At 64.3% G+C, this 114227-nt stretch carries 107 protein-coding genes and 2 pseudogenes (2 of these 109 cut by a window edge); 83 read left to right on the plus strand and 26 right to left on the minus strand.

The window, feature by feature from the left end:
- Both AC07O3_RS26220 and AC07O3_RS26225 read right to left on the minus strand, forming a co-directional pair.
- Positions 1-166, minus strand: partial view of a flavodoxin gene (locus AC07O3_RS26220; protein WP_093179126.1) — the 5' end (the start) only. The gene continues 434 nt to the left of window position 1, outside the view; 166 of the gene's 600 nt are visible here — the first part of the coding sequence; its start codon is at positions 164-166; its stop codon lies off the left edge, out of view.
- An 18-nt stretch (positions 167-184) separates the two neighbouring features.
- Positions 185-1174, minus strand: coding sequence for an aldo/keto reductase (locus AC07O3_RS26225; RefSeq protein WP_093179128.1), 990 nt, complete (start codon positions 1172-1174; stop codon positions 185-187).
- 136 nt (positions 1175-1310) lie between these two features.
- On the opposite strand from AC07O3_RS26225, the gene AC07O3_RS26230 reads away from it, so the two are divergent.
- From AC07O3_RS26230 to AC07O3_RS26250, 5 genes are all read left to right on the plus strand, one after another.
- Positions 1311-2213, plus strand: coding sequence for a LysR family transcriptional regulator (locus AC07O3_RS26230; protein ID WP_093179129.1), 903 nt, complete (start codon positions 1311-1313; stop codon positions 2211-2213).
- Between the two features lie 36 nt (positions 2214-2249).
- Entirely contained in the window at positions 2250-3143 is an 894-nt protein-coding gene (locus AC07O3_RS26235; protein WP_093179131.1) for a LysR family transcriptional regulator, read from the plus strand.
- Positions 3144-3406: 263 nt separating this feature from the next.
- Positions 3407-4192, plus strand: coding sequence for a carboxymuconolactone decarboxylase family protein (locus tag AC07O3_RS26240; RefSeq protein ID WP_495340753.1), 786 nt, complete (start codon positions 3407-3409; stop codon positions 4190-4192).
- A 2-nt stretch (positions 4193-4194) separates the two neighbouring features.
- Positions 4195-5277, plus strand: coding sequence for an alpha/beta hydrolase (locus tag AC07O3_RS26245; protein WP_093179173.1), 1083 nt, complete (start codon positions 4195-4197; stop codon positions 5275-5277).
- 165 nt (positions 5278-5442) lie between these two features.
- Complete coding sequence (locus AC07O3_RS26250; RefSeq protein WP_218137537.1) at positions 5443-6468, plus strand: alpha/beta hydrolase; 1026 nt, start codon at positions 5443-5445, stop codon at positions 6466-6468.
- Between the two features lie 62 nt (positions 6469-6530).
- Here the strand turns inward: AC07O3_RS26250 and AC07O3_RS26255 are convergent, their stop codons facing one another.
- From AC07O3_RS26255 to AC07O3_RS26270, 4 genes are all read right to left on the minus strand, one after another.
- On the minus strand, positions 6531-7319 hold the full coding sequence (locus tag AC07O3_RS26255; RefSeq protein ID WP_093179134.1) for an enoyl-CoA hydratase/isomerase family protein: 789 nt from the start codon (positions 7317-7319) through the stop codon (positions 6531-6533).
- Between the two features lie 15 nt (positions 7320-7334).
- Entirely contained in the window at positions 7335-8585 is a 1251-nt protein-coding gene (locus tag AC07O3_RS26260) for an acetyl-CoA hydrolase/transferase family protein (protein WP_093179135.1), read from the minus strand.
- A gap of 27 nt (positions 8586-8612) precedes the next feature.
- The gene (locus tag AC07O3_RS26265; protein WP_495340692.1) at positions 8613-9572 is read right to left on the minus strand and encodes a Bug family tripartite tricarboxylate transporter substrate binding protein; all 960 of its coding nucleotides are present in this window, start codon (positions 9570-9572) and stop codon (positions 8613-8615) included.
- A gap of 194 nt (positions 9573-9766) precedes the next feature.
- Complete coding sequence (locus AC07O3_RS26270) at positions 9767-10675, minus strand: LysR family transcriptional regulator (RefSeq protein ID WP_093179138.1); 909 nt, start codon at positions 10673-10675, stop codon at positions 9767-9769.
- Between AC07O3_RS26270 and AC07O3_RS26275 the strand changes: the two genes are divergently transcribed.
- From AC07O3_RS26275 to AC07O3_RS26310, 8 genes are all read left to right on the plus strand, one after another.
- Entirely contained in the window at positions 10568-10930 is a 363-nt protein-coding gene (locus AC07O3_RS26275) for a hypothetical protein (protein WP_495340757.1), read from the plus strand. The two genes, AC07O3_RS26270 and AC07O3_RS26275, sit on opposite strands and share 108 nt — an antisense overlap.
- Complete coding sequence (locus AC07O3_RS26280; RefSeq protein WP_093179140.1) at positions 10927-12105, plus strand: acyl-CoA dehydrogenase family protein; 1179 nt, start codon at positions 10927-10929, stop codon at positions 12103-12105. Before AC07O3_RS26275 ends, AC07O3_RS26280 begins: the two co-directional genes overlap by 4 nt.
- Positions 12105-13271: an iron-containing alcohol dehydrogenase family protein gene (locus tag AC07O3_RS26285; protein WP_093179141.1), complete on the plus strand. Its 1167-nt coding sequence runs from the start codon at positions 12105-12107 to the stop codon at positions 13269-13271. Before AC07O3_RS26280 ends, AC07O3_RS26285 begins: the two co-directional genes overlap by 1 nt.
- Before the next feature lie 47 nt (positions 13272-13318).
- Entirely contained in the window at positions 13319-14194 is an 876-nt protein-coding gene (locus tag AC07O3_RS26290) for an HpcH/HpaI aldolase/citrate lyase family protein (RefSeq protein ID WP_093179143.1), read from the plus strand.
- A gap of 17 nt (positions 14195-14211) precedes the next feature.
- Positions 14212-15420 carry a CaiB/BaiF CoA transferase family protein gene (locus AC07O3_RS26295; RefSeq protein WP_093179144.1) on the plus strand — a complete coding sequence of 403 codons (1209 nt, stop codon included), beginning with the start codon at positions 14212-14214 and terminating at the stop codon, positions 15418-15420.
- 137 nt (positions 15421-15557) lie between these two features.
- Positions 15558-16529, plus strand: coding sequence for a Bug family tripartite tricarboxylate transporter substrate binding protein (locus AC07O3_RS26300; protein WP_495340693.1), 972 nt, complete (start codon positions 15558-15560; stop codon positions 16527-16529).
- 11 nt (positions 16530-16540) lie between these two features.
- The gene (locus AC07O3_RS26305; protein WP_093179147.1) at positions 16541-17269 is read left to right on the plus strand and encodes an SDR family NAD(P)-dependent oxidoreductase; all 729 of its coding nucleotides are present in this window, start codon (positions 16541-16543) and stop codon (positions 17267-17269) included.
- 16 nt (positions 17270-17285) lie between these two features.
- On the plus strand, positions 17286-17912 hold the full coding sequence (locus AC07O3_RS26310; protein WP_093179149.1) for a glutathione S-transferase N-terminal domain-containing protein: 627 nt from the start codon (positions 17286-17288) through the stop codon (positions 17910-17912).
- 33 nt (positions 17913-17945) lie between these two features.
- On the opposite strand, the gene AC07O3_RS26315 is transcribed toward AC07O3_RS26310, so the two are convergent.
- On the minus strand, positions 17946-18938 hold the full coding sequence (locus AC07O3_RS26315) for a Bug family tripartite tricarboxylate transporter substrate binding protein (RefSeq protein WP_093179150.1): 993 nt from the start codon (positions 18936-18938) through the stop codon (positions 17946-17948).
- A 61-nt stretch (positions 18939-18999) separates the two neighbouring features.
- Positions 19000-20430, minus strand: a complete 1431-nt coding sequence (locus tag AC07O3_RS26320) for an MmgE/PrpD family protein (protein ID WP_093179152.1) — start codon at positions 20428-20430, stop codon at positions 19000-19002.
- Between the two features lie 248 nt (positions 20431-20678).
- Here AC07O3_RS26320 and AC07O3_RS26325 point away from each other — a divergent pair, with 248 nt between their 5' ends.
- The 9 genes from AC07O3_RS26325 to AC07O3_RS26365 all read left to right on the plus strand — a co-directional run bounded on the left by AC07O3_RS26325 (position 20679) and on the right by AC07O3_RS26365 (position 29546).
- Positions 20679-21473, plus strand: a complete 795-nt coding sequence (locus AC07O3_RS26325) for an IclR family transcriptional regulator (RefSeq protein ID WP_218137539.1) — start codon at positions 20679-20681, stop codon at positions 21471-21473.
- Positions 21474-21780: 307 nt separating this feature from the next.
- On the plus strand, positions 21781-22629 hold the full coding sequence (locus AC07O3_RS26330) for a 3-hydroxybutyryl-CoA dehydrogenase (RefSeq protein WP_495340694.1): 849 nt from the start codon (positions 21781-21783) through the stop codon (positions 22627-22629).
- A 217-nt stretch (positions 22630-22846) separates the two neighbouring features.
- Positions 22847-24031: an acetyl-CoA C-acyltransferase family protein gene (locus tag AC07O3_RS26335; RefSeq protein ID WP_093178752.1), complete on the plus strand. Its 1185-nt coding sequence runs from the start codon at positions 22847-22849 to the stop codon at positions 24029-24031.
- A 162-nt stretch (positions 24032-24193) separates the two neighbouring features.
- A complete protein-coding gene (locus AC07O3_RS26340) occupies positions 24194-25180 on the plus strand; it encodes an SMP-30/gluconolactonase/LRE family protein (RefSeq protein WP_256330957.1) in 987 nt (328 codons plus the stop codon).
- Between the two features lie 15 nt (positions 25181-25195).
- Positions 25196-26179 carry a tripartite tricarboxylate transporter substrate binding protein gene (locus tag AC07O3_RS26345; RefSeq protein ID WP_093178754.1) on the plus strand — a complete coding sequence of 328 codons (984 nt, stop codon included), beginning with the start codon at positions 25196-25198 and terminating at the stop codon, positions 26177-26179.
- Positions 26180-26207: 28 nt separating this feature from the next.
- A complete protein-coding gene (locus tag AC07O3_RS26350; protein WP_093178755.1) occupies positions 26208-26594 on the plus strand; it encodes a (R)-mandelonitrile lyase in 387 nt (128 codons plus the stop codon).
- Positions 26594-27595, plus strand: coding sequence for a tripartite tricarboxylate transporter substrate binding protein (locus AC07O3_RS26355; RefSeq protein WP_093178757.1), 1002 nt, complete (start codon positions 26594-26596; stop codon positions 27593-27595). The genes AC07O3_RS26350 and AC07O3_RS26355 overlap by 1 nt, the downstream gene beginning before the upstream one ends.
- Before the next feature lie 42 nt (positions 27596-27637).
- Positions 27638-28540 (plus strand): NAD(P)-dependent oxidoreductase, encoded by a 903-nt coding sequence (locus AC07O3_RS26360; RefSeq protein WP_495340695.1) that lies wholly within the window; start codon positions 27638-27640, stop codon positions 28538-28540.
- Positions 28541-28583: 43 nt separating this feature from the next.
- The gene (locus AC07O3_RS26365; RefSeq protein ID WP_177142434.1) at positions 28584-29546 is read left to right on the plus strand and encodes a Bug family tripartite tricarboxylate transporter substrate binding protein; all 963 of its coding nucleotides are present in this window, start codon (positions 28584-28586) and stop codon (positions 29544-29546) included.
- A gap of 43 nt (positions 29547-29589) precedes the next feature.
- Here AC07O3_RS26365 and AC07O3_RS26370 read toward each other — a convergent pair whose 3' ends face one another.
- Both AC07O3_RS26370 and AC07O3_RS26375 read right to left on the minus strand, forming a co-directional pair.
- Positions 29590-29967 (minus strand): carboxymuconolactone decarboxylase family protein, encoded by a 378-nt coding sequence (locus AC07O3_RS26370; RefSeq protein WP_093178761.1) that lies wholly within the window; start codon positions 29965-29967, stop codon positions 29590-29592.
- A gap of 21 nt (positions 29968-29988) precedes the next feature.
- Positions 29989-30906, minus strand: a complete 918-nt coding sequence (locus AC07O3_RS26375; protein ID WP_495340696.1) for an NAD(P)-dependent oxidoreductase — start codon at positions 30904-30906, stop codon at positions 29989-29991.
- 337 nt (positions 30907-31243) lie between these two features.
- On the opposite strand from AC07O3_RS26375, the gene AC07O3_RS26380 reads away from it, so the two are divergent.
- The 15 genes from AC07O3_RS26380 to AC07O3_RS26450 all read left to right on the plus strand — a co-directional run bounded on the left by AC07O3_RS26380 (position 31244) and on the right by AC07O3_RS26450 (position 46072).
- A complete protein-coding gene (locus AC07O3_RS26380; RefSeq protein WP_495340697.1) occupies positions 31244-32686 on the plus strand; it encodes an aldehyde dehydrogenase family protein in 1443 nt (480 codons plus the stop codon).
- 29 nt (positions 32687-32715) lie between these two features.
- Positions 32716-33840 carry a zinc-binding dehydrogenase gene (locus AC07O3_RS26385; protein WP_495340698.1) on the plus strand — a complete coding sequence of 375 codons (1125 nt, stop codon included), beginning with the start codon at positions 32716-32718 and terminating at the stop codon, positions 33838-33840.
- A gap of 23 nt (positions 33841-33863) precedes the next feature.
- Positions 33864-34829, plus strand: a complete 966-nt coding sequence (locus AC07O3_RS26390) for a Bug family tripartite tricarboxylate transporter substrate binding protein (RefSeq protein ID WP_495340699.1) — start codon at positions 33864-33866, stop codon at positions 34827-34829.
- A gap of 67 nt (positions 34830-34896) precedes the next feature.
- Positions 34897-35871, plus strand: coding sequence for an SMP-30/gluconolactonase/LRE family protein (locus AC07O3_RS26395; RefSeq protein ID WP_093178767.1), 975 nt, complete (start codon positions 34897-34899; stop codon positions 35869-35871).
- Between the two features lie 86 nt (positions 35872-35957).
- Positions 35958-36767, plus strand: coding sequence for an SDR family NAD(P)-dependent oxidoreductase (locus tag AC07O3_RS26400; protein WP_093178769.1), 810 nt, complete (start codon positions 35958-35960; stop codon positions 36765-36767).
- 496 nt (positions 36768-37263) lie between these two features.
- On the plus strand, positions 37264-38472 hold the full coding sequence (locus tag AC07O3_RS26405; RefSeq protein ID WP_093178770.1) for an ABC transporter substrate-binding protein: 1209 nt from the start codon (positions 37264-37266) through the stop codon (positions 38470-38472).
- A 31-nt stretch (positions 38473-38503) separates the two neighbouring features.
- Positions 38504-39265 (plus strand): ABC transporter ATP-binding protein, encoded by a 762-nt coding sequence (locus tag AC07O3_RS26410; protein ID WP_093178955.1) that lies wholly within the window; start codon positions 38504-38506, stop codon positions 39263-39265.
- Positions 39258-39986, plus strand: coding sequence for an ABC transporter ATP-binding protein (locus tag AC07O3_RS26415; protein ID WP_093178772.1), 729 nt, complete (start codon positions 39258-39260; stop codon positions 39984-39986). Before AC07O3_RS26410 ends, AC07O3_RS26415 begins: the two co-directional genes overlap by 8 nt.
- A gap of 3 nt (positions 39987-39989) precedes the next feature.
- Complete coding sequence (locus AC07O3_RS26420) at positions 39990-40874, plus strand: branched-chain amino acid ABC transporter permease (protein ID WP_218137531.1); 885 nt, start codon at positions 39990-39992, stop codon at positions 40872-40874.
- A 1-nt stretch (position 40875) separates the two neighbouring features.
- Positions 40876-41868, plus strand: coding sequence for a branched-chain amino acid ABC transporter permease (locus tag AC07O3_RS26425; RefSeq protein ID WP_093178775.1), 993 nt, complete (start codon positions 40876-40878; stop codon positions 41866-41868).
- Positions 41859-42965, plus strand: coding sequence for an amidohydrolase family protein (locus AC07O3_RS26430; RefSeq protein ID WP_093178776.1), 1107 nt, complete (start codon positions 41859-41861; stop codon positions 42963-42965). The genes AC07O3_RS26425 and AC07O3_RS26430 overlap by 10 nt, the downstream gene beginning before the upstream one ends.
- A 14-nt stretch (positions 42966-42979) precedes the next feature.
- Complete coding sequence (locus AC07O3_RS26435; RefSeq protein ID WP_495340700.1) at positions 42980-43363, plus strand: hypothetical protein; 384 nt, start codon at positions 42980-42982, stop codon at positions 43361-43363.
- Between the two features lie 10 nt (positions 43364-43373).
- Entirely contained in the window at positions 43374-44369 is a 996-nt protein-coding gene (locus AC07O3_RS26440) for a Bug family tripartite tricarboxylate transporter substrate binding protein (protein WP_495340701.1), read from the plus strand.
- Positions 44366-44767 carry a carboxymuconolactone decarboxylase family protein gene (locus AC07O3_RS26445; RefSeq protein WP_093178781.1) on the plus strand — a complete coding sequence of 134 codons (402 nt, stop codon included), beginning with the start codon at positions 44366-44368 and terminating at the stop codon, positions 44765-44767. Before AC07O3_RS26440 ends, AC07O3_RS26445 begins: the two co-directional genes overlap by 4 nt.
- A 165-nt stretch (positions 44768-44932) precedes the next feature.
- The gene (locus tag AC07O3_RS26450; RefSeq protein ID WP_256330960.1) at positions 44933-46072 is read left to right on the plus strand and encodes an alcohol dehydrogenase catalytic domain-containing protein; all 1140 of its coding nucleotides are present in this window, start codon (positions 44933-44935) and stop codon (positions 46070-46072) included.
- 110 nt (positions 46073-46182) lie between these two features.
- Here AC07O3_RS26450 and AC07O3_RS26455 read toward each other — a convergent pair whose 3' ends face one another.
- Positions 46183-47154, minus strand: coding sequence for a LysR family transcriptional regulator (locus tag AC07O3_RS26455; protein ID WP_093178782.1), 972 nt, complete (start codon positions 47152-47154; stop codon positions 46183-46185).
- 107 nt (positions 47155-47261) lie between these two features.
- Here AC07O3_RS26455 and AC07O3_RS26460 point away from each other — a divergent pair, with 107 nt between their 5' ends.
- The 11 genes and pseudogenes from AC07O3_RS26460 (at position 47262) to AC07O3_RS26510 (ending at position 58088) form a co-directional block, all read left to right on the plus strand.
- A complete protein-coding gene (locus AC07O3_RS26460) occupies positions 47262-47693 on the plus strand; it encodes a cyclophilin-like fold protein (protein WP_495340702.1) in 432 nt (143 codons plus the stop codon).
- Positions 47694-48082: 389 nt separating this feature from the next.
- A pseudogene (locus AC07O3_RS26465) lies at positions 48083-48357 on the plus strand (formylglycine-generating enzyme family protein); the annotation flags it as partial.
- Positions 48358-48446: 89 nt separating this feature from the next.
- Positions 48447-48857, plus strand: coding sequence for a hypothetical protein (locus AC07O3_RS26470; protein ID WP_495340758.1), 411 nt, complete (start codon positions 48447-48449; stop codon positions 48855-48857).
- A gap of 156 nt (positions 48858-49013) precedes the next feature.
- A complete protein-coding gene (gene paoA / locus AC07O3_RS26475) occupies positions 49014-49649 on the plus strand; it encodes an aldehyde dehydrogenase iron-sulfur subunit PaoA (RefSeq protein WP_093178787.1) in 636 nt (211 codons plus the stop codon).
- Positions 49646-50596 (plus strand): FAD binding domain-containing protein, encoded by a 951-nt coding sequence (locus tag AC07O3_RS26480; RefSeq protein ID WP_495340703.1) that lies wholly within the window; start codon positions 49646-49648, stop codon positions 50594-50596. Before paoA ends, AC07O3_RS26480 begins: the two co-directional genes overlap by 4 nt.
- A gap of 3 nt (positions 50597-50599) precedes the next feature.
- Positions 50600-52798 carry an aldehyde oxidoreductase molybdenum-binding subunit PaoC gene (gene paoC / locus AC07O3_RS26485; protein ID WP_093178790.1) on the plus strand — a complete coding sequence of 733 codons (2199 nt, stop codon included), beginning with the start codon at positions 50600-50602 and terminating at the stop codon, positions 52796-52798.
- Between the two features lie 59 nt (positions 52799-52857).
- Positions 52858-53919 carry an NAD(P)-dependent alcohol dehydrogenase gene (locus AC07O3_RS26490; protein ID WP_177142442.1) on the plus strand — a complete coding sequence of 354 codons (1062 nt, stop codon included), beginning with the start codon at positions 52858-52860 and terminating at the stop codon, positions 53917-53919.
- Between the two features lie 11 nt (positions 53920-53930).
- Positions 53931-54416, plus strand: a complete 486-nt coding sequence (locus tag AC07O3_RS26495) for a (R)-mandelonitrile lyase (protein ID WP_371127574.1) — start codon at positions 53931-53933, stop codon at positions 54414-54416.
- 487 nt (positions 54417-54903) lie between these two features.
- Positions 54904-55041, plus strand: coding sequence for a hypothetical protein (locus tag AC07O3_RS26500; RefSeq protein WP_177142436.1), 138 nt, complete (start codon positions 54904-54906; stop codon positions 55039-55041).
- A gap of 1010 nt (positions 55042-56051) precedes the next feature.
- Positions 56052-56843: an SDR family oxidoreductase gene (locus tag AC07O3_RS26505; protein ID WP_256330963.1), complete on the plus strand. Its 792-nt coding sequence runs from the start codon at positions 56052-56054 to the stop codon at positions 56841-56843.
- 345 nt (positions 56844-57188) lie between these two features.
- Positions 57189-58088, plus strand: coding sequence for a LysR family transcriptional regulator (locus AC07O3_RS26510; protein ID WP_093178796.1), 900 nt, complete (start codon positions 57189-57191; stop codon positions 58086-58088).
- Between the two features lie 248 nt (positions 58089-58336).
- Here AC07O3_RS26510 and AC07O3_RS26515 read toward each other — a convergent pair whose 3' ends face one another.
- From AC07O3_RS26515 to AC07O3_RS26545, 7 genes are all read right to left on the minus strand, one after another.
- Complete coding sequence (locus tag AC07O3_RS26515; protein WP_143047800.1) at positions 58337-59224, minus strand: hypothetical protein; 888 nt, start codon at positions 59222-59224, stop codon at positions 58337-58339.
- Between the two features lie 86 nt (positions 59225-59310).
- A complete protein-coding gene (locus AC07O3_RS26520) occupies positions 59311-60063 on the minus strand; it encodes a hypothetical protein (RefSeq protein ID WP_495340704.1) in 753 nt (250 codons plus the stop codon).
- Positions 60064-60899: 836 nt separating this feature from the next.
- Positions 60900-61763 (minus strand): hypothetical protein, encoded by an 864-nt coding sequence (locus AC07O3_RS26525; protein ID WP_495340705.1) that lies wholly within the window; start codon positions 61761-61763, stop codon positions 60900-60902.
- A 10-nt stretch (positions 61764-61773) separates the two neighbouring features.
- Positions 61774-62358 (minus strand): peptidylprolyl isomerase, encoded by a 585-nt coding sequence (locus tag AC07O3_RS26530; protein ID WP_093178805.1) that lies wholly within the window; start codon positions 62356-62358, stop codon positions 61774-61776.
- A 36-nt stretch (positions 62359-62394) separates the two neighbouring features.
- Positions 62395-63498, minus strand: coding sequence for a glycerophosphodiester phosphodiesterase family protein (locus AC07O3_RS26535; protein WP_093178806.1), 1104 nt, complete (start codon positions 63496-63498; stop codon positions 62395-62397).
- 114 nt (positions 63499-63612) lie between these two features.
- Entirely contained in the window at positions 63613-64533 is a 921-nt protein-coding gene (locus AC07O3_RS26540; protein ID WP_495340706.1) for a DUF6528 family protein, read from the minus strand.
- A 131-nt stretch (positions 64534-64664) separates the two neighbouring features.
- The gene (locus AC07O3_RS26545) at positions 64665-65837 is read right to left on the minus strand and encodes an ROK family transcriptional regulator (protein WP_495340707.1); all 1173 of its coding nucleotides are present in this window, start codon (positions 65835-65837) and stop codon (positions 64665-64667) included.
- A gap of 177 nt (positions 65838-66014) precedes the next feature.
- Here AC07O3_RS26545 and AC07O3_RS26550 point away from each other — a divergent pair, with 177 nt between their 5' ends.
- From AC07O3_RS26550 to AC07O3_RS26605, 12 genes are all read left to right on the plus strand, one after another.
- A complete protein-coding gene (locus AC07O3_RS26550) occupies positions 66015-68720 on the plus strand; it encodes a TonB-dependent receptor (RefSeq protein WP_093178811.1) in 2706 nt (901 codons plus the stop codon).
- A 55-nt stretch (positions 68721-68775) separates the two neighbouring features.
- The gene (locus AC07O3_RS26555) at positions 68776-69579 is read left to right on the plus strand and encodes a MotA/TolQ/ExbB proton channel family protein (protein WP_177142443.1); all 804 of its coding nucleotides are present in this window, start codon (positions 68776-68778) and stop codon (positions 69577-69579) included.
- 26 nt (positions 69580-69605) lie between these two features.
- Positions 69606-70034, plus strand: coding sequence for an ExbD/TolR family protein (locus AC07O3_RS26560; protein ID WP_093178814.1), 429 nt, complete (start codon positions 69606-69608; stop codon positions 70032-70034).
- A 3-nt stretch (positions 70035-70037) separates the two neighbouring features.
- Positions 70038-70472 (plus strand): ExbD/TolR family protein, encoded by a 435-nt coding sequence (locus AC07O3_RS26565; RefSeq protein WP_093178815.1) that lies wholly within the window; start codon positions 70038-70040, stop codon positions 70470-70472.
- On the plus strand, positions 70469-71161 hold the full coding sequence (locus tag AC07O3_RS26570) for a hypothetical protein (RefSeq protein WP_256330964.1): 693 nt from the start codon (positions 70469-70471) through the stop codon (positions 71159-71161). The genes AC07O3_RS26565 and AC07O3_RS26570 overlap by 4 nt, the downstream gene beginning before the upstream one ends.
- A 22-nt stretch (positions 71162-71183) precedes the next feature.
- On the plus strand, positions 71184-72434 hold the full coding sequence (locus AC07O3_RS26575) for an extracellular solute-binding protein (RefSeq protein ID WP_495340708.1): 1251 nt from the start codon (positions 71184-71186) through the stop codon (positions 72432-72434).
- A 46-nt stretch (positions 72435-72480) separates the two neighbouring features.
- A complete protein-coding gene (locus AC07O3_RS26580) occupies positions 72481-73557 on the plus strand; it encodes an ABC transporter ATP-binding protein (protein WP_093178817.1) in 1077 nt (358 codons plus the stop codon).
- A complete protein-coding gene (locus tag AC07O3_RS26585) occupies positions 73557-74441 on the plus strand; it encodes an ABC transporter permease (RefSeq protein WP_093178961.1) in 885 nt (294 codons plus the stop codon). The genes AC07O3_RS26580 and AC07O3_RS26585 overlap by 1 nt, the downstream gene beginning before the upstream one ends.
- A complete protein-coding gene (locus AC07O3_RS26590) occupies positions 74434-75288 on the plus strand; it encodes an ABC transporter permease (protein WP_093178818.1) in 855 nt (284 codons plus the stop codon). The genes AC07O3_RS26585 and AC07O3_RS26590 overlap by 8 nt, the downstream gene beginning before the upstream one ends.
- A 60-nt stretch (positions 75289-75348) precedes the next feature.
- A complete protein-coding gene (locus AC07O3_RS26595) occupies positions 75349-76239 on the plus strand; it encodes a glycerophosphodiester phosphodiesterase family protein (RefSeq protein ID WP_495340709.1) in 891 nt (296 codons plus the stop codon).
- Positions 76239-77063: an inositol monophosphatase family protein gene (locus AC07O3_RS26600; protein WP_218137528.1), complete on the plus strand. Its 825-nt coding sequence runs from the start codon at positions 76239-76241 to the stop codon at positions 77061-77063. Before AC07O3_RS26595 ends, AC07O3_RS26600 begins: the two co-directional genes overlap by 1 nt.
- Positions 77064-77124: 61 nt before the next feature.
- Entirely contained in the window at positions 77125-78528 is a 1404-nt protein-coding gene (locus tag AC07O3_RS26605; protein WP_093178821.1) for an aminotransferase-like domain-containing protein, read from the plus strand.
- Between the two features lie 228 nt (positions 78529-78756).
- Here AC07O3_RS26605 and AC07O3_RS26610 read toward each other — a convergent pair whose 3' ends face one another.
- On the minus strand, positions 78757-79380 hold the full coding sequence (locus AC07O3_RS26610; protein ID WP_256330965.1) for an IS3 family transposase: 624 nt from the start codon (positions 79378-79380) through the stop codon (positions 78757-78759).
- A 522-nt stretch (positions 79381-79902) separates the two neighbouring features.
- On the minus strand, positions 79903-80313 hold the full coding sequence (locus AC07O3_RS26615; protein WP_093178823.1) for a (R)-mandelonitrile lyase: 411 nt from the start codon (positions 80311-80313) through the stop codon (positions 79903-79905).
- 247 nt (positions 80314-80560) lie between these two features.
- Between AC07O3_RS26615 and AC07O3_RS26620 the strand changes: the two genes are divergently transcribed.
- Positions 80561-81478 (plus strand): LysR family transcriptional regulator, encoded by a 918-nt coding sequence (locus AC07O3_RS26620; RefSeq protein WP_093178824.1) that lies wholly within the window; start codon positions 80561-80563, stop codon positions 81476-81478.
- Positions 81479-81903: 425 nt separating this feature from the next.
- On the opposite strand, the gene AC07O3_RS26625 is transcribed toward AC07O3_RS26620, so the two are convergent.
- Both AC07O3_RS26625 and AC07O3_RS26630 read right to left on the minus strand, forming a co-directional pair.
- On the minus strand, positions 81904-82920 hold the full coding sequence (locus AC07O3_RS26625) for a TRAP transporter substrate-binding protein (RefSeq protein ID WP_093178826.1): 1017 nt from the start codon (positions 82918-82920) through the stop codon (positions 81904-81906).
- Between the two features lie 25 nt (positions 82921-82945).
- A complete protein-coding gene (locus tag AC07O3_RS26630) occupies positions 82946-83728 on the minus strand; it encodes an IclR family transcriptional regulator (protein ID WP_495340710.1) in 783 nt (260 codons plus the stop codon).
- 150 nt (positions 83729-83878) lie between these two features.
- Here AC07O3_RS26630 and AC07O3_RS26635 point away from each other — a divergent pair, with 150 nt between their 5' ends.
- From AC07O3_RS26635 to AC07O3_RS26655, 5 genes are read left to right on the plus strand one after another with little or no spacing between them, the layout of a single operon-like run.
- Positions 83879-84880 (plus strand): TRAP transporter substrate-binding protein, encoded by a 1002-nt coding sequence (locus tag AC07O3_RS26635; protein WP_495340711.1) that lies wholly within the window; start codon positions 83879-83881, stop codon positions 84878-84880.
- A gap of 29 nt (positions 84881-84909) precedes the next feature.
- Positions 84910-85365 (plus strand): type II 3-dehydroquinate dehydratase, encoded by a 456-nt coding sequence (locus AC07O3_RS26640; protein WP_495340712.1) that lies wholly within the window; start codon positions 84910-84912, stop codon positions 85363-85365.
- Positions 85362-85925 carry a TRAP transporter small permease gene (locus AC07O3_RS26645; protein WP_495340713.1) on the plus strand — a complete coding sequence of 188 codons (564 nt, stop codon included), beginning with the start codon at positions 85362-85364 and terminating at the stop codon, positions 85923-85925. Before AC07O3_RS26640 ends, AC07O3_RS26645 begins: the two co-directional genes overlap by 4 nt.
- Positions 85922-87202, plus strand: coding sequence for a TRAP transporter large permease (locus AC07O3_RS26650; RefSeq protein WP_495340714.1), 1281 nt, complete (start codon positions 85922-85924; stop codon positions 87200-87202). The genes AC07O3_RS26645 and AC07O3_RS26650 overlap by 4 nt, the downstream gene beginning before the upstream one ends.
- Positions 87203-87212: 10 nt before the next feature.
- Positions 87213-88643 carry an ELWxxDGT repeat protein gene (locus AC07O3_RS26655; protein ID WP_495340715.1) on the plus strand — a complete coding sequence of 477 codons (1431 nt, stop codon included), beginning with the start codon at positions 87213-87215 and terminating at the stop codon, positions 88641-88643.
- Between the two features lie 239 nt (positions 88644-88882).
- Here the strand turns inward: AC07O3_RS26655 and AC07O3_RS26660 are convergent, their stop codons facing one another.
- From AC07O3_RS26660 to AC07O3_RS26670, 3 genes are all read right to left on the minus strand, one after another.
- Complete coding sequence (locus tag AC07O3_RS26660; protein ID WP_256330968.1) at positions 88883-89668, minus strand: alpha/beta fold hydrolase; 786 nt, start codon at positions 89666-89668, stop codon at positions 88883-88885.
- 69 nt (positions 89669-89737) lie between these two features.
- The gene (locus AC07O3_RS26665; RefSeq protein ID WP_495340716.1) at positions 89738-91960 is read right to left on the minus strand and encodes an outer membrane protein assembly factor BamB family protein; all 2223 of its coding nucleotides are present in this window, start codon (positions 91958-91960) and stop codon (positions 89738-89740) included.
- Positions 91961-92058: 98 nt separating this feature from the next.
- Positions 92059-93012, minus strand: a complete 954-nt coding sequence (locus tag AC07O3_RS26670; RefSeq protein ID WP_495340717.1) for a ThuA domain-containing protein — start codon at positions 93010-93012, stop codon at positions 92059-92061.
- A 1612-nt stretch (positions 93013-94624) separates the two neighbouring features.
- Between AC07O3_RS26670 and AC07O3_RS26675 the strand changes: the two genes are divergently transcribed.
- Positions 94625-97729, plus strand: a complete 3105-nt coding sequence (locus AC07O3_RS26675; protein ID WP_495340754.1) for an autotransporter outer membrane beta-barrel domain-containing protein — start codon at positions 94625-94627, stop codon at positions 97727-97729.
- The gene (locus AC07O3_RS26680) at positions 97729-98358 is read left to right on the plus strand and encodes a DUF4352 domain-containing protein (RefSeq protein WP_177142438.1); all 630 of its coding nucleotides are present in this window, start codon (positions 97729-97731) and stop codon (positions 98356-98358) included. Before AC07O3_RS26675 ends, AC07O3_RS26680 begins: the two co-directional genes overlap by 1 nt.
- A gap of 1366 nt (positions 98359-99724) precedes the next feature.
- Here AC07O3_RS26680 and AC07O3_RS26685 read toward each other — a convergent pair.
- Positions 99725-100771 carry a GlxA family transcriptional regulator gene (locus AC07O3_RS26685; protein ID WP_495340718.1) on the minus strand — a complete coding sequence of 349 codons (1047 nt, stop codon included), beginning with the start codon at positions 100769-100771 and terminating at the stop codon, positions 99725-99727.
- A 123-nt stretch (positions 100772-100894) separates the two neighbouring features.
- Between AC07O3_RS26685 and AC07O3_RS26690 the strand changes: the two genes are divergently transcribed.
- The 15 genes and pseudogenes from AC07O3_RS26690 to AC07O3_RS26760 all read left to right on the plus strand — a co-directional run.
- Positions 100895-101536 carry an HD domain-containing protein gene (locus AC07O3_RS26690; RefSeq protein ID WP_093178844.1) on the plus strand — a complete coding sequence of 214 codons (642 nt, stop codon included), beginning with the start codon at positions 100895-100897 and terminating at the stop codon, positions 101534-101536.
- A gap of 96 nt (positions 101537-101632) precedes the next feature.
- A complete protein-coding gene (locus tag AC07O3_RS26695) occupies positions 101633-102514 on the plus strand; it encodes an NmrA family NAD(P)-binding protein (protein ID WP_093178846.1) in 882 nt (293 codons plus the stop codon).
- 35 nt (positions 102515-102549) lie between these two features.
- A complete protein-coding gene (locus AC07O3_RS26700) occupies positions 102550-103050 on the plus strand; it encodes a MarR family winged helix-turn-helix transcriptional regulator (protein ID WP_093178847.1) in 501 nt (166 codons plus the stop codon).
- Between the two features lie 12 nt (positions 103051-103062).
- Positions 103063-103899, plus strand: coding sequence for an SDR family oxidoreductase (locus AC07O3_RS26705; RefSeq protein ID WP_093178849.1), 837 nt, complete (start codon positions 103063-103065; stop codon positions 103897-103899).
- Between the two features lie 96 nt (positions 103900-103995).
- A complete protein-coding gene (locus tag AC07O3_RS26710; protein WP_495340719.1) occupies positions 103996-104421 on the plus strand; it encodes a MarR family winged helix-turn-helix transcriptional regulator in 426 nt (141 codons plus the stop codon).
- A gap of 5 nt (positions 104422-104426) precedes the next feature.
- On the plus strand, positions 104427-106190 hold the full coding sequence (locus AC07O3_RS26715) for a chloride channel protein (protein ID WP_495340720.1): 1764 nt from the start codon (positions 104427-104429) through the stop codon (positions 106188-106190).
- Between the two features lie 128 nt (positions 106191-106318).
- Positions 106319-107092 carry a GntR family transcriptional regulator gene (locus tag AC07O3_RS26720; protein WP_093178853.1) on the plus strand — a complete coding sequence of 258 codons (774 nt, stop codon included), beginning with the start codon at positions 106319-106321 and terminating at the stop codon, positions 107090-107092.
- Positions 107089-108825 carry a fumarate reductase/succinate dehydrogenase flavoprotein subunit gene (locus tag AC07O3_RS26725; protein ID WP_093178855.1) on the plus strand — a complete coding sequence of 579 codons (1737 nt, stop codon included), beginning with the start codon at positions 107089-107091 and terminating at the stop codon, positions 108823-108825. Before AC07O3_RS26720 ends, AC07O3_RS26725 begins: the two co-directional genes overlap by 4 nt.
- Before the next feature lie 32 nt (positions 108826-108857).
- A complete protein-coding gene (locus tag AC07O3_RS26730; RefSeq protein ID WP_018904228.1) occupies positions 108858-109091 on the plus strand; it encodes a 4Fe-4S dicluster domain-containing protein in 234 nt (77 codons plus the stop codon).
- A 44-nt stretch (positions 109092-109135) separates the two neighbouring features.
- Positions 109136-110551 (plus strand): ABC transporter substrate-binding protein, encoded by a 1416-nt coding sequence (locus AC07O3_RS26735; RefSeq protein WP_495340721.1) that lies wholly within the window; start codon positions 109136-109138, stop codon positions 110549-110551.
- A 32-nt stretch (positions 110552-110583) separates the two neighbouring features.
- A complete protein-coding gene (locus tag AC07O3_RS26740; protein ID WP_093178856.1) occupies positions 110584-111393 on the plus strand; it encodes an ABC transporter permease in 810 nt (269 codons plus the stop codon).
- Positions 111390-112238: an ABC transporter ATP-binding protein gene (locus tag AC07O3_RS26745; RefSeq protein ID WP_093178858.1), complete on the plus strand. Its 849-nt coding sequence runs from the start codon at positions 111390-111392 to the stop codon at positions 112236-112238. The genes AC07O3_RS26740 and AC07O3_RS26745 overlap by 4 nt, the downstream gene beginning before the upstream one ends.
- Before the next feature lie 8 nt (positions 112239-112246).
- Positions 112247-113254, plus strand: a complete 1008-nt coding sequence (locus tag AC07O3_RS26750) for a HEAT repeat domain-containing protein (RefSeq protein WP_093178859.1) — start codon at positions 112247-112249, stop codon at positions 113252-113254.
- Positions 113244-113567 (plus strand): gamma-butyrobetaine hydroxylase-like domain-containing protein, encoded by a 324-nt coding sequence (locus AC07O3_RS26755; protein ID WP_093178861.1) that lies wholly within the window; start codon positions 113244-113246, stop codon positions 113565-113567. The genes AC07O3_RS26750 and AC07O3_RS26755 overlap by 11 nt, the downstream gene beginning before the upstream one ends.
- 519 nt (positions 113568-114086) lie before the next feature.
- Positions 114087-114227, plus strand: a pseudogene (locus tag AC07O3_RS26760) (IS66 family transposase); its annotated part runs 286 nt beyond the window's last position; the annotation flags it as partial.

Consider the following 114227-nt stretch of genomic DNA (forward strand, 5'->3'; position numbering starts at 1 on the left):
CGACGACGCGCGTGTTGCCCGACCGGGAGAAGTAGGCCACTAGGGTCTTCGAGCACGCTTGCCGCGTCTCACCGTGCTGGGCGGCGCTTGTTGCGCTGCTGCTCAGTGGAAGCGAGGCGAACGCCGTCATCATCGTGCGCCGGACCGCGTCGTGCGTCGATGCCATCGTGGGGACTCCATAGGGTTATTGCCCTGCACGTGCCTGCAGCGCGGCCGGATAGCGATCACCTTGGATCCTGGCTTCCGCGAGGACCCTTTCGATATTGTGGAGGTCGGTGTCCGAAAGGCTCACGGAAACAGCGCTCAGGTTCTCCTCCAGCCGGTGCAGTTTCGTCGTGCCGGGGATCGGCACGATCCACGGTTTTTGCGCGAGCAGCCACGCGAGCGCGATCTGCGCCGCTGTCGCACCCTTGTTGCTTGCGATCCGGCCGAGCAGGTCCACCAGGGCCTGATTGGCTTGCAATGCTTCGGGGGAAAAGCGCGGAACGATGCTGCGGAAATCATCACTGCCGAATTTGGCGCCAGTGCCGAAGGCGCCGGTGAGAAAGCCTTTGCCCAGCGGGCTGAATGGGACGAAGCCAATGCCGAGTTCTTCGAGTGTCGGCAGGATGTCATGTTCGGGATCGCGCCACCACAGCGAATATTCGCTTTGCAGAGCGGTCACAGGCTGCACCGCATGCGCGCGGCGGATCGTTTGAGCGCCGGCTTCGGACAGCCCGAAGTGCTTGACCTTGCCCTCGGCAATCAAGTCCTTGACTGTGCCGGCCACGTCCTCGATTGGCACATCGGGGTCGACCCGGTGCTGGTAGAGCAAGTCGATTGCTTCGGTCTTCAAGCGCTTGAGTGAGCCTTCGACGGCCAAGCGAATATGCGTTGGCTGGCTGTTGAGGATCTGCTGCTTGTTGTCGTCGCCGAAGGTGAAGCCGAATTTGGTGGCGATCACCACCCGGTCGCGTACCGAGGCGAGCGCCTTGCCGACGACTTCTTCGTTGAGATACGGGCCATAGACTTCGGCCGTATCGAAGAAGGTCACCCCTCGATCAACTGCGGCCCGGATCAGAGAAATGGCCTGCCGTGTGCCCGTGGCCGGACCATAGCCGTGGCTCAGCCCCATGCAACCGAAGCCGAGGGCCGAGACTTCAAGGCGGCCATTTCCAAGTTTGCGCTTTTGCATGTGTTTCTCCTGCGGCGGAGCAATCCGCTTCGTCATCCGCGCAGACGCACGACTTCTGCTTGCAATCAATATAGTGATCGCGTGCCATCGCGACTAGATGGCAGAATTGGCAAAGACTTGTGAAGTGACTTCATTAATGCCGAGAGAGAACTACAGCGACCTGCTGGCTTTCATTGCAGTGGCGCGCGAGCAGAGCTTCACGCGCGCAGCCGCGCAACTTGGGGTGTCCCAATCCGCGCTCAGTCACACGGTTCGTGCACTCGAGACCAAGATGGGAGTCCGGCTGCTGACCCGCACCACGCGCAGTGTTTCCCCCACGGATGCTGGAGAGCGACTGCTGTTAAATACTGCTCCGCGGTTCCGCGAGATCGAGGCGGAACTGGCTGCGGTGGGCGAGTTGCGTGACCAGCCCGCGGGCACCATTCGCATTACAGCGACAGAAAATGCGGTCGAGACGGCTTTGTGGCCCAGGCTGGCCATGCTGCTTCCAAAATACCCTCAGATCAAGGTCGAGGTCAACACAGAATCTCGCTTCACTGACATCGTCGAGCGGCGATATGACATGGGCGTGCGACTGGGCGACGAAGTGGCCCGCGACATGACCGCGGTGCGCATCAGTGCCGACATGCGTATTGCGATTGTTGCCTCACCCGTCTATCTCCAGGAGCGCCCGGAGCCCGTGAAGCCGCAGGACCTGACCGGTCATGAGTGCATCAATCTGCGCCTGATGAGCCACGGCGACCTCTACGTCTGGGAGCTGAAGAAGGGCGAGCAGAACGTCAACGTGCGGGTCGAGGGCCAGCTCGTCTTCAACGGCACAAGGCAGATCCTCCATGCTGCGCTGGCTGGCTTCGGACTCGGGTATTTGCCAGAGGAAATGGCGCGACCATACATTGCGACGGGGCAGCTCAAGCAGGTCCTTGAAGACTGGTCTCCGACGTTCCCCGGCTATCACCTCTACTACCCGAAGCGCAGGCAGTTGTCCCGCGCGATGGCTGTGCTGATCGACGCGCTGCGCCATCCGGCAGAAGAGTCATGAGCCCTTGCGACTGGGGCGTAACGCGGAGAGCTGCAAGTGGCCATTGAAAGCTTCAGCGACGTCATTGCCTTCGTTCATGTCGTGCGTCAAGGCAACTTCACCCGGGCCGCCGCACTGCTGGGAGTTTCGCCTTCCGCGTTGAGCCATGCCGTTCGCGGACTCGAAACACGCCTGGGTGTGCGGCTGCTGGCACGCACGACACGAAGCATTTCCACCACCGAAGCAGGTGAGAGGCTGTATCTCAGCGTGGCACCGCGTTTCGACGAAATCGATGCGGAGGTTGCAGCCGTGGAGGAGTTGCGCGACAAGCCCGTCGGGACTATCCGCATCACGGCGGCCGAGCACGCCGCAAACAGCATCCTCTGGCCGAAGCTGTCCGGAGTCCTGCACAGTCACTCCGAAATCAATGTCGAGATTACTGTGGACTACACCCTGTCGGACATCGTCGCGGCCCGCTATGACGCGGGCGTGCGCCTGGGCGATCAGGTGGCCAAGGACATGATCGCGGTGCGCATCAGTCCGGACTTGCGGATTGCCGTCGTCGCTTCGCCTGGATATTTCGCGACGCGTCCGCGGCCCGGTTCTCCGCACGAACTTGCTCAGCACAACTGCATCAGTCTGCGGCTGCCGACTCATGGGGGATTTCTCCCGTGGGACTTCGAAAAGGACGGCCAGGAGGTCAAGCTCCGCGTGAGCGGCCAATGGGTGTTCAACAGCAGTTCGCCCATTGTCAAGGCGGCGCTGGCGGACTACGGCCTGGCCTTCATTCCCGAAGACATGGTGATGGAGCACATCGCGGCGGGAAGGTTGATCCGAGTGCTGGACGACTGGTGCAAGCCTTATCCGGGTTACTACCTTTACTACCCGAGCCGACGCCAATCTTCTCGTGCCATGGCCGTCGTCGTCGAGGCATTGCGATATCGGGAGTAGACCGGAGGCGCCTTTGCGGGACGAGCTCAGGATGAGCCTGCACCCGTTGCCGTGCCCGGCCATTCATGAGCTCGGCTCAGCAGTGAATGCGCGATCTCGGGCTTACTCGAAGCCACCGCATTCCGTACGATCCTTCTCTCAGTCGAGGAGGAGCAAAGACAGGCCGTGATTCACGCGTTTATTTGCCTTTTTCGTCTCAACATGACGCGGCCGTGGCCTGTTGGCGTGCAGCCAAGAACATGCGCCAGATGGAGCAAATGACCATGATCCGTAGAACGTCCCCCAGGTATCGCGAGGCTGTCGCGCTGGCCGCCGCCGTGGTCCTGGTACTGGCGATTGCGCCGAGCCGCGCCGCCCAAAACACGGAAGAACCACTAGCCATGAGTACCACGCAATCGGCTTCCGACGCACTTTCCGCCAAGCAGCAAGCCATCCCGTCGATCGCAGCCTTCATGGCCACGAGCGATATGCCCAAGCTCAACGCCGCTTTGAATCGGGGATTGGATGCAGGCCTCAGCATCGGCGAGGCCAAGGAAATCTTGGTGCAGTTGTATGCCTACGTTGGCTTTCCGCGCAGCCTCAATGCGTTGGGGGAATTGATGAAGGTGCTGGAGGACCGCAAGCAGCGCGGCATCCAGGACGCGCCAGGACGCGAACCCAGCCGTGTCCCGCCCACCGGCGAAGCCTTGCTGGCGGCGGGCACGGCCAACCAGACCCGTATTTCAGGTGCTCCCGTCAAGGGCCCGGTGTTCGATTTCGCGCCCGTCATCAATCAGTTTCTGCAGGCCCACTTGTTCGGCGATATCTTCGAGCGCGACAACCTCGACTGGCAAAGCCGCGAACTGGCCACGGTCGGTGCGCTGGCGGCCACGCCGGGCGTGGAAGCGCAGTTGCGCTCGCACATGAGTGCCAGCATGCGGGTGGGGCTGAGCGCGGCGCAGCTGCGCCAGTTGGTCCAGGGGTTGGCCGAAAGCGGCGACGAGCAGGCCGCCAAACGTGCAGGCGCAGCACTGACGCAGGCATTGACTGCCGCCACATTGGAAGGATGAACATGAAAGCCACTAAAACCCTATTGACCATTGCCCTGGCGACGTTGCTCGCGGCCTGTGCGGCCCAGTCCAATGCCCCCGACAGCACTGCGGGCCCTTTGATGATTCAAGCGCAAGGCAGCTTCGCCGCAGGCGGCACGATGGTCACTGCGCAAGGCACTTTCGACCCACGCAAACCCATGGCGCCGGAGGGGCAGAGCTACCACGGTGACCATGCCTACGCGTTCTATCAACTTCCCGTGAATGCACGGAAGTACCCGATCGTCATGTGGCACGGCGCAGGCCAGTTCTCCAAGACATGGGAAACCACGGCAGATGGCCGCGAAGGCTTCCAGAACATCTTCCTGCGTCGCCGGTTCGGCGTGTACCTGATCGATCAGCCGCGGCGCGGCAATGCCGGGCGCAGCATGGTCGAAGCCACCCTCAAGCCGACTCCGGACGAGCAACTCTGGTTCAACCAATTCCGCGTCGGGCTGTGGCCGAACTACTTCAATGGCGTGCAGGTCGACCGCAGCCCCGAAACGCTCAACCAGTTCTTCCGAGCCATGACGCCGAACACCGGCCCGTTCGATATGAACGTCGTGTCCGACGGGGTGTCGGCGGTGTTCGACAAGGTCGGCCCCGGCATCCTCTTCACGCACTCGCAGGGTGGTGGACCGGGCTGGCTGACCGCGATGAAGAACAGCAAGGTCAAGGCCATCGTCTCCTTCGAGCCTGGCAGCAGTTTCATCTTTCCGCAGGGCGAGGTGCCGGCGCCCATCCCGAGTGCGTTCGACACCGTGCGAGGAGAGGCCACCTCTTTGCCACAGTTCATGGCGCTGACGCGGATCCCGATCCTGATCTTCTATGGTGACAACATCCCGGAACAGCGCATGGATCTCCCGGCCCAGGACAGCTGGCGCGCCCGGCTGCAAATGGCCCGCCTGTGGCGCGACGTCGTCAATCGCCATGGGGGCGATGTGACGGTGGTGCATTTGCCGGAGGCCGGCATCAAGGGCAACACCCACTTCCCCATGTCGGACCTCAACAACGTCCAGATTGCCGACCTGGTTTCGAAGTTTCTCGCTGAGAAAAAGCTGGACTGACGAGAAAAGCGCACCGAGCGCGGCGAAGAAGCGAGGCGAGGCATACGAGGAAATCCCGGAAGGCACGAACGACAGTCGTGCCGATCTCTGAGCATCTTTGTGGAGCGCGCGTCTTCCATCTCAAGCAATATGCATATGAAACACACAGTTCTAAAGGCGACCTTCATGGCTGCCATGGTTGGTATGTCGGGAGGCGAAGCCGAGGCGGCCGACCACAAAAAGAATGCGTTCACCTTGGCCTACGACGGCGCGATCTCGAAAAACGAACCGGGTAAAGTCAACGTCCATCCGGTCAGGTACAAGCTCGACGGCCTGGATATTGCCGCGAACGTGTACACCCCTGCGAACTACGATCCGAAGAAGAAATACCCCACCATCGTGGTGGCGCACCCGAACGGCGGGGTGAAGGAACAAGTCGCTGGCCTGTATGCCCAGCGCTTGGCGGAAAAGGGCTACATCACGATCACCGCGGATGCCGCGTACCAGGGCGGGAGCGGTGGTCAGCCGCGCAATGTGGACAAGCCTGCATTCCGCATCGAGGACATCCACGGCATGGCAGACTTCATCTCCAGCTATGCGGGCGCCGATGTCGCACGCCTGGGTCTGCTTGGTATCTGCGGCGGTGGCGGCTACTCGCTGGCTGCGGCACAGACCGACAAGCGCTTCAGGTCGATTGCGACGCTGAGCATGTTCAACTCCGGACGGGTGCGGCGCAATGGCTTCGAGGATTCGCAACTGGACTCCATCCAGGAGCGACTGCAACAGGCTTCGGCTGCGCGCGCCCAGGAAGCGGCCGGCGGGACTGTGCTCTATTCGGGGGACGCCGACATGACGGACGCACAGATCGCCGCATTGCCATTCGAGATGTACCGCCAAGGCTACGAGTATTACTGGAAGACGCACGCGCATCCCAACTCAACCTTCAAGTACACCACCAGCAGCTTGCTTGACTTGATGCGCTTCGACGCGACTCATCAGATCGAACTAATCAACAAGCCGCTGCTGATGATCGCAGGCAGCAAGGCCGACAGCCTGTACATGAGCGAGGATGCGTTCGCCAAGGCTACGGGCACGAAGGACAAGGAGTTCTTCAAGATCGATGGTGCCACGCACATCGAAACCTACTGGGTCCCCAAGTATGTGGACGCCGCCATGGAAAAGTTGACAACGTTCTACGCGAAAACGCTGTGATGCGAGGCAGCAGCTTTGCTGCGGCCCGTCCGGGTGCCGCTGCGCCGAGTCGACAGCGCGGTCTACCGTACGACGCCAGTGAACCTGGGTTGCCGCTTCTCTGCGAACGCGGCAAGTCCTTCCGCATAGTCGATGGAGTTCAGGATTTCGGGCAGCGCAGCGCGCTCGACCTGCAGCGCAGCAGCCAACGGTAGCTCGATCCCCTGATAGACCAGCCGCTTGATGGTGGCTAGCGCAGTGGCCGAGCGGCTGGCCAGCAATCGGGCCACGCTGTCGACATGGGCGTCGAGTGCATCGGCTGCAACGACGTCGTCGACCAGCCCAATGGATTGGGCGTATTCGCTGGTCACGGGCTCGCCCGTCAACATGAGCCTCAGCGCGCGGCTGACGCCGACCAAGCGTGGCAGGCGCTGCGTGCCGCCTGCGCCCGGAAAGGCACCGATGCGGCTTTCCGTCAGGCCCAGGGAAACGCCCGCCGCGGCGATGCGCATGTCGCAGGCCAATGCCAGCTCTGTTCCGCCGCCAAGGGCGAGGCCGTTGATCACTGCGACGGTCACACAGTGCGCAGCACCCAGCGAATCGATCGCCGCACGAATCCCCGCGTTGTGCGCCAGCTTGCCCGCCAAGTCCATGTCACTGCGCTCCTTGAGGTCAGCGCCCGCGCTGAAAGCCCGGCCCGTACCCTGCACGAGTAGCACGCGTGCATGGCGTGCGGACGCATCGGCCACGCACGCGCTCAGTGCCTGCACTGTGCCCACGCCGAGCGCATTCAATCGCTCGGGTCGGCTCAGGCGGATGCGATAGATATCGTCGCCCAAAGACTCCAGGGCGACCTCCGGTCCATCGGTCATCACAGGGTATTCCTTTCATAGCGGGTTCAGGCCGCGCGCCAACGCCTCCCGGTGGGCCGGATGGGCAATGCGGACGAGACGGCGCGCGCGCTCGGGCAACGAGCAGCCGAGCAGATTGGCTGTGCCGTATTCCGTCACGATCAGATGCACATCGCTGCGCGGCGCTGTGACGGGACGATCGCCGAGACTGGCCACGATGCGCGAATGTCGGCCATTCGGCGTGGTCGATGGGAACGCGATGATGGAGCACCCGCCAGGTGAAGCAACGCCGCCGCGGATGAAGTCCAGGTATCCGCCAACGGCGCCAAGGTAGCGGCCGCCAGCCACCTCCGCGTTGACCTGGCCGCTCAGGTCGACCTCGATGCCTGAGTTGATGGAGTGGAATGTCGACAGGCTGGCCATCACCGCGGGCTGGTGCGTGTAGTCGGCACTGCGCATGTCGAAGAGTCCTGAGCGCTCGGCGAAGGTCCTCAGGCGTTGGGTGCCGAACAGACCACCGGTCACGGTCTTGCCGACATCGATGCCCTTGTGCGCGTTCGTCACGACGCCGCGTTCCATCAGATCGATGATGGCATCGGACAGGACACCGCTGTGGACACCCAGCCCTTGATGATCACGCAGGGCCTCGGCGACGGCCACGGGCAAGGTGCCGACGCCCAACTGCACGGTGGCTCTGTCGGGAATCAATTCGGCAACGTGTCGTGCAACGTTGCGCTCGACGCTCGTGGGCACTGGGTCGGGCAGGTCGATGATTCTGTCGTCTCCATCGACCAGCACGTCGATGTCTGCGCTTTCAACGCGGGCCTCCCCGCCCATGCACGGCAAGGCGGGATTGAGCAGGGCGATGACGAGGCGCGATCGCTGCATCATGGCGCGCGTGAAGTCGCAGATCACCCCCAACGTGAATCCACCGTCCGGCAGGGCTCTGACCTGCACCAGGCACACGTCTACCTGCAGTCCACCCGTTCGAAACAGGCCGGGCAGCGCGCTCAGGTGCGCTGGAAATATCTCCGCCATCGCGGTGACGCGGCGGCTGTTGCCGGCCCCGTTGAGCGCGCGGAACTTGAAGTCGCGTCCGAGTTCGGGCTGCAGGGTGTTCGACTGAGTGAGGCCGAACAGCAAGGTGGGGCGTTGCAGCATCGGCCCTTGCGTGACCAGAAGCTCTGTAAGCGCGAGGGGTTCGCCGGGGCCTTGCGGCCAGGCGATCACTTCGTCGGCGCGGATCAGATCCGCGAACCGCAACTGTTGCAATGAAATGGTGTGCATGCTGTCGCGTGTTCGCTGTCGTGCGCGTCAGGCGGGCTGGATGTTGGCTTCGCGGGCCAGGCGAATCCACTTGACAACCTCGGTGTCGATGCTCGTCTTCAATTCGGCGGGCGTTGTTTCCCACGGACTGACGCCGCCTTCCGCTAGTTTCTTGATCGCTTCCGGCTGCCGCTGCGACTGGCGCAACGCCGCGTTGATGCGTTCGACGGTCTCGCGCTGCATGCCGGGTGGGCCGACGAGGGCCGACCAAGTCGAGAAGTCGAAGTCCGGAATGGTCTCCGAGATCGCTGGCCAATCCGGGGCCAAGGGGCTGCGGCGTGGGGTCGTGACGCCCAGTATCCGGATCTTGCCGCCCTTGCTTTGCGTCAAGGCGGTTGCCAGGTCCATGATGACCAGATCCAGGATGTCACCGAGGAAGTCGGTGTAGGTCGTGGACGTCGACTTGTACGGGACCAGCAGCAGCTCGCCGCCGGGCACCTTGCCGTTGAAGGTGGCGAACTGGATCTGCGTCAGCGACGAATAGTGGCCGGCCCGCACCTTGGCGGGGTTTTGCTTGGCGTGCGCGATGAGTTCGGCGAACGTGCGCGCCGGGAAGCTGCTCTTGACGACCCAGGCCTGGCTGCCGATGTAGGTGCCGCCGATGCAGCTCAGATCGCGCCGCGGGTCGTAAGGCAGGTTCTTGACCAGCGCCACGTTGATGGCCAGCGGCGATATGGAGCCCATCAGCAGTGTCGACCCATCGGGGTTGGAGCGAATGAGCTCCTGCATTGCGATTGCTCCGTTGGCACCGGGCTTGTTGTCCACGATGGCCGTTTGTCCCAGGAAAGAGCCCATGCCGGGCGTCAGGATACGGGTGACCGAATCGCTCGGCGTTCCCGGTCCCAGCGGCACGAGGATGCGGATGGACCGCCCCCCCGCTGGCTGCGCGTGAGTTCCGGAAGACGCCAGAGTCAATCCGAAAAGCTTGAGGGCGTCACGTCGTTTCATTGCGATGTCTCCGGTCCTTGGTGCCGTGGAACGCGGCGAGGCCCACGATTCCTTGTTATGCGAACAAGTTTAGAAATCGACCTTGCACCATGTCCATGCTCATTTCCGGGACGCTTGCTGCGGATTTTGTGAAGCGGCCGGCACCTGTCGACGGTTCTGCCGGATGCTCCAGGAAGCGCCAGCCTGTCGCCACACTAGGCCAATGGCTTGGCCTGGCGCAGGTCTGGCCAGATGTCCGATGCCGCGTCCAGGAATGCGCGGATCAGCGGGTCATCGCGTCGGCTTGCCAGGTGGGCGATGTAGCTTGGATATGCGACCTTGACCAGAGGAGAGAGCGCGATGTCGCCGTGTCGCTCGGCTTCGAGGGCGTAGTCTTCGCGAACGAGACACAGGCCCACGCCGGCTTCCAGCATCGCGCGGCCCAGCGTGGCATTGTCGAAGCTCGCAACCGAATTGAGCGTCAGCCCCCGGTCGGTGAACAGCTCTTTCAGGATCACCGTGTAGGCCATGCTGCTGTCGGTCGGTGTCACCCAGGGCAGGCCAGCAAGTCGGGCCCAGGTGGCGTTTTCGATTTCATCCTTCCAGGCGGCGGGGCCGGCAACGCGGAAGATGATGGTCCTGAGCTCATAGTAGTTGAAGCTGCTGTCGGCAGGGCGACCGAGAAGCAGCGCAATGTCCAGTTCGCCCGTCTTGAGACCTTCGTGCGCGCCTGACGAGGGACGCGCACGCAGGTCCGTTGTCACCAGCGGGTGTCGCACACGCAATGACTGAATGATTTCACCGATGCGGCTGTACGAAGGGTCGCTGCTGGACGCCACGACCAGGCGACCTTCGATCTTGCCGCACAGTTCGCGTGCGAACGACGAGAACAGCGTGGCTTCGTTCAGAACCGACCTTGCCCTCTCGAGCAACAACTGACCGGCGCGGGTCAGCTCCAGCCGGCGGCTGGCGCGCACGAACAGCTGTGTGTCCAACGTGGATTCCACCGCGCGTACATGCGCACTGGCGGCGGAGAGGCTGATGTGCAGGCGTTCCGCTGCCCGCGTCAGATGCTGCTCTTCGGCAACTGCAACGAAGGTGCGAAGTTGAACAAGGTCAATCATCACGATGTGTCTCCAACGGTAGTAGACGCCAAGCGTTTGCGTGAGGCAATGCGCGAGGCGACGTGGCCAATTGTGGGGCACTCACCGGATGGTTCGGATTTCGAGCACACATGGTTCAAGGAATCGCCATGGACATCGCGAGGCGTCGATTTCTACACTGCATCGCACTCGAAGCTGCCGAGTCGCACAGCTCAGGCCGGCATCCATTCAGGCCGCTTCAACATCGCGTCCACCACCAGAGGAGACCCCACATGAACAACCAGAGACTGCTTCTCACAGAGGACCAGCGTGCCCTGATCGGTGCCGTGCGAAACCTGTGCAAGGACAAGAATTTCAAAGGCAATTCGATCAAGTACCTGGACGGAACCTACCCCGCGGAGAATCTGAAGGCACTGGCCGCCATTGGTGTGCTGGGCATGTCGATTCCGCAAGAGTACGGTGGCTCCAATCTGCCCGTTTTCGATACAGCCCTTGTGCTTGAAGAGGTCGCCAAGAATTGCTATCCCACTGCGATGGGGGTGATGAGCAGCCTGGGTGTCCAGACCCGCGTGATCTCCACGTATGCGCCCGAGGCCATGAAGCGCGTCATCCTGCCGAAGGTAGCGTCCGGTGAGATCGCACTGGCCGTGTGTATGACCGAGCCGCACGCCGGAACGGACGTACCGAACTACAAGACCAATACCGTGATCAAGGGCGATCGTGCGGTGGTCAACGGCGTCAAGACCCTGATCAGCAAGGCCAACGAGGCGCAGTGGTTCGTGGTGTTCACGCGCATCAACGGGATACCCGGGCGCGAGGGGATCGGCTGCGTGCTGCTCAACCGCGATTCCCCCGGCTTCGAGGTGACGGCGCGCTATCACACGATGGGTGGAGAGTACCTTGCGGAGATCCAGTTCCACGACGTGGAGGTCCCGCTGGAGAACGTGCTGCTGCGCGAAGGAGGGTTCAAGAGACTCCTGACCGCTTTCAACACCCAGCGCTGCCTGAATCCCAGTATCTCGCTGGGCATGGCCGAAGCGGCCTTCGAGGAGGCGATCAGCTACGTGCGCGAGCGCACCATTCGTGGTCAGCACGTGTCCGAGTTCCAGGGCATCCAGTGGAAGCTGGCCGATATGTACAGGGACATAGAGGCGGGCCGCAGCCTGCTGTATCGCGCGGCGCTGACGGCCGATCCTTTCCCCAATCCGCACGAGGCCGCGATTGCCAAGATGTTCGTCAACGAGATGGCGATCCGCGTGGCCAGCGAGGCGCTGCAGGTGCATGGGGGCTATGGCTTCACGAACGACTACCCGATCTCTCGCATCTACCGCGGTGTGCGCTATGGCACGCTGGGCGGTGGTGCCACCGAGGCCCTGAAGGACCTGGTCGGCAAGAAGCTGGTCGAGGACTTCGATCCGGTTGATGGATTCCTGTCGCAGGGAACCTTCTGATGCGGCGCGGCCAGCACTTCGTTCCTGCGCTACGGCTGTTCGACGGGGCGGACAGTCTGGCCGCGCTGCATGGCGAACTGGCGCGAGTGGGCAGCCTGCGTGCCGTGGTTTTCTGCGGCGCCTCGCTGGTGCGCGAGGGTGCCGCGCTCGACACGGTTCGCCGGGCCATGGGCGATCGCTGCGCCGGCGTGTTCGCAGGCGTGAAGGCGCACAGCCCGCTGGATGATGTGGAGGTTGCGGTGCAGGAATTGAAGCGCCTGCGCGCGGATGCCGTGGTAGCGGTGGGGGGGGGCTCTGCCGTGGTCACGGCACGCGCCGCGAGCATTCTGCTGGCGGAGCCGGGCGATGCGAGGGATCTGTGCACGGTGCGCAATGGCGATGGCGCGCTGTTCAGCCCACGGCTGCAGGCCCCCAAGCTGGCGCAACTGGTCGTGCCGACGACGCCTACGACCGCGACCCTGAAAGCGGGCAGCGCCGTCCTCGATCCAGTGGACGGTAAGCGCCTCGCATTGTTCGATCCCAAGACGCGGGCGCAGGCGGTGTTCGTTCACCCCGATCTGCTCAAGACACCGCCGGGCACCTTGGTCATCAGTGCAGCGCTGAACACGCTGGCCATGGCGCTCGAAGGACTCATGTCCCTCGCGGGTGATCCGTTCTCCGACGGACTTCTGATGCACGCCACGCGGCTGATCGCACAGGGGCTCGCGGGCATGGGGACGAGCGATGAGGCGGCGGCGCGTTCCGATCTCATGTTTGCTTCGCTGATGTGCGGCCATGCCACGGACTACACCGGTGCTGGCATCGCGATCCCGCTCGGCCATGCCGTCAGCGCCCGTTTTCATGTTGACAACGGCTTTGCCAATGCCATCTTGCTGCCCCATGTCGTCCGCTTCAACGCGCAGGCGGCCATCTCCGGCCTCGCAAAGCTGGCCGCTGCGCTCGGCCGGCCGGTGCGCGAAGCGGATCCCGCGGATGCGGTGATTCAGGCCCTCGATCAGCTCCTTGAGCAGCTGTGTGCGCCCCGACGTCTGCGCGACATCGGTGTCACGCGCGCATCGCTGCCCGAACTGGCTGAGATATCGATGGACGACTGGTTCGTCCAAGGCAACCCGCGTCCCGTGCGTGACGCCAGCGAGCTGCTTTCCGTGCTGACCAATGCCTGGTAGCCCGCGCGCCGTTGCTGCAGAAAGATATTCACAGGAAGGCCCCCGGTATGCGTTCTCTTCTTTTCGTCCCTGCCCATGACGCACGCAAGTGCGACAAGGGACTTGCCAGCGAGGCCGATGCCTTGATCTTGGATCTGGAGGATGCCGTGCCGGCGCCCGAGAAAGAACGGGCACGGGCGCTCTGCGGCGACTTCGTCGCACGGTACTGCGAGCGCATGCGGCTGTTCGTGCGCATCAACGCGCTGTCGACAGGCCTGGCCGAAGCCGATCTCGACGCGGTAGTTCGCGCCAAACCTTACGGCGTGATGTTGCCGAAGTGCGAGAGCGCCCAGGAGCTCGTGCGGCTGAGCGTGCTCTTGGGCGAGCGCGAAGCACGCGCCGGGGTGGACGTCGGCGCGATCCGGATTCTGCCGATCGTGACCGAGACCGCAGCCAGCCTGTTCCATCTGGGAAGCTACGCACAGCAGCCCGAACCTCGCCTGTGTGGGTTGTTCTGGGGAGGGGAGGACCTGGCGGCCGATATCGGCGCCAATGTGAATCGCGATGCATCGGGACGCTACACCGCGCCTTACCAGATGGCGCGTGCGCTCACGCTGCTCGGTGCCACGGCGGCGCAGGTGCCAGCCTTCGATGCGGTCTACACGGACTTTCGCGATCCCGCAGGCTTGCGAATCGAAGCGGACGAAGCGCAACGAGATGGCTTCTCGGGCAAGGTGGCCGTTCATCCCGATCAGATCGCATCCATTCACGCGGCCTTCATGCCATCGGAAGCCGAGATCGCGCAGGCCAGGCGCGTCGTCGAAGCGTTCGAAGCACGGCCGGCGGCCGGCGCGCTGGTCCTGGACGGCCGGATGCTCGACCGCCCCCACTTGCGTTCCGCCCAGCGACTACTCGCACGAGCGGGTGTCCAACCCTCCCACTGATTCTTCCGGAGCCTTCCATGTCTGACCTCACGACGCGCTACCCCTTGTCGGGCATCACCGTCATCGACCTCTCGCACATCTACAACGGGCCCTACGCCACCTTCCTGATGGCCATGGCCGGTGCCGACGTCATCAAGGTGGAGCCCCTGACGGGCGAGAACCTGCGCAGCCGGGGCGACCTCGGCGGTGTCGCACTGCCATTTGCGATGCTCAACTCGAACAAGCAACCCGTGACCTTGAATCTGAAGTCCGAGAAGGGCAAGCAGCTGCTCAGGGAAATGGTGCAGCGCGCAGACATCCTCGTAGAGAACTTCGCACCGGGCGTGATGGATCGCCTGGGCCTTGGTGCGACAGAGCTGCACAAGATCAACCCTCGGCTCATCTATGGCTCCAGCTCGGGGTACGGCAGGGAAGGACCGTATCGTGACTACCCGGCCATGGACCTTGTGATGCAGGCCATGTGCGGAGTGATCGATTCCACGGGCCACCCGGATCAGCCTGGCGTGAAATCGGGTGCTGCGCTGTGCGACTTCATGGCGGGCATCCACCTGTATGCGGCCATCATGACGGCACTGTACGAGCGGGAGGGCACGGGCGAGGGCCGAGTGGTCGAGGTGTCCATGCAGGACGCGACCTATGCCTCTCTGGCGTCCAACCTCGGCATGCTGCATGCGCGCGGGGCACAGGCGCCCGCCCGCACGGGCAACCGGCACGGCGGGCTGGGGGTATCGCCCTACAACGTCTACGCCACGGTCGATGGTCACGTGGTGTTGAACGCGCCGGCCGACCATCATTTCCGGGCCATCCTCGAAGTGATGGACCGCAGCGACCTGAAGGACGACCCTCGTTTTTCAACGCGCACGGCGCGGGTGCAGAACTGCGAAGCGGTGGACGAACTGATCGAGCAATGGACCCGACAACAGCTGCGCGACGACGTGGCGCGGCGAATGCTGGCAGCCAAGGTGCCCTGCGCGCCCGTTCGCAGCCTGCCCGAGGTGATGGTCGACGAGAACATGCACGCGCGCGGCAACCTGCAGTGGATCGAGCACCCGGAGCTTGGCCGCGTGGTGCTGATGCACTCGCCGCTGGTGTTCGAGGGAACGCAGCGCCGCCCGATCGAGCCGAGCCTGCCGATGGGGGCGTGCAACGAGACTGTCTACGGCACCTGGCTCGGCCGTTCGACACAGGAGCTTGCGGCGCTGCGAAGCGAGGGCGTCATTTCCTGAGCGTCGGCTCTTTCTTGTGAGTGCGCGATGGCACAGCTCGCAATTGGTGCGAGGCTTGACATTTTCTCCGCCTCTCTCATAAAGTAGTTCGTATAAAAGAAAGTAAGTTCATATATATGAACAAATGAGACAAAGCCATGTATCCAATTCTGCGTTCGTTTCTCGCCAGTTTGGCGTTCGCCTCGGCATTGCCTGGCGCCTCGGCACAGGTCTATCCGGACCGGCCGATCAAGCTGATCCTGCCGTTTCCGGCCGGCAGCGCAACGGATGGGACCGCGCGCGTCATCGCGGAAGACCTCCGCAAGGGTTTGGGCCAGCCGGTCATCATCGAGAACCAGGCCGGCGCTGACGGAAACATCGCCGCGATGAATGTGAAGCGCGCGGCCCCCGATGGCTATACGTTGCTCATGAGCACAAATTCCGCGCATGCGGTCAACAAGACGCTCTATTCCCATCTGGCCTTCGATCCCGAGAAGGACTTCGAGCCGGTGGCCGGGCTGATCAGCATCCCACTGACGCTGTTGGTGCGCAAAGATTTTCCGGCCGACGACATGGCGACCTTCGTGCAGGTGGCCAAGCAGCGGTCCGGCAGCAAGCCACTGAGCTTCGGCAGCGGAAATACGTCCGGTCAGGTGGCCGCCTCGTTGATGCAATCCGCCGCCGGAATTGAGATCACGCTGGTGCCATATCGCGGGACGCCACAGGCCCTGATGGATCTCGTTGGCGGTCAGATCGATGCGTTGCTCGGCGATCCCTATTCATCGATGGGCTTCGTCAACAGCGGACAGTTGAAGGTCCTGGCCGTGACAGGCAGCGTGCGCCATCCCCTGCTTCCCAAGGCGCCGACGATGGCGGAGGCCGGTTACAAGGACATGCAGGTCGTGACCTGGGCGGCGCTGTTCGCACCCGCCAAGACCGACCCGGCCATCATCGACAGGCTGAGCAAGGAGGTCGGAAAGAGTCTCTCGAAACAAGAGACAAAGGAGGCCGTGCAGAAGATGGCCATGACGCCAATGGTCATGAACCCAGGCGAGTTGCGCAATTTCGTGCACTCGGAAATCGACCGATGGGGCCGGCTGGTGAAGCAAGCCGGCATCCCGAAGAAATAGGCGCACCCACCATGCAAGAAACGAACAAACGCCTCCACGACCGCCGCATCGTGATCACGGGGGCCGCCTCCGGCATCGGGCAGGCCACGGCACGGCTGTTTGCCGCCGAAGGTGCGGCCCTGACGTTGCTCGACCGGAACGCGCACGGCCTGCAGGGCATCGCACGGGAGACTCATGCCCATGTGTTCGAGGCCGATGTGACCGATGAGGGCGCAGTTGCGCAATCGGTCGAGCGAGGCGCAACTGCGATGGGCGGCATCGATGGCGTGGTCAATGCCGCCGGCGTGATGCTGCGGGGCTCGGTGCTGGGGGTCGACGTTGTGCAGTGGCGGCGCGTGCTGGAGATCAACCTCACGGGCAGCTACATCGTCGTGCGCTGCTGCCTGCCGTGGTTGAAGCAGGCGGCGCATGCCACCATCGTGAACCTTGGCTCCGGCCAGTCGCTGTTGCCGAACTCCCCCGATCGCACGGCCTATTCGGCCTCGAAAGGCGGCGTCCTGAATCTCACGCGCGCATTGGCGGCCGAACTCGCTCCGTCCATTCGCGCCAACACCGTGTGTCCCGGGCTGGTGGATACGCCGATGGCCGAGGGCGTCCAGGGCAACGTGGGCAACTACGCGCTCGGGCGGCTTGCACAGCCCGAGGAAATCGCGCGAGCCATCCTGTTCCTGACCAGCGTCGAGTCGTCCTACATCACGGGTGCTGCGCTGGCCGTGGACGGTGGGCGCTCCTTCCACTGAAAGCGGGTGCGTCCTCATGTCCCTTTCCGCTGAAACCTTTGTTCTTCGCTCTTCATGGACCTCGCCCTTCGTGCGCAAGGTGCGCATGGTGGTCGACGTTCTGGGGCTGGTCGATCGCGTCACGCTGCTTCCGATCGACGCGGCCGACCCGAACGACCCTCTGCCCCAGCAGAACCCTTTGGGCAAGTACCCCTGCCTGTTGCGTGCGGATGGCACAGCCGTCTACGACAGCAGCGTGATCCTCGAGTTCCTGCAACTGGTCGCAGGGACGGACCGGCTGCTGCCGCTCGATGGGCCTCAACGCATCGACATGCTCACGCGCACGCGGCTGGCCGACGGCATCATCGACGCTGGCGCCCTGGTGATCTACGAAGAGCGATACCATGACGCGGCCATGCGATCGAAGACATGGCTGGAACATCAGCGCAGCAAGATCGGACGTGCGCTGGCCATGTTCGAGGCAGCCCCTCCCGATCCGCGGCGCACCGATGCGGTGTCGATCGGTTTGGCATGCGCACTGGGATTCCTGGACCGTCGCCAGCCCGTTGCGTGGCGCGAAGCCTGTCCGGGACTCGTGCATTGGCTGGCTTCTTTCGCCAGGAACGAACCGGCATTCGATCGGACGCGTCCGCCAGACGCCTGAAGGCGGCGTCCGACTTCCCGTCCTCCGCAGGGATCAGTCCACCTGGATGCCGCGCTCCTTGATGAGCTGAGTCCAGCGCGCGAGGTCTGTGCGAATCAGCGCGCCCAACTCTTCGGGCGTGCTCGGGCGGGGGGTGGAGCTTTCGCGTGCGAGGACTTCCCTGACCTCGGCCGTCGCGAGCACGGCATGAAGCTCCTCGTTCAGTCGCTTGACGACGCTGGCCGGCATGTCCGCGGGACCGAGCAATCCGAACCAGACCTCCAGGCGGAAGCCCGGCAGACCGGCTTCCGAAGCCGTCGGGATGTCGGGCGCCAGGGGCGAGCGCTGCGGTCCGGTGACTGCCAGAGCACGTATCTTCCCGCCTTGGATCTGACCGATGGCCGAAGGCACGCTGGGGACCAGCATCTGCAGGTTGCCTCCCATCAGGTCGTTGAAGGCGAGCGAGATCCCCTTGTAAGGCACATGCATGAGCTGGACTTTGGCGGCCGAGGCGAACAGTTCGGTGCCCAGGTGATTGGTCCCGCCCGTGCCGGCCGATCCGTAGCTGATGCCGCCCGGCTTCGCGCGCGCCAGGGCGATGAGTTCGCGCAGCGAGTTGGCCTTGAGGCTGTTGGACACGACGATCACCAGGGGACTCTGAGCGATCAGGCCGATCGGCTGCAGATCCTTCACTGGGTCGTAGGGCAGCTTCTTGCCGGCTGCCGCGTTGGTCGTGATCGAGGTGGACGCCAGCAGCAGCGTGTAGCCATCGGGCGCCGCCTTGGCGACGAATTCCGTACCGATCGTGCCTCCGGCGCCGCCCTTGTTCTCGACGATGACAGGCTGGCCCAGCCGCTCTCCCAGTTTGATGCCCAGCAGCCGAGCGAGGCTGTCGTTGCTGCCGCCCGCTGCAAAGGGCACGATCAACTTGATCGGCCGTTGAGGCCAGGGTGTTTGCGCGCGGCTCCAGGATGGCAGAAGCGCGCAAGCGCCGAGCGCAAGAGCGTGGCGCCGCGTGAGCGCGTAGGCAGCGGGTGAGTCGAGCATTGCAGTGTCTCCGAGGGCCGGTCTGCGCCGGCGTTGCTGGCAGGGGCGTGGCCCCGGTGAGTCAGGACATCAGGCTCACGAGTTCGGCGATGTCCTGGATGGTTTCGAGTCGGTCCACAGCAGCCGCCAGGCGGCTCGACGTGTCGTCGGGCAGGGGGCGGGCTGCAAAGGTCGCGCAGTCCGCGGACTTGGCGGCGAATTCCGCTTTGGTCATCGCGTTGTTCGGGTGGCCTTTCGGGTAGTCCACGCGTGTCTCTGCGGTCTGGCCGTCGCAGAACTTCACGATGACCCGCGCGGGCGTGACGAAGCGGCTCCAGTCGCGCTCGATGTCCTCGTCCACGTAGGGCTGCACGCGCGCGGTCAGTGCCAGGATGTCGCTGCGCTTGAGGCCTTCGTCGGAGAAATGGCGAATACCGATCTGGCCGTCGATCCACGCGGCCGCCACCGCATACGGAATGCTGAACTGTGCCTCGACGATGGTCCGAGGGGCCAATCGCACATGTTCTGGCACGCAGACCATTTGATATCCCGGTGCCGTCACGCCGACGCGAATGCTCTCGATCTCGTCGGCGGGGCGGCCGGTCTCCTTTGCCAGTTGCAATGCCGCATCGATGGCGGCGTGCGTGTCACGGCAGCAGGGATAGGGCTTGTAGCTCAGGTTCAGAAATTCGAAGCGGCTGCCCAGTTCCTTGCGTACGACCTCCCGGTCGACGCGTCCCTGCAGGTAGACGCGGATAAAACCATCTGCCCCATCGAACACGCCTTGCGCGCCGCGGATGCCGCGCTGGGCAAGCTGCACGGCCACCACTGCGGCCTGTGCGGCCAGGCCGGGCTGCAACCGTTTCATCAGCGAGGCATCGCGCGTGACCTGGTGATTGCCCGCCACCGAGCTGTACACAATGCCGAAAGCGTTGAGCATCTGCTCCTCGTTCAGGCCCAGCGCGCGGCCAGCAGCGGCCGTGGCCCCGAAGTAGCCCAGCAGCGAGGTGTAGATGAAGCCGCTTTCGACAATGTCGACGGTTACGCCAACGCCCAGGCGACAGGTGACCTCCAGGCCGGCCGCGACAGCCGCGATCAGATCCTCGCCGGAAAGGCCTCCGCGCAGCTGGCCAGCCGCAATGGCCGCTGGCACGGTACTGACCCCCGCATGCAGGATTGCACCATCGTGCGTGTCGTCGTAGTCGCGCGCGTGTGACATGCCGCCATTGACCCATGCTGCGTGGTGCGCTGGGAACTTGCCGCCGAAGACGAACATGTCTGCTTGCGGTGTGCCTGACCATTCCCGGACCAGGCCGGAAACCTCGCCGATGGCCTTGGCCGAGGACCCGGCCAGAGCGCAGGACAGGGTATCGAGGATGTTGGTCTTGACCGCCTGGACCACGGCATCGTCGAGCCGTGCAGTATCCAGGCTGGAGGCAAAGCGCGCCAGATCGATGGCCAGATCGGGGTGTGCGGGGCGTGTGTTTATCTTGGTGTCGGAGGCTGCCGTCATGGTGAGGTCCTGGTGCCGGTTTCGGAAAGTGGGATCAGTCTAGGAAACCGGGCGGCTGTGGTGCCATGCTTTTTTTCGGGACGCTGTCTGCTTGTTTTTCGAAGACGGTGTTCGATCTGGAAACGGGGCGCGCGATTCACCGGTGGTTCCCTTTCCTGGGCGGTGTGCACTTCTGGGCATGTTGTCTAGCGGAATCGGGAGCTGCACACCTCCCTTAAACTGGCGCGAGTCCAACAGCTGGCGCAACGATGAAGCCAAAGGAAAGCAATCACCAGATGGAGCAGCCCTTGCGGGAGAAGGCGTCGGATCCGCAGAACCACCGCACCGTGGACCGCGTCACGCAGATCCTGGAAGAGGTGGTCTATCACCCGGGCATGACGTTTGCCGAACTGGTGCGAGCGCTGGGGGCTGCCAAGAGCTCCGTGCACGGGTTTATCCGAGGGCTGCTGGCCAAGGGTTGGCTCTACGAGGATCAGCATCGCTTCTACCTGGGGCCTGCCGTCTATGGGCTCACGCTTGCGAGCGGCCATATCCGTGCCGGGTCGGTGACGCACGAAGACTTGGCGGCGTTGCATGCGGAGACAAAGTTAGCTGTGTTTCTGGGCGTACAGGCTGGTGACCACCTGATCTACATCGCCGAGGCGGGAAGCGATCAGGCGGCCGGCTTTGAAGCGCGCTCGAACATTCGCCGAACCTTGCTTTCCACCGCGGGTGGCAAGGCGCTGTTGGCTGCCAGATCGCCATTCGAGCGCGAGTCGTACTTGCGCAGGCGTTCTCGCGAAGAGGCCAATCTGGTGGACGTCTTCCTCGGTGAGATGGGCGGGATCGCAAAAACGCGCATCGCCACCAATGCGAACCCGACCAGCATGCGGATGGGGCTCGCGACTGCGGTGCGTGGCCGAACGGGAGATGTGGTCGCTTCTGTGACGCTGGTTGGTCCTGCTGCCGATGTAAGGCCGCGCCTGGCCAAGCTTTCGAAGCTGCTCCTCAAGCATGTCGACGGGTGGACCAGCGCCTCGACGCTACCCCGCGAAGCCATCTGATACTGCGCAGATCGACTGGGCGCCCAACGTTCGCAAAACGGGGACGCGAGTTCTCGAAAATTGCCATGGACGCCTGCGGCCGGCACTTCCTACACTGAGTCAAGATCAGAGATAGCGGCTTTTGCGCGCGGCGCATTTGTCTCCGGGTACCGACCCTCGGTCGTGGATCTTGGAAGACCGGACCATGAGCAGACTGACGCGCCGGACATCAGCGCATGCCGGTAAGCCCCGGCGGCCGAAATTTCTCCTTTCAAACGCTGTTGCCCTCTGGGTGAGTGCAGCGTGTGTCTGTGACAGGAACTGACATATGACGATAAGAACGGTCGGCATCATCGGTGCCGGAACGATGGGCAACGGCATCGCGCAGGCCTGCGCTGTGGCCGGCGTGAATGTGGTGATGGTCGACATCGCCCAGGCGGCGGTCGACAAGGGCCTGGCCACGGTGTCGGGCAGCCTCGACCGCCTGATCAAGAAGGAAAAGCTCACCGCCGAGCAGAAGACTGCCGCACTGGCGCTCATCAAGGGCTCGACCAACTACGAAGACCTGAAGAGCGCCCAACTGGTGATCGAGGCGGCCACCGAGAACCACGCGCTCAAGCTCAAGATCCTCAAGCAGGTCGACGACATGCTGGCGCCCGAGGTGATCATCGCGTCGAACACCTCGTCGATCTCGATCACGCAGCTGGCAGCCGCCACCTCGCGCCCCGACCGCTTCATCGGCATGCACTTCTTCAACCCGGTGCCGATGATGGCGCTGGTAGAGCTGATCCGCGGCTACCTCACGAGCGACGCCACGCACGACGCAGTGAAGGCGCTGGCCGAGCGGCTGGGCAAGTCGCCGATCACGGTGAAGAACGCGCCGGGCTTCGTGGTCAACCGCATCCTGGTGCCGATGATCAACGAGGCCTTCTTCGTGCTGGCCGAGGGCATCGCCACGGCGGAAGACATCGACGCCGGCATGAAGCTGGGCTGCAACCAGCCCATCGGCCCGCTGGCGCTGGCCGACATGATCGGCCTGGACGTGTGCCTGGCCGTGATGGAGGTGTACCTGGAGCAGTTCGGCGATTCCAAGTACCGCCCCTGCCCGCTGCTGAAGGAAATGGTCGCGGCTGGCCAGTTGGGCCGCAAGACCGGCCGCGGCGTCTACGCCTACTGAGGTGTCAACGCATGTGAGGAACGCCTCACTGAAATCGCTGCTTCGAGAGCGTTCAGTTCACCGCAACCATCACACAGGAATGTGCCTCATTTATCTCTGACCCGTGACGGTGTCTTGGCCGTCAATGCCTTGTCGGAAGTCTTCCTGGGATTCTTCTTATACGAGTGGCGCGGCCGGTCAGGAGTTTGCTCAATTCATTGTCAACTGGAATTTTTTCATGACCCAACGCGACATCTTCGTGGTCGGCACTGCCCGCACCGCCATCGGCACCTTCGGCGGAGCGCTGAAGGACGTGCCCAACACCCACCTGGCCACCACCGCCGTCAAGGCCGCCATCGAGCGCAGCGGCCTCGCGGCCGATGCCATCGGGCACGTCGTCATGGGCAACGTAATTCCCACCGACGTGAAGGACGCGTACCTCAGCCGCGTGGCCGCCATCGACGCGGGCTGCCCCATCGAGACGCCGGCCTTCAACGTCAATCGCCTCTGCGGTTCGGGCCTTCAAGCCATCGTGTCGGCTGCGCAGGCTATCGCGCTGGGCGATTGCGACATCGCCATCGGCGGTGGCTCGGAGTCGATGAGCCGCGGCCCGTATTTCGACACCTCGGCGCGCTACGGCGCGCGCATGGGAGACGCGGTGCTCGTCGACTACATGCTGGGCATCCTGCACGACCCGTGGGAGAAGATCCACATGGGTATCACCGCGGAGAACGTGGCTGCCCGCTACGGCATCACGCGCGAGCAGATGGACGAACTGGCCGTGAGCAGCCAGCAGCGCGCGGCAGCCGCCATCGAGGCGGGCCGCTTCAAGGAGCAGATCGTTCCGGTCGAAGTGAAGACGCGCAAGGGCGTCGTGCTGTTCGACACCGATGAGCATGTGCGCGCCGACACCACCGTCGACGCGCTCTCGAAGATGAAGCCTGCGTTCAAGAAGGACGGCCTCGTCACCGCCGGCAACGCCTCGGGCATCAACGATGGCGCTGCCGCGGTGGTGCTGGCAAGCGGCGAGAGCGTCAAGGCGCGGGGCCTGAAGCCGCTGGCGCGCCTGGTCGGCTACGCGCACGCTGGTGTCGAGCCCGCATACATGGGCATCGGCCCCGTGCCAGCCACGCGCAAGGTGCTGGAGCGCACCGGCCTGAAGGTGAGCGACTTCGACGTGATCGAGTCGAACGAAGCCTTCGCGGCGCAGGCCTGCGCGGTCATCAAGGAGCTGGGCTTCGACCCGGCCAAGGTGAACCCGAACGGCTCTGGCATTTCTCTGGGCCATCCGGTGGGCGCGACCGGCGCGATCATCACGACGAAGGCGATCGCCGAATTGCGTCGTACGGGCGGCCGCTATGCACTCGTCACGATGTGCATCGGCGGCGGCCAGGGCATCGCCGCCGTCTTTGAGCGCGTTTGAGAAGGCTGGCCGGCATGCGTTGCTCGCGACGGTACGTCCCTTCGCAAAACGTGCATGTCGTCTCCCGAAAGTAGCGATGGACGCTGCGCGGGATGGCCGTGAAACTGGGACGCACAGGCTCGATTCGAACGAGCCGAGACAGGCACCGAAAGGAGACAAGCCTTGCTAGACATCCAGCCTTCAGAGCGCAGCACGCTCTCTTACCTCAACAGCACACGCTGTCTGGCACCCATCCCCTTCGTGGAGCGGGATCTCCCGACTGCGACCGCTGAGCCGTACTTCAAGGTCGGCGACAGTTCGGTGGCACTCGAAGGTCCCGCTTTCGATCGCAACGGCAATCTGCTGTTCGTCGACGTCTACGGCGGCCGCGTGCTGTGCTTGTCGCCGAAGCGCGAACTCACTACGCTGTACGTAGAGCAGGACCTGCATCCTGCCGGCATCGCGATCCACAAGGATGGTCGCATCTTCGTGGCATGCGTGGGGCCCATCAACGGCAACGGCCAATTCGACGCGGGCAGCGTGATCGCCTTGGAGCCGGATGGCGGCAATCGACAGGTCATCGTGTCACCGAAGGCGGGTCATGTCGTCGATGACATGGTGTTCGACCGCGAAGGCGGTTTCTACTTCACGGACTTCCGGGGCAGTTCCACCGAGGCTACCGGCGGACTCTTTTACGTCACGCCGGACTACCGCGAAATCGTGCCTGTGCTGCCAGGCATGTGTGCGGCCAACGGTGTAGCGCTCAGCCCCGACGACAAGGTGGTGTGGACGACGGAATACTGCGCGAACCGGCTGCATCGTGTGGAACTGATGTCGCCGGGCGTGCGCGCGCGCGGTGGCGTGTCGGTGCCTTATACCTTTGCGGGCCGCGCGCCCGACTCGATGCGCACCGACGCGAATGGCAATGCCTACGTGGCGCTGAACTGGCAGGCTCGCGTGCTGGTGCTAAGCCCTTTCGGCATCCCGATCGGCCAGATCCTGCTGCCGGGACGCGAGGGCAACAAGTACCTGAAGTCAACCAGCCTGGCCTTGGTGCCGGGCTCGCGCGATCTGGTGATAGTGGCGCGCGACGTCGTGCACGGCGAGGGCGCCATGATCTTCACGGCGCGCGGTCTGGCGCCGGGCTTCGCCATGTTCTCCCACCACTGAAGCGGCGGTCGCGCGATGAACAAGCTGCATACCCGCAGAGAAATTCTGGCGGTGGGGGCAAGTCTCGCCGTGCCGGGTTGGTTGCCCGTTGCTGCACGGGCCCAGGGCGCATGGCCGCAAAAGCCGGTCCGCCTGATCGTCCCGTTCGGGCCTGGAGCCAGCACCGACACGGTGGCGCGCTTCGTCGCGGCCAAGCTGTCCGGTCGGTTGGGTCAGCAGGTCATCGTGGAAAACAAGGTCGGCGCCGGCGGAATCATCGGCACCACCTATGTTGCCGGGCAGCCTGCCGACGGCTACACACTGCTTTTCCAGTCTAGTCCCTACATGACGGCGCCGCTGTTGAAGACCGTCCCGCCCTACGATCCTACGCACGATCTGCAGCCCGTGGGCATGGTCGGGTCCGCTCCCTTCATGATCGTCATCGGGAACGATGTGGCGGCCAAGAATCTGCGCGAGTTCATCGAGCTGGCACGCACCAAGCCCATGAGCTATGGCTCGGCCGGGGTCGGGACCATCAATCACCTCGGCGGCGAGCTGTTCAACGACCTGGCGAAGGTCAAGCTGTTGCACGTGCCGTACACGGGGTTGGGCGCGGCCATCACCGATTTCTTGGGCGGGCGTACGCAAATGCTGGTTGCGAGCTTTCCGGCTGCGTTGCCGCACGTGCGTGGCGGCCGCATGCGCGCACTGGCCGTCACGGGCGGTCAGCGCTCGCCGCTGGTGCCCGAACTGCCGACGATGGAAGAGGCGGGGTTGCCCGGCTATCACGTCGATTCCTGGTGGGGAATGCTCGCACCGCGTGGCTTGCCGGCGCCCATTCTGAAACGGATCAACGACGAGTTGAACGTCATCTTGGCCACGCCCGATGCGCGCGAACTGCTCGCGCGCGATGGCGCCAAGCCCACGCCGGGATCGCCAGGAGATTTTGCGCTGACCATCGGAACGGAGGTCCCGCGCTGGCGCAAGTTGATCCAGGACGCGCACATCGCATCCGACTGATCACTACAACTGAAGAGGAAAACTCATCATGGAAATCAGGCGCATCGGCACACAACCCTCGGCGCAGGCACCCGAAACGCGGTTCACGGGCCGCGTGAGGGTCGACACGCTTTTTAACGCGTCGGCTCCCGCGCGCGTCAAGGCCGCGAGCGTCACCTTCGAACCCGGCGCTCGCACGAACTGGCACAGGCATCCCCTTGGCCAGATGCTGATCGTGACCGCGGGCTGCGGTTGCGTGCAGCGTGACGGGGGGCCTGTCGAGGAAATCCGTCCTGGCGATGTCGTCTGGATCGAGCCGCACGAGAAGCACTGGCACGGTGCCGCGGAGAAGACCTCGATGACTCATATTTCCGTTTCCGAAGTGCTCGAGGGTCAACCGGTGGAGTGGTTGGAAAAGGTCAGCGAGATAGGCTGATGCAATCCATTCGCTCAGCCTGCCGAAGCTTCGCGCGTCTGGGACTGGCCGTCTGCGCAGCGGCGGCGATGTTGACGGCCCCCCGTGACGGCAGGGCGGACAGCTTCCCGTCGCGGCCGCTACGCATCGTGGTGCCGGCCGCGGCCGGCGGCAATCTCGATCTGGTGAGTCGTAACGTGGCGCAGAAGCTGTCAGAGCAACTGGGGCAGCAGGTCATCGTGGAAAACAGGCCGGGCGGCAACTACATGCTTGCCGTGGATGCGGTGGCCAGGGCACCCGCCGACGGCTATACCTACTTGGCCATCGCGGATTCGTTTTTGTATACGCCGGCCGTGGTGCGTACCGCCACCTACGATCCACTGAAGGATTTCGTCGGCGTCAGCCTCGTTGCGCGCATTCCGCTGCTGTTGGTGGTGCATCCTGCGGTTCCCGCGGCAACAGCCGCGCAACTGATCGCGCTGGCCAAACGCCATCCGGGCGAGCTGACCTACGGCACTTCCGGCAACGGCAGCACCGGACACATCGCGGCGGCACTGTTCAGCGCCATGGCGAATATCCGCATGACCCACGTGCCCTACAAAGGCAATGCACCAGGGCTGATCGATGTGATGGGCGGGCGCACGACGCTGATGTTCGACACCATCAGCACCTCGGCTCCGCATGTAAAGGCAGGAAAGCTCAGGGCCATCGGTATCACCAGCGCCGCGCGTTCTCCGCTGGCCCCGGGCCTGGCGACGATCGACGAGTCGGGCTTGCCCGGCTACGAGGCGACGATCTTCAACGGCTTGGTTGCGCGCGCTGGCACCCCACCCGCAATCCTCGAGCGCCTGAACGCCGAGATTCGCAGGGCTGCCCAACAACCGGATTTTCGCGCGCGCCTGCTGGATCAGGGCGTGGAGCTGGAGGCCAGCGATTCGGCCCAGGCGTTCTCGTCGACGCTGCACGATCTCTCCTTCAAGTACGCCCGCATCGTCAGGGACGCCGGCATTCGCGCCGACTGACGCCCCTTACAGACATTGCATCACCTTGAAAGGACACGGACCATGAACATCGGATATGTAGGCTTGGGTAACATGGGTGGGGCGCTCGCCCGACGGCTGCAATTGACATACTCGTTGACGGTTTACGACCGCGACGCCGCCTGCGTGCAGCGCCTGGCTGAGCATGGTGCGAACCGCGCCGAGAGCCTCGGGCAGATCGCTGCGTCATGTGACGTCATCCTGCTTTGCCTGCCGACGTCGGAGCATGTCCGCAGCGTGCTGCTGGGGCCGGACGGGATCGCCGCCATCGCGAAGCCAGGCACCCTGGTCGTCGACCAGACAAGCGGCGACCCGACCGTCACGCGCGACATCGCCGCCAAATTGGCCGAGCGCGGCATCGACATGGTCGATGCGCCGGTCAGCGGCGGTCCGGCCGGCGCAGACGCCGGCACCATTGCCATCATGGTCGGCGCCACGCCGGCGCTGTTCGAGCGCATTGGGCATGTGCTGCGTGCGATCAGCCCAAACGTTTTCCATGCCGGAGATATTGGCTGCGGGCATGTCGTCAAGCTGGCGAACAACCTGTTGTCCGCCGGAACGCGCCTGATGACGCTGGAAGCCATGGCGCTTGCCGTGAAGAACGGCGTGGAAGGCGAGAAGGCCTTGGACATCATGATGACCAGCGGTGGCCGCAACTTCTGGATGGAAAAGTACATGGCCAGCCACATCCTGACCGGCAAGCTGAAGGCGGCCTTCGCACTCGGCTTGCTTCACAAGGACGTACGCCTGGCTTGCCAGCTCGGGCAGGATTCCGGCATGCCCATGCTGTTCGGCAATTTGGCCAAGGATTTCTACCAGATGGCGCTCAACGAATACAGCTTCGAGTCCCCGGTCAACGTGGTTGCCCTGACCATGGATCGCATCACCGGCAGTCACGTGGTGCCGGACGGCCACACCATCGATTAAGGCGCGGGACAACATGTCGCTGGACTTGCTGGCAACGCGCCGCATGCTGCTGTACACCGTGGCGATTGCAGCGGCCGCTGTCTTGCCGCCCGCCACTGTGCGGGCGCAGGCTTGGCCGAGCCGGCCCATCAAGCTGATCGTGCCTTACGCAGCGGGTGGCGGCACCGACATCATTGCGCGCAGCATTGCGACGCGGCTTTCAGTTCGGATCGGCCAGCCGGTCGTCGTCGAGAACAAGGCGGGTGCGGGTGGCGCGATAGGTTTCGATGCGGGCGTCAAGGCGCCAGCCGACGGCTACACCTTGATCTTCATCACGAGCGCGTACGCGACCAATGCTGCGACCGGGCGGAAGATGGCCTACGATCCGGTGCGCGACATCGCGCCGATCGCACTGGTCGGCAAGACTTCGTTGCTCGTTGCCGTTCCCGCCGATTCGCCCGTCAGGACGTTGAAGGATCTGGTCGACATGGCACGGACCCGGCCGGATGCGGTCACCTATGGTTCTAGCGGAATAGGTTCAATGAGCCATCTGGGCATGGAGATGCTGGCTGCGGAGGCGAAGCTGCGCTTTGTGCATGTGCCCTACAAGGGCATGGCACCGGCCTTCGCCGACATGATGGGAGGAAATCTGCAGGCGGGCCTGGCGACCTATGCCACGACGTCCGGCTACATCGCTGGTGGCAAGTTGCGCGGCATTGCCGTGACCAGCGCCCAGCGCGATCCGTTCATGCCCCAGCTGCCGACCGCGGCCGAAGCGGGCTTTCCGAACTTTCGCATCGAGTTCTGGTGGGGATTTGTCGGGCCGAGCCAACTGCCGCGTGCCGTCGTGCAGCGGCTGAACGAGGAGATCAACGCCATCCTGGCACAGCCCGAAGCCGTGGCCGCACTGGCGCGCGAGGCAGCCATGCCGGCGCCTGCGAAGCCCGAGGCGTTCGGCCGGGTGATCGCGGCCGACGTCGCCCGCTGGTCTCGGCTGGTCAAGGACAAAGGTATCCAGGTGGACTGAGGACGCTGGTTTTGCTTGCGCACGGGCAGGTCGAGCGACGCGCTCAATCGATCAGCTTGCGGCCCTTGAGCACATCTTCTGCGACCTTGAAGGCATCGCCTGCGGCGGGAAGGCCGCAGTACACGGCGGTGTGCAGCAGGATCTCGCGCAACTCGTCGACGGTCACGCCGTTGTTCAGCGCGCCCTCGAGGTGGTTGCGCAGCTGGTTCGGCCTGCCCAGCGCTGTCAGCATCGCGATGTTCAGGATGCTGCGCAGCTTGGGTTCGATGACACCGCGCGCCCACACGCGGCCGAAACACACCTCCTCCGAGTAGTCGTTCAGCGCCGCAGTGAACGCATTCTTCTTCTGGTCCTTGCCTTCGACATAGCCCTCGCCCATGAGTTCGTTCATGATCTTGCGGCCGGTCTGCTTTGCGTCCATGGTGATTTTCTTGATGGGTGTTCAGTCGCGTGCGAGGGTCTTCTTCACGTCCTCGGCGGACACCTTGATGTGCACGCCGGCGCGTTCGTTCTGGATCTGCATTGGCGAGCGCGAATCGCGGTTGCCCCAGTCGCGATCGAGCGCGGCCTGAAAGTCCTCCATGGCCCGCTCGGCGTACTTCATGGGCACCTGGAGCTCGCGGCCGAGATCCAGGGCCAGCGTCAGGTCCTTGTGCGCCAGCCGCAAGGCAAAGCTCGGCGGTTCGTACTTGCCTTGCAGGTACTGATCGCCGATACGATCGAAGGTGCGCGAGCGGCCGATGGCACCCTGACGGACCGCGTGCCACAGTTCGAGCGGATCCATGCCACCCTTGACGCCCAGGCTGAAGACCTCGGCGATCATCATGCGCATCGTGATGCTGGCGCAGTTGTGAACGAGCTTGGCCACGTTGCCGGCGCCGATGTCTCCGACGTGCAGCACCTGGTCGCCGATGGCGTCCAGCAGCGCCTTGTGGCGCGCAAACACCTCCCGATTACCGCCCACGTAGATGGCCAGCTTGCCTGCGTTGGCGCCAGCGGGGCCGCCGCTGACCGGGGCGTCGAGCACAGCGATGCCTTTTTCGGCAAGGCTCTTGTGGACGTCGCGCACCACGGTTGGCGAGTTGGTGGTCAGGTCGAACCAGGCGCTGCCCATCGGCATGGACTCGCGCAGCGCGGCGCCGACCTGTCGCATCTCTTTGGGGCCGGGAACGGAGGTGAAAACGGCTTGCGCCCCCGAGGCGGCATCGGCCGCCGATTCGGCCCAGCGCGCCCCGGCGGCGAGGTGGCGCGTGGCGCTTTCCTTCCGCAGGTCGTGCACGGCGAGCTCGTGCCCGGCTTTGATGAGGTTGAGGGCCATGCCTGAGCCCATGGTGCCAAGGCCGATAAATCCCAGTTTCATGTTGTCTCCTGCTGAGTCTTCGGATCGGTTGAAGCGCATGAGTATTCGGCACGCATGAGCGCCGAATGCTTTGGTGCGACGGACGCAGTCTAGGAATCGGGCACTTCCTGCGTCCATGGCGTTTTTCGGCAAGCCATGTCCGTGGAATCGAAACGATGTGCGATGCGTGACTGTCCACATGCGTAGAGTCATCCAGGCGCAACCCATCTTCGGAAAACCCGGAGGCGAGCTACTGGATTTCGACATGGACGCCGCCGCGAAGCGCTTTCACACTTGCTGAAGAAGGAGACAGCGACATGGGCCTTGGCAGTCGCTGCTCCCCATCGCTGGAGACCCGATGAACAATACCGAACACCAGAGCGCGCCACCCGTGCGCATTCGCATGCAGATCGCAGGCCAATGGCGTGAAGCCGAGCAGGTCCACGACGTGCGCGACCCGTACCGCGGCGACGTTGTAGCGATGATGCCCGTGTCCTCGCTGCAGGATGCGGAGGATGCATTGGAGTCTGCGCGCAAATCCAAGGCCGCGATGGCTGCGCTGCCAGGGCACGAGCGTGCCAGGCTGCTGCATCGCGCGGCAGACTTGGTCGCCGCCCGTACACAGGAGCTGGGTCTGACCATGGCGCGCGAAACCGGAAAGGCTTTGCGCGACGCCATTGTCGAGACGCAGCGCGCGGCCGAACTGATGCACCTTTGCGCCGAGGAAGCCGTGCGTATCCAGGGCGAACACATCCCTATGGACGCCAGTGCCGTGGGCGCCGGCAAGATCGCGATGTTGATGCGCTACCCGGTAGGCGTGGTCACCGCCATCACGCCGTTCAACGGGCCCATCAGCCTGACCGCGCACAAGCTCGGCCCGGCGCTGGCGGCTGGCAACAGCATCGTGCTCAAGCCGTCGCCGAAGGCGCCACTTTGCGTGCACCAGTTCGTAGAGGCGGTTCTGGAGGCCGGCTTTCCAGCGGGGGCGATCAACACCGTCTACGGTGATGCCGTGGGTCCCCGGATCGTCAGCGATCCGCGGGTCGATTTCGTCAGCTTCACCGGCTCGATTCGCGTGGGCAAGATGATCCGCGACGCCGTAGGCATGAAGCGCGTCGCGCTGGAGCTCGGCGGCGTCGGCCCGACGTTCGTCCACCACGACGCCGATCTCGCCGCAGCCGCCAAGGCCTGCGCGCGCAATGCTGTCGCACTGGCGGGGCAGAGCTGCGTGTCGGTGCAGAACGTCTACGTGCACAAGCGGATTCACGACCGCTTCGTGGAGGCGGTATGCCAGGAAACGGACGCGATCCGCTTCGGCGATCCGCTCGACATGGCGACCGATGTCGGCACACTGATCGACGAGCAAGCCGCCATCCGTGTGGAGCGGATGGTCCAGGAGGCCATCGAATCCGGGGCACGCCCGCTGCGTGGCTTCAAGCGCAGGGGCGCACAACTCGACGCCACCATCCTGAGCAATGTGAACCCCGCGATGCGCGTGGTTTCGGACGAGATCTTCGGACCTGCGATGAGCATCCAGCCGTACGAGGAAATCGAGCCGTTGTTCGCATCCATCAGCGACAGCCCTTACGGCCTGCAGTGCGGCATCTTCACCAACTCACTGGACATGGCGCTGTCGGCCATTCGCACGATTCGCACCGGCGGCGTGATCGTCAACGGCACTTCGAGATGGCGCTCGGACCAGATGCCGTATGGCGGTGTGAAGGACAGCGGCATCGGCCGCGAAGGACCCAAATTCTCCATCCGCGACATGACCGAAGAGCGGCTCTTCGTCCTGAACTGAACCAGGCGGCAGGACACCAGATCATGCGAATGACCGCAGCAGTCATGTACGAACAAGGTCTGCCGGCGCCTTATGCCCTCAGCCAGCCGCTGAAGATCGAGGAGGTGGAACTGGAGGGACCAGGCGAGGGGGAGGTGCTGGTCGAGGTGCGCTCCGCAGGCCTGTGTCACTCCGATCTGTCTCAAGTGGCCGGTTTGCGCAAGCGAACGCTGCCGGTGGTCATGGGCCACGAAGGAGCGGGCATCGTGCGCGAGGTGGGGCGCGGCGTCACGGGCTTCAAGCCCGGGGATCATGTGGTCATGACGGTGGGCTCCGGTTGCGGCGAATGTGTCTACTGCGTCAACAGCCGGCCCGTTCTGTGCGAGCTGGTCAGTGCATCGCGCACCAAGGGGGTGTTGATGAACGGGGCACGACGGCTGACGCGCGGAGCCATGGGGCTGTACCATCACAGCGGAGTGTCATCGTTCGCGCAGTATGCGGTCACGGTGCCAGGCACGCTGGTCAAAGCGGACCCGGCGATCCCGTTCGACGTAGCGGCCATGTTCGGCTGCGCGGTCGTGACGGGTGCCGGCTGTGTCTTCAACGCCGCCAAGGTGCGGGCAGGGCAGAGCGTGGCCGTGATTGGCTTGGGCGGCGTCGGCTTCAACGCCGTCATGGCCGCCAAGATCACCGGGGCGTCGGTGATCGTCGGCATTGACATCAACCCCGGCAAGTTTGCGCTCGCACGGGATCTGGGCTGCACGCATACCGTTTCTGCGCTCGATGCCGACATCGTGGACGTGGTGAGGGACCTGACGCTCGGTGGCGTCGATTTCGCGCTGGAGATGTCCGGCAGCAAAGCGGCGATGACTACCGCCAATGCCGTCACGCGCAAGGGCGGCGAGATCGTCTGCGTCGGGCTCGGTGCCACGGGCGACCTCTACCACTATCCGCACTCGGCGCTCGTCGCGGAGGAGAAGGTGTTCCGCGGCTCGCTGATGGGCAGCTGCGTGCCGCAGCGCGATCTGCCGCTGTACATGCGCTACTACCAGGAAGGACGGCTGCCCGTGGAGCGGCTGATGAGTGGCATCTTCCGCTTCGACGAACTGAACCTGAACCTCGACCGCCTGGAGCACGGGGAAGTGCTGCGCCAGGTGCTGCGACCGCACGGCTGAGCGGAAAAAAGCAGGAGACACCGATGACGATCACGCGCAGGCAACTGCTGATGGTTGCGTCGACGGCCTTGCCGCTGGCGCCCGCTGCCTCGCAAGGCAGCTTTCCGAGTAAGCCCGTCCGCATCCTGACCATCACCCCACCTGGTGCGGCCTCCGATACCCTGGCTCGGCTCGTCGGCGAGCGTGTGAGCAAGACCCTGGGTCGACCCATCGTGGTGGAAAACAGGCCGGGTGCCAATGGCGTGGTTGCGGCGCGTGCCGTTGCCAAGGCACCGGCCGACGGTCATACGTTGCTGCTGGGCGGCGCATCGACCCATGCCGCGCCCCTGTACCTGCTCAAGGATGTGGGCTATGACCCAGTCAAGGACTTCACCCCCGTCACCCAACTGACCATCAACCCGCTGGTTCTGGTGGTGCCGACCGAACTGCCGGTGCGTTCGGCGCAGGAGTTCGTCCAGTACGCGCGCGAGCGTCCGGGCCGGCTCAGCTACGGCACAGGCAACTCGGGCGGACTGGTCGCGGCCCAACTGCTCAAGAAGCTGGGCGGTCTCGATGTCGTGGGGGTGAATTACGCCGGTACGGCTCAGGCCACAACCGACCTCGTGGCCGGACGGCTGGACTTCATGCTGACAGACCCGGTCGTCGTGAAGTCCTTTGTGCATGCGGGCCGCTTGCGAGCATTGGGTATCACGACGCAGCACCGTCTCGCGATTTTCCCCAACACCGAGCCGTTGACTGCCGCGCTGCCCGGCTTCGACTATGCGTCCTGGATTGGGGTGTTCGGCCCCGCTGGAGTGGCACCTGAGGTCACGCAGAGGCTGCATCACGCCTTCCATGCAGCAGTGGCCGACCCGGATGTGCAGCAGTTGCTCGCCGACATCGGCATGGTCCCGGCCGACACGTCCAACGACCGCTTCCAAGCTTTTGTGCGTGAGCAGATCACCGCATGGGCCCGGCTGTCGAGGGATGCGGGGCTGACCCCGTTGTGAACGTCGTCAGCGCATGCCGACCCTCGCGGGCACCGTGGCGTCGCGCGCTGCCCCGACAGGAGAGCACATGTTGAAGATCGCGCCTGAACCGAGCGCCGACGCCCGACTTTTCCGCACAGAAGCCACGCGTGGGCTTGCCCCCATTCCGGTTTGGGAACAGGGCCTGCCCAGCGCCACGGCCGAGCCGTGGTTCCAGGTCTCCGAAGACGCCATGCCGTTGGAAGGTCCAGCCTTCGACCGCCACGGCAACCTGCTGTTCCTGGACATCTATGGCGGGCGCGTGCTGCGTCTGTCGCCGCAGCGAGCTTTGAGCACGGTCTATACCGATGCCACGCTGCGCCCGACCGGGCTGGCGCTGCACCGGGACGGTCGAATCTTTCTGGCGGGCGTGGGCGATTTCCAGGCGGGCCGCATCGTCGCGATCGACCCCGACGGCCGCGACGCACGGACAATCGTGCCGGCCATGGCAGGCCATGTGCCCGATGACCTGGTGTTCGACCGCCACGGCGGCTTCTACTTCACCGACTTCCGCGGCACGGCAACCTGCCCGACGGGCGGCGTGTACTACGTTCCACCTGACCAGCAGACGATCCAGCCCGTGCTCCCTCACATGTCCGCGGCGAACGGTGTGGCGCTAAGCCCCGATGGCAAGGTGCTGTGGGCAACCGAGTTCGGCGCCGGCCGGCTGCATCGCGCGGATCTGGTCGACGCCGCCAGACTGGCACCGTTCGGCTCCACCGTGCCCTACCACTTCACTGGGTGCGCGCCGGATTCCATGCGTGCCGACGCCGAAGGCAATGTCTATGTGGCGATGTTCTACCAAGGCCGCGTGCTGGCCTTCGACCCCCATGGCATTCTGATCGGGCAGATCCTGTTGCCCGGGCGGGAGCATGGTCACTTCCTGAAATGCACCAGTCTGGCCTTTGTGCCGGGCTCGCCCGATGTGGTGATCGTGTCCCGTGACGTACCAGGCGGGCAGGGCGCCATGATCTTTCGTGCGCGCGCGCTAGCGCCAGGCGCCACGCTGTTCTCGCACCAATGAGTTGCACCTGGGAAGAGGCCTCGACCCCATCAACGAGGAGTTTCAAGATGGAACACGTTTCTGCAATCGCGCCCCCTGGCGGCGCTTTGACATGGCTAGGTCTGGAGGGCCGGGTCTGCGTGGTCACGGGTGCCGGCCGTGGCATTGGCGCGGGCGTTGCGCACGAGCTCGCGCGTCACGGCGCGCACGTGGCCGTGCTGGACCGTGATGCCGCTTCTGCCGACGCGGTGGCGGCCGAGATCGCCAGCGCTGGCGGTCGCTCGATCGGGCTGGCGGCGGACGTGACGCAGCAGGACGCGATCGCCGCGGCCGCGGAGCGCGTGCAGCGAGAACTTGGCGCCTGCCATGTGCTTGTGAACAATGCGGCGCTGGTCGGGTACGCGGGGCCGCTGATGGACGCGGACCTGAACCAATGGAATCGCATGCTGGACGTCAATGTAACGGGCACGCTGATCTGCACGCGCGCGTTCGGACGGCAGATGATCGTGGCCGGCCAGGGGGGCGCCATCGTCAACGTGGCTTCGATTTGCGGCCACCTACCGCTGACGCATGGCGGTGTCTACAGCGTCGGCAAGGCCGGCCTGCTGATGCTCACACGCATGTTGGCGCTGGAGCTTGCCGAGCACGGTGTCCGCTGCAACTCGGTCTCTCCCGGCCTGGTGCGAACGCCGGCCACCGAGGCTGCGTACGGCGACAGCGAAGTGGCCGAGGCGCGCCGTCGCTTGGTGCCCATACGGCGGATCTCCGAGCCCGAGGATCTCGCCACCGTCATCGCCTTCCTGGCGAGCGACCGGGCCGGCTATGTGGACGGGCAGGACGTGCTGGTGGACGGCGCGTTGAGCCAGTCGCTGATGGGCTGGGTGCCGCGGCCGCCAGGGCCCATGCGGCCGTCCTGAGCGGCTGTGTCCGCGTTCGCGAAACGTGCACACCACGTGCCAGAAATGCAGATGGACACGGCATGCGGGGCATTCCTAGACTGTCACCACAAATTGCTCGCACCGGCCGCGAGTAGCAACAAAGATTATCCGGAGACAAAAAAATGCGGATGACAGCAACAGTGATGTGTGACCGGGAATTGCCGGCTACTTTTTTGCGATGCCTGTCGCTCGGGATTGGGGCGCCGGACCTTCCCAACAGTTTCGCGGACTTCCATTGCGGAATCTTGCGGCATCCATCGGCGTGGACTGCTCCATCACGGTGCATAGCGGCGAGGTAACGGCGTGGAACGCGTGGACAAAGGCGCTGATCCGCCGCATGGCCGAGGCGTCTCGCCTCAGACGTCGTCGTCTTCGCACCGATCCTGAACCTTCCCACCCAAACGACCGGTCTCTCCAGACCGTTGGGTGACTGCGCCTGTGCGCTGCTGTACGAGCCAACTAACGGAGATGCACCATGCAACGACGATCCTTGCTCAAGACGCTGTCTGGCGGCGCTGCCGTGTTGGCCATGCCTGGCCTGACGCTTGGTCAAACTCAGCCAATCAAGATCGGCCAGCTCACCGACTACACCGGCGTATACCGCGATATCAACGGCCCGGGGGAGGAGCATGCGATTCAACTGGCCATTCGGGACTTCAACCAAGGCAAAGTGCTGGGTCGGCCGATTGAACTGGTCACGGGCGACCATCTGAACAAGGCGGATGTCGCGAGCGACATCGCCAAGCGCTGGTTGGACGTCGAGAAGATCGGCATGTTGCTGCTCGGAGGGTCCAGCGTCGCCGCCCTTGCCGTGCAGTCGCTGGCACGCGAGAAAGGCGCCATCACCAACATCACCTCGGCGGCTGCGGTGAATTTCACCGAGCAGGACTGCTCGCCCTATGGCTTTCATTGGCAGGTGGACTCGTACGCCTATGCGCGCTCCGCCGTCGTTGCAGCCGGCGCGGATGCCAAGAAGAGGTGGTTCTTCATCTCCATCGACAACGTGTTCGGCCACACCGCCACGCCGGTTTGTGCGGCGGCGGTGCAGGAGTCCGGAGGCCAGGTGGTCGGAGCGGTCAGGCATCCGATCAACACCACGGACTACGCGTCCTTCATCACACAGGCCCAGGCAGCACGCGCCGACGTGGTGGTGTTTCTGAGTGCCGGCACCGACTTGATCCGTTCGCTCAAGCAGGCGCGCGAGTTCGGCGTGTTCGCCGCTGGCAAGACGGTGGTCGCTCCGATCCTGGTGTACACGGACATCCTCGCGGCAGGGCTCGACGTGGCGCAGGGCATGCGCTTTGCCGACGGCTACTACTGGAACGTGAACGACGCGACGCGGGCCTTTGCCAAGCGGTACCAGGAAAAAATGGGGAGTGCGCCAGGTAGCTCGCACGCACAGGCATATGCGGCCGCCACGCACTATCTGCAGGCGGTGCAGGCCGTCAAGGGAACGGACGTGAAGGCCGTGGCAGAGCAGATGCGCAAGCAGCCCATTACCTCGAGCTTCTGGAACAACGCCTCGATCCGCCAGAACGGCCGCGTGGTGTATGACCTGAACCTCATGCGCGTGCTGACGCCGGCGCAATCCAAAGGAAAGTTCGACGTGGCCGAAGTGTTCGGCGCCGTCACGGGTGACAAGGTGTTCAAGCCGCTGAAGCAGACGGAGTGCAAGCTTGTCTAGCTTGGCGTGCGGCACCCCTGTGTCTGCACAGCTGACGGGCGATGTCGTGCTGTCTGCGCACGGGCTGAGCAAGAGCTTTCGTGGCTTCGTCGCGGTCAACGACGTGTCGATCCAGGTGCGCAAGCGGACCATCCATGCGCTGATCGGACCCAATGGCGCGGGTAAGACCACGACCTTCAACCTGCTGACGAAGTTCATCCAGCCCACCAGCGGCAAGATCCAATTCATGGGCCAAGATGTGACCGGGCTGGAACCCGCCGACATCGCGCGCCGGGGCTTGGTGCGCTCGTTCCAGATATCGGCGGTGTTCCCGCATATGACGGCACTGGAGAACGTACGCGTAGCGGTGCAGAAGCGCCGAGGGGACTGGTTCAACTTCCTGTATTCCAAGCGCCGCAACAGCCAGTACGACGAGGAGGCCCTTGGCATTCTGGCCAGCGTGGGCCTGGAGTGCTATGGCGGACACCTGGCCGCCGACCTGTCCTATGGCCGCAAGCGCACACTGGAGCTGGCTACCACGCTCGCGCTGGAACCCCAGGTGCTGTTGCTCGACGAGCCCATGGCCGGCATGGCCCACGAGGATATCGATCGCGTGGCCGCCATCATTCGTGAGATCGGCCGCACACGCACCATCCTGATGGTCGAGCACAACCTCAGCGTGGTGTCCTCGCTGTGCACGACCATTACCGTGCTGGCGCGCGGCAGCGTGCTGGCAGAGGGTGACTACAAGACCGTTGCCGCCGACGAACGGGTCATCGAGGCCTACATCGGAACGAGTCCTGCCAATGTCTGAACAAGTGTCCCATCCGCCGCGTGCGGCCCTGCTTGACATCCAGGAACTGGTCGCCGGCTATGGCGAGGACGAGGTACTGCACGGCATCTCCTTCGCCGTGGCTGCCGGCGAGGTCGTCACGCTGGTGGGCCGCAACGGCGCTGGCAAGTCCACCATCATGCGCTCCATCATCGGTATCCTGCCGCGGCGCCGAGGGTCTGTCACGTTCCACGGGCAGCAGACCGTCGGCCTGCCGCCCGAACGCATCGCTCGCCTGGGGATGGGCTATGTGCCGGAGGAGCGTGGCATTTTCTCGCGACTGTCGGTTGCCGAAAACTTGCAGCTTCCTGCGGTGGTGGCGCCGGGCGGCATGTCGGTCGACGAGATATTCACGTTGTTTCCCAACCTCAAGGGGCGCATGGACAGCCCGGGCACCAAGTTGTCCGGCGGCGAACAGCAGATGTTGGCGATTGCGCGCGTGCTGCGCACCGGCGCACGCTTCCTGCTGCTGGATGAGCCGACCGAGGGTCTGGCGCCGGTGATTGTTCAGCAGATCGGCCGCACGATCGACAAACTGAAGGAGGCTGGATTCACGATCTTGCTTGTGGAGCAGAACATCCACTTCGCCTCTACTGTCAGCGACCGCTGGGTCGTGATCGAGGAAGGCCATGTCGTGGACCAGTTGCCACGGCTGCAGACTGCCGAGGCTGAAGCGCGGCTTGCGCGCTACCTGGGAATCTGAATGATGAACATCTTCGACATTCCCGCACAGGCGTGGGCCGGCCAGATCCTGATCGGCCTGATCAATGGCTCGTTTTACGCGATCCTGAGCTTGGGGCTGGCCGTGATCTTCGGCTTGCTCAACATCGTGAATTTCGCGCACGGCGCCTTCTACATGATGGGCGCCATGGCCACCTGGATGCTGGGCAACTACCTGGGGCTGGGCTACTGGGCCTCGATGCTGCTGGCACCGCTGCTGGTGGGGTTGGTCGGCATCGTGCTGGAGCGACTGTTCATCTCGCGCATCTATCACCTGGACCATACCTACTCGATGCTGCTGACCTATGGCATGACCCTGATGATCGAGTCGTTGTTCCGCAATGCCTATGGCACCTCGGGCCTGCCGTACAGCGCGCCCGTGGCGCTGCAGGGCGGTACCAACTTGGGCGTGTTGTTCATGCCGAACTACCGGCTGTGGGTCGTGGGTGCGGCCGTGGCCGTGTGCCTGGCCACATGGCTGCTGATCGAGAAGACGCGTCTGGGCGCCTACCTGCGCGCGGCCACCGAGAACGCGAGCATGGCGCGCGCTCTGGGCATCAACGTGCCGCGCATGCTGACGCTGACCTATGGCTGCGGCGTTGGTCTGGCGGCGTTGGCTGGTGTGTTCGCCGTGCCTGTGTACGGCGCCAACCCGGCCATGGGCTCGGACCTGCTGATCGTGGTGTTTGCGGTTGTCGCCATCGGCGGCATGGGCTCCATCCTCGGCTCCATTGTCACCGGGCTGGTGCTGGGACTGATGGAAGGCCTGACCAAGGTCGTCTATCCCGAGGCGTCAACCACCGTCGTGTTCGTGGCAATGATCATCGTGCTGCTCGTCAAGCCGACGGGCCTGTTTGGGGAGAGTCGTTGAAATGAGCATCGACAACCATGCGGCGGCCCAGCCCTTCGCGCCGCCTTTCTCCCGCCCGCTCAGCGAGGCCACCCGCATCCGCACCGTGGCTCTGGTGATCCTCGTTGCGGCGCTGGTGCTCGCGCCGTTCGCCATCCATCCGGCCTTCCTGATGAAGGCGATGTGCTTTGCCATCTTCGCCTGTGCCTTCAACCTGTTGCTGGGCTACGTAGGGCTTCTGTCCTTCGGCCATGCGGCCTTTTTTGGCATGGCGAGCTACGTTGCGGCGCACGCGGCCAAGAGTTGGGGGCTGACGCCTGAACTGGCGATCCTGCTGGGCACCTTGGCGGCAGCCGCCATGGGGGCAGTGTTTGGCTTCATCGCGATTCGGCGCCAGGGCATCTACTTCGCCACCATCACCCTGGCGCTGGCACAGTTGGTCTACTTCATCTGCGCGCAGGCGCCGGCACTCACCGGAGGGGAGGATGGCATCCGCAGCGTGCCGCGTGGCGCGCTGTTCGGTTTCATCGATCTGAAGAGCGATGTGGCAATGTATGGCGTCGTTGCGGTGGTTTTCGTCGCTTCCATGATGTTCCTGTTCCGCGTCATCGATTCCCCGTTTGGCCAGGTCATGCGGGCGATCCGGGACAATGAAGCGCGCGCCGTCTCGCTAGGCTACAGGGTCAGCCACTACAAGCTCATCGCCTTCACGCTGTCCGCTGCGTTGGCGGGGCTGGCCGGCGCGCTCAAGGCCGTCGTGGCACAGGTTGCCTCGCTGACTGATGTCTATTGGGCCATGTCGGGAGAGCCCATCGTCATGACGCTGATTGGTGGCCTGGGCACTGTCATGGGGCCGGCGCTGGGCGCCGTGGTGTTCATGGCGTTGCAGACGTATCTGTCGGGCCTGCGGTCCTGGGTGGTGTTCGTGCAGGGTGCGGTGTTCTTCATCTGCGTGTTGTTCTTCCGCCAGGGTGTCATGGGGCTGCTGCCGGCCCGTCTGCGCAAATGGCTGTGAATCCGACTGCCATTTTTCGCGGCAACCGGCCTCGGGACGTGCGCGCGCTGGCGGCTTGGCACGCGCTCGCGCCGCGCGAGCCGGCGCTCGAACCCGGGCTGCCGATAGTGGACGCGCACCATCACCTGTACGGCAGCGCGGCCGATGCCCAGCACTACCGGGCGCAGGATCTTGCGCACGATCTGGCCGAGGGCGGGCATCGCGTTATCGGAACCGTCTACATCGAGGCCTTTGGCGCAGGCTGGCGCACCGACGGTCTGCCGGAACTGCGATCACTCGGCGAAGTGGAGACGGTCGTGCGCGTGAGCGCACCCGCGCTGCAGACGCCGCAAGGGGCCTGTCAGCTCGGGGCAGGCATCGTCTCCAATGTCGATCTGTGCTTGGGCGATGCCGTGGTGCCGGTGCTGGAGGCGCATCTGCAGGCCGGCCAGGGCCGATTGCGCGGCGTGCGCCACCACGCCACGCACGACAGCGGGCCGTTGGGCCGGTTCACGCACAACGCATCGCCTCACCTTCTGGGCGACTCGCAGTTCCGGCGCGGGCTCGGCTGGCTGTCACGCTTCGGCCTGAGCTTCGACGCGCTGGTCTTCCACACGCAGTTGGATGAATTGGCTGCGCTGGTCGATGCCTTTCCGGACACGCGCTTCATCCTGAACCATGGCGGCATCGCACTCGGCGTGGCGCCCTACGATGCGGATCGTCGTGGCGTGTTCGCGCAGTGGCAGCACGGTGTCTACGCGTTGGCGGAGCGGCCGAACGTCAGCGTGAAGATCGGTGGGATGGGGATGCTGCTGTGCGGCTTCGGGTTCGAACGAGGCGAGTTGCCGCCGCATTCCGATGCGCTGGTGCGGGCTTGGCGGCCGTTCATCGATGCCTGCACCAACGCCTTCGGGTCGGACCGGTGCATGTTCGAGAGCAATTTCCCGGTGGACAAGCAGTCATGCAGCTACGCCGCGCTGTGGAATGCCTTCAAACGCTGCACGAGTGACTGGTCCGTGGACGAGCGGCGTTCCATGTTCTACCGGACGGCCTGCAGGGCGTACCGCTTGCCGGATCTGGCGGTGCAGTGCGACGGCATCGCCATGCCGCCGCGCTAGATCGAGGAATTCTCGTGCGCAATAGACGCGAGCGAATGCAGTGCCCGGCCTTCGTGGCCGAGGCCCGGAGCTCTCTGCTGGTGTTGCCATCGGTCCTGGCCAAGGACGCTCAAGAACTGCTGGCGCCGGATGTGTCCATCATCGCCGAGTCGGGCGTATCGGGCGTGTCGGGCTGTGGCGTGTTGTCCTGGTTTGGTCTCTACCAGCCGCGCAGCCCGCCGCCGCAATTGACGCAGCACATCGACGAAGAGGTTGTCCAACTCCTGGGCTCGCCGGAGATGGCGGTGCGCTCGCGACGTGGCGCTTCGAGCCCATGCATGCCACACCTGCGCCATGGTAGCGGCCGATACGGCGCGGATGGGCCGCGTGGCCAGGGACATCAACTGAAAGTGGACTGAAAGGACTGCCATGATCCGTATGCACATGATCCGCCGTTGGGCCTATGCCACGGTGCTGCCTGCCGGCCTCGCCCTGTTGACCGCGTCGTGGTGCGGTGCCCAGGCGAGATGGCCGATGGAAAAACCGATGACGCTGATCGTGCCCTGGCCGGCCGGCTCAAGCTTCGACATCGTCGGCCGCGTGGTCGGGGAGGGCATCCAGCGCAAGTACGGCAACACCGTGGTGGTGGAGAACCGCACGGGCGCGTCTGGAAACATCGGCCAGGCAACGGTTGCACGCGCCAAGCCCGATGGTTACACGTTCATCGTGACGACGCCTGGGCCGGCGGCCAACAACGTGCTGACCTTCAAGTCACTGCCCTACGACCCGCTCACCGATTTCAGCTACATCGGCTTGACCAACCGCGACCCATCCGTGCTGGTGGTCCGCAGCAGCTTGAAGGTGGACAGCTTCAAAGATTTCGTTGTCTATGCGAAAGCCCATCCGGGCCAGGTGCGCATGGGCAGTCCGGGGAGCGGCACCTACTCGCACATGACCCAGCTCGCACTGCAGGATCTGGCCGATGTGGAGTTCAACATCGTGCCGTACAGGGGGCCGCCGCAGGTGCTGCAGGACCTGTTGGGCGGGCACCTGGATGCGGGCATGGCGCTGATCGGCAACTTCATGGTGCAGATTCGAGCGGGCCAGCTCAAGGTGCTGGCCGTGTTTGGCGACAAGCGCGATCCGTCGCTGCCGAATGTGCCCACACTGATCGAGCAGGGCTATCAATTCTCGTCTCAGCCGTGGACCGGCATCCAAGGCCCCAAGGGCTTGCCTCGGGAGATCGTTGTCGAGATGAACAAGACCGTGAACGAGATCCTGCGCGAGCCGGCCGTCGTTGCCAAGCTGGCGGCACTGGGCATGACGGCCGCGACGTCGACGCCTGAGGAATTCGAAAAGCTCGTGCGCGCCGAGGTCGACAAGTGGCGCCCCATCGTCGTCAAACACAAGGTGTCCGCAGAATGAACAAGCCATACAGCCCGCTGCGCGTCAAGGGCCGTGCCATGCGCAGGAAGCTCGTAGGAGACGCCTATGCCGACAAGCTTGACCAGGATCTCTACGCCGATCCCATCATGGAGAAGTTCGCAGAGCTCACGCAGGAGATGCTGTTCGGCACACTATGGGCGCGGCCAGGCCTGGACCTGAAGACCCGCACACTGGTGACACTGATTTCCGATGCTGCTACGGGCCGCACGACGGAGCTGAAGGTGCATCTGCGCTTCGCGCGAAACCACGGCTGGAGCGAGGACGAACTGGTCGAAGCCTTGCTGCACCTGCTGGGCTATGTCGGCGCACCGCTGGTTCGCGAGGCGGTCATCGCGGCGAAGGAGACCTTTGCCGAGATGCGGGCCGAAGCGTCGTGATTCTGCGTTTGCCTCGCCCCGTTCATGAAACCCGCACGCGGGTTCCCAAAAATCGCCTTGGACGCCTCTTGGCACCGATCGCTAGACTTTTCCCGCACCCTCTACCGTCGCAATTGACGGCCGGATCGGGGATCCAGCCAACCTTCCCGTCTCAGGAGACACAGCATGTTGAAGATGACCGCAGCCGTCATGTACGAACAGGGCCTGCCCGCGCCCTACATCCAGAGCCGACCATTCCGGATCGAGGAGGTCGAACTTGACGGGCCTGGCGATGGCGAGGTGCTGGTCGAAGTGCGCGGCGCGGGCATCTGCCATTCCGACCTGTCGGTAGTTGAAGGCCTGCGCAAGCGGCCACTGCCCATCGTCGGCGGGCATGAGGGCGCTGGCATCGTGCGCGAGGTCGGTCGCGGAGTGAAGGGCCTGGCACCCGGCGACCATGTGGCCATGGCTGGCGTGGCTGGCTGTGGCCAGTGCCGCACCTGCCTGGCAGGCAGGCCTGGTCTGTGCCAGGCGGTCAGCGGCGCGCGATCGGAGGGCATTTTGGCCACCGGCTCGCGCCGGCTTCGCCTGGCTGATGGTGGCCGGCTCAACCACTACAGCGGTATCTCGGTCTATGCGCAATATGCGGTCGTGGCGCCGCAATCGCTGGTCAAGATCAACAAGGAGGTGCCATTGGACGTCGCTGCGCTGTTCGGCTGCGCAGTGGTGACCGGGGCCGGCGCGGTGTTCAACAGCGCCCAGGTGAAGCCCGGGGCCCGTGTGGCCATCATCGGTCTGGGCGGCGTCGGCCTCACGGCCGTCATGGCGGCGCGAGAGGCCGGCGCGTCGCAGATCATCGGCATCGATGTACTGCCCGGCAAGTTCGACCTCGCACGTGCGGTGGGCGCAACCGATTGCGTGGATGCGCGCGACCCTGACGCGGTGCAGAAGGTGCTCGATCTGACGGACGGCGGCGTGGATCATGCGTTCGAGATCTCGGGCAACCTGAACGCTCTGGACATGGCACAGGCCATCGGGGTGCGCGGCGGCGAGGTGATCGGCGTGGGCGTAGGCAAGAGTTCCGCCGCCTTCTCCATCCCTCATCTGGCCTGGGTCTGCGAGGAACGGGTGCTGCGTGGCTCGTTCATGGGCGGCGGCGTCCCGCAGGAAGACATTCCCAGGTACGTCGACATGTATCTGGGCGGGCGGCTGCCGGTGGACAAGCTGCGCAGCGAACACATCGGCTTCGAGCGGCTGAATGAAGGCTTCGACCTGCTGCAGGGTGGCGGCGTCGTGCGCCAGATCCTGTTGCCGCACGGGCTTTGAAGCCCCGGCCTTTGTGGGATTCGATGACCTGATCGCACTCCGGGGTGGCCACGTCGCGGTGGGCCCTTGGGCAGCCAAAGGCCGGGAGCATTGCGGAGATGACTTGCCGGTCAGGGACTCGCCATCTTTCTGCCGTTGGCTTCTGCGGTCGCCAGTTCCTTGGGCGTCAAGACGAAGGAAGGATTGTCGGCCAGCAGTTCGACGGTCACATCGATGAAGGCGCGTACGCGTGCTGGTTGAGCGGAGCGGCTGCCGTAGTACACAAAGACGCTGGATTTGTCGGCCACGTGCTTGACGAGCAACGGTACCAGGCGCCCTGCCCGGATGTGCGAAGCGGCGGCCACACTGGTCAGTAGCCCGATCACATGCCCGGCCAGTACCGCTTCTGTCTCCAGCGCTTCGTCGTTGACAGTCATCGCCGGGACGACGTGATGCTCGCTCATCGAGCCGTCGCTGGTTTTTACGAACCAGGGCAGTACGCGTCCCGTGCCCGAATTCCGGAAGGCGCTGCAGCGATGCTTGGTCAGGGCGTCGAGGCTGTCCGGAGCTCCATGGCGGCTGAGGTAGTCAGGTGAAGCGCAAATGATGAGCTGCAGAGAAAACAGCCTGCGCGCAATGACACCGTCGGCGGGAGATGCTCCTACACGAAAGCCGACATCGACCCGATCTTCCACCCAGTTCCCAATGCGGTCGTCCAGTTGTACATCGGGCTGAACCTCCGGGTAGCGTCGACAAAACTGGTCGAGAAGGGGCCAGAGCACTGGTGAAAAAACAGAGTTCGGCCCCACGATGCGCAACGGCCCTTCAATGCCCTCCTTGGCTTCACGGGCCATCTGAAGCGCCCGTTGCAGCCCGAGCAACGGGGGCTGTGCAGCTTCGAGAAACTGTCGCCCCTCGTCGGTGAGCGACATGCTGCGCGTGGTCCGGTGGAACAGCCGCACATCCAGGTGTTTCTCCAACTGGGCGAGTGCCTGACTGGCTGCTTGCGGCGTCATCCCTTGCGAAGCCGCCGCCTGCCTCAGGCTGCCTAGTTCTGCGGTCTTCACAAAGGTGGCAATGGAACGTAGTTCGTTGATGGGCATTGAAGCTTTTCCTTCGGCCGATTATCAACCTCGACTTTGCAGTGCTTCAAGTCCGCATGGACTAGTGCATTGCGAAAGGGCGCCCTAAAGTTGGTGAACGCTCGACCATGAAGATCAATTTCAAAATTCACGACAAGGTGATCCCAGCTGTTTTGATCGACAGCGAAACCACGCGCGAGTTCGTCTCGCTGCTTCCGTTGACGATCACCATGTTCGATTTCCTCAAGAGGGAGAAATTCGGCGCTCTGCCCAAGGCCCTTTCGTGCGATGAAGGGATTCGAACCCGGAGTTTCGAGGCGGGTGACATCGTCTATTGGGCGCCTGCGGCGGACATCGCGATCTTCCATGACGATGCGCGTCAGGATGTCACGGGCGGCGTGCATGTGCTCGGCAAAATCGGTGCTGGTGCTGGTGCTGGTGCTGGTGCTGGTGCTTTCGCGACGCCCGGCCCCGTGCAAGTGACCGTGGAACTTGCACTGCAGGATTGCAGCGAATCTGGCATGTCCCGTGCCGGACTGCTCAACACGGGGAGGCGCTGAAGCCGTATTGCTCGCCTTGCTTACAGAGGTACCACTGTCGGGGCGGTCTTGATGGGCGCCGTGCAGGTCGTACAAGCACAGCCCGCTTCATTGGCAAGCTCGGCTTGGTCGAGGGCGATCCAGACGAATTCGATCGACATGGTGGAGTTCGTGCGCATCCCTGCTGGCAGCTTCCTGATGGGCTCGAGGGATGGCGCTCCCGAGGCGCACAGCAGCGAAAAGCCCGTGCATCGCGTGACCATCACCAAGCCCTTCTACATGGCCACATGGGCCGTTTCGAAGTTACGCAGGTGCAATAGGTCTTCGTGATGGGCAGCAACCCGTACACGCAGCCGCGCTCCAACCCCTATTGCGACCTTCCCGGCATGGCGGCGCGAATCACGAAGCCAATGCACCCAGCCACCGTCTCATGGAACGATGCACTGGAATACGTCCAACGCCTCAACGAGAAGGAAGGCGGCGCCCGCTATCGTTTGCCGACCGAGGCGGAATGGGAATATGCCGCCCGGGCGGGACCGTGACCGCCTACCCGTTTGAGGACCAAGCCAGCCAATTGGGTCGCTACGCGTGGCACGGTGAGAGCTTTGACACAGGCGGCACGCATCCCGTCGGGCAGAAGCCCGCCAATCCTTGGGGTCTTCACGACATTCACGGCAACGTCTGGGAGTGGGTGCAGGATCGGTACGATCCTCGCTACTACGCCAGCAACCCGGCCGTCGATCCACACAAGGCCCGGCCTCCGGAAGCGAACGCGTGGTGCGCGGCGGCAGTTGGCACGGCACCGGCGACGGATGGCGCTCGGCCTCCCGGCGCTCCTATGAACCGCGGTACCGCGGCATCAGCATCGGACTGCGGCTGGTTTGTGAAGTCGAGTGGGCGTTTTATACGGGCGGCAGCCGACGGCCTGCATCGCATCTGATCACGTTCAGTCTTGCAGTCAAGGGCGATCGGAACCTCAGGGGAGATCCGGACAGATCACCGTTGTCGAATCTGCTGGGCCAACACACGCTCGCGCGCATTGAGCATTTCGGCACCTGCTTCTGCTTCTTTCTGGCTGCCTGCGTCGTGCGCAACTTGCCCGTCAGTTCCGACTCCGGAAGCTCCGAGTTCTTGGAGGACTCGGTGGCCAACAAGGTGATTCGAAAGCTCTGGGATCTGAGTTGAAGTCAAAGAACATCGGCCGTGCTAAGGACCAGCAAGCACAGCTTGTCAGTCTTTCAAGGAGGTATGGACTATTCGAAGCAAGAGTACGAACCTAAAGTCGCGAGAGGGTCGGCAGCTCCAGTCGACCGGCCACATGATGAAGGAGCGGCGTACATCATGGCATTCCCTGACAAGATCACGATCTCCCGCCGCGGCCTGCTGCAGGCCGGCGCGGCTTCTGCGGCGGTGCCGGCACTGGTCACGGCGCCCGCGGCTCAGGCAGTTGGCTCCAGTGCTACGACGTCCATGCCTGTGACACTGAGCGTCAACGGCAAGACACACCGCCTCACGCTGGACACCCGCACGACCTTGCTCGATGCGTTGCGAGAGCATCTGCACCTCAGCGGCACCAAGAAGGGCTGCGACCACGGTCAGTGCGGCGCATGCACCGTGATGCTCGATGGCCGACGGATCAACTCCTGCCTCACGCTCGCCGTGATGCACGAAGGCGCGAAGGTGATCACGATCGAAGGCCTCGGCACACCCGGCAATCTGCATCCGATGCAGGCGGCCTTCGTCAAGCATGACGGGTACCAGTGCGGCTACTGCACGCCGGGACAGATCTGTTCGGCCGTGGGCATGCTGGGCGAGATCGCCCAGGACATCCCGAGTCACGTCAGCGCCGATCTGACGGCGAAGCCGCGGCTCACGACCGTCGAGTTTCGCGAACGCATGAGCGGCAACATCTGTCGCTGCGGTGCCTACAGCAACATCGTCGAGGCGATCTCCGAAGTGGCGGAGGTGAAAGCATGAGAGCCTTTACCTATGAGCGAGCCACGTCGCCCGCTCAGGCTGTCGCGGCGGCTGCACGCACATCAGGCGCAAGATTTATTGCCGGCGGCACCAATCTGCTCGACCTGATGAAGCTGGAGATCGAAACGCCCGGCCACCTGATCGACGTCAACGGCCTGGGCTTCGACAAGGTCGAGAGCATGCCCGACGGCGGCCTGCGCATCGGCGCGCTGGTGCGCAACACCGACCTCGCCGCGAACCAGCGCGTGCGGCGCGACTATGGCGTGCTGTCGCGCGCCTTGCTTGCGGGCGCATCGGCGCAGTTGCGCAACAAGGCGACCACCGCGGGCAACCTGCTGCAGAGAACGCGCTGCCCGTACTTCTACGACACCAACCAGGCATGCAACAAACGTCAGCCCGGAAGCGGCTGTTCGGCGATCGATGGGTTCAGCCGGCAGCATGCGGTGATCGGCGCGAGCGACGCGTGCATTGCGACCCAGCCGAGCGACATGGCCGTCGCGATGCGCGTGCTCGATGCGGGTGTGGAGGCGATGCGCGCCGACGGCTCGCGCCGCACGATCCCGATTGCCGACTTCCACAAACTGCCCGGCGCCACGCCGCATGTAGAGACTGCGCTCGCCCCCGGGGAACTGATCACCGCGGTCCGGCTGCCGGCGCCTGTGGGCGGCAGGCACATTTATCACAAGGTTCGCGATCGCGCCTCTTATGCGTTCGCGCTGGTGTCGGTCGCTGCGATCGTGCAGCGCGACGGCACTGGGCGCATCGCACTCGGCGGCGTGGCGCACAGACCGTGGCGCGTCGAAGCGGCAGAGCGCGAGTTGCCCCGCGGTGCAGCGGCCGCCACTGCCGTGCTGCTTGCCGACGCCAAACCGACCGAACAGAACGCCTTCAAGGTGACGCTGGTCGAACGCACCCTTGATGCGGTGCTGACAGATGCGAGGAGCTGAGCGATGAAATTCGACACACCCGCCACCACGAACCCGATCGACCAGCTCAAGGTGATTGGCCAGCCGCTGGACCGCATCGACGGCAAGCTCAAGACCACGGGCACGGCGCCCTACGCCTACGAGCGCCATGACGTCGCGCCTGACGCGGCGTACGGCTACATCGTCGGCTCGGCCATCGCCAAGGGTCGCATCGCATCCATCGACCAGAGCCAGGCCAAGGCAGCGCCCGGCGTGATCACCATCGTCACCGCCGAGAACGCCGGCAAGCTGGGCAAGGGCACCTGGAATATCGCCAGATTGCTGGGGGGGCCAAACGTCGATCACTACCATCAGGCGATCGCGATGGTCATCGCCGAGACTTTCGAGCAGGCGCGCGCCGCCGCGCAGTTGCTGCGCGTCGAGTACGCCCGTGCGGAAGGCGACTTCGATCTCGTCAGCGCGAAGGCATCGACGGACAAGCGCACCACCGACAACAACAGGACCGTCGGCGATTTCGCCGACGCGTTCGGCAAGGCCGAGGTGAAGCTCGACGAGACTTACACAACGCCCGACCACTCGCACGCCATGATGGAGCCGATGGCCACGACTGCCGCATGGCGCGCAGACAAGCTTACGGTCTGGACGTCGAATCAGATGATCGACTGGAGCCGGTCCGACCTGGCAACGACGCTGGGCATTGCCAAGGACGACATCCGCCTCGTCTCGCCGTTCATCGGTGGCGGCTTCGGCGGGAAGCTTTTTCTGCGTGCCGATATCGTGCTGGCCGCCGTCGGCGCCCGCATGGTGCGGCGTCCCGTGAAGGTGGCGCTGCAGCGGCCGCTGGTGGCCAACAACACCACCCACCGGCCGGCGACCATCCAGCGCATCCGCATCGGCGCCACGCGGCAGGGGAAGATCGTGGCCATCGGACACGAGAGCTGGTCCGGCAATCTGGTCGGCGGCAAGCCGGAAAACGCGGTGCAGCAGACCCAACTGCTCTATGCCGGGGAGAACCGCTTGACGGGCACCCGGCTGGCGTCGCTCGATCTCCCCGAAGGCAATGCGATGCGCGCACCGGGCGAGGCGCCGGGCCTGATGGCGCTCGAGATCGCCATCGACGAACTGGCCGAGAAGCTCGGCATGGACCCGGTGGAGCTTCGCGTGCTCAACGACACGCAAGTGGATCCCGCGAATCCGAACCGCCGCTTCTCCCAGCGCCGCCTCGTCGAATGCCTGCGCACGGGTGCGCAGCGTTTCGAATGGGCGCAGCGCAGCGCGAAACCCGCGCAACGGCGCGAGGGCCGCTGGTGGATCGGCACGGGCCTGGCGTCCGCCTTCCGCAACAACCAGGTCATGAAATCGGGCGCCCGCGTGCGGCTCGATGGGCGCGGCGTGGTGAGCGTGGAAACCGACATGACCGACATTGGCACGGGCAGCTACACCATCATCGCCCAGACCGCGGCGGAGATGATGGGCGTGCCCATCGACAAGGTGGTCGTGCGGCTCGGTGACTCGTCCTTTCCGGTGTCCGCAGGCTCCGGTGGACAGTGGGGTGCGAACAGCTCGACTGCGGGCGTGTACGCTGCCTGCATGAAGCTGCGCGAGGCCGTGGCGCAGCGCGCGGGGCTCGATACGGCCACTGCGACCTTCGCGGAAGGTATGGTGCGCGCCGGCGGACGCAACCTGTCGCTCGCCTCGGTGGCAGGTGAGGGCGGCATCCTCGTCGAGGACGCCATCGAGTTCGGTGACCTCGCCAAGCAATATCAGCAGTCCACCTTCGGCGCACATTTCGTCGAGGTGGCCGTGGATGCGTACACCGCCGAGGTGCGCGTGCGGCGCATGCTGGCCGTGTGTGCGGCGGGGCGCATTCTCAACCCGAAGTCGGCACGCAATCAGGTCATCGGCGGCATGACGATGGGCGTCGGCGCGGCGCTGATGGAAGAGCTTGCGGTGGACAAGCGCCTGGGCTTTTTCGTCAACCATGACCTGGCCGGCTACGAAGTGCCGGTGCATGCTGACATCCCGCACCAGGAGGTAGTCTTCCTGGAAGAGACCGATCCCATGTCCTCGCCGATGAAGGCCAAGGGCGTCGGCGAACTCGGCATCTGCGGCGTCGGCGCGGCGGTGGCGAATGCGATCTACAACGCGACGGGCGTGCGCGTGCGCGACTACCCGGTCACGCTCGACAAGCTGCTGGGACATATGCCGTCCCTCAATGTCTGAATTCCCAGCCAGCCCTTTCTCGAATCAATGCCAAGCAAGAAGGAAAGCCGATCATGGCGATGAAGCTTCGCGGCTATGCCGCGCATTCCCCGGAGTCCCCTCTGCGTCTCTTTCAGTTCGATCGGCGCGAGCCACGTGCCACGGACGTGGTGATCGATATTCTGTATTGCGGCGTATGCCATTCGGATATCCATAACGCCCGCAACGACTGGGGCGGCGCCAACTACCCGATGGTGCCGGGCCATGAGATCGTCGGCCGCGTCACGCAGGTCGGCGCCGAGGTGACCCGCTTCAGGGTTGGCGATGCCGTCGGAGTCGGCTGCATGGTCGATTCCTGCCAGCACTGCAAGGCCTGCGCGCGCGGACTCGAGCAGTACTGCGAAAACGGCAATACGCTGACGTACAACGACGTCGATCCCCGCGATGGCATGCCGACTTTTGGTGGCTACTCGGAGCGTATCGTGGTTTCGGAGAAGTTCGTCGTGAAGGTGCCTGACGGCCTCGATCTCGCCGGTGCGGCGCCTTTGCTGTGCGCTGGCATCACGACCTGGTCGCCGCTGCGCCATTGGAAAGTTGGCCCCGACAGCAAGGTCGCCGTCGTCGGTCTGGGTGGCCTTGGACACATGGCGTTGAAGCTGGCAAAGGCGATGGGTGCGGAGGTCACGCTGTTCACGCGATCGGCAGGCAAGGAAGACGATGCGCGCCGTCTCGGCGCTGACCACATTGTGTTGTCGACCGATGCTGTACAGATGGCCGCTGCACAAAACACGTTCGACCTGATTGTCGATACCGTGCCCTATGTGCATGACGTCAATCCTTACCTGAGCACGCTGGCCGTCAGCGGGACGCTGGTGCTCGTGGGCTATCTGGGCCCGCTGGAGCCGGTGCTCAACAGCGCACCGATGGTGATGAATCGAAAGGCGGTCGCCGGCTCGTTGATCGGTGGCCTGCCCGAGACGCAGGAGATGCTGGACTTCTGCGGCCAGCACGGCATCACCTCGGACATCGAAGTGATTCGAATGGAGCAAATCAACGCATCCTTCGAGCGAATGCTCAAGAGCGATGTGAAGTATCGCTTTGTCATCGACATGTCGTCGCTGCGGGCGCCCGAGAACCGATAGAAGGAACGATCTTGAAATCTCTCGCCATGACCGCGATTTCTCTCTCGATGGCCGCTTCAGCGTTTGCGCAGAGCGACAAAAGTCTGCAGATCTCCCGCAACGGGTCCCAAGCGTCTGCCAAGGGTCCCGTTGAGTATTTCACGGGAACCGTCAGGGTCGACCCGCTGTTTCCTAGGCCTAATGGAACGACCCATGCAACCGGCTCGTACGTAACCTTTGAGCCCGGCGCACGAACGGCCTGGCATACCCACCCAGTCGGCCAGACCCTGGTCGTGACGGCGGGTGTGGGTCGCGTTCAGCGCTGGGGTGATCCGGTGCAGGAGATCCGGCCCGGTGACGTGGTCTGGATCCCGGCCGGTCAGAAGCATTGGCACGGTGCAGCCCCGACAACGGCCATGACACACATGGCCATCACGGAGTTGTTAGACGGCAAAGCCGTTGACTGGCTGGAGAAGGTCAGCGATGCGCAGTACCTGCCAGAGCCAGTCCGACCGTGAGTAGTTGAGATGGGGGCTCGAGTCTCCTCCCTCGTCAATGCGGGCGCAGGTGTGCCTCACCAACCGAACTTTTCTTGTGCTCGGGGGCGGCTCGCTGCCCGCAACGCTGCTGCACAACGCTCCGATCACTGGTCGCACAATCCGCCTTGACCCTTGGCGTCTGGATTGCGGCATGTGCAAATGTTGCCATCTGCCTTGCCTGCGGGGCCACCGCGAGGCGCCGGCAGTCAGGCGCGTGAACTGGCCGATGTGCACGGCGTACGTGCCTTCGAAGGCCTTCGTCACGCATGTGGCGGGCCCGGAAATTACTCATTGGCAACGTGTTTCGCGCAGGTGGGCGGAACACCGATCGCGGGCACCGGAGGGACGGCATGAGCGCGGAAGAAAGAAAATCCTCATCGAGGCCTCGGCCGAATCGACCGCCTTCCAGCGCTAGGCCTCGCGCGGCGTCGCCGACAGCGCGCTTGATGCGCTGAAGAGGGCGGGCATGATCGTTTCTGAACTGCCCTCTGACGAAATGACGAAGCGTCGCGAAGAAGTGGAGCCTGTTGTCGATAAGTACTCAGCCTCGGTGGGGGCCACCGTCGAGGAGCTTATGGCGGAGATCGAGAAGACGCAAAGATAGGTGGCGATGCAGATCGGAAGATCGATTGCCGGCAGCGACACATGGGCTGTGAGGGAGCAAACGCACCATGCCTGTCCGATGGGATCGGATTCGCAGTGATCTCCTCGAGCCACATTCCCTCGGTCGCCACATCTGTTCGAACGTCTCGATGAACCGCGCCGCGCCGGTCTTCTCGCCAGTCACAAGCATGTCGCCGCTGATGCGGACGAGCCGTGATATTCCGAGAATCATCAAGCGTTGGGAGTGTCGGTGTTCTGTACGCTTCGTGGGAGTGGACACATTGATGTCCGAAGCCTGCGCAATGCCGCCGTCCGAGCCGATGTATGGGCGATGTAGGCGTGCTCCAGTTCCAATTCGGCCAAGTCCGTTTGAGCTCTCCGCGGTGCATCCATTTCATGACGCAATAAGCCAAGAAGATGCACAACTCCGCAATTGCTATGGGACGTTGCCAAAGATGGACAGGAAGTCAAGCTCCGTGTCAGCGGCCAGTGGATGCTCAATAGCAGTTCGCCCATCGCTGCAGGGCGGCCGATCCGCGTACTCGACGACTGGTGTGAATCTATCCGGGACATCCCTTCTGCTATCCGAGTCGGCGGCAATGCCCGCGCGCATTGACTGTTGTCATCGCGGCGCTACGTCGAGGGTAATCGCAGGCAACGAGTTCCGTGTCTTCGATCCTGTGACAAGTCCCGCTCTTTCTTTAGCTGAGCACCTGCTCACCCAGGGGCTTGGGATGGAGTTCGCGCAGCCATTGTGGCGCGATCGAATCCAACCCTGGAGACAGCTCGGTGCGCGCTCCGTCATCAAGTTCGTGTTCCTGCGCGAAAAAGCGGCATGCACCGTTCGATCGAGAGGTTTGATTCATAAGTCCAGCTCACAAGTGCATGCGGACCGGTGGGCTTACTCAAAGCGGACTGTGTCCGTACGATTGCTCGCTGTCATTCACTTTGCGTGAACGCTTTACCGGGCGAGCGGCGGGTGACCAGGCTGAATCTTCAGAGGAACAGAATGTGATTGCTTCCCTTGCCACCACACTTCTTGTCGTGGGCGCTACCGGAAACATCGGTCGGTTGGTCGTTGCCGAGGCGCTTCGAGAGGGATATCGCGTACGTGCTTTGGTGCGCGATAGCGCCAAGGCACGCCAGATGCTCCCGCCGCAAGCGGAATTGTTCATGGGTGATGTCACACGACCGAATGCTCTGCATGGCGTACTCGACGGCGTCGATGCCATCGTGTTTACGCTGGGCTCTGGCGGCGATGGCAGTAGTGCCAAGGACATCGACTATGGCGGCGTCCGCAACGTATTGGCGGCGTTGGGCGATCGCAAGCCACGTATTGCACTCATGACGGCCATTGGTGTGACCAAACGCGTCGACGCGCGCCTAGGTCCTCTCGAAGGCCATGACTGGAAGCGGCGCTCGGAGCGACTGGTACGTGCCAGCGGATGTCCGTACACGATTGTGCGTCCCGGCTGGTTCGACTACAACGCGGCCGACCAGCACCGCTTGGTGCTGCTGCAGGGTGATACCCGCTGGGCCAGCGATCCCAGCGACGGTGTGGTTGCGCGGCAGCAGATCGCCGAAGTGTTGGTACGTAGTCTTTCGTCTGCCGCTGCCGGCCAGAAGACCTTCGAGCTTGTCGCGGAGCGGGGGGAGGCGACCCATGACTTCGACGCGCTGTTTGCTCCTCTGGAGTCCGATCGGACCGGCTCGCTGGATGCCGTGCGCGACAAAAACAATATGCCTCTGGCAGAGGAGCCCGCTTGGGTTCGTGAGGATCTGGCCACCCGACTTGGTGGTTAGAACTTGGTGGTTGGTTAATAAGGCAACGCGACATGCGAGCCTCGACTAGGCTGCTTCGTGCGGATTCTGGTGTGTTGATTTCCACTCGGAAGTACCTCAGCCTGCCATGGAGCCTCGACGCATTTGCGCGGGCCACGCACATGTGCATCGGGCAAGGGCTTGAAGCTACGCGGGCAGCGTTCGATGAAAAGCGGGGTCAAAGGGATAAAGGGATACGGAAATCAACAACCCACAGGGTCAAGCGAGCATCTTGGAGGAGCGCTGGCTGGCGACGTATCGGCGCCGATTCGTCGGCGTTGCCGTCATGGCGCTGACAGCACTCGGCCGGTGGCGAAAAGAACTCCAATGCTTGATTTGAACGAAGTCGCGATGTTTGTGCAGGTGGCGCGCAGCGGCAGTTTCGTCGCGGCGGCGCGGCAACTGAGGATGCCGTCGGCTACGGTGAGCCGGCGCGTCCAGCAGCTCGAGGCGCGGTTGGGCACGCGGCTGATGCATCGCTCGACCCGCAAGCTCACGTTGACCAGTGCCGGCGAATCCTTTCACGAGCGCTGCTGTCCGGCGGTCGAGGAACTCATCGAAGCGAGCCAACTGTATGTGGCAGGCAGTGCTGGGCCGAGCGGCACTGTGCGAGTGGCCGCGCCGACTAGCTTCTTTGATTTCTTGCAGATGAAATGGGTCGAGACGTTCCTGACCGAGCATCCTCTGGTGCGGCTCGACTTCGTGTTCAGCGATGATCCGCCGGTCAATCTCGTTGCGGACCGCATCGACGTCGCATTTTGGGGCGAGCCCTCGCAGGACTGCTGCTATGTCGCCCGAAGAATCCTCGCGAACTATGGTGCTCTTGATTTGACCGCCAGCCCCGCCTATCTGGCGACGCATGGCACACCCACCACGCTGGAAGACTTGAGCAAGCACGAGTGCGTGGTGCGGCCCGACGCCAGCGGCTACGCCACTTGGCGTCTGCAGCACCTGGGCGGTGCAGAGAAAGAAGTGCGTGTGAGAGGGCGCTTCAATAGCAACGCGCAGGGAGCGCTGCGCAGGGCAGCGTGCGCCGGCTTCGGTATTGCCGCACTGCCGTCCTTCCTGACGGCGTCCGATATTGCCGCTGGCCGGCTGGTGCAGGTGCTCCCGCAGTACAAGCAGGCCGGCTGCGGCATGAGCGTCGTCTATCCCAGTCGTCAGCAGCCTTCGCCAGCGGTGACGGCGTTTGTCGACATGGTTGTGGAGAAGTTGAGCGTGCAATGAGCTCATTCTCTCTCCATGAGGCGATTTGCATCATTGAAAGATGAGCGGATGTACTTCCGCTTTTTCAAACCAATAGAAATATCTGATGATCGGCTTGAATTTGAAGGCGCACACCTTGTGTCGCCCAAAATCGCCGACGACCACACTATTATCCAAGCCCACTTAGGTGGGTGGGGGACATGACGCGTTTCGGCTCTCACACCGCAATCGCTATTCCTGTCCCCTTGGGGTACAGGGTACCGTCGCGCTCATGGTGCAACCTCGCGCTCGGGCGGGGCCGGCGGCAAACGCATTGACAACTGATGGACCATTTTTCTGACCTGTGTCGCCTCGTCATCGGTGAACGCCTCCAAGAGGCTTTCCAGTTCCGAGGCCTTTTGCCCGGTTCTCAATCCTGCGACCATGGCCCATGCAGCACCTAACTTTGCGCCATCCGCGAGGTTCTCGATGTTGCGTGAGTAGACCGCAGACAGTTGTGTCAACTGATGAGCATCGCCAGTCTGGAGAGCCAGTTCCTGAAGTTTTTCCACTGAGGCTTGCAAGCGCTCGACGCCTTGAGCGCGAAGCGCCGGGTCGATTGCTGCTGCGTCGTCGAGTGCTTCTGAGCTGTGATCGGCTTCATCTTGAGCGAGAAACCGTTGTGCGGCGGGAGCTCCGGCATTGGCTGCATCGGATAGCAACTGCTTCAATTCGCGCGCATTCTTGGGAGGAATACCCTGGCAAATTTCACTGTCGATCCATGTCGAGTCCCCATCAGAACACCGCATGGCAATCGAAACTTTGGCGTACAGATCGTCGGCCGACGAGGCTCTGAAATACTGCGGATCGGGCTCGGTGTGAGCCAAGGCGACGGTCGCGGGACTCGTCGTCGATGCAGATGCAGTAACAGATTCTTGCCCGATTGAAACGGGCCGATAGGCCACCGAAGGCCGTGCAACTGACGCTTGCGTGCTGTTGCCGTTTGATGTGGCGACACCACCGCTGTCGACTCTCGTTGTGAGAGCAATAACACCTGCCGAGACCAGCAGCAACGCGGTGAGCGCCAAGGTCGCCTTGAATGGCAAAGCCCGCTTCTTGTTCAGAAAGATTTTTGATCTTCGATTCGCGGTGTTGTCGAGTGTGTAGATCTTTGTCATTTTTGGTGACGACAGGCCGAAGCTAATTGCTTCGACTCTGTCTGCGATGCCCCATTTGTCTTGTGGTGGTCCGGGATGGACTCCTGTCAGGGATGCTGCACAGGGCGCGCTGTTGGGACTCTGTTCAATGGCTCCCCTTCCAGGGCGCCCATCTTCACGAGCGTCTGGGCGATGTCCCATGCCATCTGCCTTGCATATGTCTGGGAATTGTCCATGTCGCGCTTCGCTGAAATCAGCGTCTGCTGATCCAATTGGCACCGTTGGTCGTGCAAGTGCGAACAGTTGTGCGCGTTGTAGTTGTTTTGGGCGGCGATCAGTGTGGCGTTCGCGTCCTTGATGTCCTGGAGCGCAGACGTAAGGTTCGTCTTCTGAGACTCGAAGGCACTCACGTCCCCGTTGAGCGCGCTTTTTCTGCTCGACGGGAGTCCATTTGCGCGGCTGTCGGCGTCGTTGTGTGTGCCGATGATCTTGCTCGCGATCGGTGCTGTGATCCATCGGCAGGTGGTTGACGCCCCGATAACACTGCCGGCTCTAACCACTGCCAACGCAATGTTGGTCTTGCTGATGGGGGTGGTCGCTGGACTCCAGGACACCAAGGCGCCCGAGGTTGCCGAACCGCAAAGCGTGCTGACAATATTTCCCCAATCGGCCGCACTCACGCGACCCGGGTTATTGACGAAATGGCCGATCAACGTGTTGAGCGCTCCCCATGAACCCCATGCCCCCGCAGCAGCGGCGCCATACACCACGTTCTGCCATTGTTGCTGAGTCATCGCCTGCGATACCAAGGGCAGAGCCGCGATTGTCGATACCACAATTGCTTTTTTAAAGGACTTCATTTTGATTTCTATGGAGAATTAAGAAATAAGTAACTGCAACGCCAAAATAACAGAGAGGCGTAGAAATGACGCTCGCGAATGCTACGGTGCTTGGTCGGGTGGCTCCATTTACAGCTCGATTATTTTTTGATAACTGTATGGAGATCAAACGAGCAACTGTATTGGTAATGTGATTTGATTTGCGATGGGACCAAGGCACTCAAGGCGGCGCAAGAGCGCGCCCAGCACTTTTCAGCTGTTTTGATGTTTTGGAGCGCGATGGCCCTTGTACTTTTCTTGGGGGTAGTGCGCGTGTGATGTCGTTCGATGCCGCTAGGTGGCCCGGTCGGGACTCAAAGGGTGCGGAGACAAGAATGCGCGTGTCAGAGGGATGTCAACGGCAACGCGCAAGAGGTGCTGCGCGAGGCCGTTTGCGCTGGCGTCGGCGCCGCTCAATCCGCACGACCTCTGTCATCGTCTCTGCTTGCCCCCGTGCCGAAGGCAAATGAGGCTGATACGGTCGAGAGCGGATTTGTCGATTTCGCGGCAGCTGCCAGGTCGCCAAGCCGTTGATTTCAACAGTACCAAGGTTTTCTTGTTTCTGGCGCTTTGTTATCCGCTTGATTGGTACGCCAAGGCAGCCATGAGCCCTCATGAGGTTCGGTTCGCGCAGTATTTGCAGAGCGGCTGCTGATTTCCACCTCGAAGCGCCCCCAGTTTTCCATGAGGCCCTGATTCGCGCGCGGTGCACAACCTGCCTGATCAACAACGGCCAAAAGACACTTCGGCGAGTCAGAACTCGATGAAAAATGAGGATGGATCGAGCGCCGAAATCCGCGATCCGCAACCTGACGGCGCTATCGCGCGCAACAGCGTTCGAAGAGTGGCTTCGCCACCGCCAGCACGCTTTGCCTGGTGGTCTCGTCCATGTCGTCGAGAACTTCGACACCGCCAGCCAACTGCTCGTCGGACGGAAATTCGCCACCGGGTGTTTGGTATGACACCAGTCGCCATGCCGCCGCCTGCACCGGGTCGGACAAGCGCGGCAACGGCGAGGACAGCAACTGGTCAAGCGTGGTCATGGATTCCCGGTGCCCCTTGAGCGCCAGCGCTTCCAGTTCCGAGATGATGGCCTTGGCTTCGTTCTCGTCGACGGGAGCGAATTCCGGCGCTTCATCTGGCGCGCGATCCCGGAGTGCGCCATTTACCAGGGCCTGCCCGCGTCTGCGCAGCAGGAGCTCCTGTGCATCCAGGCTGCCATTCGACGCAGCAGTTCGCAAGAGCTGATCGACCTGGCGATATTCGCTGGGGCCGACCTTCTGGCATTCGGCGCTCCTCGCATGGGCCTCTTGCATCAAATGCGCCGCCAGTGCGCCGCTCGGGTCAATGTCGTAGACCTCGTCGGGGGAAGTTGCATCTGGCGCAGTTTCTTTCGTCTGTTGCTCGCAATTGGCGTACAGCACGGCAGCTTCGTAGCTTCGTTGGACATCGGCGGTTGCCGGACTCGATGGCGGTTGAATCGGCATGGTCGTTGCAGCCGCCAATGATCGTCGACTCACTTCGTCTACATAGCGTTTAGCCGCTGAATCGACGGGCACGCTTTGCTCACTGACGCCCGGCTGCTGCGGCGTGTCCTGGCAAGCGATGAGCACGGCGATAGCTGCCGACACACCGGCCATAGCGAGGACCGCTGCCTTCAATTTCGTTGCACGACGGCGCATGATGCTCGATTTAATCCGCCGGAGAACGAGGCAGAGCCTCGCCTCGCATGTGAAGCTCGACCAGCACTCGGGCCGTTTCGAGCGTGGCGGCGTGTTTCTCTTCCAGCTTGATGAGGTGGTATCCGTGCGGCCCCCGGGTCGGCTTGGAAACCTCGCCAACAGCCAGCGTGCGAACTGCGACGACGAATTCATCGGCGAGATAGAGGCCGAAGATTGACGACAGTGCGCCGCCCAGAGGCGCGGTCGCGGCGTCGTCGGAAGTGGTGCGCGCCAGATTCGCGAAGTCCGCTCCCGCGTCGAGCTTGCGCTTGAGCATCCGGGCCAGCGTGAGTGCCTGGGATTCGGACCGCGGTGTCTTGGGTCTTGTCTTCGAGCCCATGGTTTGCGCGGCGATGAAGATGTGGCTCAGGCGGTACTCGTCGTATGCCCAAGGTTGTGCCTCGAACTGGCTCCTGATTTCGGATTCGGCGATGGCTGCGCTGTCTGTGCGTTCCATCGCGGGCTCCGCGGCGCAGGTCCTCGAATGAAGGCCGAAGCTTGCCGCGGCCAGTACCAGCGCGGCGAACAGACACTGCCTGAGTTCAATACTTGCCATAAGGCAGTCTCCGAAGGGGCGTGGACCCAGGGCCGTTCAATGGATGTGCGAGACCCGCTTGCCGTGATCCCCCAGAAAGCGGTTCACGCCCACAGGGTCGTCGGTGGTGATGAGTCCAAAGCCCTGATAGAGGAGGTAGCCCTGGTCCCCGCGGTGATCGGCTGTGTCCTTCCCGCCCGAGTACGAGAAGAAGAGATCCGAAAGCCGGTAGCAGCATTGCCCCGTGTTCTGGTAGAACTGTCCGGACACAGGACCGTCTGGGATTGCATGGAATACGCCCACGCGTTTACCGGCCCTCCTGGCTGTATCCATCTGCCCCTGGAGCAGGCCACCATCCTGCTTCACGTTGATCTCCAGGGTGTTGACGTATCCCTGCCAGGCGGCCCTGCTGCTCGATACATCGATCTTGGACAGCATGTTCGTGGTGAACACGGGGATCGCCGTGATGTACTTGGCATTGCCAATGAATGCCGACGGCGTAGGGAACAGTGTTGCGTTCACCTTGACGGCAACCACGTCGTCAGGGCGGCCGAACTTTTGCAGTGCGATCGTGTGGACCGCTCTGACGGCATCGGCCGTCTTGGTGTCGAAGACCATCGGGACGGTCATGCCCTGGCTCTTCCAGTAATCGAAGAGTTGGTCGAGGCGCGGCGGGTGATAGCCGGTGGCGACGCTTCGATCGGGCGTCAGCAACTCGAGTTGCTGGACCGTGTTCCAGGCAACGGTGCTCACCGCGGGGTTTCGTCCCTGATTGGTCATGGGGTTGTACTTGGATCCCCCCATGACGGCATACACGTTCGTTGTTCTGCCGAGATTGAAGTCGTGCATCAGGATGGGCACCCCATCCTTCGTCACTTTGACGTCCAATTCGACGCCATCCATGCACTTGAGATCGGCTTGAGACAGCGATCCTCTGGAGTTCTCAGGCAGGGAGGGGATGCCGGCGTACTTTCCCCAGAGCCCGCGGTGGGCGAGCACCAGCGTGTCGGTGGTGTAGCTGGTGCCGAGAATTTCCCGCATCTTGGTCGTCGTATTGCCGCAAGACGCAAAGGCGAATTGAGGTGCAGCACAGATGGCTGCCAGCAGCGCGGGCCCGATGGTTTTCGCCGGGTTCAGTTTTCGAAGGCTGAGGTGTTGCATGGTGGAGGGAGGGATTGAAGGTGTTGGAGTAGGGCCCTGGCCCATCCTAATAATTCACTGTGACTGAATTATTAAATCGAGCGGGGCAGAGAACTTTCTGCGAGGCCGGTGCCGTCAAGGCGCTTGGTGGTCGGGGAGCCAGCGCACCTTGTAGAGCCGGATGTCCGGCACGGCGATGGCACCTTCGGGCGCGAGCAGCCGGATGTGATGGGACCACCAGCGCTCCTCGTGCTGCTGGAAGGCGATGCGGCCCGTGCGGGCTTCGACGCTGACGGCCTTGATGTTGCGCAGGCCGGCCAGCGGCGCATAGGCCTCGTAGACGCCGGTATCGGGGTCGAACTGCCAGACGCCGTCGTCGGTGCTCAGGACCAGCTCGTGGCCACCCGGAAGCCGGGCGAGGTCGTGTCCGTCCGCCTTGCCTGGCAGCGGCCAGGACGCCACCAATGCCAGCCGCGGCGCCGGAGAGTCCCAGTCCGTCAGCTTGTACGCTCTGACGGCCTCGTGGCCCAGCGCATACAGCAGGGATCGGCGCTCATCCCACACGACGCCATGGCCCGAGTACAGCTCGGTGGCATGGAGCATGCGGCCCGGCAAGCTCGCGTCATAGATCTCGATGCGGTTGCCCTGCGGTGCCAGGGATGCGGCTACAGCGATGCGATGGCCCGGCAGCATCTCGGCGGAATGCGCCATGGCCACCTGCGCCCAGAACGTGGCATGGCCGGTCCGCAGGTCGACCAGCGCAACGCCGCCCGTCGAGGCCGTGACCAGGACCGCGCTGGCGCCCAGGACAGGCTTGCATTCATCGATCTTGTCGAACAGCCCCGACTTGTAGGCCTCAGGCATGTTGCCGTCGGTTCGAGGCGACCACGACCATGTCACTGTCGAACGATCACCGTCGACTTCGTACTTGCGAACCGCATCGCTGCCGCAGGCCAGAAGCGCAGCACCGTGCGAGCTTGCGCCGAACAGCAGCGCCGAAGCGAGAAACAGCGTGGCGCGAACTTTGCCTGCAAGGCGGACCGGCAATGGAGACATGACAGTGATCCTTCGAATGAGTGCGAGAGCGGTGAGGCACGTCGCCCAGACACCGAACCGCCGCCAGTCTATTTAATCACTGTGACTGAATTATTAAGGGAGAAAGATGCTCATGCACTCCAATCGCACCATCACAGGAAGAAGTGCTCCTTGAACGGCAGCGCGGCCGCACCGATGGCCGTGGCATCGCTGGGCGCTTCGGCTGGCACGAGGCGCGGCTCGGGCCGCTTGCGCCCGCGCCGGGGCTTGTTGTCGATGGTCGAGCCGGCGATCAGGCGTTCGGCCAGCGCCCGCGGCAGCCGCCCGCCGTAGACGATGGCGTCGGGGTCGAGCAACGCGACGGTGGCCGAGACGATCAGCGACATCGCAGGACGCGCACGCTCCAGCCATCGATCGCAGGCCGGCCAATGAGGGTTGAACTGCGCGAGCATCGCGCCGATGTCCGCGAAGGCCAGGCCGTCCGAGGCCAGCATTTCGCGCAGCAACTCCAGTGTGGGTGCCTCGATTCCCGGTATCGACAGCATGCCGGCGACTTCGCCTGCGTTGCCGTGGGCGCCGCGCACGCACCGGCCATTGACAATCAGGCCGCCTCCCAGGCCCAGGCTGAAGTACAGGTAGACGAAGCTGCGCGCCCAGCGCCCCACACCCAGCATGCTCTCTCCGACGGCGGCCACGGTGCCGTCGTTGTCCAGCCACACGGGGTGTCCCAGCTCCCGCGCGAGCAACTCGTCTAGGTCGACCAGCGCGAGATCGTCCAGCGGGGAGGGGGAGTTCACCCGGCGGCCTTCGCCCACGAAGAAGCCGGTGATGCCCACACCCAGGCCGAACAGCCGATTGGGCGAAACCTTGTGCGTGTGCAGCAGCGTCTGCGTGTGCTGGCGCAGCACCGCGACCAGCTTGCTGCGATCGAGGTTCGGCGTCTGCACGTGCCTCTGTCCGAGCACATTGCCCGCGAAGTCGACGATGGCCGAGCTGACGCTGTCCGTGGTGATCGAAAAGCCGATCGTGCAGGCATGGCCGGGCACCAGCTCGACCGCCTGGCTCGGCTTGCCCCGGCCTTCGCGCGGCAAGGTCTCGCCCAGGTGAAGCAAACCGCGGTCGCGCAACTCGTCGACCAGCCGCATCACCGACTGCGCCGCCAGGCCGGTGGCACGGGTGAGGTCCGCCCGGGACATCCGTCCTTGGCGACGGACCAGATCGAGCAGTTCCCGCTCGTTGGGGCTGGCGACCACGGGGTCGGCAGGCGTACGCCAGAAGGTCCGGGGCGGCGTGGCCGTGCCCGGGCGGTGCAAGTCATCTTCCATGCATCAAGTTTATATACATGAAAGGTGACATAAATAAGAAAAGTCCGTCGTCTCTTTGATTTCCTAGGGATACTGCGATGAATTTAATAATTCAGTCACAGTGAATAAATACAGTCGAAGTCGTTGTCAGGGGGATGCACGCCCTTGCCACGAACCACTCATTCATCTGGAGCCGTCATGCAAGCATTGTTCAGCCGGGTCGTACTGCTGAGCGTCCCTTTCGTCCTGGGCGTCCTGCCACTGTCCGTGACCCGGGCGTGGGCGCAGGCGCAGCCTGGCCCTTCGCCAGCGTCGTCCGCCGAGCCCTCCGCGCCGGCCACGGAACTGGCGCCCGTGGTCATCACGGGCCGCGCCCTGTCGGCGAAGAAGGCGATCGCAGAGAAGCGCGCCGAGCGTGTCGTGTCGGACGGCGTGTCCTCCGACGAGATCGGTTCGATCCCCGATTTTGGTCTGGGCGAGGCGCTGCAGCGCGTGCCCGGTGTGTCGATGATCGTCAACAACGGCCGCGGCGAGGCGCAGTTCATGACCCTGCGCGGCTTTAACCCCGACTACAACAGCGTCACGATCGACGGCATCGCACTGCCCGCGACGGAAACCACGCGCCGCGTCGTTTCGCTGGACGTCATTCCCGCGTCGCTGGCCAGCCAGGTGTCGGTCTACAAGACCTTCACGCCGGAGATGGAAGGCAACGCCATCGGCGGCCTGACGAACCTGCGCACGCGCAGCGCATTCGACAATCCCGGGCAGCACTTTTCGCTGCGCACCGATCTGTCGGACTGGACCAATCACCGGCGCCTCGACAGATCATCGCCTTCCGGACAACTCGAAGGCACGATGAGTACCACCTTCGGCGAGCACAACGAATTCGGTGCGCTGCTGTCGGGCAGCTATTTCCGGCGGGTCTCGTCGTCGCTGAACACCGCGATCGACAGCTACAGCTTCTACCCCAAGGGCGGCGCGCAGACCAACGCCGCCAAGCTCAACCCTGCCACCGCCGACGTCAGCAACGCCATTGCATTCCCCGACCGCCTGCGCTGGCTGACCTACGACAACATCCGCGAGCGCAAGAGCCTGTTCGGCAAGCTCGAATACGACAACCACAGCAACTTCCGCGCGCACCTGACGGGTGGCTGGTTCCAGCACCTGAACGACGAAGACCGTCGCGCGCAGTGGCTGCAGAACACCGCCACCGCCTCCTCGCCCGTGACGGTCAACGGCCTGACCGGTAGCGCCGCAAGCGGCCAGTCGCAGACCGACTACGCCAAGTTCGACCAAAACCGCCAACTGCGCTATGTCGAGGCCGGGGCCGAGTACCAGCCCTGGGACCGCGGCCTGATCGACGTGACGTACAACGAGGCGAGCGGCAGCTACCGGCAGGACTCCAAGCTGCACACCTTCGCGACCGGCAACAGCACGGCGCTGGGCTACGACTACACGCTGGTGCCCGGCTCCGTGCCGGTCTTCACGCCCAGGAACGGCAGCGCCCTCTACGACACGAGCCGCTACAACCTGACGGAAAACACCTCGCAGGTCGAGCAGTCGACCACGCACCAGCACACGCTCAAGGTCAACCTCAGCCACAACCTGGAGGACGGCGCGCAGGGCTGGGGCTTCAAGACCGGCTTCCAGCTGCGGGACCTGACGAAGAACTACAACTTCGACGAGCAGCGTTTCAACCCCGCCACCGGCCGGCCGATCACGCTGGCGCAGGTCGGCGCCAGCAGCGCGATGGTGGTTCCCTACAACAGCAACGGGCGCTCGCTGCTGCTGGTGGATCCGGCGCTTGCCCAGGCCTACTTCAATGCCAATCCGGGCCGCTACACGCTGTCCCCTGATCAGGTGGCGCGCAGCACGTCGCAGGACTTCGATGTTTCCGAGCGCATCAGCGCCGCCTACGGCATGGCGGCCTACCAGCTGGAGAACTTCACCGCGACCGCAGGGGCCCGCGTCGAGCATGCCGCCACGCGCATCGACACCTGGATGCCCACGCCGCTGAACCAGTCCACCACCTACGGCCAGACGTCGCAATCGTCCAGTCGCACCGACGTGCTGCCTTCGGTGAACCTGAGCTGGGACATCCATCCCGACCTGCGCCTGCGCACCGGCCTGGGCCGTTCGCTGGCGCGCCCGATCTACTCCGACCTGGGGCAGAACTCCAGCTCCGTCGCCGGCAACATCATCACCACGACCCAGGCCAACCCGGACCTGCAGCCGCGCAAGTCCCGCAACCTCGACGTTTCGCTCGAGTGGCACCCCTCGCTCGATTCGATGGTGTCGGTGGCGCTGTTCGACAAGAACATTTCCAACGAGATCGCACGCCTGACCTCGACCAACAACCTGATGATCGGCGGTGCGAGCTACACGCAGAACCTGACGCAGGCCTCCAACGTCGGGACGGCCAAGGTCAATGGCCTGGAGCTCGGCGCGACCGATGTGCACTTCGACTTCCTGCCGGCGCCTTTCAACGCCTTCGGCGGGGCCGCGAACTTCACGCTGATGGACCAGAAGCCCGCAAGCGTGCGCATGAGCAACGGCACCAGCCGCGCCATGCCCCAGATGCAGGACTCGCCCACGCGCATGGCCAACCTGGCCCTGTTGTGGGGCAGCGGCGCCTGGAGCGGGCAGGTCGCCTACAACTACACCGGCAAGACCCTGACTTCGCTGTCGACCACGAACTCTGCACTGGACATCTACTACGCCGCGATCAAGACGGTCGACATGCAGGTGCGTTACCAGTACAGCAAGGCGCTGTCCTTCGCTCTGCAGGCGAAGAACCTCACCGGTGCGAAGCTGCGCCGGGTGACGGGTCCGGGGCAATCCCTGCTCAACCAGGAGATCGACAACGGCAAGTCGTACTGGTTCGGCATGACCTATGCACTCTGACGGCGCAGCTCATGGCCCGCACCCCGCCCACTCAATCCATTCGCTCCAACTCATGATGAAACAACACCGACTTTCCGAGCGCACGCGGCACGCGCTGTATCGCTTCGCCACCCTCGCTGCATGCGGCATGTGCCTTGGCTCGCAAGCCTTCGCTGCAACCGCAACCACCACCGGCGGCAGCAACCCCTACGGCTTCGATGCGTTGTGGAGCCAGGGCGACCTGGTGGCCCGGACCGTGCTCGTGATCCTTGCGATCATGAGCATGGGCACCTGGTACCTCATCGTGACCAAGCTGCTCGAGCAGGGCAAGATGAAGCGCCAGGCGGCCAACGCAGGGCGTGAATTCTGGAGCGCCCACAGCACCGAAGAGGGCGTCGAAAAGCTGGCCGACGGCAGCCCCTTTCGCTTCATTGCAGATGCAGGCCTGAATGCCACCCGCAAGCATGTGGGGCTACAGGCCAAGGTCGACTTCTACGATTGGGTGGAGCTCTCCATCCACCGCGCCACCGAGCGCGTGCAGCGGCGCCTGGGCAACGGCATGTCGTTCCTCGCGACGGTGGGGTCCACCTCGCCCTTCATCGGGCTGTTCGGCACGGTCTGGGGCATCTACCATGCGCTCACCGCCATCGGTGTGGCGGGGCAGGCCAGCATCGACAAGGTCGCCGGCCCGGTGGGCGAGGCACTGATCATGACCGCCATCGGCCTGGCCGTCGCGGTGCCCGCGGTCCTGGGCTACAACTGGCTGCTGCGCCGCAATGTCGGCGTGATGGACGAGGTGCGCGACTTCGGCGGCGAACTGCATACGGCGCTGCTTCTGTACACGACGCAGCTCGTATCGCCCCCGAGGCAGGCCGCATGACGAGTCTTTGAGACCGGAGCAACGCGATGGCCATGAACATCCCCGCTGCCGATGGCGACGAAGACCAGGTCGTCTCGGCGATCAACACCACGCCGCTGGTGGACGTGATGCTGGTGCTGTTGATCATCTTCCTGATCACCATTCCCGTGGCCAACCACGCGGTCCCGGTGGATCTGCCCAAGGAGCGCAACGAAGTGCGCGTGAGCAAGGCGGAGGACGTCGTGATTTCGGTGGACGCCCGCGGCGACATCTACTGGCTCGACAGCCGCCTGCCCGACGACGCGGCGCTGGCCGGGCGGCTGCGCGCGGTGGCCGCGATGAACCCGCAGCCCGAAGTGCAGATCCGCGGCGACGGCGCGAGCGACTACGAGCCTGTGGGCCGGGTCATCAACGCCTGTCGCAGCGCCGGCATTGCCAAGGTGGGCTTCATCACCGAACCTCCGCCCAACGACTGAACCATGCGCAAGATCAGGAAACCCCCACGCCAATCCGCTGCGGCAGACGCGCCGGTCGCGGACATCAACACCACGCCGTTGATCGACGTGATGCTGGTGCTGTTGATCATGCTGATCATCACCATCCCGGTCCAGCTGCACGCGGTCAATCTGAACATGCCCACGGCCAGCGCACCGCCCAGTGAACCCAGGCCCGAAGTGCTGCACGTCGACGTGAGCGCCGCCGGCGTGGTGGCGTGGAACGGCGAGCCGCTGGCCGACCGGGCCGAGCTCGTGCGCCGCATGGAACAGCTCGTCGCACAGCCCGATCAGCCGCCGGTGTACCTGCGGCCAGACCGCAAGGCGAAATACGAGGTGGTCGCTGCCGTGCTGGCCGCGGCGCAGCGCGCCGGCCTGACCCGGATCGGCATCGTCGGCTCACAGGCGCTGGCTCCATGAGCGCGACCCTGCCTGTTGCGAGCCTCGGCCGCGTGAAGGACTTCAAGCCTGCGAACCGCTTCGGCCCGGCAGGCCTGACAGTGATGGTGGGGCTGCACCTGCTGATCGGCTATGCGCTGGTCACCGGGCTGGCGCGCAAGGCGGTGGAGGCTGTCGCCAGGAAGCCGCTGGAAGCCGTCATCGTCCAGGAGGTGAAGCCGCCGAAGGTCGAGAAGATCGTCGAGGCCCGCAAGACGGCAACGCCGCAGCCGGCCCGTGCGCCGCGGCCCGAGGTCGTGCGAACGCCCGCGCCTGTTCCCGTGCCGCCGCCGGCGCCTCCCGTCGTTGCGATGCAGAGTCCTGAACCTGCCCCTGCACCGGCACCATCGCCGCCGGCCCCACCAGTGCCGTCCCCTGCGCCATCCCCCGCGCCGGCCCGGTCACCATCGTCGAGCGTGGGCGTGGTGTGCCCGGGTTACCAGGCCGCGCTGCAAAGCGGCCTGGCCGGTGTCTTCGAGCGGGTCGGCTTGGCCGCCACGGTCAAGGTGCAGTTCCGCGTGCACGGCGGCGCCGTGCTCGACGTGAGCCTGCTGTCGGGCCCGCGCGAATACCAGCGTGCAGTGCAGGCTGCGGTGCGCCGCTTCACCTGCAAGTCCGAAGGGGCAGAGGAGGCACTCGTGGTCTTCGACGTCAATTTCCGTGCCGAATAGCCGGCAACCCGGGTCTGTATCCATGTCCATGTTTTCGATGCTCCGCACCGCCGTGTTGCTCGCCCTGCAGGCCTTCGCGCTGCTCGGTGCCCACGCGCAGGCCCCGCTGAAGTACGCCGACTTCGATGCGGCCGCGCTGACGCGCGACAACTTCTACAAGGTGCTCGAACCCGTGGCCCGGCGCGAAGGCAAGCTCATGCTCTACAACTTCGCGGGCAATTTCGATCCGGTGTGGAAGCTCGGCTTGATCCCGCGTTTCGAGGCGCGCTACGGCATCAAGGTCGAGTACCGCAACGTACGCCAGGCGCAGGCCAACCAGCAGCTGATGGCCGTCCACAAGGCCGGTGCGCCTTCGCCGGTGGATGTGTACTTTGCCGGGAGCACCGACAGCTTCGAGGTGCTGCGTTCCGCCGGCGTGATCGCACAGCTGGACCTGGCCAATGTCATGCCCAATCTCTCGGCGGTTCCTGCCGAGTACAAGCACGCGATCTTCGGCGTGGACACCGGCGGCGCATGGCCGCTGGTGCATCTGAACCAGACCGCGCTGGGCTACGACAGCGCGCTGCTGCCCACCGCCGAGGTGCCCGCGAAATTCGAGTCGCTGCTGGCGTGGGCGCAGAAGAATCCCGGGAAGTTCGCCATCACCTCGCCCGCCAAGGGCGGCTCCGGCAGCGGGTTCCTGTATGCGGCCGCGCTGCACTTCGCCAGCGATCCGGCATGCCGCAAGACCCTCGCGAGCGCGCGCATGACCGAGGACGAGGCCGTGCAATGGGCCGCGACCGCAAGCTGCCTCGACCCGCTGTGGGCGTACCTCACGCAACTGCTCAAGGTGGCGGAGCTGACCAACGGCAACGCCGACACGCTGAACCTGCTCAACAACCGGCAGGCCTGGATCGGCACCACGTGGGAAGACCTGTCCCTGGCGTTCGTCCGCGACAGGCAACTGCCGTCCAGCTTCAGGCTCACGCTGCTCGAGAGCGGCATGGCCGCCAGCGGCGACGGCCTGATCGTGCCGGCCAATGCCAGGAATCCGGCTGCGGCGCTGCTGTTCATCGACATGGCGTTCGACCGCGAGTTCCAGGTCTGGAAGCTGGAGCACCACGCCTCGCGTTCGCCGCGCAACGACGTCGACCCTGCGGCCGTTGCGAGCGCCGCAACGGCACCCTATCTGGTGCCCGCCGCGCAGATGCGCACGCGCTCCGTGCCGGCCAACTGGCTGGTGACGCGCGGGCTGATCCGCGCATTCGAAGACAAGGTGCTCGCGAAGCGCTGAGCACGCCATCTCCTGTTCCATCCTCCATTTCCTGAAGCGGCAAACGATGGCCTCCCTGACACTGAGCGGCGTTCACAAATCCTACGGTTCGACCGTGGCGCTGGCGCCCACCGACTTCGAAGTGCCGCATGGCGAGTTCGTCACGCTCCTGGGGCCTTCGGGCTGCGGCAAGACGACCCTGCTGCGCATCGTGGCCGGCATTGCGAGCGCCAGCGGCGGCGAGATCCGGCTCGGCGGGCGGCGCATCGACACCTTGCCGCCCGAGCACCGTGACGTGGCCATGGTGTTCCAGACCTACGCGCTGTTTCCGCACATGAGCGTGCGCAAGAACCTGGGCTTCGGCCTGCGTATGAAGAAGATCGCGCCGGCCGAGCAGGCCAGCCGCATTGAACACGCCGTGGCCATCTGCAGGCTCGACGGCCTGCTGGACCGGATGCCGCGCCAGCTCTCGGGCGGGCAGCAGCAGCGCGTGGCGCTGGCGCGCGCGATCGTGATGCAGCCGGCGCTGTTGCTCTTCGACGAGCCCCTGTCCAACCTCGACGCCAAGCTGCGCGAAAGCCTGCGCGACGAGCTGGTCGCGCTGCACCGGCGTGTCGGCACGACCAGCCTGTACGTCACGCACGACCAGACCGAGGCGATGGCGATGTCGGACCGCATCATGGTGATGAACGCCGGGCGCATCGTCGAAAGCGGCACCCCGCTCGCGCTGTACCGCCGGCCAGTGGACGCATTCACGGCGCACTTCCTTGGGCACACGCACCTGCTGCGCCTGCCGGTCACGGGCCGCGGCAAGGACTGCAGGGTGATGCTGCCCTGGGGCGCGTCCGCCGCCATCGACGACCTGGCCGACGGTGCCGATTCCGCGCTGGTGTCGCTGCGGCCCGAGGACCTGTGGGTCGTGCCCGATGCCGAAGGCGCCGGCGAGGTCACGGCCGCGAGTTTCACGGGAGCGCAGCTGAACTACACGGTGCGCATCGCGGATCTGAGCCTGCGCGTCACCGTCACGGCCGGCGATGGCGCGACATTGCTGCCCGTGGGGCAGCGCGTGAGCGTCACTGCTGCAGAGCGCCTGCACGCTTTGAAATCCGCGGACGAGGACTCGAACCGCGGGACTCGCCCATGATGAAGAACGCATCCGCGGCGGACACGCGCGCCCGGCTGCTGGCCTGGGCCTGCCTGCTGCCCGGCGTGGTCTTTCTTGGCGCGCTGTTCGCTGGTCCGCTGCTGTGGAGCCTGGCGGGCAGCCTGGGCCTCGACCAAGGACTGGCCGGTTTCACGCTCGAGCACTATGCGCAGATCTTCACTCGCCCGGCCTTGCGCAGCGGGCTCCTGGTGTCGATCTACTACGGCGTCGCTCCGGTGCTGGTGACGCTCGTCCTCTCGATCGGCCTGGCGCTGCTGCTGCGCCGCCACTTCCGCGGGCGCGCGTGGTTCAACGGGCTGTACAAGATACCGATGGCGGTGCCGGGCATCATTGCCGCGCTGATCGTCATGACCCTGGCCGAACGCGGCGGCTTCCTCGACCGGCTGGCCGCGCCGTTCGGCCTCGCGCTGCCTCGCCTGGTGCGCGACCCCTGGGGCGTGGGCGTCATCCTGACCTCGGTCTGGAAGCAGCTGCCGTTCATGACCCTGGTGATCACCGGCGCCTTCGCCGCCATCCCGCAGGAGGTGAGCCACGCCGCGCGCACGCTGGGCGCAGGCCGCTGGCGCACGCTGCTGTGGGTGGAGCTGCCGATGGCGCTGCCCGGCATCTCGGCCGCGGTGCTGCTGACTTTCATCGGCACCATGGGCTCGTTCGCCATCCCCGATCTGGTGGGGCCGCCTTCTCCGCGTCCGCTGGCCGTGCACATGTACGCGGAGTTCGGCAGCGGCCATCTGCCGCTGGTCTACGCCATCGGCATGTTGCTCAGCGCCTTCGCGGTCGCGGTGCTGCTGGGCTACTACGCGTTGAGTGCGCGGGCTGCCCGGCTGCTGGGCGGCAGCGCCCGAAAGGACGACCATGAGTGAGGCGGCGTTGATCTCCCCGGCGCGTCGGCGCTTCGAGCCCGAAGACCGGATCTGGGTGTCGGCGGGCCTGTTCGCGGCCCTCGCATTGGCCTTGGGGCTGCCCTTGCTGCTGCTGGTGCTGTGGAGTGTGGCCGGGCGCTGGCCCGCACCGGACCTGCTGCCCAGCAGCTACACCGGCGCCCTCTGGCGGGCCGTGTTCGACGATGGCGACGTACTGGGCGCGGCGATCACCAGCACCGTCATCGCCGTGCTCGTGACCGTGCTGACCGCGATCGTGGCACTGCCCACAGCCTGGGCGATGGCCAAGTTTCCGCTGCGCTGCAGGCGCGCGGTCGAGGTGTTCGTGCTGGCGCCGGTGATCGTGCCGGGCATCGTCGTTGCCGTGGGCGTGGGGCAGGTGTTCCTCGGATGGGGCTTGACCTACACCGTGCCCGGCGTGGTGCTGGTGCAGATGGTGGGCACGCTGCCGCTGATGATCCGGCTGCTCGTGGCCAGCTTCGAGACCCTGCCCGACGAGTTGCTCCACGCCGCGCGCTCGCTCGGCGCGAGCCCGCTGCGCGCCGTGTGGCACGTGGCGCTGCCGCTGTGCACGCCGGGGCTGCTGGCCGGCGCGCTGCTGTCCTTCGTCGGCAGCTTCGAGGAGTTCGACAAGACTTTCCTCGTCGGCGCGCCGGCGGTGCAGACGCTGCCCGTGCTGCTGTACCACCACCTCGACCCGTATTCGCTGCAATTCCCGCTGGCCGCGGTGGTGGCGCTGATTCTTCTGCTGCCGGTGCTGGTCGTGTTCGTGCTGTCGGGGCGCATCCTGCGCGACGACCTGATGGCCGCGGGCATGGGCAAGGTCTGAAAGCGCGCCCGCGAGCCGCTCACTTTTCGTTCACTTCTCTTTCAACATCAATCACCCGCAATGGCTGTTTCCGCATTCTTGCCAACCGACGACTCCTGCATCTCGACCACCGCACTCATCGGCTCCTCGAACCCCCGCGTGCTCGTGGCCGCGCACCGTGGGGCTTGGCGGGAGCTCCCCGAAAACTCGATCTCCGCGCTCGACGACGCCATCGCGCAGGGCGCCGACATCATCGAACTCGACGTGCGTGCCACGCGCGACGACGTGCTGGTGCTGCTGCACGACCCGACGCTGGAACGCACCACGACCGGCAGCGGCGCCGTGGCCGCGCTCGATTTCGGCCAAGTGCGCCGGGCTCGTCTCAAACCCCGCGACGGCGGCAGCGCGCTCGTGCCGACGCACGAGCGCCTGCCCACGCTGGCGAGCGCGCTCGAAGCGGCGCGCGATCGCGTGGTGGTCAACATCGACGTCAAGGACACGCTGATGGCCGACCACGTCGCGCAGGCCGTCATTGCCGCGGGCATGGCCGACCAGGTGTTCGTCAAGGCCACGATCACCGAGCAGGCGCATGTGGACCAGGTCCGGGCCAGCCCCTTCTTCGGTCGCATCGCCTTCGTGCCGATGATGCAGGCCCGCCCCGGCCGTTTCGCCGAAGACCTGCGCTGGCTCGAGCCGCTGGGCTGCCAGATGTACGAGGTGGGCTTCGCCGACCTTGCAGATCTTGAGGCCGGCCGCGACGAACTTAGGCGCCAGGGCGCGCGCCTGTGGGTCAACACCATCGATTGCTCGCACAGTCTGGACTTCAACGACACGCATGCGCTGCAGGACGCCGATGCCGTCTGGGGCCGCCTGCTCGACGTCGGCGTGGGCGCGATCCAGACCGATGTCGTGCCGGACCTGGTGGCTTACCTGGCACGCAGCAAAGACCGTCAGGGCAGGGGGGCGGTGTGATGACCGCGGCGAGCGACCCGGGCCAAGTCCGCGCAGGGATGCCCGACGGACTGGCGCGTGCACACCGCATCGTGTCCGACGCGGCTGCATGCGCGCTCGAAGCGTTCAACGACCGCGGCAACCTGCGCATGCGCGCCAAGGGGCCTCAGGACTTCGTGTCGGCGGCCGACGAAAAGGTGGAGCAGTTGATCCGGGCGCGGCTCGCACTGGATTTCTTTGGCGATGCGGTGATCGGCGAAGAGGGCGGCGGGCGGCCCAGCGCGAATGCCACCTGGTTCATCGATCCGATCGACGGCACGAGCAACTTCCTGCGTGGCCTGCCGCTGTGGGGCGTGTCGCTCGGGCTGGTGCGTGGCGGCAAGCCGAGCATCGGCGTGATCGCCTTCCCGGCGCTGGACCTGATCGTCGGTGCCGAGGCCGGCTTCGGGCTGTTCGTCAACGGGCTTGCAGCGCAGCCACAGCGGCCGTTCGGAGATGTGCACCTGGCCTCGGTCGGCGACGCCGACCTGGACCTCGAGGACGCGCTGGCCACGACGCGCCGTCTGCGCGAGGCGGGGTGGGTGGTGGAGTCCTACCGCTGCACCACGCTTGGCTTGGCCTTCAGCGCGCTCGGCCGCCTCGACGGGCACCTGCAGCATCGCGTTCAGGCCTGGGACATTGCGGCGGGCTTGGTCTTGTGCGCCGAAGCCGGGCTCGAAGTGCATCACGGGCCGTTGGACGAGAGATCGACGTGGGTGCGCGCCGGGTTGCCGGAGATCCACAGGATCACGCAGCCAGGGTGGGGCATTGCTGGCGAATCCTCACCGACGCCGGTGAAGCGTTGAACCTGCGCGTTGCGGATTGCGAATCCATGGTTGACGGAGAAACAGGGAGAGATGAGCGCTCATGGACTTGAAGCTGTCGATAGATCGTCGCAAAGGTCGCGCGACTTCTCTGGTGACCCAGATCGTGGACGGTGTAGACGAAGCGATCAGGCAGCACCGGATACTGTCCGGCGAGAAGCTGCCGTCCGTGCGCCAACTGGCGATGCGCCTCCAGCTCAGCACGTTCACCGTTGTCCAGGCGTACCAGCGACTGGTGTCACTCGGAATGATCGCGTCGCGTCCCGGTGCCGGATTCACCGTGATAAACCAGATCACCCCGCAGCCTGCGCCCCCGTTCCCCGAGACTCCTTCCAGTCCGAACGACAATTGGTTGTCATCGGTGGTGTTCTCCGACCAGACGACATCCGTCAAGGCCGGCTGTGGCTGGCTTCCGCCCGGCTGGCTCGACGGCATTGAATTCGGCCGGGCACTGCGGTCGCTGGGCCGCACCATGGCGGGCCAGGTCGGCGGATACGGACAGCCGCAGGGCGACGCCAGCCTGCGCTCGCGCATCGCCTTCGAACTGGCGCGCTTTGGCCTGCCTGCCAATGCCCATTCGATCCTGATCACGCAAGGCGCCAGTCAGGCCTTGGATCTGGTCATTCGATCACTCTTCAAGCCCGATGACGTCGTTGCCGTCGAGGACCCTTGCTACTGCAACTTGCTCGAGCTATTGAGGCTCTCGGGCGTGCGACTGGTGTTCGTGCCCCGCACACCGGATGGCCTGGATACCGAAGCGCTCGAGGATGTGGTTCGGCGGCACCAACCGAAGGCGCTGTTCGTGAGCTCCGCCTTGCACAATCCCACGGGCTCGTCGTTCACCTTGCCGACGGCCTACAAGGTGCTCCAGATCGCCCAGCGCGCGCAGGTGCGTATCATCGAAAACGATGTGAGCCGGGGGCTGGCGCCGCCCGATGCACCGATGCTGGTCGCCATGGCGGGGCTTGGGCCGGTCGTCTACGTCGGGGGCTTCTCCAAGACGATCTCGCCGTTGCTGCGCGTAGGCTTCGTCGCGGCTGACCCGGCGACTCTGGACACTTTGACGCGTCTGAAGATGGTCACCGGCCTGACTTCCTCCGCGGTCACGGAAAAGGCGGTCCATCAGGTACTGATAGATAGCGCCTACCGCCGGCACCTGGAGCGCTTGCGTCATCGGTTGGCGGACATGCATGCGCGGATCGAGCGCAAGCTCGTCGCGGCCGGCGTGGAGCTGTTTCATCGTCCGCAGGCGGGGCTTTTCCTCTGGGGGCGTCTGCCGATCGATCCCCAGTCGGCTAAGGACGTCACGGCGCGCGCGCTGAGGCAAGGCATCTGGCTTGCCCCGGGCGCGTACTTCGGCATCTCTGACGCGGCGAGCGCTTGGTTCCGCTTCAATGTTGCTTATTGCGATACCGAGAGATTCTGGCGATTCCTCGAAATGCTGTAGTGGGGATGCGGACAAAAACTTGGACTGGTTTTATGCCGCAAGTCCAAGACTCTCTCGGTATTCGATGGGGCTGAGAGAGTCCAGTGAGATCTGGATCCGCTGTTCGTTGTATCAACGGATGGAGGAGCCCACGGCTTGTATGAACTGTTCGATGGTTGTGGACTGTCGATTGCGAGGATAGACAGCTTGGTTTTTAACCGGCCGAAGAAGCCTTCGCACGCCGCGTTATCAGGCGAGTACCCCTTGCGCGACATCGAACGAATCAGCTTCGCATCGGCGATGCGCGATAGCCATCCAGGCCGGCGATAGTAGGCACCACGATCGGAGTGAACGATGGGTCGGTCTTTGGGTATCGACCACCGTCTCGATGGCCGCATCCAGCATCGTGTTGACGAGTTCAGCGTCCGGGCGCGTACCGAGCGACCAGCTGACGACCATGCCGTCTAAGCAGTCGATCATGGGAGACAGATACGCCTTGCCGGCCGGGGTCTGGAACTCCGTGATGTCAGTGAGCCACTTCTCATGGGCGCTGCGCGCCCGGAAGTTTCGGCCGAGAAGGTTGTCTGGCGCCGGACTGATCTCTCCCAAGTATGAGCCGTACCTGCGCCGCTTCGGTTTGGCAACGACCAAGCTCTCTTGTTTCATCAGCCGCTGCACGACCTTCTCCGAGATGCTGACGCGCTGCCTGGTCAGCGAAGCCTGCAGCCGGCGGTAGCCATAGCAACGGTGATTGCGCTCGAAGATGTCGGTGAGGGTTCGACGCACCTCGGCGTACTTGTCCGCAGCATCGAGCCGGGCTCGATGATAGAAGTAGGAACTGCGTGCCAGACCCACTTCGTCGAGCAGCTCCACGAGGGTGTATGTCGTCTGACTCAGGGCATCAACCAGCAGCGTCTTCTACCGATTGGTCAGGAGTCGCCGGTCGATGTCCAGGTCTTTTTTCGGGATTTCATTCGCCTTCTTCAAGAGGCCTTTTTCGAGCTGCAATCGTCGGATGTCGCATCGAAGGGCTTCGAGCGTGCAACTCGGGGTGCAATTCGTGAGTCCAAGAACGCAGCGAATCCGGTGCCGGATAGCCCAATGCCTTGATCGAGAATGCGATGCAGCTTCCATGGTCGAGGAAATGCCTGACGGCTCCCCCTTGTGCTTCTGAGAATACTTAGGCTTCGAACGCGCATAGCCCTTTGGTAGGTCGAGCCGCCGCTCGTGCTCACGGTGCCAGCCCTTCAACGCATTCTTGGTCGGGTACCCCAATTGGCGAATGGTCGCCCTGGCGCGTTTGCCGAGCTTGATGCACCGCTCGAATCCGGTCTTCGTACGAATACATGACCTACCTCCTGGTAGTCCAAGTTTTTGTCCGCATCCCCAAATGGCTCAGCCGCAAGGCGGACCTGCGAGGTACTGCGCGTCGCCCACGTGTTCCATCCACTCGACGTTCTTGCCATCCAGTGCTTCTTGGATCGCGACGTGAGTCATGGCTGTGGTCGGCGATGCGCCGTGCCAGTGCCGATGGCCGGGCGGACACCAGATGACATCACCGGCACGGATCTCGACGATGGGCTCGCCCTCGCACTGCGTCCATCCGCAGCCGGCGGTGACGATCAGCGTTTGTCCCAGCGGATGGGTGTGCCAAGCCGTGCGCGCGCCCGGCTCGAACGTCACGCTCGCGCAGGAGGCGCGCGCGGGCGCTGGCGGGTTGTTCAGCGGGTCGATACGCACCGTCCCAGTGAACCATTCGGCTGGCCCTATTGTGGAAGGCTGCGAGCCAGCGCGTTTGAGTTCCATGATCTTGATCCTTTCGATACTCTGGGACACATCGTCACTTTTTTCTTTGGTGCCGCTAGAGCCCTATCCGCTGACGCCGGTGCGAGGGCGCGGGCGTGCATCCAATCTCCCTGACACAGCGCGAAATGCAGCGAGAGCGCCAAACCGCCCATTCATATGCCTCGGTTATCTGCAGAAAACTGTAGATGCCTCGTCACTGGGTGAGAAGATCGCTTTATCGATATACGGTGGTGCAAAAAAGTCACCAATGGCAAAAGAGAATCTCAACGACCTTCAAGCCTTCGTGGCCGTCGCCCGCGAGCGCAGTTTCACCCGTGCTGCCGCTCAACTGGGCCTGTCCCGCTCGGCGCTGAGCCATGCGATGCTGGCCTTGGAGGCCCGGCTGCGCGTGCGGCTGCTGACGCGCACCACCCGCAGCGTTTCAGTCACAGAGGCTGGCGCACGACTGTTGGAAGCAGTTGCGCCTCGACTCGATGAAATCGAACTCGAGCTGGATTCGCTCAGCGCTCTGCGTGACAAGCCGGCTGGCACGGTGCGCATCACGGCCCACGACCACGCCATCACCTCCGTGCTGTGGCCCCGAATACAGCCCTTGCTGCAGGACTACCCCGATGTTCGGGTTGAGTTCAGCGTGGACTATGCGCTCACGGATATTGCGGCGCATCGGTTCGATGCTGGCGTGCGTGTGGGAGATCGAGTGGACAAAGATATGATCGCAGTGCGCATTGCGCCGGATTTGCGCATGGCCGTAGCAGCGTCTCCCGCTTACCTGACAGGCAGGCCACTGCCCCTCGTCCCGCACGATCTCATCGACCATCGCTGCATCAACCTTCGGTTGGCTACGAATGGCGGCCTGTATGCCTGGGACTTCGAGAGAGAAGGGAAGGCGATCAGTGTCCGTGTGAGCGGCCAGACAACGTTCAACAACACGTTCCTAATGCTTCGTGCCGCGTTGGATGGGATGGGCTTCGCTTTCGTGCCCCTCGACATCATGCAGCCGCATATCGATGAAGGCCGGCTTGTGCCGGTGTTGCAGGAATGGTGGCCGTCGTTTCCTGGCTACCACCTGTATTATGCAAATCGCAGGCAGATCCCACCGGCGTTGGTTCTGGTGATCGAGGCTTTGCGATGGCGTGAAGGTCAGGAGCAGGTCTGCACAACGTGACCAGCAATGGCACGTTGGCCATGTGAGCAGCCATGAGGTGTATGGCAGCACCCGGCAAAAGTTGCTGGGCGTGTTGCCGGTGACTTCGGCGGGCATTTCGCCTGATGTCGCGGTGGGTCATTTGTCGGCGTTAGCATGGGCCTCGGGGGGCCATGGGACGTGGCCCTCGATTGATTGCCCGTGACGTTGCAGATTCCGCGATCGTGCAGCCGCGGTGATGGCGCGGCGGTCGCATCGCCTTTTGTGGCGTCCTCGGCCTATGCAGGGGTCAGCAGATCGAGTTGCTCGCTCGTCGAGGTACTGCTCGATGAGGCCGGCTCATGAAGCTGCAGCGATCGGGTGAATGCGCTTCGCACGCGACCAACAAATCTAGTGTCGCATGCATGAGAGGGAACCGCTGATGCTCAGCCTTGGCTTCCAGTCGCCTATTTCCGTACCTTCTCAATTTCTATCATCAACTCCTTGACAGTGGATTCGCCCACAGATACCGAGTACTTGTCGATCACCGGCTTGACCTTGGCGCGCAGCTTGGACATCTCCTCTGGCGGCAATTCCGACACGGTCATGCCTGCTTTTTTCAGCGCATCGAGCGCGCTGTCGGCAGCGCCGCGTGAGACCTGGCGCTGGAACACCGTCGCCTCGGCCGAGGCTTCGGCGAGGATCTTCTTCTCCTCGGCGCTCATGCCATCCCATGTCTTCTTGCTGACCAGCAGCGCCTGTGGGTTGTAGATGTGCCGAGTCTGGGTGATGTGCTTTTGCACCTCGGCGAACTTGGACGACAGGATGGTGGTGTTCGGATTCTCCTGCCCATCCACCGCCTTCTGCTCGAGAGCTGAATACAGCTCCGGGAACGGCAGCGGCGTGGCATTGGCGCCCAGCGCGCCGAACATGTCGATGTAGATCGGCGACTGGATCACGCGGATCTTCAGGCCCGCGACGTCGTCCGCCTTCACGATCGGGCGCTTGCTGTTGGTGAGATTGCGAAAACCCAGGTCCCAGTATCCCAGCCCGTGCAGGCCCTTGTCCTCCAGCTTGGCCATCAGCTTCTGACCGAAGGGACCGTCAGTGACCGCGTCGGCCTCCTTGCCGCTGTTGAACAGGAACGGAAAGTCGTAGGCCGCGAACTCCTTCACCTGCGCCGAGAGGATGCCCGCGTTCAGCACCGTGAGCTCGACCGTTCCTCCCTGCAGCGCCGACACGGTCTGCAGGTCACCGCCGAGCACGCCACCCGCGAACAGCTTGACGGCAATCTTGCCGCCTGACTTGGCGGCGACCAGATCGGCGAACTTCTGCGCGCCTTGTGCCTGGGGGTGACCGGCCTGGTTCTGGAACGCGAACTTGAGCGTGCGCTCCTTGACCTGTGCGACCGCACCTGGAGCGGCAAGGACAGCCGTGGCGGCCACAGCGGCCAGCAACAGCTTGCGAATCGGATTCTTCTTCATGGCAGTTGTCTCCTGGTGATGTAAGTCAGGCTCTCTTTTTGAACAGCGCCGAACCGCCGCTGGCGCGTGCGACCTCCTCGGCCGCACCGAGCAGTGCCGGCCCCAGTGCCTCCATCCGCTGCGGCGTCAGCCTGACCGCGGGCCCCGCGATCGTGACCACGCCGATCACCGCGCCGTTGACGGAGAAGACGGGGGCGGCCATGGCGGTCATTCCCGGTGCAAAGACCTCGTTGATCATGCTGAACCCACGTTGGCGAGCCGCCTTCACGTAGGCCATCACCGCCTTGAGCGTGGTGGGTGCCTTCGGGCCGAAGTCCTCCGGCTTGCCCAGCCCCTTTTTGGCCACCAGGGCCATCGCATCGTCCTCGCTCATCGTCGAGAGCCAGGCATGTCCCGCGGCGCTGCACGACAGCATGACCGACAGGCCCATGTCCGGGTCGTAGCGCAGCCCGTGGGTGGCCCCTTGCGCCTTGGCCACGAAAGTCAGGTCTTCGCCGTCGACCACCGCCAGGCGCACCAGCTCGCCCGAGGCAGCGGCAAGCTGGTCCAGCAGCGGCTGGGCCACATCCACGATGCCCGAATTGCTCAGGAACGACAGGCCCACGGAGACGAGCTTGATGGTCAGCACATAGTGGCCGTCGGCCAGGTTCTGCCGCACGTAGCCACAGCGAATCAGCTCCGTCAGCAGTCGGTGCGATGCGCTCAGGGGGATCTTCAGTTCACTGGCCACCGTGGACAGTGCAACGCCCTGCGGGTGTTCCGCCAGGTATTCCAACACTTTGAAGCTGCGTCCCAGCATCTCGCTCATTTCATGTCTCCCGGTTCAACCGCGGCCGCTCGTCTTCCGCGACGTTGTCACTCTATCAGATTGCGGGAAGGGATTTCCATAATGGAAAGATTTTCCGCAAAACTCAAAATCGCCGCAATCAGTCCTTTCTGCCTTCCTCTGGAGACCTCAGTGAAACTTCTTCGTACGCTTGCCGCCGCCGGCCTGTGCATCGGCCTTGTCGCCCCGACCTGGGCCCAGCAGGAACGGGTGATCCGCTTCGGCCATCTCAACAATGCGGACCATCCGGTGAGCTTCGGCGTGAAGCGCTTCGCCGAACTGCTCGCGGCCAAGAGCAGCGGCAAGATGAAGGTGCAGGAGTTCCCGGCCTCCCAGCTCGGCAACGAGATGCAGCAGCAGTCCGCACTGCAAGGCGGGGTGCAGCAGATGTCGGCGCCGGCCACCACGTCGCTCGCGGGCATCGTCAAGGAGTTCGGCCTCGTCGACTTTCCCTTCTCCGTCAGCAGCTTCGCCCAGGCCGACGCGCTGCTCGACGGCCCCCTGGGCCAGGCCCTCATCGCCAAGCTGCCCGAGAAAGGCCTCGTGGCCCTCGGCTACTGGGACCTGGGGTTTCGCAACGTCACCAACAGCAAGCGCCCCATCGGCAAGCCCGAGGACCTCGAGGGCCTGAAGATCCGCGTCATCCCCAACCCCGTGTTCCTGGAGACCTTCAAGGCCTTCAAGGCCAACCCGGTGCCGATGCCGTTCGCTGAACTCTACGGCGCGCTCGAATCCAAGGCGGTCGATGGCCAGGAGAACCCGTATTCGGTGATCCTGTCGAACAAGTTCTTCGAGGTGCAGAAGTTCGTCAGCGCGACGAATCACGTGTACGCCGCCAACATCGTGCTCGTCAGCAAGAAATTCTGGGACTCGCTGTCCCCCGCCGAGCAGAAGATGATGCACGAGGCCGCCGACGAGGCGCGCGGCTACCAGCGCCAGGTCAGCCGAGCGGCGGCCCAGAAGGCCGTCGGTGAACTGCAGGCCAAGGGTGCCCAGTTCAACGAAGTGAGTGCGGCCGAGCAAGTGCGCATGCGCGAGATCGCCAAGCCCGCGATCGACAAGTTCGCAGCGCAGTACGACCCCGCCACCGTCAAGCTCTACAACGACGAACTCGCCCGCATCCGCAAACAATGACCGTGTCGACCACGCCAGAAGCCACCTCCATGAAGATCCTCGTCCTCCACGGCCCCAATCTGAACCTGTTCGGGCGCCGCGAACCCCACATCTACGGCAGGACCACGCTCGCCGAGATCAATGCCCGGCTGCAGGCGCTGGCCGGCGAACTCGGCGTGACGCTGGAGACCCTCCAGTCGAACCATGAAGGCGACCTGATCGACTTCCTGCATGCGCACATCGACGACGCGCAGGGCGCGCTGGTCAATCCCGCCGGACTCACGCAGCACGGCGTGCCGCTGCACGACGCGATCAAGGCCATGCCGTTCCCGACCATCGAGGTGCACATGTCCAACATCGCCGCGCGTGAAACATGGCGCGCCCACTCGATCATCTCGCCGGCGGTCAAGGGCACGATCCAGGGGCTGGGCCCTCAGTCGTACCTGGCCGCCCTGCGCGCACTGGTGGACATGCATCGGCAAACAGAAGCGCAGGCCGCCGCATGAGCCGCTGGATCGACCGGTGCTGCCGCGGCATCGAGGCGCTGATCGCGGCCGCGCTCGCGGTGATGGTCATGCTCGTCTTCGGCAACGTCGTGCTGCGCTACGGTTTCAACTCGGGCATCACGGTATCCGAGGAGGTGTCTCGCTGGCTCTTCATCTGGATGACCTTTCTGGGCGCCGTGGTCGCCCTGAAGGAGCACGGGCATCTGGGCGTGGACATGGTGGTGCAGAAGCTGCCGCCCCTGGGCAAGAAGGTCTGCCTGGCCGTCGGGCATGTGGTCATGCTCTACATCGTCTGGCTGCTGTTCCAGGGCAGCGTCGCGCAGGCGCGCATCAACTGGGACGTGACCGCGCCCGTCACCGGTGCATCGATGGCCATCGTCTATGCCTCGGGCGTGGTCTTCTCGGTGCTCGCCGGCCTGATCCTGGCGCTCGACCTGCTGCGCCTGCTGACCGGGCGCATCGCCGAGAGCGAGCTCGTGATGGTCCAGGAGTCGGAGGAAGCCGTGCAGCTCCAGCAGATCCTCGGCGCGAAGGACGATGCGCAGGGAGTACGTCGATGACCATCCTCGTTTTCGTGGGCACCCTGCTGCTGGCCATGGCGATGGGAATTCCCATCGCGTTTTCGCTGCTCGCCAGCGGCGTGGCACTGATGTGGCACCTCGACCTGTTCGACGCACAGATCCTGGCGCAGAACGTGATCGGCGGCGCCGACAGCTTCCCGCTGCTGGCCGTCCCCTTCTTCATGCTCGCCGGCGAGATCATGAACGTCGGCGGCCTGTCCAAGCGCATCGTCGACTTCGCGCTCGCGTTGGTCGGCCATGTGAAGGGCGGCCTGGGCTACGTGACCATCATGGCCGGCTGCCTGCTTTCGGCGCTCTCCGGCTCGGCCGTGGCCGACGCCGCCGCGCTGACCGCGCTGCTGCTGCCGATGATGGTGAGCGCGGGGCACGACAAGGCACGCGCGGGCGGTCTCATCGCGGCCACCGGCGTGATCGGCCCGGTGATCCCCCCGAGCATCGGCCTCGTGATCTTCGGCGTGGCGGCCAACGTGTCGATCTCCAAGCTGTTCCTCGCGGCGATCGTGCCCGGCCTGCTCATCGGCGGTGCCCTGTGGATCACCTGGGCATGGCTCGTGCGGCGCGAGAAGATCGTTCCGCCGCCGCGCAAGTCCTCAGCCGAGATCGTTTCGTCCTTCCGCAAGGCGCTGTGGGCCCTCATGCTGCCCGTGATCATCCTGGTGGGCCTGCGCATGGGCGTGTTCACGCCGACCGAAGCGGCCGTGGTGGCCGCTGCCTACGCGCTTTTCGTGTCGACGGTGGTGTACCGGGAGATCACGTGGAAGGATCTCTACGGCATCTTCGTGAGCGCGGCCAAGACGAGCGCCATCGTGATGTTCCTGATCGCCGCGGCCATGGTGAGCGCCTGGCTCATCACCGTGGCCGACCTGCCGTCGAAGGTCGTCGGCCTGCTGCAGCCCTTCATGGGCAATCCGGTCCTGCTGATGGCGGCGATCATGGTGCTCGTGATGGTCGTGGGTACGGCGATGGACATGACACCGACCATCCTGATCCTCACGCCGGTGCTGATGCCGATCGTCAAGGCCGCGGGGATCGATCCGGTGTACTTCGGGGTGCTGTTCATCATCAACAACTCGATCGGTCTGGTCACGCCGCCGGTGGGCACGGTGCTGAACGTGGTGGCCGGCGTCGGGAAGATCTCGATGGACGACGTCACGCGCGGCGTGGTGCCTTTCATGATTGCCGAGTTCGCGATCCTGTTCGTGATGGTCGCGTTCCCGCAGCTGGTCATCGCGCCCGCGCGATGGTTCGGGGGCTGAGGCTGTGGCGATGTCCGGCTCTCCCGGCCCGCGGTGGCGTGGCCGCGTCGGCCTCTGGGTGCTCGCGCTCCTGACGCAGTTGCCGGCGGCCGCGCAGGATCCCGAGCGCGAGGTGCTGCCCGAGCAGCGCCAGGCGCTGGCTTTCATCTCGCCCACGGGCCTGACCCCGCTGGGCGGGAAGTTGATCTTCAGCGCCTTCCACGTCGAAACCGGTCAGGAGCTGTGGGTCACGGACGGCACCCGTGCCGGCACCGCGATGCTGAAGGACATCCGGCGGGGCTTCCGGGGCGCCTTCCCCGCCGGCCAGACGGCGTTCAGGGGCCATGTCTACACCGCGGCCACCGATGGCGTGCACGGCATCGAACTCTGGCGCACCGACGGCACCGTCGCGGGAACCTCCCTCGTGGTGGACCTGCAGCCGGGCGAGGAAGGCGCGCTGCCGAGCGAGCTGACGGTGTTTCGCGATGCGCTGTACTTCGTGGCCAATGACGGGCGTTCGGGATTCCAGTTGTGGAAGACATCGGGCACCGCGCCAACCACGGTGCGCGTGTCTTCAATCGACACCGGCCCGCGCGCGGTGGCACGCCAGCTCATGGTGGTGGGCGACCGCCTGTTCTTCACCGCGACCTCGCGCGAGCACGGCCACGAACTCTGGGTCAGCGAAGGCACGCCCGAGAGCACGCGCATGGTGAAGGACATCCGGCCCGGCCCCGAGGACGCAGGCATCCAGAACCTGACGGCGGCAGGTGATGATCTCTATTTCACCGCCCACGACGGCGTGCACGGCATCGAGCTGTGGAAGAGCGACGGCACCGCGCGCGGCACGCGCATGGTGAAGGACCTCCGGCCAGGCGCCGAACCCTCCCTACCGATACACCTGACCGCACTTGGTCGCGCCCTGTACTTCGCGGCCGACGACGGCGTGCATGGCCTGGAGCTCTGGAAGACCGATGGCACCGAGGGCGGGACGACGCTGGTGAAGGACATCCGCCCGGGGCCGTCCGGCGCCATCTCGAGTCCGATCACGACCATGGGCGAGCGGCTCTACTTCGCCGCGACCGACGGCGCCTCGGGCGCGGAACTGTGGCGCAGCGACGGGACGGCGGCAGGGACCGTGCGGGTCAAGGACATCGCACCGGGTGCGGACAACGGGTCGCCCGCACGCTTCTCGGTCATCGGTTCCCGCCTCTGGTTCTCCGCCAACGGCGGCAGCGCCAGCGGCGTCGAACCCTGGACCAGCGACGGCACGCCGGCGGGCACGCACGCCGTGGCGGACATCGCGCCGGGCGCGCGCCATGCGATGCCGCAGGGCTTTCGCCGCCTGGGCAGTTCGGTGCTCTTCGTTGCCGACGATGGCAACGGCAACGAACGCCTGTGGGCGCACCGCCAGGACGGCCGGGTGGTCCTGATGGGTGACCCGCTCAGGCAGCGCCTGCGCTGATCCGCGTAGTCGTGCTACGCCATGCCGCATGGCTGCCGCGAGGGCCGGGTGCGTGGGGTCGTGGCCGGCGCCCAGCACCCACTGCAGGATGGCCCGTCCCTGCAATGCAAGCGTCAGAGCCTGGGCCCCCTGCGGCGGGCACAGGAGGTCCTGCGTGCCATGCACGATCAGCGTGGGCGACGTGGGCAGTGCGGCGCAGCGCTGAAGGAGCGTGAGCCCGCGCAGCCAGCATCCGTGTTTCAGGCAGTGACTCTGCACGCGGTAGCGCGACACCAGCCGCTGCAGCGTCGCGTCGTCGAGCGACGGTGCGGACTGTCCCGTGGCCATGCGTTTTTCCCCCCGGACCATAGCCTTGCGATCCGGCACTGCTGCTGCGGGGTTCTATCCGTGAAGACCTCCGCGATCACGGCCGTGATCGGACACTGCCGCCGCCGAGCCTCGTTCCACAGGAGGCGCCATTCGGGGTTCCCGTGGCGCACGGCCTGCGCGAAGAGATCGTGGATGTCGCAGGCACGCGCAAGGAACACGTTCCTGAGCAGCAGGCCCGCGACGGCGTCAGGCTGGCCCAGCGCATGCGCCAAGGCCAGCGTGGCACCCCAGGAGCGGCCCACCACCAGCCACCGAGCGATCCGGAGGTGATCGCGCAGGCGCCGCAGATCATCCAGCAAATCGGCGAGCGTGTTGGCCGTGATCGTGCTCGCCGGCGTGCTGCGTCCGGACTCGCGCTGGTCAGGACAGATGATGCGGTAGCGCGCCGGATCGAATCCGCGGCGCAACAAGGGTGAACTGCCCGAGCCCGGTCCGCCGTGGAGCACCAGCGCCGGCAGGCCCGCCGGGCCTCCATGCTCCTGCATGACATGTCCGCCGCCCAGCGGCAGCCAGTGGATGATTGGCCAAGGACCGGCTGTCACGTGCGGGTCCGGTCGGCCCTGCGCTTGTGCATTGGCGTCTGTGCGGAAGATCAGGTCGCCCGATCGCCGGGCGCCTGGCACGAAACGGATTGGCGCACCGCCGATGTCGCGCATGTCCGCCCGCGGCCGCGACCATGGGCTCGACCTCCGTGTGCCGCAGTGGTTGAGGGTTGAGGGACGGGATCAATACACGACGATCTTGCCCGTCGGGCGCGGGCTATGGCAGTCGTTGTAGAAGTATTCGCCCGGCGTGTCAAAGGTATGGTTCGCGGACTGGCCCGGAGCCAGCCTGAAATCGAACCTGCCTTCGAAGAACTGCGTGGCGCAGTGCGTGTTCGCATTGGTTCCCGGGTTGGTGAAGGTCACGGTGGTGTTCGCCGGCACGCGCATGAAGGTCGGCGTCATGGCATTCACGGCCGTCGATTCGGTGGCGCCCGGCTCGTTCGCGGCGGTCTGCACGCGCGCCAGGAACACGGTGTTCGGCGTCGGCAATGCCGCACCTTCCACCGCCGAACCCGACACCGGCCGGCGCACGACGGGCGGCACCGGTGTGGGCGCGGGCGCGACGGAGCCGCCGACCTTGAAGGCCCACAGGCGGTCGCCGCGCGGTGCCGAATCGCCGTACGGAATGCCCGTGCCGCCCGAGAACACCGCGATGTACTGCTCGCCATCGATCTCGTAGGAAACCGGACTGGCACTGATCGCGGCACCGGTCTGGAAGCGCCACAGCTCGCTGCCGTCATGCGCATCCAGGGCCAGCAGGTTGCCATCGGGCTGCCCGATGAACAGCAGGTCGGAGGCCGTGCTCAAGATGCCGTTGCCGTGCGCCAGCGAATACGGCATCTGCTTCTTCCACTTCACGAGGTTGGTGCTCGGATCGACCGCTACGACCGCGCCGGTCATGTAGGTGCCCGGTGGGCGCAGTCCGTTGCTCGCCTCGGTCAGCGAGTGAGCCGCCGACACGTAGCCCATGCCCGTGTAGACCAGGCCTGTGCGCTGGCTGAAGGACTGGTGGTTCCAGTTGGCGCCGCCGCCGTGTCCCGGGATGGAGAGGATCGGCACGTCCCAGTGCGCGTCGTAGAGGCAGCCTTTCACGTAGTTCGGGACCGCGCGGTTGGGGTCGCCGGGGATCGTCGTGCCCAGCGGCTGGTCCACGATGCAGGTCTCGGTCCAGGCGCCCTGGCGCGGGAAGGGCTGGGTGGGCCAACTGGCCTGGCGGGCGTCCTGCTTCATGGGCACTTCGTCGATGCCCAGCGGCGCGCTGCCATCCTTGCGATCGAGGATGTAGTACATGCCCGTCTTGCTGCCGTAGATCACGACCTTGCGGTCTTTCCCGTCGATCTTCACGTCCGCGAGCACGGGGGACATCACGTTGTCCATGTCCCAGATGTCGTGGTGCACGGACTGGAAGTGCCACTTGTACTCGCCGGTCTTGAGGTCGAGTGCGACGATCGAATTGGCGAAGAGATTCAGGCCTGGGCGCGTGGAGCCGTTCTGCGACGAACCGCCGCGCACGTTGCCGAAGGTCCAGTAGACCAGGCCCAATTCCGGATCCACCGCGGGATGGATCCATGGTGTCGCGCCGGTGCGTTCGGATTCAGCGGCACCGCCCCAGGTGTCGTAGCCGATCTCACCGGCGCGCGGCACACCCCAGAACGAGGTCAGCACCTTGCCCGTCAACGCATCGGCGGAGAACGCAGCGCCGCGGTTGCCGTCGTTGGTTCCGAGGTAGAGACGCTTGTCGTGATAGACGAGCGCTACTTTCTGCAGCGCGCCCTGGTACTCGGGATCGGTGGTGCTGCTTGGGTACTGCTTGATCCAGGCGATGGCGCCGGTGTCCGTCCTGAGCGCCACCAGGCGGTTGCCGGTGGCGACGGTGAACACCAGGCCCAGGTCCTTCGCGACAGCCACCCCACGGCGGGTGATGGCGCCATAAGGCGTGGTCCATTTCCACTTTGTGAGGCCGGTCTTGCCATCCACCGCAATCACGTTGCCCAGCGCGGACTCGATGTAGATGACGGCGTCGACAGCCACCGTCGTGCTTTGGTTGGTGCCGGTGGTCATGCCACCTTCGATCTGGTTGACCCAGGCGCCACCCAGCTTGCCGACGAGGCCCTTGTTGATCTTGCGCAGGCTGGAGTAGTTCTGGTTACCCAGATTACCCCCCACCTTGGGAAAGTCCTTGTCGCCGGCCGTGCAGCAGTCCAAGAGGTCGGCTGCGGGCGCGGCGGCCGCCGGTGGCGATGCAGGCGGTGGCGCGCTCGACGCCGGCGGTGGCGCGGGAGCCGGCGTGATCGGCAGCACGGGCGTACCGCCGCCGCTGGAGCCGCCGCAAGCGCTGATCAACAAGGGGGATGCGAGCACGCCGCAGGAGACCAGCAGCGTGACCAATGATCTTTGTTTCATGGATGTCTCTACTCGGTGAGTTTTGGGGACGGATGTGCGCGAGGCAGGAGGCAGCGCGCGCAATGCGGGCGGTGCGCGAAGTCGACCTCGCAGGCTCGCTATTCGGTGCAGAAGGGCGTCAGGCCCATGGCCGACTTGACGCCCTGGACGACGAGCTTCTGGAATTCGATGGCCCCCACGCCCGAGAGGTCCGCGGTGAACGAGTGGGTGTTGTGCCCGAGGGTCGTGAGCCATGCGCGGCCGCCGTCGTAGTACTGGCACCAGGCGACCGGATGGAAGTCCGCATGGCCGGGATGCGGCGCCGCCGTCAGCGGCTTCAGCGTCGAGGTGTCGACCTTGGCCAGGAACTTCACCTTCGTGGGGAAGGGCATGAGGTTGTACCACTCGTCCTGGAAGGAAAAGCGCTTGGGCACCTCCTTCGTCGAAGGGTCGTCCGAGACGATCTCGACATCGCCGGCGCGGTTCGGCCCGTGGTTGTAGAAGTTCGCGTTGCCCAGCAAGCCTTCGTAGTAGGGCCAGTTGTATTCCGCGCCGAAGGCGTTGTGCAGGCCGACGAAGCCACCACCGCGGCGCATGTAGTTGCGCAGCGCGGTGCGCGCGGCGTCCTGGCTTGTGCTGACCGCGCCGTTCCACAGCGTGTCGCGGTTCGAGCTCGCGAAGATGATCGCCTTGTAGTTGTTGATGCGGCTGCTGAGGATCGCGACGTCCTCCGTCCAGTCGGCCGTGATGCCTTCGGCCGACAGCATGCGCACCAGGCCTGCCTGCATCACGTTGTCCGGATTCATCACCGGGTTCAAACCGGCGGCCATCGGTGTGCCCAGCACAGCATGACGCGGCCCCGCAGTGCGCGAATAGACCAGCACCCGGTCCGGCGTCGAAGCAAAGGCCCCCCAGTCGTTGTAGCACTTGGGATTCGTTCCCCTGCAGACGTTGTAGTAGGGGTCGAAGCTGTCGTCGGGGGCTTCGGCAACCGGGTCCGTCGGCTGAACCGGTGTCTCGCCCGCGGGCTCGGTCGGGTTGCTCGGTGCCGCCGGCGACACAGGAAGGGCCATGAGCGGCATCCCTCCACCACCTCCACTTCCTCCTCCGCATGCAGTCACGGCCAGTGTCACGGCCGCCGCCAAGGCGAGCCTGAGAGTCAATGATTTGACAAGTTCCAAGGGAGTCTCCTCGTTCTGATCGATGACGCAGAGTGCGAGCGCTCTGCCGATGCTGGCCGGCCGTTCCGCCGCGGCGGGGCTGACCCGGGGTGATCATAGGAAATATATGGAAATTATTTCCATAATGGAAATCCCTTCCTATTTATGCCGTGGCCGATGCCAGTTGGCTGCACGATCACTGAGACTCGAATTCGAGTGGATGACCACGAGAAGGTCCTCCTTGTGCAAGCACGACCGGGCCATACCGAGCTCGAGTCGAATCCGGTCGAGAGGCACGGATACGCTGCATGCTGACGACCGATCGAATCGAGCCGGTTCGGCCCATGGCGAAACGGCCGCCTTTATGGGACGCGCGACGACACATGGGAACGGTCGTCGCTGCAGGGGGTTGCCTGCTTGGCGCGCATGCTGGCAGCTCAGCAAGCGATTGCCTCGAAAAATGAGCGGCTGAATTCCAATTCGGGTGCTGGTCGAGAGGACGCACGTTCGCAAAAATTGCAGCGAGTTGTCTCTCTGCCGCGCACACCGCTTTGTTCTCTCGTCTTCATTGCCGATCCCTCATTCCCTGTGCGCCAGCAGCGCGAAGCCAGGGGACCGGGCATATCGGCGAGACTGCGTATACCCAGAACGGTGTCGGGACGCTGAAGGGCTATCTTGGGGTCGGAGAACACCCTGATCTCTTGGTGATCGCTATTTCAGCCTCTTGGGTATTAGGACGAGCAGGCATCAGGCGATTGGGGTCTGCAATTTGAAAGCGCGACCCTGTGCTGTCGAGGAGGAGGTTTACTGTCGCAGTTGCGGAGGTCGTGTCCGATGTCACTGGGGAACCATCGAAAGATGTTGACCCGGTTCCTCCAGGCGTTGCTGAGTCGCACGAAAACCCCCGCCGCGCCGCATTCTCGAGCGTGTCGACTGGGATGCCGGCAGCGTGCAAGGCTGCGATCTCCGCGTCGGCGTCCACGTCAAATGGCAGCTTCAAGGTGATCGTGGCGCCATGGATGGGAACCTCGACATTGCTCCGTCTTCGTCCGATTTTTTGGGGATGTTCGATCCGAAGCCAGCTTCTTCTGGGATCCGCATTCATGGGAGAGTTGGTCGCAGAGGCGATGCGGCGACGGTTGGGTCGCGGCCGAAATGCCTTCGTCGGCAAGGTTGGTTGCCGGCGCGCAGCGGCCACGGCGGAATCGTCCGGAAGCGACCCGATGGGCCCTGCTATGTTGTTTAAAGAAGACATTCAAAATAGAGTCTCTGACTAAATCGACCCTATTTGGATGCATAAAAAAACATTTTTCGTTAAGAAGTAACACTACTCACGCTCCGGATCGGTACGCACATCTTGCGCTTTGCTCTCGAGAACGGGGTATCGGTTTTTCGCGCCGGGTCACGTTTCAGAGGACATTACTTGCTCCCCCTCTCATCAAGTCAATCCCGAACGAGCGGGATATCGGTCGGTGCTGCAAAAAATGACAGGCATGCACTCCGTGAATTCCCCGGCTTGCCCCTGGTGCCGCTTCTGGTTTTGGCCTTCTTCACGGCCGTCATGACGCAGCCGGTCATTGCTCTTGCAGCCACGACCTACGAAGGAACCGTTACCGGCGTGCAGACCAACGACGAGGCGGGCGGAACCGGCAACTATTCACCGGCCTATGTCGTCACGCCCTCTCTGGGCACGCTGCACTACACCTTTGCGGCGGATGACAGCATCGACGTCAGGGGAGCCAGTGGCGACGTGTATGGCGTTCTATTGACTTTGGCTTCCAGCTCATCGCCGGTGGTGCTTGATTCCGCTGGCGGCAAGTTGAACATCTCCTCGACCAGAGGCACAGCAGATTCGGGCTGGGGGGTGTCGATGGGCATCAACGCCGAGGGCGGCACTCTCACAATCAACGGCAATACCTCGGTCTATGCGCAGTCCGACAACGCGAACAGCGCCGCCATCGGCGTGCGCGCATACCAGAGCACGGTCACCTTCAACGGCGATACAACCGTGCGCACCAGCACACCGGGTTACTCGCAGGGTGTGTGGGTCTACCAGAGCACGGTCACCTTCAATGGAGACACCACCATCGTCGTGAGCGCGAAGAGGGAGAACACCGACGGGGTCCACAACTCGGGGGGCGGCAGGAGTAGCGTCACTTTCAACGGCAACTTGACCATTGCATCGACGGGCGAGTACCCCAGCGACAACGTACATGGCATCTACAACGACAACCAGAATAGCAAGCTGAGTGTTACGGGTGATCTGAAAATCACGGCCATTGCGAATGGCTCGACTGTCTTCGGCATCCGTAACCAAGGTCGGCTCAGCGTTGGGCAGGACGTGAGCATCACGTCCACCGGAACACGTTCCGCGTTCGGCATCGCCAATACGCACCGAACGGCCCGAATGAGCTTCGCGGGTAACGTGGACATCGCCGTCGTCAGTACGACCGGGTACATTCCCTTCGGCAATCCGACGGGGATCGGCAACAGCTACCCGGGCACGTCCTCCATCAACTTCGGCAAGGCGGTCACGGTCAACGTGTCAGCCGCGGCCGAGGCCTATGCCGTCAACAACGCCAGCACGCTGAATTTCAACTCGGCAACGGACAACGTGGCGCTGCAGGTCGCGTCGTCATGCAGCGGCTGCGATGTCTATGGCATCCGCAACGACGGCGGAACGGTGACTGCCGCCGGCGGCCTGAGCATTTCGACTTCGCCCACCGGTACGGGCAATGGCTATGCAATCTGGAACGTTGCGGCAGACGGGCGCGATGCCACGGTCACGGTCAATGCCGCAGGCGGGCAGGCAGTGAAACTGCAAGGCGACCTGGTGACAGGCAGCGTGACGAACGCTGCCGGCACGAAGTACACCGGCGCACTGAACCTGAACCTGGACACCTCGGACTCCTACTTGCGCGGATCGGTCGGTGGTTTCGTGGACCCCGACCCGTCGGATGCCACGGTCTATTCGGCCGGTTCGCCCCACCTGTCGTTCTCCAAGGGCGCCTCCTGGATTCCCACGGGTACAGGCACCATGACCGCCGACTTCGGTTCGGGCACCCTGGCGCTCGCCAATGGCGGCGCGATCGACATGGCCGCGAGCTGGGGAAGCTTCCTTGCTGGAAGCATCCCCGCTTACTCGCTGCGTGTTCTCAGTATCCAGAGCTCGACGAACGCGGCGACGGTCAGCCTGGGGGAGGGCGCCACCTTTCGCATCCTCAGCGACATCCGCAACGGCGCGGCCGACAGGATTCAATTCGGCAGCGGGGTGACGGGTTTCAGCGCGACCGGCACGCAGGTGGTCGCCGTTGTGTACGACCCCGCGCTCAATGACACCAGCTGGGTCAATGCCGCGACGATGAAAACAGGCACCGTGATCCCGGCGAGCACGCCTGTCGTCGTGATCGACGCCAGTGCCGCAGCCGGTGGCACTGCACGCCTGCAGGCCGTTCGGGGCGCGACGGGCCAATGGAGCTACGAGAACGACCTCGTGCGCTTCTCGTATTCGCCCAGCGTGGCGCTCAGCGCGGACGGCAGCAAGGTCGTGCTGACCGGTTTGGCCATTGTGGGTGCGGCCGCAGACGCCAGCACCGACGCGGCGACCAGCACAAGCGGCGCCACGAGCACGAGCGCGATGACAAGCACGAGTGCGAGCACAGGCAGTTCATCCGCAGTTCCGGTGCGCATCACGCCCTCGGAGACGGTGAAGACCGCGGCTGATGCAGGCGACAGCCTTCGCAGCCTGTGGGCCTTGCGCGCCAACGGCATCGCTCGCAGAACCGAGTCACTTCGTCGCGATACGGCCTCCGAAACCTCTGGCATCTGGGCCGAGGTGGACGGCGGTGGCTTCGACGCCAAGACGGGTTACGCGAGGTCATACAGCCAGAGCTATGGCGCCCTTGCCGTCGGTGTCGACCGGAATCTGGGCGACTTCGGCGGCTGGAAAGGCCATGCGGGCGGCTCCGTCAGCTACATCAATTCCAACGCCACCTATGAGCGTGGAAACGGGAAGGCTGCCGCCATCGAACTCGCGGGCTACGGCTTGTGGGTCAACGACGGCGGAACCTACCTGCAGATTGGCGCGCGTACCGCCTCGCTGGAAAACAAGTACGCCTCTTCCGACTCGCTCGCGAGGCGCGTCACCGGCACCTATCGAACGCAGGGATACGAAGTCAGTGCCGAGGCCGGGCATCGCTTCGCTCTGCCCCAGGGCGTTTTCGTGGAGCCGCAACTAGCGCTGACTGCGAGCCGCCTGGCGGCCGACAAGCATGTGGCGAGCAATGGCGTGACCATCAGCCAGGACAACGTCGATGGCGGCTCGGTCAGGGCCGGCGTGCTCCTGGGCAAGGCCGTGCGATTCCTTGAGCTGAGCGGCGACATCTATCTCAGGCTTTCGGCGATCAACTACTTCGGCGATGGCCTGGAGATCACGGCGGTCAAGGGCAGCGGCAGTCTTCCCGTCGATACCGAAAGCCGTAATGGCACCGGTGGCGAAGTCGGACTGGGCGGCCGCTTTGCATTCCTGCCGCGGCGAGGCTTCGTCTACTTCGAGGCTTCCAGCCTGGCCGCCAGGGGCATCCGGCGGACATGGAACCTGCGCTCGGGTTTGCGCTACGAGTGGTATTGATGGCAAACCCGCAACACCGGTTGGCAGGCTGCTTGGGTGGCCACCGAAGCTTGGCTGCGCTGCTGTTCGCAGCCACCCTGGCCATCGCACCCGTTTTTTCGATCGCGGCAGAGGGCGACGGGAAAAATTTCGCGTGGGGCACGCGGGTGACGCGGGACAACGTCGCCTTCGAATTTCAGGAAGCCAGGTACGCCAATCTGGTCGTGGACAGCAGCAGCAATGGCGATTCGCCAAAGCAGTACAAGGGCGACTTCGTCCTGCTCCAGGTGAACATCACGAACACGGCAGACCAGCCGCTCTTCGTGCGGTTTCAACCCGTGTTCAGATTGATCGATGCTTCCGGTGCACTGTATGAGCCGCATGAAATGCTCACGAAGCTGGTCAATCCGAAACAGGAAGGACAGACGGCTTTCGGCGATCCGCTTGCGGCGGGGCAGAGCATGCAAAGGCGCGTGCTCTTTTCCGTGCCGAAACAACTCTATCGAGCTGTCGTCATCGTTCCACGCAGTGCCGAAAGGGCCGACGACGGCGTTGTGACGTACTCGGGGCCGTACTTCTTCTATGACCTGGCACCCCTTCGTTCCGCGCCATCGGCAAGGAACGCCAGGGCGGCTCTGAAGACCCTGTGACGTAGCCACGGGCACGAGGTCTTCCAGCGCGAGATGGGGCGAGTTCATCGTGTTGGACGACGGCTCGGGACTCTGCTTAGTGCCCTGGTGGCCCGTAGTGGAGAAGCGCATCTGGCGTTAAGTCTGGCTCAGCGTTCCTGCGTAGCCTCATCATGGCCAACTGCCTTGCCCTGAACCTGGGCCCCTTACTGTCTCGCCTGGAGCTTCGCCGTCAACAGCGCGGCCCTGGATTCGTGAACTCGTGGTGAGTGCCATGGAAGCCAATAGCATGACGAACAAAATCGACAAGCTGACGCTTGTTCTCAAGCCCGAGCAGCGTCGCGCCATCGAGGCTGTGTGCCACCTGCTTGAACAGCGTGGCCGGCGCGCAAGCCTAGCCCAACACCTCCATGGCGGGCGTGAGCGGCTCCGGCATCCCGCGCCGCTTCAGGTCCATCACGAGCACACAGAAACCCCAGAATGCATAGGCCAGTCCAGCGCGCCACCAGGTCGCATTCGGCGGCCTGTATGGGTTCTAGGGCAGCAATGGCCTCGTGGTGCGCGCTCTGCCGAGAAGCAGGCCTCCACATGCATTGCGACCACATTCGCGATTCTTTCAATCCGAGCGAGCGTCACCGCACGCCCGCGATCGACAAATTGAGTTGGTACGTAGTTCGTGTCGCGGAAGCCCGTTTTTGATGTGCAACTTTCTGTCGGCCGACTCCGCTGGACGAGATCTCAGCTGAAGAGTAAAAAGTCACGCGGAATCGGCCCCCCACATGAGTTGCGTCCACTAGGGCAGGACATCAATTCTGGGCTGTGGACATCAATGATGAGATACGAGAAGTACTTGCGCGTTTGTTATTTAACATAACATAAATTGCATCAAATTTAGATGTAGCGGCTGATCAGTAATGTCGCGTTTGGCCCAAGTAGAAATGTCGCATCGTTGCCCGCTCCGGGTTCCGGAACCGAGGCACAGCGTGTTGAGTTCCGCCGATCTCTGACCCTGGTTTGGCGCGCCTTCGTAGACGCAGTCGATCAACTCCTCGGAGGTCAAGCATGAACCGCGAGACATTTTTGCGCACGCTGCGAGCCGGACTCGCAGGCCTGTCCAGGCAGGAAGTCGACGAGATCGTTGTCACACCAGGCTGCTGCGCCTATCGGCGCAACTCAGCAGTCGCATCAACCGGCTGAATCCGCAGCCATCGGTGGACTTTCGTGCATGACCTTCAGCATGACCAAAATCCCCGTCTCCAGAAGCGGGAACTCTGGATTTGCGCAATCGCCGTAGCGGTCGTTGGAACATGGACAGTTCGCTCCGGCGTGGGTCGCCGACTCTCTCGGGATTCACGGAGCGTGCATCCTGAGCACCGACACTATCGCCCTAACCGACTTCGATCCCGTCAAGTCCAGTGGCAGCCATCGCGAACCGTTGTGCGTACTCCTTGGGCGTCACCCCAAGACGCCGAACAAACGCCCTCCTCAAGACGTCCACGCTCTGATAGCCATGTCGGCGCGCAATCGACTCCAGCGATCGCCCTCCAAGCTCCAGAGCCCGGCAAACTGCTTCGAGCCGGACCTCCTCCACATACTTTGCGGGCGTGGTCTGCATCTCTCGCTGGAACATCCGCACCAACGTTCTGACACTGGTGTTTGCGACGTCGGCAAGCATCTCGACCGTGATCTCCGTGCCCAGGTGTTCGTTGACCCAGAGACGCAGGGCATCGAGGCCAGGGCTCATCCCTTTCTGAGCCTGGAGTGAGACGCTGAACTGGGCCTGCCCTCCTGGTCTTCGAAGAAACAAGACCAGGCCCTTTGCGAGCTCCAACGCAGCAGAGTTCCCCAGGTCTTCTCCAACCAATGCGAGGGCGAGGTCGATTCCAGCTGTGATTCCCGCGGACGTATAGAAGTTTCCGTCCTTCACCCAGATCGGATTCGGGTCGACCTGCACTGCGGGGTAGCGCTCGGCAAGCCGATTCGCCATGGCCCAATGGGTCGTCGCTCGGCGGCCGTCCAGCAGCCCGGCCTCTGCCAACGCAAACGCGCCCACACATATCGAGCAAACCCGCCTCACGGTTTTGGCTCGCACCCGCAGCCAATCGATCACAGTGCTGTCCATGTGCTCCAGCGAGCCCATGCCAGCAGCAACGATGAGCGTGTCGATAGGCCTGCTCGCGCGGCGCTCGTTGGCCAACGTCCGGTGTCCTCTGAGGCCGATGCCGGTATCGCTCTCCAGGCACACGTCCGCGCCCGCACTCACCAGCTCGAGCGCGTAGGGCGCGGTTTCTCCTTTGTGCATCTTGTTGGCCAGGGCAAACACCTCTGCCGGCCCTATGACATCCAGAGCATCCACCGGTGCCAGGCCCAGGATGACCACCCGCTTTTGAGCGGGTCCGATACGGGGACCATCAAGCTTCGTTCGCTTACTCATCGGAGTCTCCAGCCTCGAAAAATCAGGCCTTCATCTTGGCAGAAATCATCTGAACAATGTCTTTTACGCCAAACCTAGATCTCTAGACTTGAGTCCAAGTCAACCAGATCCGAGGCATCCGAAATGAACTCACTCGTCACTGTCGGTGGCATCACCACTCCGGACACACAGCTTGCCCGCAAGGCCGTCTCGCTGGTGCATCGCGTGCACTCCGAGACGATGATGAACCACTTGCACCGGACCTGGTGGTTTTCCGAGTTTCTTGGCAGGAAGCGCGGCCTGAAGTACGACCGGGAAGCCGTCTACCTCGCCTCCCTTCTTCACGACCTGGGGCTCACCGATGAGTACGCGGCAGACAACCGATTCGAGGTCGACGGCGCGGATGCCGCCAGCCGATTCCTGATTGCAGAGGGTTATTCGGACTCAAAGGCTCAACTGGTCTGGGATGCCATCGCCCTGCACTCCAGCGCCGGTATCGCCGACCGCAGAGAGTCGGAAGTTGCGCTGGTTCACATGGGTGCGCACGTGGATGTCATGGGCCTTCGGATAGATGAAATCACCCCTGGGCTCATCGACGACACGCTTGTCCTGTACCCACGCCTGGGCTTCAAGACAGCGTTTCAAGAGGCTCTCGCAGAGATCGCGCGCAAGAAGCCGCATACCGCGATCGGGACCGGCCTGGCGGACATCGGGCGCCGCCATGTTCATGGCCTGGAGATCCCCGACGTTTGCGACTTGCTCGACCACGCTCCGTTCGAGAGCTGAACCCCAAATAGAAAAAGTGGCCTTGTGCCTCCACTGAACGGGCACAGCTTTGTCGATTGCGAGCATATGCCCGCAGTCACTGAAAGGAATGAAATCATGACCCAAGCAGACATCCTCGTGAGTGGCGCAACGGGCCGTACAGGCGGCGCAGCGATAGACACATTGTTGAAGATGGACAGGCGTGTGCGAGCCTATGTGCGTGCGGATGGCGACGCCGCCCAGGCCCTGCGAGACCGAGGCGTCGAGATTGCCGTGGGTGATTTCACAGACCTCGATGCCATTCGCGCCGCGATGGAAGGGATTCGCTCGGCCTACTTCCTGCACCCCATCAGCCCGGGCATCGTGTACGCGAGCGCCTATTTTGCGCAGGCTGCGAAGGAGGCGGGTGTCACGGCCATCGTCAACATGTCGCAGATTTCGGCCCGGCGGGACTCGAAGAGCCATGCCGCGCAGGACCACTGGGTTGCGGAACGTGTCTTCGACTGGTCGGGCGTGGCGACGACCCACCTGCGCCCTACCTTCTTCGCCGACTGGCTCGTCTATCCCCATTTCGCGCATGAGATCTGGGCGAAAAAGCGTATTCAGTTCCCGTTCGCAGACGGCCGTCACGCCCCCATCAGCACCGACGACCAGGGTCGCGTCATTGCGCACATCCTGGCCAACCCTTCCGCACACGGGGGCAAGACCTACGCCCTTCATGGTCCGGTCGAGATGAATCACGACCAGATTGCCGCCGCCATGAGCGACGTCCTCGGTGCGAAGATCGAATATGCCCCGCTCTCCATCGAAGAGTTCCGGCATGAGATGCAGCACACCTACAAGTTCAACCCGTTCCTCGTGCAACACCTGGTCGAGGTGGCTCAGGACTATCGCAATGGGGTGTTCGCAGGGACAAACGACGCCGTCGAGCAGGTAACGGGCAAGCCGGCGCTGTCCGTTGCGGACTTCATCGCGAAGAACCGGGACGCGTTTGTCTGAAGGGCCGAGTCCGGCCCGGAACCCAGGAGCCTGGTATGCCCATCGCCGATGCGCCCGCACGGGTCGAGGACTGCAGTTGCTTTGCCATCAAGAAGGCCGCCCGGCAGGCGGCAAGGCTGTACGACGCACATCTGCAGCCGAGCGGGCTGCGGATATCGCAGTTTCTGATTCTGGCTTTGCTCGAAGAGGTCGAGAGTGCGTCCATGAATACCCTTGCCGAGCGCCTCGACACGGAACGCACGGCCATGGGAAAGATGGCCTGCGTGCTGGAGCGAGACGGCTTAGTTCAGATTGGCCCCGCGCCCACCGATGGCCGCATGCGCCTGGTGGAACTCACGCAGGCAGGGCAACGACTTCTTGATCAAGCCTTTCCCCTTTGGCTGCAGGCGCAACGCCGGATGGAAGCATTGAATGGAACGCAGAGACTGGCCGCGCTCAGGACGGAGTTGGCTGGACTGGATATGCGCAACTCATCCACTGCGCGAGCCGAACTGTCGAATCGACTGGAAATCGAACCGCAGTCGCTGGCTCACTGAAAGGAAACCATCATGTCAAGAACATGGCTTATCACTGGCACCAGCAGCGGCTTCGGCCGCCAGCTCACCGAGATTCTGCTGCAGCGAGGTGACCGGGTCGCCGCCACCGTTCGCAAGGCAGGCGCTCTGGACGACCTGAAGAAAGCGCACGGCGACCGACTCTGGGTTGAGGTCCTCGATGTCGTGCACGCCGATGACGTTCGACGTGTCGTCGAGAAGGCGTTTTCCGACCTCAAGCGGATCGACGTCGTTGTCAGCAATGAGGGATACGCGTTGCTCGGCGCGGCGGAAGAAGTTGATGACGCTCAAATCGAGCGGCAGGTCGATACCAACTTGCTTGGCTCCATACATATTGCCCGAGCCGTGATTCCGCACTTGCGCAGGCAAGGCGGAGGTCGAATCGTTCAGATTTCGTCCATGGTCGGCCAAGGCTCGTATCCAACGATGGGGGTCTACGCGGCAACCAAGTGGGGCATCGAGGGCTTCTACGAAGGAACGATTCCTGAAATCGCCAGCTTCGGAATCGAGGTCACGCTCGTCGAGCCCGGTGCCTCTCGCACAAACTTCGGGACCTCTAGCGCCGCGTTCGGCAAGACGATGGATGTGTACGAAAAGACGGCTGTCGGAGACTTTCGGCGCATGGTCGCTTCGGCGGGGCTCTCCATGTTTCGTGGTGATCCGCGCAAAGTTGCGCAGGCGATCATCGACTCGACATCACAAAGCCCCGCGCCGCGGCGACTCACCTTGGGAAGTGATGCTTACGCCTTTGTCCACGAAGCTCTGACCTCGAGGCTCTCTGCCCTGGAGGCCCAGAAGAAGTTGGCGCACTTGACTGAATTCGACGGGTGATGGGTAGGCGTAGAAACAGGCCTGCACTCTGTGTGTCACGCGACATATATATCATGACGTGATATATTCGCGGCAGTTTCGGCATTCCCCTCCGTCATGGCCTCCACCCCCCGCAAGCTCGCCAAGAAAGACTTCGAGGCGCTCTCCCAGTTCCGTTACCAGATGCGCCGCTTCGAGCGCTTCTCGGAGCGCGCCGCGCAGGGCGAAGGCCTCACGCCGCAGCAGTACCTGGTGCTGCTGCACATCAAGGGCGTGCCCGGGCGCGACTGGGCTTTGGTGGGCGAGATTGCCGAGCGCCTGCAACTGCAGCCGCATGGCGCGGTCGCGCTCGTCACGCGTTGCGAAGCGCTCGGGCTCGTGCAGCGCCGGCCCAGCGAAACCGACCGCCGCCAGGTCGAGGTGCACCTGCTCGCCAAGGGCGAGAAGCTGCTGCTGAGGCTGGCCGAACTCCACCGCGCGGAACTGCGCTCGCTCAAGGGCGTGTTCGACGTGCCGCAAATCGATCTTCCAGACGCTCCATAAGCACTATGACCGCCAAGGCTTCTTCGCATCCGCCGCGCGGCGACTTCGCGCTCAACACCCGGCTCATGCGCATCACCGTCATGGCCGCCGTCATCGGCGCCATCAGCACCGTGGCCGCCCGCGTGCTGCTCGACCTGATCCGCTTCTTCACCAACCTGTTCTTCTTCCAGACCTTCTCACTGGCCGAACGCTCGCCGGCCGTGCACACGCTGGGCGCATGGGTCATCGTGGTGCCGGTGATCGGCGGGCTCATCGTCGGGCTGGTGGCGCGCTATGGGTCCGACAAGATCCGCGGCCACGGCATTCCGGAAGCCATCGAGGCGATCCTGTTCGGTAAAAGCAAGATGTCGCCGAAGGTCGCGCTGCTCAAGCCGCTGTCGTCGGGCATCGTCATCGGCAGCGGCGGCCCGTTCGGTGCCGAGGGGCCGATCATCATGACCGGCGGCGCCATCGGCTCGCTGATCGCACAGCACTTTCACCTCACCGCGGCCGAGCGCAAGGCGCTGCTGGTGGCGGGTGCCACGGCCGGCATGACGGCCGTGTTCGGCACGCCGGTGGCCGCGGTGCTGCTGGCCGTCGAACTGCTGCTGTTCGAGCTGCGTCCGCGCAGCCTGCTGCCGGTGGCGGTGGCCTGCGCGGTCGCGGGCTTCGCGCGGCCGCTGCTGATGGACCCGGGCCCACTGTTCCCGCTGCAGACGGCCGTGCCCGGCCCGCTCGCCATGCTGTCGTGCGTGATCGCTGGCGTGCTGTGCGGAGTGCTGTCGGCGTCGCTTTCGATCTCGCTCTACAAGGTGGAAGACTGGTTCGGCAAGCTGCCGCTGCACTGGATGTGGTGGCCGGCCATCGGCGGCCTCGCGGTCGGCATCGGCGGCTACCTGCAGCCGCGCGCGCTGGGCGTGGGCTACGACGTGATCGGCGACCTGCTACACAACCACCTCGCGCTCGGCGTGGTGCTCGCGCTGCTGGCGGTGAAGGCGGTCATCTGGGTCATCTCGCTGGGCTCGGGCACCTCGGGCGGCGTGCTCGCGCCGCTCCTGATGATGGGCGCCGGCCTTGGCGCCGTGCTGTCGCATATCCTGCCCGGCAACGACCCGATGCTGTGGCCGCTGGTCTGCATGGCGGCCACGCTGGGCGGCGTGATGCGCGCACCGCTCACCGCCACCATCTTCGCCTTCGGGCTCACGCACGACAGCAACGCGCTGCTGCCGCTGCTGACCACTTCGGCGGTGGCCTATGGCTTCACGGTGCTGACGATGCGCCGCTCGATCCTCACCGAGAAGATCGCGCGCCGCGGCTATCACATCTACCGCGAATACGGCATCGATCCGCTGGAGCGGCATTCGGTGGAAGAAGTGATGACGCGCGAGGTGCGCAGCATCGACGCGGCCATGCCGGTGACGCAGGCGCTGTTCGAGCATTTCGGCGAAGGGCAGGCGCACCGCGCGTTCCCGGTGCTGCGCAACGGCGCGGTGATCGGCGTGGTCGACCGCGCGATGCTGGCTGCGCACGGCACGTGCGACCCGATCGCCACGGTGGGCGACGCCTGTGCCGATGCTCCGCTGTTCTTCGCGCTGCCGGGCGAGAACTGCCGCAGCGTTGCCACGCGGCTCGCGCGTCACCGGCTCGAGCGGCTGCCGGTGGTGAAGGATGCGCAGTCGCTCGTGCTGGTGGGCATCGTGGCGCGCAGCGATCTCATCAAGCCCTCGCTCGCGCACTTCGACGAAGAAGAAAAGCGCGAGCGCATGCGTGGGCTGCCATGGCAAACCTGAGCTGGCTCCGACTGCGCTCATAGGCGCCCCTACTTCCCGCATATCAAAGCACGTTTTCCTTATTTAGAGAAAGAAGCATCGCTGACTAGCATCCGGCCTCATTCAACCGGTCATAACAGGTCAGCCGCATGTCCACCGCCAAGGCTTTCGAGCCGATCGCCTTTTCCCCCGTCCCGCTGTACACCCAGGTGCGCGAAACGCTGCGCGAGCGCATCCTCGACGGCACCTACGCGCCGCATGCGCAACTACCTTCCGAAAGCGAAATGGTCGCGCTGTTCAAGGTCAGCCGCATCACGGTGCGCCAGGCGCTCAGCGACCTGCAGCGCGAGAACCTGATCTTCAAGATCCCCGGCAAGGGCACCTTCGTCGCCAAGCCCAAGGCCTTCCAGCACCTCGGCCAGCTCGAAGGCTTTGCCGAGGCGATGGTGCGCATGGGCTACGAGATCCGCAACCAGGTCACGAGCCACAAGACCGTGCCCGCCTCGCCGCGCGTGGCGCAGCAACTCGGCCTGGCCGAGGGCACGCCGGTGGCGCAGATCAAGCGCGTGCGCCACCTCAACCGCGCCCCGGTGTCCTACGAGGTGACCTACCTGCCCCACGCCATCGGCGAGCGGCTGCGCCAGGCGGATCTGGCCGGGCGCGACATCTTCCTGATCCTGGAAAACGACTACGGCATCGCCCTCGGCCACGCCGACCTGCAGATCGACGCGATGCTGGCCGACGAGGTGCTCGCGCGCGCATTGAGCGTGCCTGAAGGCACCGCCGTGCTGCGCGTGGAACGCCTCACCCACACCGCCGACGGTGCCCCACTGGATTTCGAAGACCTCTACTTCCGCGGCGATGCGTTCCAGCACCGTCTGCGCATCGCCCGCAGCAACCCGACGACGAAGGCCAACCCATGAACATCCTCACCCGCACCGTCGACGTGCTGGTCATCGGCGGCGGCACGGCCGGCCCGATGGCGGCCGTCAAGGCCAAGGAAGCCAACCCCAAGCTCGAAGTCCTGCTGCTGGAGAAAGCCAACGTCAAGCGCAGCGGTGCCATCTCGATGGGGATGGACGGGCTTAACAACGCGGTGGTACCGGGCTTCGCCACGCCCGAGCAGTACGTGAAAGAGATCACCACCGCCAACGACGGCATCGTCAACCAGAAGACGGTGATGGCCTATGCGCGCAACAGCTACTCAATGATCGAGGAGCTCGACCGCTGGGGCGTGAAGTTCGAGAAGGACGAGACCGGCGACTACGCGATGCGCAAGGTGCACCACATGGGCACCTACGTGCTGCCGATGCCCGAGGGCCACAACATCAAGAACGTGCTGTACCGGCGCCTGAAGCGCACGCGCGTGGAGATGTCGCAGCGCCTGGTGGTCACGCGCCTGCTCACCGCGGCCGACGGCAGCATCGCGGGCGCCATGGCTTTCGACTGCCGCACGGCCGAGTTTCACGTGATCCGCGCCAAGGCGGTGGTGCTGGCCACCGGCGCTGCCGGCCGGCTCGGCCTGCCCGCCTCCGGTTACCTCTTCGGCACCTACGAGAACCCGACCAATGCAGGCGACGGCTACAGCATGGCCTACCACGCGGGTGCCGAGCTCTCGGGCATCGAGTGCTTCCAGATCAATCCGCTGATCAAGGACTACAACGGCCCCGCGTGCGCCTACGTGACCGGCCCCTTCGGCGGCCACACCACCAACAACAAGGGCGAGCGCTTCATCGAGTGCGACTACTGGAGCGGCCAGATGATGATGGAGTTCTACAACGAGCTCCAGGGCGGCAACGGCCCGGTCTTCCTCAAGCTGAGCCACCTGGCCGAGGAAACCATCGCCACCATCGAGCAGATCCTGCACACCAACGAGCGCCCGAGCCGCGGCCGCTTCCACGCAGGGCGCGGCACCGACTACCGCGAGCAGATGGTCGAGATGCACATCTCCGAGATCGGCCTGTGCAGCGGCCACTCGGCCTCGGGCGTGTGGGTGGACGAGCACGCGCGTACGACCGTGCCGGGACTGCATGCGGCGGGCGACCTGGCCTGCGTGCCGCACAACTACATGCTCGGCGCCTTCGTCTACGGCCGCCTCGCCGGTGAAAGCGCGGCGCGGCATTGCGCGGAAACCGAACTGCCCGCGCTCGACGAGGAACAGGTGGCGCGCGAGCACGCCCGCGTCAGCGCCCCGCTTCTGCGCGAGGGTGGCCTGCCGCCCGCGCAGGTCGAATACAAGCTGCGCCGCATGGTCAACGACTACCTGCAGCCGCCCAAGGTCACGCGCAAAATGGAAATCGGCCTCTCGCGCTTCGAGCAGATTCATGAAGACCTCGAACAGATCGCCGCCCCCGGCCCACACGAGCTGATGCGCGCGATGGAAGTGCACGCGATCCGCGACTGCGCCGAGATGGCCGCGCGCGCCTCGCTCTACCGCACCGAAAGCCGCTGGGGCCTCTACCACCACCGCGTGGATTTTCCCGAGCGCAACGACCGCGACTGGTTCTGCCACACGCAGCTGCAAAAAAAGGGCGATGCGATGGTGAGCTTCAAGCGCCCGGTCGATCCCTACATCGTGCCGCTCGATGCCCACGAGATGTCGGCCTACCAGCACCTGCGGGTGCCCGCCGCCGTACGTGAGCCGGCCACAGCCTGACGCCCCTGCCCTGCAAAAAAAGAGAACCCCACATGCCCCTCGCCTTCAACCCCACCAGCGTGCCCGTGCGCGTGGACGAGGACAAGTGCATCGCCCACAAGGGATGCACCGTCTGCGTGGACGTCTGCCCGCTCGACGTGCTCGCCATCGACCTCAGCAAGGGCAAGGCCTACATGAAGTTCGACGAATGCTGGTACTGCATGCCTTGCGAGAAGGACTGCCCCACCGGCGCGGTCACCGTCGACATCCCCTACCTGCTGCGCTGAGCCGCGGCCGCCTCCTTTCAAGTGAATCAACCGGAGCAATCACGATGAAGACCACGAGAAGACTGGCCCTGTGGGGCGCCGCCTTCGGCCTGCTGCTGGCATTGCCTGCCGCCGCGCAGGCCGAGACCATCCGCATCGCCATCGGCACGCAGGACACCACCATCAACTGCGCCACCGGCGGCCTGCTGATCCGCGAGCTCAAGCTGCTCGAGAAGTACCTGCCGCGCACCGGCAAGTACAAGGACGCGCAATACCAGATCGAGTGGAAGAACTTCACCTCCGGCGCGCCGCTGACCAACGAGATGGTCGCGGGCAAGCTCGACCTCGGCTCGATGGCCGACTTTCCGGGCAGCTTCAACGGCGCGGCCTTCCAGAAGGCGGGGCGCAAGAGCATCTTCATCACCGTGCTCTCCGGCAGCACCACGGGCAGCGGCAACGGCATCGTCGTGCCCAAGGATTCGAAGGTGCAGTCGCTGGCCGAGCTCAAGGGCAAGACCATTTCGGTGCCCTTCGCCTCGACCTCGCACGGCATGCTGCTGCGCGCCATCCAGGCACAAGGCTGGGACCCGCTGAAGGACGTGAACATCACGACCCAGGCGCCCGAGGTGGCCGGCCCCGCGCTGCAGGCCGGCAAGGTCGAGGCGCATGCGGACTTCGTGCCCTTCGCCGAACTCTTTCCGTACCGCGGCTTCGCCCGCAAGATCTACGACGGCTCGCAGGCGAACGCGCCCACTTTCCACGGCAGCCTGGTCGACGAGGAGTATGCGAAGAAGTACCCCGAGGTCGTCACCGCCTACCTGCGTGCAGCGCTGGAGGCCGACCGCCTCGTGGCCGCGGAACCCGAGAAGTACAGCGAGCTGATCGCCAAGGTCACCGGCATCGAGGCGGAGGTGAACTACCTGTTCCACGGCCCGCTCGGCCTGCAGACGCGCGACCTGAGCTGGAAGCCCGAGTACCGCCAGGCGGTGAAGACATCGCTGGAGACTCTGCGCCTGCTCAAGCGCACCGACAACGACATCGACGCCGAGGCCTTCGTGCAGGACGGCTACATCCGTGCAGCCTTCAAGGAAGCAGGCCTGGACTACGACAGGCAGCTGAAGAACTACGCGCGCGCACCGCTGGTGGCGAAGGACGCTTCCACGGGCAAGCCGATCGCCGACGTGAGCCGCGTGGCCCAGATCTGGGTGGCCGGCGAGCCGCTGGTGCGGCACTACGCCTCGCCCGAGGGCGCCTTCGGCGATCTGCAGAAGCTGGAGAAGGCCGGCAAGAAGGCGCGCGTGGTCTACGCGCAGGACCGCAACAGCGGCAACAAGCTGCTCGCCGCCGACGCGTGGTTCGTGCTCGGCGCCAGGGGCGAGGTCGACGCCTTCCTGCTCAAGGAGCAGGCCGAGGGCTGGGCCGCGAAGAACGGCGGCAAGGTCGCGGACTTTGCCGGTGTGCGCGCCGCGCTGGCCGGCTGACGCCCCGCGACTTTTCGAGCCCTGCCCCCGCCATGGCCAGCTCCACCATCGCCAGGCTGCGCGCCGGCCTGCCGCGTGCGACCTGGCGCATCGCCGCGTTGCTCGTCTGCGTGCTCGCGTGGCACCTCGCCACGCACCAGCGCATGAACCTGGGCTTCATCACTTTCCAGAATGTGCCGCCGCCGCGTGAGGTGGCCGAGTCCGCCTGGTCCCTGGTGCAATCGCCGCTGGTCCTGCAGCATCTGTCGGCGAGCCTGCGCCGCGTGTTCATCGGCTTCGGGCTGGCCGCCGTGCTGGGCGTGGCGCTTGGCCTGGCGATCGGTCGCGCGCGCTGGGCCGAAGACACGCTGCTGCCGCCGCTCGAAGTGCTGCGGCCGATTCCCGCCGTGGCGTGGATTCCGCTGGCCATCCTGATGTTTCCGTCGTCGGAAGCATCGATGGTGTTCATCACCTTCGTCGGTGCGCTGTTTCCGGTGCTGCTCAATACCGTGCACGGCGTGGAGGCGGTGGATGCGCGCCTCGTCGCCTCGGCACGCAGCCTGGGCGCCGGCCGTCTCGCGGTGTTCCGCGAGGTGATCCTGCCGGGCGCCCTGCCGAGCGTGGTCACCGGCCTGGCCATCGGCATGGGCACGGCGTGGTTCTGCCTGGTCACGGCCGAGATGATTTCCGGCCAGTTCGGCATCGGCTACTACACGTGGATGTCGTACACGATCCAGAACTACGCCGACATCGTGGTCGGCATGCTCTTCATCGGCGTGCTGGGCATGGGCAGCAGCGCGCTGGTGCGGTGGATCGGCCAGACGCTGATGCCCTGGCGCTCGGTGCAGGAGAAAAGAGCGTGAAGGCCGACGTGCAAACCGGCCGCATCGCCATCGACGGCCTGCGGGTGCGCCTGGGCCAGGGCGCACAGGCCTTCGATGCGGTGCAGGACATCACGCTGCATGTGGAGCCCGGCGAGTTCGTCTGCCTGCTCGGCCCCTCGGGCTGCGGCAAGTCGACGCTGCTGGGTGCGCTGGCCGGCCACCTGACGCCCGCGGGCGGTGTCATCCACGTGGACGGCGAACCGGTGCGCGGGCCGCATCCGGACCGCGGGCTGGTCTTTCAGCACCACACGCTCTTTCCCTGGAAGAAGGTGCTGGACAATGTCGCCTTCGGTCTGAAGATGCAGGGCGTCGGCCGTCGCGAACGCCATGCGCGGGCGCACGAGATGCTGCGGCTCGTCGGCCTGGACGACTTCGCCGGCTTCTATCCGTCGCAACTCTCGGGCGGCATGCAGCAGCGTGCGGAAATTGCGCGGGTGCTCATCAACCATCCACGCGTGATGCTGATGGACGAGCCCTTCGGCGCGCTCGACGCGCAGACCCGGCTCATGATGCAGCGCCAGCTGCTCGACGCCTGGGCGCGCGTGCGCACCACCATCGTCTTTATCACGCACGACATCGACGAGGCACTGTTCCTCGGCGACCGTGTGCTCGTGATGGGGCCGAGGCCGGGCCGCATCGTCGCCGAGTTCGCGCTGGACTTCGCCCGGCCGCGCGATCCGTCGCTGGTCACTTCTTCCGAATTCACAGCGCTCAAGCGGCACTGCCTGCAGTTGCTGCATCCGCATGCAGCAGCCAGCGCGCCGCTGGACCGCCTCACGCCGCTCGGCGCGCCCACCGCTGCGCAACTGCGTTTCGCCATCTAGAAAAAAGAATGAACCCCTCGATCCTCGACGACCCCGAACTGCAGGCCATTGCTGCACGGCTGGACTCGCCCGACGCCGAAGTGCGCCGCATCGCCGTGATGGACCTGGGCGACCTGGCCGATGAAACGCACACGCCGCTGCTGGTCGCTGCGCTGCGCGACGACGCGCCCGCCGTGCGCGCCGCCGCCGCGCTGGCGCTCGAAACCATGGAGAACCAGGCAGCAGTCGAAGGGCTGGCCCAGGCGCTCGACGACCCTGACGCACAGGTGCGCGAGGCCGCCGCTCACAGCCTGGCCGAACTGAAGGAACCGACTTCGGCCGCCTGGCTGCTGCCGCACGCGGGGGCTGGGCCAGCGCGTGTGCGCGCCGCCGTGCTGCGTGCGCTGCGCGAGCTGCGCGTGCCGGCCAGTGCCGAGCCCGCGCTGGCGGTGCTTCAGGAGGCACGCTCCGCCGATGACGCCACCGACGCCGTCGCCCTGCGCCGTGAGGCCATCGGCGTGCTCGGCTATCTGAAGCATGCGGCCGCGCTGCCCGCATTGGCCACGCTCGCAGTTTCCGATCGGGTGGACGAAGTGCGCCGCGCGGCCGTGGGTGCATTGGCATTCGCGGCTGGCGACGCTGCCGCGCGCAGCGCGCTGGAAACCGCGCTGCGCGACGCGAGCTGGCAAGTGCGTGAAGAAGCCGCCACCGCGCTCGGCAAACTGCAGCAGCCCGCGGCAGCGACGGCGCTGCTGGCAGCGCTCGACGACCCCTACTGGCAGGTCCGCCTGCGCGCGGCGCGCAGCCTGGGCCGGCTGCGCAGCACCGAAAGCGTCGCGCCGCTGCTTGCCGCGCTGGGCCACAGCATCAGCAATCTTCGCAAGGAGGCCGCGCTGGCGCTGGGCGAGATCGGCGACGCCACTGCGCTGCCCGGCCTCGAACAGGCGTCCCATGATCCCGATCCCGAAGTGCGCAAGTCCGTGCGGCTGGCCATCGCCCAGATCGGCGCCCGTCCGGCAGCCTCGCATGGCGCCTGAGTCCATCGTCGATCACCGCGCACGCGCTGCGCTGGAGTTCCGCTGGGCGGACGGTGCGCTGCATGTCGCCGGTTACCAGCTGCTGCGGTCGAACTGCCCCTGCGCGGACTGCAAGGCGCTGCGCGCGATCCCTCGCGCCGATAGCGTTGAAGACGTGCACCCCGCTACCGGACCAAGCGTGACGAACATCCTTCCGGTCGGCGCCTACGGCGTTCAATTCGTGTTCAGCGACGGGCATGACAGGGGAATTTTTCCCTGGGCCTTTCTGAGAGAACTGCTGGAGCGGGGGGTGTCATTGCGAGCCGTCCAATAGGCTGTCGCTTGCGCATCCTATAAATGTGGGATCCCCGAAGAAGCTCTCTTCAGGTCAACTGCGCCTCCGGGAAGTTTGACGGAAGCGAAGCGATGCCTAGGCACCCAATCCACAGCGCGACGATTACTTTGAAACTGCCATCCGGCATAAATACCGACGCCGAGATCACGGCCTTGCGCGCTGCCGGCATACCGGTCGACGCGCTCGGCAACGCAGAGCGGGGCTTTCTCTTTGTGCGATTCAGCGACGGGTGGAGAAATCGGGCCAACATCTTTCGGTGGTTCGCCGGCGACATCGGGCAAGACCCTCGCAACAGCGGCATTAAGCCGGGTCCCCGGCGGCGCAAGGTGGCACTTTCAAGCTGCTGCATGCCAAATCGCTAGACGCCCATCCGTCGATTGCCGCGGGGGCGCCTCAGACGGCGCCGTGAGCTTCGACGTGGAGCGCATAGAGTGAATGACTGCTCGCCATGTAGAAGCCAGGGATTGCATGCTTGCGCGCCGGCTGCGGCTGCGGCTGCGGCTGCGGCTGCGTTCGCGCTACAGCGCCGCCGTTGTGCGCGAGATCGAGCGGCAACTGCTCACGCACCTGCGCAGCGTCGCGCCATCGAGCCTGCGGGGCGAAGCACTGCACTACCTGCACGGGCAGTGGCCCAAACTC

The sequence above is a fragment of the Variovorax sp. GW821-FHT09D05 genome (assembly GCF_059416325.1).

Bases quoted from the DNA above. Each gene is read 5' to 3' on its own strand.
- AC07O3_RS26225 (WP_093179128.1), bottom strand. From the start codon at position 1,174: ATGCAAAAGCGCAAACTTGGAAATGGCCGCCTTGAAGTCTCGGCCCTC.
- AC07O3_RS26230 (WP_093179129.1), top strand. From the start codon at position 1,311: ATGCCGAGAGAGAACTACAGCGACCTGCTGGCTTTCATTGCAGTGGCG.
- AC07O3_RS26240 (WP_495340753.1), top strand. From the start codon at position 3,407: ATGATCCGTAGAACGTCCCCCAGGTATCGCGAGGCTGTCGCGCTGGCC.
- AC07O3_RS26245 (WP_093179173.1), top strand. From the start codon at position 4,195: ATGAAAGCCACTAAAACCCTATTGACCATTGCCCTGGCGACGTTGCTC.
- AC07O3_RS26250 (WP_218137537.1), top strand. From the start codon at position 5,443: ATGGCTGCCATGGTTGGTATGTCGGGAGGCGAAGCCGAGGCGGCCGAC.
- AC07O3_RS26255 (WP_093179134.1), bottom strand. From the start codon at position 7,319: ATGACCGATGGACCGGAGGTCGCCCTGGAGTCTTTGGGCGACGATATC.
- AC07O3_RS26260 (WP_093179135.1), bottom strand. From the start codon at position 8,585: ATGCACACCATTTCATTGCAACAGTTGCGGTTCGCGGATCTGATCCGC.
- AC07O3_RS26265 (WP_495340692.1), bottom strand. From the start codon at position 9,572: ATGAAACGACGTGACGCCCTCAAGCTTTTCGGATTGACTCTGGCGTCT.
- AC07O3_RS26275 (WP_495340757.1), top strand. From the start codon at position 10,568: ATGCGCACTGGCGGCGGAGAGGCTGATGTGCAGGCGTTCCGCTGCCCG.
- AC07O3_RS26270 (WP_093179138.1), bottom strand. From the start codon at position 10,675: ATGATTGACCTTGTTCAACTTCGCACCTTCGTTGCAGTTGCCGAAGAG.
- AC07O3_RS26280 (WP_093179140.1), top strand. From the start codon at position 10,927: ATGAACAACCAGAGACTGCTTCTCACAGAGGACCAGCGTGCCCTGATC.
- AC07O3_RS26285 (WP_093179141.1), top strand. From the start codon at position 12,105: ATGCGGCGCGGCCAGCACTTCGTTCCTGCGCTACGGCTGTTCGACGGG.
- AC07O3_RS26290 (WP_093179143.1), top strand. From the start codon at position 13,319: ATGCGTTCTCTTCTTTTCGTCCCTGCCCATGACGCACGCAAGTGCGAC.
- AC07O3_RS26295 (WP_093179144.1), top strand. From the start codon at position 14,212: ATGTCTGACCTCACGACGCGCTACCCCTTGTCGGGCATCACCGTCATC.
- AC07O3_RS26300 (WP_495340693.1), top strand. From the start codon at position 15,558: ATGTATCCAATTCTGCGTTCGTTTCTCGCCAGTTTGGCGTTCGCCTCG.
- AC07O3_RS26305 (WP_093179147.1), top strand. From the start codon at position 16,541: ATGCAAGAAACGAACAAACGCCTCCACGACCGCCGCATCGTGATCACG.
- AC07O3_RS26310 (WP_093179149.1), top strand. From the start codon at position 17,286: ATGTCCCTTTCCGCTGAAACCTTTGTTCTTCGCTCTTCATGGACCTCG.
- AC07O3_RS26315 (WP_093179150.1), bottom strand. From the start codon at position 18,938: ATGCTCGACTCACCCGCTGCCTACGCGCTCACGCGGCGCCACGCTCTT.
- AC07O3_RS26320 (WP_093179152.1), bottom strand. From the start codon at position 20,430: ATGACGGCAGCCTCCGACACCAAGATAAACACACGCCCCGCACACCCC.
- AC07O3_RS26325 (WP_218137539.1), top strand. From the start codon at position 20,679: ATGAAGCCAAAGGAAAGCAATCACCAGATGGAGCAGCCCTTGCGGGAG.
- AC07O3_RS26330 (WP_495340694.1), top strand. From the start codon at position 21,781: ATGACGATAAGAACGGTCGGCATCATCGGTGCCGGAACGATGGGCAAC.
- AC07O3_RS26335 (WP_093178752.1), top strand. From the start codon at position 22,847: ATGACCCAACGCGACATCTTCGTGGTCGGCACTGCCCGCACCGCCATC.
- AC07O3_RS26345 (WP_093178754.1), top strand. From the start codon at position 25,196: ATGAACAAGCTGCATACCCGCAGAGAAATTCTGGCGGTGGGGGCAAGT.
- AC07O3_RS26350 (WP_093178755.1), top strand. From the start codon at position 26,208: ATGGAAATCAGGCGCATCGGCACACAACCCTCGGCGCAGGCACCCGAA.
- AC07O3_RS26355 (WP_093178757.1), top strand. From the start codon at position 26,594: ATGCAATCCATTCGCTCAGCCTGCCGAAGCTTCGCGCGTCTGGGACTG.
- AC07O3_RS26360 (WP_495340695.1), top strand. From the start codon at position 27,638: ATGAACATCGGATATGTAGGCTTGGGTAACATGGGTGGGGCGCTCGCC.
- AC07O3_RS26365 (WP_177142434.1), top strand. From the start codon at position 28,584: ATGCTGCTGTACACCGTGGCGATTGCAGCGGCCGCTGTCTTGCCGCCC.
- AC07O3_RS26370 (WP_093178761.1), bottom strand. From the start codon at position 29,967: ATGGACGCAAAGCAGACCGGCCGCAAGATCATGAACGAACTCATGGGC.
- AC07O3_RS26375 (WP_495340696.1), bottom strand. From the start codon at position 30,906: ATGAAACTGGGATTTATCGGCCTTGGCACCATGGGCTCAGGCATGGCC.
- AC07O3_RS26380 (WP_495340697.1), top strand. From the start codon at position 31,244: ATGAACAATACCGAACACCAGAGCGCGCCACCCGTGCGCATTCGCATG.
- AC07O3_RS26385 (WP_495340698.1), top strand. From the start codon at position 32,716: ATGACCGCAGCAGTCATGTACGAACAAGGTCTGCCGGCGCCTTATGCC.
- AC07O3_RS26390 (WP_495340699.1), top strand. From the start codon at position 33,864: ATGACGATCACGCGCAGGCAACTGCTGATGGTTGCGTCGACGGCCTTG.
- AC07O3_RS26395 (WP_093178767.1), top strand. From the start codon at position 34,897: ATGTTGAAGATCGCGCCTGAACCGAGCGCCGACGCCCGACTTTTCCGC.
- AC07O3_RS26405 (WP_093178770.1), top strand. From the start codon at position 37,264: ATGCAACGACGATCCTTGCTCAAGACGCTGTCTGGCGGCGCTGCCGTG.
- AC07O3_RS26415 (WP_093178772.1), top strand. From the start codon at position 39,258: ATGTCTGAACAAGTGTCCCATCCGCCGCGTGCGGCCCTGCTTGACATC.
- AC07O3_RS26420 (WP_218137531.1), top strand. From the start codon at position 39,990: ATGAACATCTTCGACATTCCCGCACAGGCGTGGGCCGGCCAGATCCTG.
- AC07O3_RS26425 (WP_093178775.1), top strand. From the start codon at position 40,876: ATGAGCATCGACAACCATGCGGCGGCCCAGCCCTTCGCGCCGCCTTTC.
- AC07O3_RS26430 (WP_093178776.1), top strand. From the start codon at position 41,859: ATGGCTGTGAATCCGACTGCCATTTTTCGCGGCAACCGGCCTCGGGAC.
- AC07O3_RS26440 (WP_495340701.1), top strand. From the start codon at position 43,374: ATGATCCGTATGCACATGATCCGCCGTTGGGCCTATGCCACGGTGCTG.
- AC07O3_RS26445 (WP_093178781.1), top strand. From the start codon at position 44,366: ATGAACAAGCCATACAGCCCGCTGCGCGTCAAGGGCCGTGCCATGCGC.
- AC07O3_RS26450 (WP_256330960.1), top strand. From the start codon at position 44,933: ATGTTGAAGATGACCGCAGCCGTCATGTACGAACAGGGCCTGCCCGCG.
- AC07O3_RS26455 (WP_093178782.1), bottom strand. From the start codon at position 47,154: ATGCCCATCAACGAACTACGTTCCATTGCCACCTTTGTGAAGACCGCA.
- AC07O3_RS26460 (WP_495340702.1), top strand. From the start codon at position 47,262: ATGAAGATCAATTTCAAAATTCACGACAAGGTGATCCCAGCTGTTTTG.
- paoA (WP_093178787.1), top strand. From the start codon at position 49,014: ATGGCATTCCCTGACAAGATCACGATCTCCCGCCGCGGCCTGCTGCAG.
- AC07O3_RS26480 (WP_495340703.1), top strand. From the start codon at position 49,646: ATGAGAGCCTTTACCTATGAGCGAGCCACGTCGCCCGCTCAGGCTGTC.
- paoC (WP_093178790.1), top strand. From the start codon at position 50,600: ATGAAATTCGACACACCCGCCACCACGAACCCGATCGACCAGCTCAAG.
- AC07O3_RS26490 (WP_177142442.1), top strand. From the start codon at position 52,858: ATGAAGCTTCGCGGCTATGCCGCGCATTCCCCGGAGTCCCCTCTGCGT.
- AC07O3_RS26500 (WP_177142436.1), top strand. From the start codon at position 54,904: ATGATCGTTTCTGAACTGCCCTCTGACGAAATGACGAAGCGTCGCGAA.
- AC07O3_RS26510 (WP_093178796.1), top strand. From the start codon at position 57,189: ATGCTTGATTTGAACGAAGTCGCGATGTTTGTGCAGGTGGCGCGCAGC.
- AC07O3_RS26515 (WP_143047800.1), bottom strand. From the start codon at position 59,224: ATGACAAAGATCTACACACTCGACAACACCGCGAATCGAAGATCAAAA.
- AC07O3_RS26520 (WP_495340704.1), bottom strand. From the start codon at position 60,063: ATGAAGTCCTTTAAAAAAGCAATTGTGGTATCGACAATCGCGGCTCTG.
- AC07O3_RS26525 (WP_495340705.1), bottom strand. From the start codon at position 61,763: ATGCGCCGTCGTGCAACGAAATTGAAGGCAGCGGTCCTCGCTATGGCC.
- AC07O3_RS26530 (WP_093178805.1), bottom strand. From the start codon at position 62,358: ATGGCAAGTATTGAACTCAGGCAGTGTCTGTTCGCCGCGCTGGTACTG.
- AC07O3_RS26535 (WP_093178806.1), bottom strand. From the start codon at position 63,498: ATGCAACACCTCAGCCTTCGAAAACTGAACCCGGCGAAAACCATCGGG.
- AC07O3_RS26540 (WP_495340706.1), bottom strand. From the start codon at position 64,533: ATGTCTCCATTGCCGGTCCGCCTTGCAGGCAAAGTTCGCGCCACGCTG.
- AC07O3_RS26545 (WP_495340707.1), bottom strand. From the start codon at position 65,837: ATGGAAGATGACTTGCACCGCCCGGGCACGGCCACGCCGCCCCGGACC.
- AC07O3_RS26550 (WP_093178811.1), top strand. From the start codon at position 66,015: ATGCAAGCATTGTTCAGCCGGGTCGTACTGCTGAGCGTCCCTTTCGTC.
- AC07O3_RS26555 (WP_177142443.1), top strand. From the start codon at position 68,776: ATGAAACAACACCGACTTTCCGAGCGCACGCGGCACGCGCTGTATCGC.
- AC07O3_RS26560 (WP_093178814.1), top strand. From the start codon at position 69,606: ATGGCCATGAACATCCCCGCTGCCGATGGCGACGAAGACCAGGTCGTC.
- AC07O3_RS26565 (WP_093178815.1), top strand. From the start codon at position 70,038: ATGCGCAAGATCAGGAAACCCCCACGCCAATCCGCTGCGGCAGACGCG.
- AC07O3_RS26570 (WP_256330964.1), top strand. From the start codon at position 70,469: ATGAGCGCGACCCTGCCTGTTGCGAGCCTCGGCCGCGTGAAGGACTTC.
- AC07O3_RS26575 (WP_495340708.1), top strand. From the start codon at position 71,184: ATGTCCATGTTTTCGATGCTCCGCACCGCCGTGTTGCTCGCCCTGCAG.
- AC07O3_RS26580 (WP_093178817.1), top strand. From the start codon at position 72,481: ATGGCCTCCCTGACACTGAGCGGCGTTCACAAATCCTACGGTTCGACC.
- AC07O3_RS26585 (WP_093178961.1), top strand. From the start codon at position 73,557: ATGAAGAACGCATCCGCGGCGGACACGCGCGCCCGGCTGCTGGCCTGG.
- AC07O3_RS26590 (WP_093178818.1), top strand. From the start codon at position 74,434: ATGAGTGAGGCGGCGTTGATCTCCCCGGCGCGTCGGCGCTTCGAGCCC.
- AC07O3_RS26595 (WP_495340709.1), top strand. From the start codon at position 75,349: ATGGCTGTTTCCGCATTCTTGCCAACCGACGACTCCTGCATCTCGACC.
- AC07O3_RS26600 (WP_218137528.1), top strand. From the start codon at position 76,239: ATGACCGCGGCGAGCGACCCGGGCCAAGTCCGCGCAGGGATGCCCGAC.
- AC07O3_RS26605 (WP_093178821.1), top strand. From the start codon at position 77,125: ATGGACTTGAAGCTGTCGATAGATCGTCGCAAAGGTCGCGCGACTTCT.
- AC07O3_RS26615 (WP_093178823.1), bottom strand. From the start codon at position 80,313: ATGGAACTCAAACGCGCTGGCTCGCAGCCTTCCACAATAGGGCCAGCC.
- AC07O3_RS26620 (WP_093178824.1), top strand. From the start codon at position 80,561: ATGGCAAAAGAGAATCTCAACGACCTTCAAGCCTTCGTGGCCGTCGCC.
- AC07O3_RS26625 (WP_093178826.1), bottom strand. From the start codon at position 82,920: ATGAAGAAGAATCCGATTCGCAAGCTGTTGCTGGCCGCTGTGGCCGCC.
- AC07O3_RS26630 (WP_495340710.1), bottom strand. From the start codon at position 83,728: ATGAGCGAGATGCTGGGACGCAGCTTCAAAGTGTTGGAATACCTGGCG.
- AC07O3_RS26640 (WP_495340712.1), top strand. From the start codon at position 84,910: ATGAAGATCCTCGTCCTCCACGGCCCCAATCTGAACCTGTTCGGGCGC.
- AC07O3_RS26645 (WP_495340713.1), top strand. From the start codon at position 85,362: ATGAGCCGCTGGATCGACCGGTGCTGCCGCGGCATCGAGGCGCTGATC.
- AC07O3_RS26650 (WP_495340714.1), top strand. From the start codon at position 85,922: ATGACCATCCTCGTTTTCGTGGGCACCCTGCTGCTGGCCATGGCGATG.
- AC07O3_RS26655 (WP_495340715.1), top strand. From the start codon at position 87,213: ATGTCCGGCTCTCCCGGCCCGCGGTGGCGTGGCCGCGTCGGCCTCTGG.
- AC07O3_RS26660 (WP_256330968.1), bottom strand. From the start codon at position 89,668: ATGCGCGACATCGGCGGTGCGCCAATCCGTTTCGTGCCAGGCGCCCGG.
- AC07O3_RS26665 (WP_495340716.1), bottom strand. From the start codon at position 91,960: ATGAAACAAAGATCATTGGTCACGCTGCTGGTCTCCTGCGGCGTGCTC.
- AC07O3_RS26670 (WP_495340717.1), bottom strand. From the start codon at position 93,012: ATGGCCCTTCCTGTGTCGCCGGCGGCACCGAGCAACCCGACCGAGCCC.
- AC07O3_RS26680 (WP_177142438.1), top strand. From the start codon at position 97,729: ATGGCAAACCCGCAACACCGGTTGGCAGGCTGCTTGGGTGGCCACCGA.
- AC07O3_RS26685 (WP_495340718.1), bottom strand. From the start codon at position 100,771: ATGAGTAAGCGAACGAAGCTTGATGGTCCCCGTATCGGACCCGCTCAA.
- AC07O3_RS26690 (WP_093178844.1), top strand. From the start codon at position 100,895: ATGAACTCACTCGTCACTGTCGGTGGCATCACCACTCCGGACACACAG.
- AC07O3_RS26695 (WP_093178846.1), top strand. From the start codon at position 101,633: ATGACCCAAGCAGACATCCTCGTGAGTGGCGCAACGGGCCGTACAGGC.
- AC07O3_RS26700 (WP_093178847.1), top strand. From the start codon at position 102,550: ATGCCCATCGCCGATGCGCCCGCACGGGTCGAGGACTGCAGTTGCTTT.
- AC07O3_RS26705 (WP_093178849.1), top strand. From the start codon at position 103,063: ATGTCAAGAACATGGCTTATCACTGGCACCAGCAGCGGCTTCGGCCGC.
- AC07O3_RS26710 (WP_495340719.1), top strand. From the start codon at position 103,996: ATGGCCTCCACCCCCCGCAAGCTCGCCAAGAAAGACTTCGAGGCGCTC.
- AC07O3_RS26715 (WP_495340720.1), top strand. From the start codon at position 104,427: ATGACCGCCAAGGCTTCTTCGCATCCGCCGCGCGGCGACTTCGCGCTC.
- AC07O3_RS26720 (WP_093178853.1), top strand. From the start codon at position 106,319: ATGTCCACCGCCAAGGCTTTCGAGCCGATCGCCTTTTCCCCCGTCCCG.
- AC07O3_RS26725 (WP_093178855.1), top strand. From the start codon at position 107,089: ATGAACATCCTCACCCGCACCGTCGACGTGCTGGTCATCGGCGGCGGC.
- AC07O3_RS26730 (WP_018904228.1), top strand. From the start codon at position 108,858: ATGCCCCTCGCCTTCAACCCCACCAGCGTGCCCGTGCGCGTGGACGAG.
- AC07O3_RS26735 (WP_495340721.1), top strand. From the start codon at position 109,136: ATGAAGACCACGAGAAGACTGGCCCTGTGGGGCGCCGCCTTCGGCCTG.
- AC07O3_RS26740 (WP_093178856.1), top strand. From the start codon at position 110,584: ATGGCCAGCTCCACCATCGCCAGGCTGCGCGCCGGCCTGCCGCGTGCG.
- AC07O3_RS26750 (WP_093178859.1), top strand. From the start codon at position 112,247: ATGAACCCCTCGATCCTCGACGACCCCGAACTGCAGGCCATTGCTGCA.
- AC07O3_RS26755 (WP_093178861.1), top strand. From the start codon at position 113,244: ATGGCGCCTGAGTCCATCGTCGATCACCGCGCACGCGCTGCGCTGGAG.